Source organism: Candidatus Limnocylindrales bacterium (assembly GCA_035559535.1).
Classification (GTDB): Bacteria; Moduliflexota; Moduliflexia; order Moduliflexales; family JAUQPW01; genus JAUQPW01.
This window is the reverse complement of record DATMBG010000012.1, coordinates 1-115,343: the sequence shown is the minus strand read 5'-3', so window position 1 is coordinate 115,343 and position 115,343 is coordinate 1. Positions and strand designations below refer to the sequence as shown.

At 45.7% G+C, this 115,343-nt stretch carries 92 protein-coding genes, 1 tRNA gene and 2 pseudogenes (1 of these 95 running past the window's edge); 42 read left to right on the top strand and 53 right to left on the bottom strand.

Features of this window, described 5'->3' with window-relative positions:
- A protein-coding gene (locus VNM22_03470) for an adenylate/guanylate cyclase domain-containing protein (GenBank protein HWP46199.1) crosses the window boundary here: on the bottom strand, positions 1 to 511 show its beginning. 980 nt of this gene lie to the left of the window's left edge; 511 of the gene's 1,491 nt are visible here — the first part of the coding sequence; its start codon is at positions 509 to 511; its stop codon lies off the left edge, out of view.
- Between the two features lie 386 nt (positions 512 to 897).
- On the opposite strand from VNM22_03470, the gene VNM22_03465 reads away from it, so the two are divergent.
- Genes VNM22_03465 through VNM22_03455 form a run of 3 tightly spaced genes read left to right on the top strand, consistent with a single transcriptional unit; the run spans position 898 to position 3,966 of the window.
- Positions 898 to 1,650 (top strand): nucleotidyltransferase family protein, encoded by a 753-nt coding sequence (locus VNM22_03465; protein ID HWP46198.1) that lies wholly within the window; start codon positions 898 to 900, stop codon positions 1,648 to 1,650.
- A gap of 18 nt (positions 1,651 to 1,668) precedes the next feature.
- Positions 1,669 to 2,115, top strand: a complete 447-nt coding sequence (locus VNM22_03460; GenBank protein HWP46197.1) for a hypothetical protein — start codon at positions 1,669 to 1,671, stop codon at positions 2,113 to 2,115.
- A 30-nt stretch (positions 2,116 to 2,145) separates the two neighbouring features.
- Positions 2,146 to 3,966 (top strand): chloride channel protein, encoded by a 1,821-nt coding sequence (locus VNM22_03455; protein ID HWP46196.1) that lies wholly within the window; start codon positions 2,146 to 2,148, stop codon positions 3,964 to 3,966.
- 77 nt (positions 3,967 to 4,043) lie between these two features.
- On the opposite strand, the gene VNM22_03450 is transcribed toward VNM22_03455, so the two are convergent.
- A complete protein-coding gene (locus VNM22_03450; GenBank protein ID HWP46195.1) occupies positions 4,044 to 4,682 on the bottom strand; it encodes a histidine phosphatase family protein in 639 nt (212 codons plus the stop codon).
- 711 nt (positions 4,683 to 5,393) lie between these two features.
- On the opposite strand from VNM22_03450, the gene VNM22_03445 reads away from it, so the two are divergent.
- From VNM22_03445 to VNM22_03415, 7 genes are all read left to right on the top strand, one after another.
- Positions 5,394 to 6,197 (top strand): DUF2470 domain-containing protein, encoded by an 804-nt coding sequence (locus VNM22_03445; protein ID HWP46194.1) that lies wholly within the window; start codon positions 5,394 to 5,396, stop codon positions 6,195 to 6,197.
- 92 nt (positions 6,198 to 6,289) lie between these two features.
- Positions 6,290 to 6,784, top strand: a complete 495-nt coding sequence (locus tag VNM22_03440; protein HWP46193.1) for a gluconokinase — start codon at positions 6,290 to 6,292, stop codon at positions 6,782 to 6,784.
- Positions 6,785 to 6,896: 112 nt separating this feature from the next.
- A complete protein-coding gene (gene ybaK, locus VNM22_03435) occupies positions 6,897 to 7,361 on the top strand; it encodes a Cys-tRNA(Pro) deacylase (GenBank protein HWP46192.1) in 465 nt (154 codons plus the stop codon).
- A 278-nt stretch (positions 7,362 to 7,639) separates the two neighbouring features.
- Positions 7,640 to 8,788 carry an aldose epimerase family protein gene (locus VNM22_03430; protein ID HWP46191.1) on the top strand — a complete coding sequence of 383 codons (1,149 nt, stop codon included), beginning with the start codon at positions 7,640 to 7,642 and terminating at the stop codon, positions 8,786 to 8,788.
- Between the two features lie 254 nt (positions 8,789 to 9,042).
- Complete coding sequence (locus VNM22_03425) at positions 9,043 to 10,059, top strand: 2Fe-2S iron-sulfur cluster-binding protein (GenBank protein ID HWP46190.1); 1,017 nt, start codon at positions 9,043 to 9,045, stop codon at positions 10,057 to 10,059.
- A 772-nt stretch (positions 10,060 to 10,831) separates the two neighbouring features.
- Positions 10,832 to 11,536 (top strand): endonuclease III, encoded by a 705-nt coding sequence (nth, locus tag VNM22_03420; protein ID HWP46189.1) that lies wholly within the window; start codon positions 10,832 to 10,834, stop codon positions 11,534 to 11,536.
- A gap of 285 nt (positions 11,537 to 11,821) precedes the next feature.
- Positions 11,822 to 12,586, top strand: coding sequence for an aldolase/citrate lyase family protein (locus tag VNM22_03415; GenBank protein ID HWP46188.1), 765 nt, complete (start codon positions 11,822 to 11,824; stop codon positions 12,584 to 12,586).
- Between the two features lie 366 nt (positions 12,587 to 12,952).
- On the opposite strand, the gene VNM22_03410 is transcribed toward VNM22_03415, so the two are convergent.
- From VNM22_03410 to VNM22_03375, 8 genes are all read right to left on the bottom strand, one after another.
- The gene (locus VNM22_03410; protein ID HWP46187.1) at positions 12,953 to 14,128 is read right to left on the bottom strand and encodes a mandelate racemase/muconate lactonizing enzyme family protein; all 1,176 of its coding nucleotides are present in this window, start codon (positions 14,126 to 14,128) and stop codon (positions 12,953 to 12,955) included.
- A 119-nt stretch (positions 14,129 to 14,247) separates the two neighbouring features.
- Positions 14,248 to 17,304, bottom strand: a complete 3,057-nt coding sequence (locus VNM22_03405) for a PAS domain S-box protein (protein ID HWP46186.1) — start codon at positions 17,302 to 17,304, stop codon at positions 14,248 to 14,250.
- A gap of 42 nt (positions 17,305 to 17,346) precedes the next feature.
- Positions 17,347 to 17,985, bottom strand: coding sequence for a chemotaxis protein CheC (locus VNM22_03400; protein HWP46185.1), 639 nt, complete (start codon positions 17,983 to 17,985; stop codon positions 17,347 to 17,349).
- Positions 17,986 to 17,990: 5 nt separating this feature from the next.
- Positions 17,991 to 19,928 carry a chemotaxis protein CheA gene (locus VNM22_03395; protein ID HWP46184.1) on the bottom strand — a complete coding sequence of 646 codons (1,938 nt, stop codon included), beginning with the start codon at positions 19,926 to 19,928 and terminating at the stop codon, positions 17,991 to 17,993.
- Positions 19,929 to 19,985: 57 nt separating this feature from the next.
- Positions 19,986 to 20,480 (bottom strand): response regulator, encoded by a 495-nt coding sequence (locus tag VNM22_03390; protein HWP46183.1) that lies wholly within the window; start codon positions 20,478 to 20,480, stop codon positions 19,986 to 19,988.
- 17 nt (positions 20,481 to 20,497) lie between these two features.
- Positions 20,498 to 21,070 carry a chemotaxis protein CheW gene (locus tag VNM22_03385; GenBank protein ID HWP46182.1) on the bottom strand — a complete coding sequence of 191 codons (573 nt, stop codon included), beginning with the start codon at positions 21,068 to 21,070 and terminating at the stop codon, positions 20,498 to 20,500.
- Between the two features lie 30 nt (positions 21,071 to 21,100).
- Positions 21,101 to 23,119, bottom strand: coding sequence for a methyl-accepting chemotaxis protein (locus VNM22_03380; protein ID HWP46181.1), 2,019 nt, complete (start codon positions 23,117 to 23,119; stop codon positions 21,101 to 21,103).
- Positions 23,120 to 23,121: 2 nt separating this feature from the next.
- Entirely contained in the window at positions 23,122 to 24,042 is a 921-nt protein-coding gene (locus tag VNM22_03375; GenBank protein HWP46180.1) for an AAA family ATPase, read from the bottom strand.
- Positions 24,043 to 24,787: 745 nt separating this feature from the next.
- Here VNM22_03375 and VNM22_03370 point away from each other — a divergent pair.
- Complete coding sequence (locus VNM22_03370) at positions 24,788 to 25,654, top strand: lytic transglycosylase domain-containing protein (GenBank protein HWP46179.1); 867 nt, start codon at positions 24,788 to 24,790, stop codon at positions 25,652 to 25,654.
- Between the two features lie 134 nt (positions 25,655 to 25,788).
- Here VNM22_03370 and VNM22_03365 read toward each other — a convergent pair whose 3' ends face one another.
- From VNM22_03365 to sucC, 5 genes are all read right to left on the bottom strand, one after another.
- The gene (locus tag VNM22_03365; GenBank protein ID HWP46178.1) at positions 25,789 to 27,138 is read right to left on the bottom strand and encodes a sigma-54 dependent transcriptional regulator; all 1,350 of its coding nucleotides are present in this window, start codon (positions 27,136 to 27,138) and stop codon (positions 25,789 to 25,791) included.
- An 87-nt stretch (positions 27,139 to 27,225) separates the two neighbouring features.
- On the bottom strand, positions 27,226 to 27,915 hold the full coding sequence (locus VNM22_03360; protein HWP46177.1) for a phosphodiester glycosidase family protein: 690 nt from the start codon (positions 27,913 to 27,915) through the stop codon (positions 27,226 to 27,228).
- An 83-nt stretch (positions 27,916 to 27,998) separates the two neighbouring features.
- Complete coding sequence (gene ndk, locus VNM22_03355) at positions 27,999 to 28,433, bottom strand: nucleoside-diphosphate kinase (GenBank protein ID HWP46176.1); 435 nt, start codon at positions 28,431 to 28,433, stop codon at positions 27,999 to 28,001.
- 65 nt (positions 28,434 to 28,498) lie between these two features.
- Entirely contained in the window at positions 28,499 to 29,380 is an 882-nt protein-coding gene (sucD, locus tag VNM22_03350; GenBank protein HWP46175.1) for a succinate--CoA ligase subunit alpha, read from the bottom strand.
- A gap of 79 nt (positions 29,381 to 29,459) precedes the next feature.
- Complete coding sequence (sucC, locus tag VNM22_03345) at positions 29,460 to 30,620, bottom strand: ADP-forming succinate--CoA ligase subunit beta (protein ID HWP46174.1); 1,161 nt, start codon at positions 30,618 to 30,620, stop codon at positions 29,460 to 29,462.
- 332 nt (positions 30,621 to 30,952) lie between these two features.
- Here sucC and VNM22_03340 point away from each other — a divergent pair.
- From VNM22_03340 to VNM22_03325, 4 genes and pseudogenes are all read left to right on the top strand, one after another.
- Positions 30,953 to 31,427, top strand: a pseudogene (locus VNM22_03340) (DUF4254 domain-containing protein).
- A 72-nt stretch (positions 31,428 to 31,499) separates the two neighbouring features.
- Entirely contained in the window at positions 31,500 to 32,891 is a 1,392-nt protein-coding gene (radA, locus tag VNM22_03335; GenBank protein ID HWP46173.1) for a DNA repair protein RadA, read from the top strand.
- Between the two features lie 39 nt (positions 32,892 to 32,930).
- Entirely contained in the window at positions 32,931 to 33,872 is a 942-nt protein-coding gene (locus VNM22_03330) for an SDR family oxidoreductase (protein ID HWP46172.1), read from the top strand.
- A 25-nt stretch (positions 33,873 to 33,897) separates the two neighbouring features.
- A complete protein-coding gene (locus tag VNM22_03325; protein ID HWP46171.1) occupies positions 33,898 to 34,755 on the top strand; it encodes an NAD(P)-dependent oxidoreductase in 858 nt (285 codons plus the stop codon).
- 117 nt (positions 34,756 to 34,872) lie between these two features.
- On the opposite strand, the gene VNM22_03320 is transcribed toward VNM22_03325, so the two are convergent.
- The 3 genes from VNM22_03320 to VNM22_03310 form a co-directional block, all read right to left on the bottom strand.
- On the bottom strand, positions 34,873 to 35,160 hold the full coding sequence (locus VNM22_03320) for an FmdB family zinc ribbon protein (protein ID HWP46170.1): 288 nt from the start codon (positions 35,158 to 35,160) through the stop codon (positions 34,873 to 34,875).
- Between the two features lie 84 nt (positions 35,161 to 35,244).
- On the bottom strand, positions 35,245 to 36,861 hold the full coding sequence (gene groL, locus VNM22_03315) for a chaperonin GroEL (GenBank protein ID HWP46169.1): 1,617 nt from the start codon (positions 36,859 to 36,861) through the stop codon (positions 35,245 to 35,247).
- A 221-nt stretch (positions 36,862 to 37,082) separates the two neighbouring features.
- On the bottom strand, positions 37,083 to 37,535 hold the full coding sequence (locus tag VNM22_03310) for an Hsp20/alpha crystallin family protein (GenBank protein ID HWP46168.1): 453 nt from the start codon (positions 37,533 to 37,535) through the stop codon (positions 37,083 to 37,085).
- Positions 37,536 to 37,867: 332 nt separating this feature from the next.
- On the opposite strand from VNM22_03310, the gene VNM22_03305 reads away from it, so the two are divergent.
- The 3 genes from VNM22_03305 (at position 37,868) to VNM22_03295 (ending at position 41,854) form a co-directional block, all read left to right on the top strand.
- Positions 37,868 to 39,550 carry an ABC transporter substrate-binding protein gene (locus VNM22_03305; GenBank protein ID HWP46167.1) on the top strand — a complete coding sequence of 561 codons (1,683 nt, stop codon included), beginning with the start codon at positions 37,868 to 37,870 and terminating at the stop codon, positions 39,548 to 39,550.
- On the top strand, positions 39,547 to 40,605 hold the full coding sequence (locus VNM22_03300; GenBank protein ID HWP46166.1) for an ABC transporter permease: 1,059 nt from the start codon (positions 39,547 to 39,549) through the stop codon (positions 40,603 to 40,605). The genes VNM22_03305 and VNM22_03300 overlap by 4 nt, the downstream gene beginning before the upstream one ends.
- Positions 40,606 to 40,834: 229 nt before the next feature.
- A complete protein-coding gene (locus tag VNM22_03295) occupies positions 40,835 to 41,854 on the top strand; it encodes an ABC transporter permease (GenBank protein HWP46165.1) in 1,020 nt (339 codons plus the stop codon).
- Between the two features lie 276 nt (positions 41,855 to 42,130).
- Here VNM22_03295 and VNM22_03290 read toward each other — a convergent pair whose 3' ends face one another.
- The 7 genes from VNM22_03290 to groES form a co-directional block, all read right to left on the bottom strand.
- The gene (locus VNM22_03290; GenBank protein ID HWP46164.1) at positions 42,131 to 43,858 is read right to left on the bottom strand and encodes a glycoside hydrolase family 3 N-terminal domain-containing protein; all 1,728 of its coding nucleotides are present in this window, start codon (positions 43,856 to 43,858) and stop codon (positions 42,131 to 42,133) included.
- Positions 43,855 to 44,874 (bottom strand): polysaccharide deacetylase family protein, encoded by a 1,020-nt coding sequence (locus VNM22_03285; GenBank protein ID HWP46163.1) that lies wholly within the window; start codon positions 44,872 to 44,874, stop codon positions 43,855 to 43,857. Before VNM22_03285 ends, VNM22_03290 begins: the two co-directional genes overlap by 4 nt.
- A gap of 54 nt (positions 44,875 to 44,928) precedes the next feature.
- Positions 44,929 to 46,038: a hypothetical protein gene (locus VNM22_03280; protein HWP46162.1), complete on the bottom strand. Its 1,110-nt coding sequence runs from the start codon at positions 46,036 to 46,038 to the stop codon at positions 44,929 to 44,931.
- Between the two features lie 13 nt (positions 46,039 to 46,051).
- Positions 46,052 to 46,594: a hypothetical protein gene (locus VNM22_03275; GenBank protein ID HWP46161.1), complete on the bottom strand. Its 543-nt coding sequence runs from the start codon at positions 46,592 to 46,594 to the stop codon at positions 46,052 to 46,054.
- 238 nt (positions 46,595 to 46,832) lie between these two features.
- Positions 46,833 to 47,885, bottom strand: coding sequence for a mannose-1-phosphate guanylyltransferase (locus VNM22_03270; protein HWP46160.1), 1,053 nt, complete (start codon positions 47,883 to 47,885; stop codon positions 46,833 to 46,835).
- Between the two features lie 111 nt (positions 47,886 to 47,996).
- Positions 47,997 to 49,310 carry an ROK family protein gene (locus VNM22_03265; protein ID HWP46159.1) on the bottom strand — a complete coding sequence of 438 codons (1,314 nt, stop codon included), beginning with the start codon at positions 49,308 to 49,310 and terminating at the stop codon, positions 47,997 to 47,999.
- A 762-nt stretch (positions 49,311 to 50,072) separates the two neighbouring features.
- Positions 50,073 to 50,360, bottom strand: a complete 288-nt coding sequence (groES, locus tag VNM22_03260; protein HWP46158.1) for a co-chaperone GroES — start codon at positions 50,358 to 50,360, stop codon at positions 50,073 to 50,075.
- 524 nt (positions 50,361 to 50,884) lie between these two features.
- On the opposite strand from groES, the gene VNM22_03255 reads away from it, so the two are divergent.
- The 11 genes and pseudogenes from VNM22_03255 (at position 50,885) to VNM22_03205 (ending at position 61,863) form a co-directional block, all read left to right on the top strand.
- Positions 50,885 to 52,318, top strand: a complete 1,434-nt coding sequence (locus tag VNM22_03255) for a hypothetical protein (protein HWP46157.1) — start codon at positions 50,885 to 50,887, stop codon at positions 52,316 to 52,318.
- A 239-nt stretch (positions 52,319 to 52,557) separates the two neighbouring features.
- On the top strand, positions 52,558 to 52,782 hold the full coding sequence (locus VNM22_03250) for a DUF433 domain-containing protein (protein HWP46156.1): 225 nt from the start codon (positions 52,558 to 52,560) through the stop codon (positions 52,780 to 52,782).
- The gene (locus VNM22_03245; protein ID HWP46155.1) at positions 52,779 to 53,162 is read left to right on the top strand and encodes a DUF5615 family PIN-like protein; all 384 of its coding nucleotides are present in this window, start codon (positions 52,779 to 52,781) and stop codon (positions 53,160 to 53,162) included. Before VNM22_03250 ends, VNM22_03245 begins: the two co-directional genes overlap by 4 nt.
- Before the next feature lie 40 nt (positions 53,163 to 53,202).
- Entirely contained in the window at positions 53,203 to 54,825 is a 1,623-nt protein-coding gene (locus VNM22_03240) for a long-chain-fatty-acid--CoA ligase (GenBank protein ID HWP46154.1), read from the top strand.
- A 269-nt stretch (positions 54,826 to 55,094) separates the two neighbouring features.
- Positions 55,095 to 55,466, top strand: a complete 372-nt coding sequence (locus VNM22_03235; GenBank protein HWP46153.1) for a hypothetical protein — start codon at positions 55,095 to 55,097, stop codon at positions 55,464 to 55,466.
- 12 nt (positions 55,467 to 55,478) lie between these two features.
- Positions 55,479 to 56,324: a hypothetical protein gene (locus VNM22_03230; protein ID HWP46152.1), complete on the top strand. Its 846-nt coding sequence runs from the start codon at positions 55,479 to 55,481 to the stop codon at positions 56,322 to 56,324.
- 295 nt (positions 56,325 to 56,619) lie between these two features.
- Positions 56,620 to 56,817: pseudogene (locus VNM22_03225) on the top strand (DnaJ domain-containing protein).
- A 210-nt stretch (positions 56,818 to 57,027) separates the two neighbouring features.
- Positions 57,028 to 57,894 carry a DnaJ domain-containing protein gene (locus VNM22_03220; GenBank protein HWP46151.1) on the top strand — a complete coding sequence of 289 codons (867 nt, stop codon included), beginning with the start codon at positions 57,028 to 57,030 and terminating at the stop codon, positions 57,892 to 57,894.
- A gap of 110 nt (positions 57,895 to 58,004) precedes the next feature.
- Positions 58,005 to 58,778 carry an enoyl-CoA hydratase-related protein gene (locus VNM22_03215; GenBank protein HWP46150.1) on the top strand — a complete coding sequence of 258 codons (774 nt, stop codon included), beginning with the start codon at positions 58,005 to 58,007 and terminating at the stop codon, positions 58,776 to 58,778.
- 81 nt (positions 58,779 to 58,859) lie between these two features.
- A complete protein-coding gene (locus VNM22_03210) occupies positions 58,860 to 60,650 on the top strand; it encodes a phosphoenolpyruvate carboxykinase (GTP) (protein HWP46149.1) in 1,791 nt (596 codons plus the stop codon).
- 625 nt (positions 60,651 to 61,275) lie between these two features.
- A complete protein-coding gene (locus VNM22_03205) occupies positions 61,276 to 61,863 on the top strand; it encodes a helix-turn-helix transcriptional regulator (GenBank protein HWP46148.1) in 588 nt (195 codons plus the stop codon).
- 334 nt (positions 61,864 to 62,197) lie between these two features.
- Here the strand turns inward: VNM22_03205 and VNM22_03200 are convergent, their stop codons facing one another.
- The 4 genes from VNM22_03200 to VNM22_03185 form a co-directional block, all read right to left on the bottom strand.
- Entirely contained in the window at positions 62,198 to 63,187 is a 990-nt protein-coding gene (locus tag VNM22_03200; protein ID HWP46147.1) for a DUF2225 domain-containing protein, read from the bottom strand.
- Positions 63,188 to 63,267: 80 nt separating this feature from the next.
- Positions 63,268 to 64,386, bottom strand: coding sequence for an MlaD family protein (locus tag VNM22_03195; protein ID HWP46146.1), 1,119 nt, complete (start codon positions 64,384 to 64,386; stop codon positions 63,268 to 63,270).
- Between the two features lie 75 nt (positions 64,387 to 64,461).
- Positions 64,462 to 65,271, bottom strand: coding sequence for an ABC transporter ATP-binding protein (locus tag VNM22_03190; protein HWP46145.1), 810 nt, complete (start codon positions 65,269 to 65,271; stop codon positions 64,462 to 64,464).
- A complete protein-coding gene (locus tag VNM22_03185; protein ID HWP46144.1) occupies positions 65,272 to 66,063 on the bottom strand; it encodes an ABC transporter permease in 792 nt (263 codons plus the stop codon). It lies immediately after the preceding gene.
- Between the two features lie 183 nt (positions 66,064 to 66,246).
- Between VNM22_03185 and VNM22_03180 the strand changes: the two genes are divergently transcribed.
- Entirely contained in the window at positions 66,247 to 67,185 is a 939-nt protein-coding gene (locus tag VNM22_03180; GenBank protein ID HWP46143.1) for a MoxR family ATPase, read from the top strand.
- A 284-nt stretch (positions 67,186 to 67,469) separates the two neighbouring features.
- Positions 67,470 to 68,060: a heme-binding protein gene (locus tag VNM22_03175; protein HWP46142.1), complete on the top strand. Its 591-nt coding sequence runs from the start codon at positions 67,470 to 67,472 to the stop codon at positions 68,058 to 68,060.
- A 180-nt stretch (positions 68,061 to 68,240) separates the two neighbouring features.
- Here VNM22_03175 and VNM22_03170 read toward each other — a convergent pair whose 3' ends face one another.
- The 8 genes from VNM22_03170 to VNM22_03135 form a co-directional block, all read right to left on the bottom strand.
- Positions 68,241 to 68,576, bottom strand: a complete 336-nt coding sequence (locus VNM22_03170) for a hypothetical protein (GenBank protein HWP46141.1) — start codon at positions 68,574 to 68,576, stop codon at positions 68,241 to 68,243.
- Between the two features lie 18 nt (positions 68,577 to 68,594).
- The gene (locus VNM22_03165) at positions 68,595 to 68,909 is read right to left on the bottom strand and encodes a hypothetical protein (protein HWP46140.1); all 315 of its coding nucleotides are present in this window, start codon (positions 68,907 to 68,909) and stop codon (positions 68,595 to 68,597) included.
- 163 nt (positions 68,910 to 69,072) lie between these two features.
- Positions 69,073 to 69,747, bottom strand: coding sequence for a hypothetical protein (locus VNM22_03160; GenBank protein ID HWP46139.1), 675 nt, complete (start codon positions 69,745 to 69,747; stop codon positions 69,073 to 69,075).
- 366 nt (positions 69,748 to 70,113) lie between these two features.
- A complete protein-coding gene (locus VNM22_03155; protein ID HWP46138.1) occupies positions 70,114 to 70,452 on the bottom strand; it encodes a hypothetical protein in 339 nt (112 codons plus the stop codon).
- 681 nt (positions 70,453 to 71,133) lie between these two features.
- Positions 71,134 to 73,392 carry a phospholipase D-like domain-containing protein gene (locus tag VNM22_03150; GenBank protein HWP46137.1) on the bottom strand — a complete coding sequence of 753 codons (2,259 nt, stop codon included), beginning with the start codon at positions 73,390 to 73,392 and terminating at the stop codon, positions 71,134 to 71,136.
- Positions 73,393 to 73,962: 570 nt separating this feature from the next.
- Positions 73,963 to 74,175: a hypothetical protein gene (locus VNM22_03145; GenBank protein ID HWP46136.1), complete on the bottom strand. Its 213-nt coding sequence runs from the start codon at positions 74,173 to 74,175 to the stop codon at positions 73,963 to 73,965.
- A gap of 116 nt (positions 74,176 to 74,291) precedes the next feature.
- Positions 74,292 to 77,690, bottom strand: a complete 3,399-nt coding sequence (locus tag VNM22_03140) for a tetratricopeptide repeat protein (protein HWP46135.1) — start codon at positions 77,688 to 77,690, stop codon at positions 74,292 to 74,294.
- A 210-nt stretch (positions 77,691 to 77,900) separates the two neighbouring features.
- A complete protein-coding gene (locus VNM22_03135) occupies positions 77,901 to 80,366 on the bottom strand; it encodes an adenylate/guanylate cyclase domain-containing protein (GenBank protein ID HWP46134.1) in 2,466 nt (821 codons plus the stop codon).
- Between the two features lie 646 nt (positions 80,367 to 81,012).
- Here VNM22_03135 and VNM22_03130 point away from each other — a divergent pair.
- From VNM22_03130 to VNM22_03105, 6 genes are all read left to right on the top strand, one after another.
- Positions 81,013 to 82,179: an MBL fold metallo-hydrolase gene (locus VNM22_03130; GenBank protein ID HWP46133.1), complete on the top strand. Its 1,167-nt coding sequence runs from the start codon at positions 81,013 to 81,015 to the stop codon at positions 82,177 to 82,179.
- Positions 82,180 to 82,490: 311 nt separating this feature from the next.
- A complete protein-coding gene (locus tag VNM22_03125) occupies positions 82,491 to 83,249 on the top strand; it encodes an SDR family oxidoreductase (GenBank protein HWP46132.1) in 759 nt (252 codons plus the stop codon).
- 84 nt (positions 83,250 to 83,333) lie between these two features.
- Positions 83,334 to 83,741, top strand: a complete 408-nt coding sequence (locus VNM22_03120; GenBank protein HWP46131.1) for a 6-carboxytetrahydropterin synthase — start codon at positions 83,334 to 83,336, stop codon at positions 83,739 to 83,741.
- 90 nt (positions 83,742 to 83,831) lie between these two features.
- The gene (locus VNM22_03115) at positions 83,832 to 84,533 is read left to right on the top strand and encodes a 7-cyano-7-deazaguanine synthase (GenBank protein HWP46130.1); all 702 of its coding nucleotides are present in this window, start codon (positions 83,832 to 83,834) and stop codon (positions 84,531 to 84,533) included.
- A gap of 203 nt (positions 84,534 to 84,736) precedes the next feature.
- A complete protein-coding gene (locus VNM22_03110; GenBank protein ID HWP46129.1) occupies positions 84,737 to 86,155 on the top strand; it encodes an aldehyde dehydrogenase family protein in 1,419 nt (472 codons plus the stop codon).
- A gap of 853 nt (positions 86,156 to 87,008) precedes the next feature.
- Entirely contained in the window at positions 87,009 to 87,284 is a 276-nt protein-coding gene (locus VNM22_03105; GenBank protein HWP46128.1) for a hypothetical protein, read from the top strand.
- 55 nt (positions 87,285 to 87,339) lie between these two features.
- On the opposite strand, the gene VNM22_03100 is transcribed toward VNM22_03105, so the two are convergent.
- The 4 genes from VNM22_03100 to VNM22_03085 all read right to left on the bottom strand — a co-directional run bounded on the left by VNM22_03100 (position 87,340) and on the right by VNM22_03085 (position 95,246).
- Positions 87,340 to 88,683: a (Fe-S)-binding protein gene (locus VNM22_03100; protein HWP46127.1), complete on the bottom strand. Its 1,344-nt coding sequence runs from the start codon at positions 88,681 to 88,683 to the stop codon at positions 87,340 to 87,342.
- A gap of 79 nt (positions 88,684 to 88,762) precedes the next feature.
- Entirely contained in the window at positions 88,763 to 90,160 is a 1,398-nt protein-coding gene (locus VNM22_03095) for an FAD-binding oxidoreductase (protein ID HWP46126.1), read from the bottom strand.
- 257 nt (positions 90,161 to 90,417) lie between these two features.
- A complete protein-coding gene (locus VNM22_03090; GenBank protein HWP46125.1) occupies positions 90,418 to 91,830 on the bottom strand; it encodes an FAD-linked oxidase C-terminal domain-containing protein in 1,413 nt (470 codons plus the stop codon).
- 188 nt (positions 91,831 to 92,018) lie between these two features.
- Positions 92,019 to 95,246, bottom strand: coding sequence for a response regulator (locus VNM22_03085; GenBank protein HWP46124.1), 3,228 nt, complete (start codon positions 95,244 to 95,246; stop codon positions 92,019 to 92,021).
- 499 nt (positions 95,247 to 95,745) lie between these two features.
- Here VNM22_03085 and VNM22_03080 point away from each other — a divergent pair, with 499 nt between their 5' ends.
- The gene (locus VNM22_03080) at positions 95,746 to 98,226 is read left to right on the top strand and encodes a tetratricopeptide repeat protein (GenBank protein ID HWP46123.1); all 2,481 of its coding nucleotides are present in this window, start codon (positions 95,746 to 95,748) and stop codon (positions 98,224 to 98,226) included.
- Between the two features lie 122 nt (positions 98,227 to 98,348).
- Here VNM22_03080 and VNM22_03075 read toward each other — a convergent pair whose 3' ends face one another.
- The 4 genes from VNM22_03075 to VNM22_03060 form a co-directional block, all read right to left on the bottom strand.
- A complete protein-coding gene (locus tag VNM22_03075; protein HWP46122.1) occupies positions 98,349 to 100,022 on the bottom strand; it encodes an acyl-CoA carboxylase subunit beta in 1,674 nt (557 codons plus the stop codon).
- Positions 100,023 to 100,043: 21 nt separating this feature from the next.
- Positions 100,044 to 101,306: a Glu/Leu/Phe/Val dehydrogenase gene (locus VNM22_03070; protein ID HWP46121.1), complete on the bottom strand. Its 1,263-nt coding sequence runs from the start codon at positions 101,304 to 101,306 to the stop codon at positions 100,044 to 100,046.
- A 141-nt stretch (positions 101,307 to 101,447) separates the two neighbouring features.
- A complete protein-coding gene (locus tag VNM22_03065; protein ID HWP46120.1) occupies positions 101,448 to 105,290 on the bottom strand; it encodes an Npt1/Npt2 family nucleotide transporter in 3,843 nt (1,280 codons plus the stop codon).
- Between the two features lie 55 nt (positions 105,291 to 105,345).
- Complete coding sequence (locus tag VNM22_03060) at positions 105,346 to 105,720, bottom strand: BON domain-containing protein (protein ID HWP46119.1); 375 nt, start codon at positions 105,718 to 105,720, stop codon at positions 105,346 to 105,348.
- Positions 105,721 to 105,953: 233 nt separating this feature from the next.
- Here VNM22_03060 and minC point away from each other — a divergent pair, with 233 nt between their 5' ends.
- From minC to minE, 3 genes are all read left to right on the top strand, one after another.
- Positions 105,954 to 106,670: a septum site-determining protein MinC gene (gene minC / locus VNM22_03055; GenBank protein ID HWP46118.1), complete on the top strand. Its 717-nt coding sequence runs from the start codon at positions 105,954 to 105,956 to the stop codon at positions 106,668 to 106,670.
- Positions 106,671 to 106,703: 33 nt separating this feature from the next.
- Positions 106,704 to 107,504 carry a septum site-determining protein MinD gene (gene minD, locus VNM22_03050; protein HWP46117.1) on the top strand — a complete coding sequence of 267 codons (801 nt, stop codon included), beginning with the start codon at positions 106,704 to 106,706 and terminating at the stop codon, positions 107,502 to 107,504.
- Between the two features lie 85 nt (positions 107,505 to 107,589).
- Positions 107,590 to 107,856, top strand: coding sequence for a cell division topological specificity factor MinE (minE, locus tag VNM22_03045; protein ID HWP46116.1), 267 nt, complete (start codon positions 107,590 to 107,592; stop codon positions 107,854 to 107,856).
- 32 nt (positions 107,857 to 107,888) lie between these two features.
- On the opposite strand, the gene tsaE is transcribed toward minE, so the two are convergent.
- The 7 genes from tsaE to VNM22_03010 all read right to left on the bottom strand — a co-directional run bounded on the left by tsaE (position 107,889) and on the right by VNM22_03010 (position 114,019).
- On the bottom strand, positions 107,889 to 108,350 hold the full coding sequence (tsaE, locus tag VNM22_03040) for a tRNA (adenosine(37)-N6)-threonylcarbamoyltransferase complex ATPase subunit type 1 TsaE (GenBank protein HWP46115.1): 462 nt from the start codon (positions 108,348 to 108,350) through the stop codon (positions 107,889 to 107,891).
- 15 nt (positions 108,351 to 108,365) lie between these two features.
- Positions 108,366 to 108,449: transfer RNA gene (locus VNM22_03035), tRNA-Leu, on the bottom strand.
- A 133-nt stretch (positions 108,450 to 108,582) separates the two neighbouring features.
- Entirely contained in the window at positions 108,583 to 109,503 is a 921-nt protein-coding gene (locus VNM22_03030) for a metal ABC transporter permease (GenBank protein HWP46114.1), read from the bottom strand.
- A 118-nt stretch (positions 109,504 to 109,621) separates the two neighbouring features.
- Positions 109,622 to 110,392, bottom strand: a complete 771-nt coding sequence (locus VNM22_03025; protein HWP46113.1) for a metal ABC transporter ATP-binding protein — start codon at positions 110,390 to 110,392, stop codon at positions 109,622 to 109,624.
- A gap of 31 nt (positions 110,393 to 110,423) precedes the next feature.
- Entirely contained in the window at positions 110,424 to 111,410 is a 987-nt protein-coding gene (locus tag VNM22_03020) for a metal ABC transporter substrate-binding protein (protein ID HWP46112.1), read from the bottom strand.
- A gap of 284 nt (positions 111,411 to 111,694) precedes the next feature.
- Complete coding sequence (locus tag VNM22_03015; protein HWP46111.1) at positions 111,695 to 112,660, bottom strand: metal ABC transporter substrate-binding protein; 966 nt, start codon at positions 112,658 to 112,660, stop codon at positions 111,695 to 111,697.
- Positions 112,661 to 112,801: 141 nt separating this feature from the next.
- Positions 112,802 to 114,019, bottom strand: a complete 1,218-nt coding sequence (locus tag VNM22_03010) for a hypothetical protein (GenBank protein ID HWP46110.1) — start codon at positions 114,017 to 114,019, stop codon at positions 112,802 to 112,804.
- A 593-nt stretch (positions 114,020 to 114,612) separates the two neighbouring features.
- Here VNM22_03010 and VNM22_03005 point away from each other — a divergent pair.
- Positions 114,613 to 114,840 carry a hypothetical protein gene (locus VNM22_03005; GenBank protein HWP46109.1) on the top strand — a complete coding sequence of 76 codons (228 nt, stop codon included), beginning with the start codon at positions 114,613 to 114,615 and terminating at the stop codon, positions 114,838 to 114,840.
- A gap of 304 nt (positions 114,841 to 115,144) precedes the next feature.
- Here VNM22_03005 and VNM22_03000 read toward each other — a convergent pair.
- On the bottom strand, positions 115,145 to 115,343 hold a 199-nt coding region (locus VNM22_03000), incomplete at its 5' end, for a hypothetical protein (GenBank protein HWP46108.1).

The following is a 115,343-nucleotide window of genomic DNA, read 5'->3' as shown; positions in this document are numbered from 1 at the left end:
GATCGTCTACAAGGAGCAACAAGCATTTATCGGCTTTGATCGTTGTCCAGATGGTATCAACAATAGACTCTAAAAATTCTTGAAAATTTCTGACGGTTGCGAGTTTTTCACTGATCTGATGCAGAATCAAATAATTTAAGTCTAACACCTTACTTCTATCTAAGTCTTGAAATTTAACCATCAGGTCGGAGGGTTTAATGGATTCTGTTTCTTCTGATTCAAATACCAGAGCCGTAAGGCCAATGATAATCCTATCCCCGTGCTTTAACCTTTCTTTCTTGATCTCTCTACCGTTAACAAAGGTGTGATTTGTACTCTCCAAGTCTTCGATAAAATAATCTTCCCCTTCCCGGATTATCCGGGCATGTCGACGAGAAACCGTTTCATCACTGAGATGAATAGAATTTTGAATCCCTTCCTCAGGATCATCCTTACCGATAGTTATTATGTCTTCATCCAGGATGAAGACGGTCTTCGTATCATTGGGTCCTTTAATAATTAACCGTGGCATGTTTCCTGATTCTCCATTTCAGAGTTACTCTAAAAAATTTCCCTTCTTTCCAATACCTTTTCCATGGATAGGGAGGTTGAAGTTGCCATGGGTAGGGAGCCGGCTGCCCTCACTCAGGATAAACTTTGCGACAAGAGAATCTCCTTGCCTTAATAGATGGTTACGTTCCTATTCTGGTTCTTACCGTAACACTCCATCGAAAAGGTATAACTTTTGGTTTTACCTGGAGAAATCTTTAAATGGTTTAAAACCAATCATCAAACGAGACGTTTAACCTACTTGACTTCCCCGGTTATTAGATTTAAATATTGGTAAATTATTTTGATTCTGCAAGAGAAGAAAGATTCAAGGAACGGAATTAAGAAAAGAGAGAAAAGGAACTTTCCATGAAAGCCATGATCTTTGCAGCGGGTTTGGGTTTGCGCTTGAAACCACTCACCGATATCCTACCTAAATGCCTCGTAGAAGTAAATGGAAAAACCATGCTGGAGCATGTCATAGATCGACTCAAGATGGTCGATGTGGATGCTGTGATGATCAACGTTCATCACTTTGCCCGGCAAATTCACTCCTTTGTAAAACAGAAGAATAGTTTTGGTTTACAGGTTGAGTTTTCTTATGAGGAAGAGTTGTTGGAGACCGGAGGAGGTCTTAAAAAAGCGAGTTGGTTTTTTAAATCGGACTCTATGGTACAAGGTGAAGAACCTTTCTTTGTCCATAATAGCGACGTTTACTCGGATATCGATTTAAAGGCCATGCTTGACTTTCATAGGAGCCACGGGGCGGTTGCTACATTGGCCGTAAACAAGCATAAAACTTCTCGCTATCTTCGTTTTGATACAAATCAACGGCTGGTGGGGAGGGAAAATCAAAAAACCGGTCAGGAAGTACTTCTGGCACCTGGCATAGAGTTTGAGAGACTTTCCTTTACAGGCATCCACGTTTTATCCCCCAAGATCTTCGATTATATGCGAGGTCAATCGGGTCGTTTTTCCATTATAGATACTTATATGAAAGCCATACGGGAAGGAGCGCTTATTATAGGTTATCGAACGGATGACAGTTTTTGGATGGATATGGGAAGTGTTGAAAGGCTGGAGTCTTTAAGACGGAAACTGGAGTCCGATAAGAAAATGTAATTTCCAGGAGGAAATGATATGGATATCCGCTCAGGAGTCGATTGGCCGGCTTCGGCGCTTTCTAATTTTGCGCCCCATAAATTTGTGATAGATGGAATCCAGTGCCACAGTATGGAAGGATTTTTACAATCCCTGAAGTTTAAAAATCCGGAAATGCAGAAGGAAGTTTGCAAGCTGGTAGGAAAGGCTGCAAAACTTAAAGGTAAGAACAAAAACTGGCATCAAACTCAGAAGCTTTGGTGGCAAGGAAAAGAAATCGGTCGGCATAGCCAGGAATATCAGGACTTACTGGATAGAGCTTACCAGGCTTTGGCCCAAAACGAGGGATTCCGGAAAGCCCTTTTAGCAACCGGTAATGCAGTTTTGACCCACAGTATCGGGAAGAATGACCCCCATAAAACCGTCTTAACCCCAAGGGAATTCTGTTCCCGGCTGATGACAATAAGAGATTCCTTAAAAAAATAACCCGAAAGGACCTACCCTCGAAAAAGTATCATGAATAAAAGCAGCCCCATGAAAGGAAGTCTCAAATGGTATCGCCTCCAGATTCGAGCACGGAGGATATTCAATAGAATTCCGCTTCGTGAAAGCCAAAAAATATTTATTCTCACCTTACTTATCGGTGGTCTATGCGGACTTGCCGCGGTTGTGTTTCATTTACTATTAGACTTTTTTCAAGAAAATATCATCTATTCTGTAGCATCCCTGTCGGATTGGTGGCATATGCCCCTTCTGATCTTCATTCCTGCTGTAGGCGGTCTTATTTCAGGTATAGGGCTTTCTTTTGCGCCTGAAGCCAGGGGAAGTGGTATACCCCAGGTTAAGAAGGCTTTTTACCTGAACGGTGGACGGATTCCCGCGCGGGTCATTCCGGGTAAAATGATTTTAGCCGCTTTCAATATCGGTACCGGTGCAAGTTTAGGACGTGAAGGACCTACTGTTCAAATATGTGCAGCCCTGGCTTCCCTGCTAGGAAGAATATTCGCCATCTCCCGGCGCAGACTTCAGAGCCTTTTACCGATAGGTGCTGCAGCAGGTCTGGCGGCTGCTTTCAATACGCCCATAGCCGCTCTTACCTTCACCCTTGAAGAGATATTGGGAGATACCGCCGCAAAGCCCCTGGGGTCCATTGTGATAGCTGCCGTTATTGCAGCCGTAATTGAACGGGCCATGCTGGGCGAACATCCTCTGTTTACCGTTCCACCTTATAAATTAAATTCTGCCGTTGAACTCGTTTTCTACGCTTTATTGGGAATTATAGCAGGACTTACAGCAGTCCTTTTTAAGGAAGGACTCCTCCGTTTGCGGATGTTTTTTCAAAATCAGCAGATTATACCCCCCTGGGCTACTCCAGGTTTAGGGGGTCTTATCCTGGGGATAATAGGGACTATGGCTCTTCTTCTTACCGGTTCTTCAAGCATCTTTGGAGTCGGTTATGGACAGCTTTCCATTGCCTTACAAACGGACCTGCCTCTCCCAATGTTTATCATTCTTGGAATTTGTAAATTGATAGGAACGGTGGTATCTTATAGCTCAGGTTCTTCAGGAGGGATCTTCGGTCCTTCTCTTTACATAGGAGGAATGATCGGCGGTGGAATCGGAATCTTAACCCGATTCATTCTACATAATTCCTTAACCCAACCAGGAGCCTTTGCCCTGGTGGGTATGGGAGCAGTATTTGCCGGTATAGTTGGTGCGCCAGTTACTTCTATTATCATGGTATTTGAAATGACTAATAATTACGCCATTATTCTTCCCCTTATGGTAGCCAATATCGTCAGTTATGCGGTAGCCACCAAACTCAGCCCAACCCCTATATACGATGCCTTACTTTTACAAGACGGAATTCATCTCCCCCACCTGGAGAGACACGTTTTGAAACGGATACCTGTTCGTGCGGCGATGACGAGAGAAGTAACCACTGTAAACGGCGAACTGTCCGTTGCAGAGGCTTTCCGGTATGTACAATTACTTCCTGAACACCATCACGCTTACCCCGTTATGAATAGGCAAGGCCGATTAATCGGCCTTTTTACCTTCAATGACTTAAAGCGAGCACTGGCAGCCAATCAAGGTAACCGTCGATTGGATGAGATTCTAAACAAGGATTTAATCAGCGCCTACCCCGATCAAACGTTGGATGAGGTTATATTCAAGCTGGGGCAAAAAGGTATTTCTCAACTTCCCGTAGTTAGCCGAAAAGATCCATCCAAACTGCTGGGAATCATCACCCTGCATGACATAGCAGCAGCTTTGTCTAAAGAAGATAAAACAGCCGCTACAATAGGAGCAGGAGTTACCGAAAAGCATACATAAGACCCATTTGGAAAAGTTTTTTAAAGCCTTTAAATCAGAAGGAGAGAGGTAATACCTCCAACCTGGATAAGAAGCCTTTACGGCCCGGTCGTAGCCTTTACGAATTTAGCCCATTCTTCCGGTAGGATCCGACCTACCAGTTTGAAACCCTCCTTACCCAGTGGTTTAAATATGGCAGCCTCCCCTTCGGCGAGGGTAAGCTCGGTTGCTCCCCGAATACTAAATCCGTGGGCTACGAGAATCGTATTGGTCCCCTCAGGAACTATTGTAGAAAGCAAATTCCGCAATTTATCTTTGAGTTGTTCTTTTTCAGTCTCACTTTTAACATAAGAGGGGGAAACCAAGTCGAAGGTGGGTTCGACACGCCCAAAGGCCAGTTTAGCCGTCTCCCGGGCCCGACAGTAAGGACTTGCCAAGACTTGACCTATGGGGATTCCAAGGGCCCGGAAAGCCTGACCGATGGCCTTTGCATCTTCCCGACCCTTTTCAGAAAGATTGCGTTGGGTCTCGCAATTCTCTAAATTCCCCAGATAGGTATCTCTCTGGGTCCAGTCGGTGGCAGCATGTCGGAAGAAAATTACATACCCACCCTGTTTTAAAGCCTTTACGAGTTGTAGCCCGGATAAGGCTGTTTCGGTCTGGGCATGCCCTGTATTTGAAACGGGAAGGAAGATAATATAAAGGGCTAAACCCAACAGGAAAAATCGTTTTAACATCTTTAACCTCATTTCTGTTCGCGGACTTTTGCGGTTTTCAAAACCACAGAAGTCTTAACACGCGTTGAAAGACAGTCTCTCCGTAACGGTTCACCCTCACTTTAAACCCCTTTCCCCCGCTGCAGGAGAAGGAGAGACCCTTTTTCTTTTTTCAGAATAGAAAAAAAATCTTTAAAAGTCCAGTACAATCTTTATTTTGTATCTGTATCCATTTAGCAGGCAGAAGAAATCCTCTCTCACCTCATAGACACCGGAATAACTCCAGAAGGAATTATTTTATTAACCCCAACCCCTCCTAGCCCCATATACATCAAGCTGAGAAGGGGAAAAGCCTTATTTTCGGCCTGAACACTCCCCATTCCCCCCTCGAGGGGGGACTAGGGGGTGTTCCCTATAGGCGTCGGGATAAGAAGGTTAACCCTAGCGGAGCTACCTGTTTAACAGGCCGCGGCTAGGGAGCTTGAAGAAAATTCTGAATGACGGAATCCCCCGACTTGCGTCGGGGCTACCCACGGTTCGCCCCTGACAGGGTTTTCAGCTTAACCTGGCGCGTAGGGGGTTAGAGGGGTGTTCAAAAAGTTACACTTCCTAAGTTGTTACAGGTACTTTTATTTTCATTTAAACTCCTTTCGTTTAATTTTTTATTGAGATTCCCTTGCAGATAATTTATAGTTAAACACATCATAAAAATCCTAAAAAGGAGGAATATCTATGTCCGGTCCATCTTTCAGACGGCACGATAGTGAGGGCCCGGTAGCCCCTACCTCTTCAATCCCTGAGCCTTCTTATGCCGAACGAGCGCGTACTTTAGTGCACCGGGGGCGTGTAGGAAGTTTATCTACCCTCTCCCGAAAACGACCCGGCTGGCCCTTTGGCTCTGTAATGCCCTATGCCGGGGATGAGCAGGGTCGGCCTATTTTTCTCATCAGTACAATGGCCGTCCATACCCAGAACCTTCTCCAGGACCCCCGGGCCAGCCTGTTGATAACTCAACCCGATGGGGAGGGGGACCCTCTCGGTATGGCCCGGGTTACACTGATGGGAAGGGTTTCCAGAGTTCCGGAGGAAGAGTTAGCAGGGGTACGGGAGCGCTACCTGGCAGGATATGAAAACGCCAGGTACTGGGTGGATTTCGATGACTTCGCATTTTACCGGATGGATATCGTGGATGTCTATTTTGTGGGCGGTTTCGGCATGATGGGATGGATCACCGCCGAGGAATATTATCGCGTAGAACCTGACCCGCTGGCAGATATAGCAACTGGAATCCTCCAGCACATGAATACAGACCATGCCGATTCATTAATTCTCCTCGCAAAAGTTTTTGGGAATGTTGAGGCAGAAGAGGCTGTTATGACTTCGGTTGACCGTTTAGGGTTTCAAGTACGGCTAAAGACCGGAGAGCGTGTATATGGAACCCGTATCCCGTTTCTTCGTGAAGTAAGAACCCCCCAGGAAGCTCGAACGGTTTTGGTGGAAATGGTTCGGCAGGCACGTGAAACGATCCGTAGATAAAAACAGATAGGATTTCTCATTTCCATGGACCATTTTCTGTTGGTAAGTAACCCCTAACATGATAAACGGAAGAGGGAAGAGGGCAGATAGACATGGTCATCATTTTAATGGGAGTTTCAGGCTCCGGTAAGACATTAATCGGGCAATTTCTCGCCAAAGACCTTGGCTGGCCATTTTACGATGGGGATGATTTTCATCCCCAAACCAATATTGATAAAATGAGCCGGGGGATTCCCTTAAATGACGAGGACCGGAAACCCTGGTTGGATACACTTCAGCAGTTGATCCACAAATGCCTCCAGGAAGGTCAACCTGCTATCCTTGCCTGTTCCGCTCTTAAACAGGCTTACCGGGATCATCTCCTGAAGGATAATCCGGGAGCCCTTTTTGTCTATCTGAAGGGAACTTATGATCTCATCCTCAGGCGCCTCCAGGAACGCAAAGGACATTACATGAAAGCAGATCTCCTGACCAGTCAGTTTAATACACTGGAGGAGCCAAAAGGAGTCCTGACAATCGATGTGAATCAGAAACCGGAAACCATCGTGCAGTTGATCAAGCAGGGTCTGGGATTAGATAAACATTGAACCTTCCCGGTTCATTTTATTTTTCCATTGATGGAGTATGTGAAAGATTTTTACTCTTACTTAGAGTCAAGTTGTAATCTCATTTTCGCCTTCCATCTACTTAAAAAACGCGGTGACTCCGGCCATTATTGCAGCAAAAAAAGCAGGTATTGCGTTTACCGTCCATGAATATAAACACGATCCGTCTACCGATTCTTATGGACTGGAAGCTGCGCGTGCACTCGGTGTTGATCCCTCTCAGGTTTATAAAACCCTCGTTACCAGGGTCGAAGGGCAACTCGTGGTGGCTCTGGTACCTGTTAACAAGAATTTAGATCTAAAGGCTCTGGCTTCGGTCTTGGGAGCGAAGAAGGCAGCCATGGCAGAGATTACCGATGCAGAACGTGCAACCGGTTATGTGGCGGGGGGGATCAGCCCCCTTGGACAGCGCAAGCGTTTACCGACCGTAGTGGATGAAAGCATGCTACAATTCGAAACTATCTACGTTAGTGCGGGAAAGCGAGGGTTAGAAATTCAACTCCAACCCACCGATCTCATTCGCCTTTGTCAAGCAACCCCTGCTGCGATCGCTCGATAATTAACCTGAATCGAATCTGACACATACGGTGGTGACGCCCTTCCTGTCCAAGGATCATTTTGGACTGGACAAAAAAATAGAGGTTATGATAATAAGGTAATATTTCGCAGGATGAACCTGCATAGAGAGTATTTTGGTAACGGGTCAGAAGTCAGAAACTGGCATAGAGTGAAGAAACTATCATACCTTACACATATCAGGACAAACTGTAGAGTGGATACGATCTTCATCCTGAATCCCGAACTCTGACTCCTGATTCCTAAGAAAAGGAGGTCAGTATGGGTCATTTGGGTAAATTTAAAATTGCCTGGATGGTAGGGATCATTGTTCTATCTGTGGTTAGCTTCAGTTTGAGTACTGAAGCTAAAATGGGTATCGAAAAACAACCCTTTGGGAAAACACCCGATGGAACACCTGTGGATCTCTACACCTTAACAAATGACAACGGTATGGTGGTAAAAATCACGAATTATGGCGGTACGGTGACTTCTCTGATAGTTCCAGATAGGAATGGGAAGATGGGGGATGTGGTACTGGGATATGATAATTTAGATGGATATCTCAAGAATAATCCTTATTTTGGTTGCATCATCGGACGTTACGCCAATCGGATTGCTAAAGGCCGATTCGTATTAAATGGAGTCGAGTATAAACTGGCTCAAAACAACGGCGAGAACCATCTGCATGGAGGGATTAAGGGGTTTGATAAGGTTGTATGGAATGCAAAAGAGGTTAAAGCCGGTAATGGAGTGGGTGTGGAACTCAGTTATCTGAGCAAAGATGGCGAGGAGGGATACCCGGGTAATTTGTCGGTAACCGTTACTTACGTTCTGACCAATAACAACGAGCTGAAAATCAATTACCTGGCAACAACCGACAAGGATACGGTGGTTAATCTAACCCACCACTCGTATTTTAATCTGGCCGGTGCAGGGGAAGGAGATATCTTAGGTCACGAGCTCATGATCAATGCCGATAAGTTTACTCCTGTAGACAAAACTTTAATACCGACGGGGGAATTGCGAAGTGTTAAGGGCACACCCATGGATTTTACGCAATCTACGGCTATTGGAGCCAGGATTAATCAAGAAGATGAACAACTCATCTTTGGCAAAGGTTATGACCATAACTGGGTGCTGAACATTGTAGAAGGTGCGCTGACACGAGTTGCCAGGGTATATGAACCTAAAACCGGACGGGTTATGGAGGTTTTTACCACAGAGCCGGGTATGCAGTTTTATACCGGAAATTTCTTAGACGGTACCATTACAGGTAAGGGAGGTAAAGTCTACTACCAACGCTATGGGTTCTGCCTGGAAACCCAGCATTTTCCAGATTCTCCCAATAAGCCTCAATTTCCTTCGACAGTTCTCAAACCTGGTCAAACCTATAGAACGACCACGGTTTATCAATTCTCGACGAAATAGTTTCCCTTTATTTTAACCAATGTGCAGGTTCATCTACCTTTCTTAAGGTCGGGTTAAGGCATAAGGCAAGGGACAAAAGATTATCTGCGAAGGATGATTAAACTCTTTATCAATGCAGGAACATCAAAAGGCAGGATGTATGGTAGATCAACCGTCTCGGTTGAAGGATAAAAAAATAGTTTTCCGGCTCCTCAGAATCCTTCGGAGATTATTCTTATCCTTTGCCTTTTGCTTGTTTTAAAATCGAAGTAGTTATGAATACAAATCGTGAAACTCCCTTTGAAACTCTCTTAAATCGGCAAGACAGCGAAACATGGTCTAGAGTTATTACGGCTCTTCTACCGTCTATCCATGATGTAGACAAAACGGCTACGCAGATCTGGTTCAAATTCTTTCCACTGGATCTCGCCCGCGCTCTTCAACAGGCGGAGGATCCGGTTCAACTGGCCAGGGATTTACTGTTGCAAGGAAAATATCAATTGAAAGATCAGATTGATTCTTCGCATCGGTTTTTGTACGGTCACCGTTTTTGGCCTGAAGTCAAAAACGCAGTAGCAGAGTATGCTTCCTCTGTAAAACCTTCTACGGACCTGGACCTTAAGGCTTTGATAGGCGAGCTTGCTGGTAGTGTTGCAAGGAAAATGAACGTAGAAGACTCCCTGCTTATCGGTATTACTGCCGTGGCTTTGATGACCTTACAACAGGTCGGTTTGAATACCTTTAAAGCAGCACCGGGGGTTATTTATCTAAATCCCAAGTTCTTCAAGAAGTCTCCGGAGCAGATATTAAAAGCCCGTGCTCGAGATGACTGGCAGGGATTATTTGGCTTTCTCAGGGGGATTAAAAAGGAATGGACGGTAACCTTCGATGAAAATGATGAGACTGCAAAGTTTAAACTGATTCATACTCAGGAACTCACCACAGCGGCGATGTATGATAAACGGGATCATACCTGGCGCGATCCTCGTTGTATGAAGGAGGAAGGACCTATCCCTGTTCAATGTCGTTCGGCGGCCTGTGGGACCTGTTGGGTAGGTATTTTAGGTGGTGCTGAAAAACTCTCTGAGGTGAGTCCTCTTGAGGGACGGAAGATAAAAGAGTTTGGCTACATTGATACGAATGAGCCAAAGCCGTTGATACGCCTGGCCTGTATGGCTCAGGCCTTTGGCGCAGTCTCTATTGTTATTCCACCCTGGAATGGAGTTTTTGGGAAATTCCTCCGTGCCTGGAAAATGAACCGTAATGGATCCCAAAAAACCGTAACACTTTAAGGGATTAAGTGACTTTATACTTTGGCACTTTTTGTAAGTTATGGATTTTATTAAATTACAAAAGCCCCACAGGGGCGATCTGTTTGTAGCGAATCGATGTTCTTTTTATTAAGCTGGTCCCGGAGGGGCTTACCTAAGTTATTGGATTTAAAATTTAACGGTAACTGTAACAATTTCTTACGAAAATCATCTTACGGTTTTCATACTTCCTTCGTGGCGACCCAACGGGTTATGATTGTTTAGTAGGTATCACTTTTTTATGTCTGAACACCCCCTGTCTCCCCCTCCAGGGAGGACTTCATTGGGAGCGACCCTATATCAGTCCCCCCTGGAGGGCAGGGCTGTTAAGTTCTCAAGTATTTCGGATAGTCTTTGATATTTTTGATAAAGTGAGTCCCAGAGAAGCACCCTGGATTCGTGCTCATCCAAAGAGACTCCTCTGTACTTCTCAGAGAACTTAACAGCCTTACCCCTTGAGGGGGAATGGGGGGTGTTTCTTCTTCACCTACTAAATGGATCCAAATACAATTTAACGGATTCAAGTTAAAAACTGCAAAAGTATAGGATAAAGTAGAGTAAATAAAATAAACCGTCTTTAAACAACCCGGCTAAATAAAGCACCCTGTGACTGGATCGTCCAGGAGGACAAGCTGGGTTTCAAATCGGAAATTCTCCTTGTCTCCAGAAGTTATTTTATCTTAGATTTTAGATATAAGAAAGAAAAGTTCGGCTGGAAAGTGGAGGAAGGGGAAGGTTGATGAAATAACTATTTATGTCGCAATCTTCGGTAAATTCAGCACCGGACCAGCAGTTACGGGCAAAGATCTGGGAGGTCTACCAACGACTCCTGCAAACCTATGGAGAACATCCCCTGGTACCCCGGCGTGAACCCATGCACGAACTGATCTCAACGATGCTCTCACATCGGACAACCCAGCAGAATGAAGCCATCGCCTTCCAACGGATGTGGGAGCATTTCGGATCCTGGGAGGCAATCCGGGATGCCCCTGTAGAGGAGCTAAGTCGTATCATTGCCCCTGCGAACTTTGCTGAAGCCAAGGCATCTAACATCAAAGAAGCCCTGCGACGTATCATTGCAGAACGGGGCGAACCTTCCATCGATTTTCTTCGGGATGTACCTCCAGAAGAAGGACTTCGCTGGTTGATGTCCCTACCCGGGGTAGGAATCAAGACGGCTTCTCTGGTGTTGCTTTTCTGTTTCGGCAAACCAACTTTACCGGTTGATACCCATGTTCATCGGGTCAGTCAGCGGTTAGGCCTCATCGGCCCAAAGGTTAATCCAACGGCTGCCCATACCTTTTTATCGGCCCTGTTACCACCGAATCCCCATGTGCTCTTTAATTTCCACGTAAATATGCTCCAACATGGGCAGAAAATATGCATCTGGGGTACTCCACGTTGCCAGCGATGCCCATTAACCGATCTCTGTAACTGGTATCAAGAGCATCGGAAGTAATGCCATTTCCCCGTTGAAATCCCTGATCAATGATAGGGGAAATTGCAGGCAGTTGACCTGTTTGCGGGTGATTCAAGAATACTTCCAGGGAGGTTATGCAATATTTTCAGACTGAATCGGCAGATTAACGTGAAAACCCAGAATATTTTTATCCTTGCAATTATCTTTATTCTCCTGGGGAATCTACCCGGCACAACCTTATCAAGCGCAGAATGGATCGGGCATCAGGAATCAAAGGCCAGAGATCCCAGCAACTTCTGATTTCTGACTCCTGACTTCTAATTTATGAAAAATACCACAAAAGAAAAGTTACGTCGGGGCGAGGTAGTTATCGGAGCGGTAATTGGAACCTGTAATCTGGATATTGTAGAGATTATGTCCCGGATGAACTTTGATTGGTTATGGTTTGATACAGAGCATTCACCCCTTAACGCAGAATTACTTCAACCCATGCTTCAGGTGGCTCGAGGTGGACGATGTACCCCCATTGTCCGGGTGGCCTGGAATGATCAGGTTTTGATCAAGAAAGCTTTGGATGTAGGTGCCTATGGATTGATCATACCCTGGATAAACAACCGGGCACAGGCAGAAGCTGCCGTTCGGGCGTCAAAATATCCTCCCCAGGGTCTTCGGGGATTCGGACCCAGATGGGTTACTACATCTGGAGGAGATCGCTTAGAATATACCAAAACGGCTAATGAGGAAATATTGATTATCGCTCAAATCGAAACCCGGGAGGCTGTGGATAATCTTGAGGAAATTCTCACCACACCGGGCATAGACGCTTACCTGATCGGTCCTAACGACCTGGCTGCTTCTTTAGGGCATTTGGGAGATATTCACCATCCCGAAGTAGAAAAGGCAATTGAAAATATTGTTGAAAGAGGAAAGAAAGTAGGTGTACCCGGAGGCTTTGCCAGTGCCCCCGTGGAAGAATGCAAACAACGTATCGCCCAAGGGTTCCAAATTATCACCTTGGGAAGTGACCTCGACTTTTTCCAAAGAGGTATCCAGGACACCTTTGAAAAACTGGGTCGGAGGATGCGATAAGGTTTATCTTATTTATCCTTTAACTCTTGATTCCCATGTCCTGTCTTACAAAGGTTAAATCTACGCGCCAGGATAAAGGGGTTAGCCCCGGCGGGGCGACCTGTTTCACAGGCCGCTCCTCCATTCCCCCCGCACGCGGGGGAGATAGAAGGAAGGAAACTTCGCTTCAAAGTTCCTTCCCTTACAGAGCGGCGGAAGGCCAGGAAGGGAACCCCTCAGAGGTCTCATTCTTATCCTGGTGGCTATAGGATTAGGAAGTTATGTGAGAAAGAACCGGCCTCTAAAAGGGAAAAGGAGGGGTAGTTTCTATCCTTTATACCCAATACCGACTTGGTAGAAGAGCCGGTTCTAAGCCCCTGGATATTTTTAAAGGGTAGGGGTCCGATAAAGTATCCTTCCCTTTGCCTTAATCTCCACATCCACCAGATATTTTCGGATCGTCTCAGGATCGGGCGTGATACCTAACCCGGGCGCATCGGGTAGATGAATTTGCCCATTGGAATCTGGGAGTATTTTCGTAGGGGTAAGTTCAACTGCCAGGGATTTGGGCTCGACCGGGTACTCGCAGAGGTTATGGTCTTTTAATCCGGCGTAGGGTTGCAAAGAGGCACTGAGGGCCAGGTGGGTGGTAAAGGTGTGATTGACATAGGTAACCCCCTTTGCATGGGCATAATCTGCAATTTGCTTTGAAGTCGTAATACCTCCTGCCCGACCTGTATCAATTTGTATAAAACCGATTCCCGCATAATCGATCATCTGCTGGGCCATGTAATAGTTATGGCAACCTTCACCACCGGCCAGTTTAACACTTCCAGATAAAGTCGACAGTTTCTTGTAGGATTTTAGAGCCCCGGAAATAAAAGGTTCCTCCAGCCAGAGCACCTGACAATCTTGTAATACCCGCAAGCGGAGGCTTGCAGCCTCCACATCATCGACCCAAACTGTTCCCGCATCGATCATTAAAATTCCATCTTTGCCCAAACCTTCTCGTGCCGCATGAACCTGATCCTCATCCATCTGGACAGTTCCCTTGCCGAAAGGCCCCCATCCGAACTTGGTTGCTCGGTATCCTTGACGTCGTACCTGTTGTGCCTTCTGAAAAGTCTCCTGAGGAGTATCTCCGAAAAGTTGCGAAGCATAAGGGATTTTGGGATAAGCTCTGGAATATCCCAGCAGGTTATAAATGGGAAGTTCCAGTTTTTTTCCCAAAAGGTCCCACAGGGCAATATCAATCCCGGAAAGGGTATGATCCGCCTGTAAAAGATCCAGGCTATTGGCCCGAACCAGGTTCCCAATTCGGGCAATATCTTCCACACTTTCTATGTTTTGACCCAGTACGGAATCCTGAACCGGTTTGCAGGCACTATGGGACATGGGACAAACTAAACTTGCAATGGATACCAAAGGAGAGGCCTCACACTCTCCCCAACCCTCGTAGTTACCTGCACGTATACGCACCAACAAGGCATCCTGACTTCCATCCCCTATATCCAGGATTTCCGGCATCGATAAATAAAAAAAATCAATAGTTTCTATTTTCATGATTTCCCTCCTCCGAATTCTATAGTTCTCCTGGAAAATATCATACGCTACTTTTGCAGTTTTTAGCTCTTACAATGAATGGATTCGATAGAGCCTGGAAGATAGGGACCTCCTGGATTTTATTCTCTTCGTTGACTACCCAATATTCGTTGTAGAGTTGGAATATCTACAGGTTTGGTAAAGTGTTGATCGAATCCGACCTCTTGGGAATATTGCTGGTCTTTCTCCTGTCCGTATCCCGTCAGCGCGATAAGAAGGGTTTTGGACAGGCGAGGTTCCTGGCGGAGCTGTCGAGCAACCTCATAGCCATCCATCCCAGGTAAGCCAATGTCCAGTAAGACGATATCCGGCAGGTAGGTCAGTGCTGCTTCCACAGCCGATGGACCATCGTAAGCCGTATAGACTTCATGCCCCCACAGTTTTATCAACTCACTTAAAGTTGTTGCTGCATCTACATTGTCATCGACTACCAGAACACGACGTTTAGAATCCAAAATCTTAGGTTTCGGGTCTACGGAGTCGGGGTTCAACGTTCTAGACCCAGTTTCAGACAATACCGGCAGACGTACTACAAATTCACTTCCCCGGCCCAAACCTTCACTGAAGGCCGATACACTTCCACCGTGCATTTGTACTAAACTCCTTACCAGCGTAAGTCCAATACCCAGGCCGCCTTGTGAACGATCCAAAGATTGACTTGCCTGGGTAAACAGATCGAAGATTCGGAGTAGCATTTCTGGAGGAATACCGATACCAGTATCGCGTATTCGGATCACGGCTTCTTCTCCTTCTTGAGTACAGGTCAACCAGATACGACCGCCGGGTTCTGTATATTTGGCAGCATTATTGAGCAGATTAACAAGGATTTGCTCCAGTCGAGCGGGATCTCCCTCCACCCAAAGAGGTTCTTGGGGTAGGGAAACCAATAGCCCATGCTGACGATTCTCAATGAAGGGTTGACTGGTCTCAATGGCCCGGGTTATGATAGTGTTTAGATCTAAGGGTTCCTTTTTTAATTGAACTTTACCACGAATGATTCGTGAGATGTCCAGAAGATCATCCACAAGCCGGGTCATATGTTGAATTTGCCGTTCTACAATATCCATTGCCCGTTTCAGGGTGGGATCATTTCCACTACGTAGGCGCATGATCTCGAGGGCATTACGGACCGGAGCGAGGGGGTTACGCAGTTCATGGCCCAGGATGGCCAGGAACTCATCTTTCCGTCGATCGGCTTCCTGAGCCTCTTGATAAAGCCGTGCGTTTTCAATGGGAGCAGCAACCCGGTTAGCAAAATCTTCGGCTAAAGCCAGATCGGCAGAGTTATAACGGCGACCTGATTCAACAGATAAGAAGGTTATAGCACCAAGAGGCCGTCCCTGGACTTGAAGGGGCACACACAGGTAAGACCTGGGATTTAGCTGTCGAAGCAGTTTAAGGTGCTCAGGGTCGTGGGTCATGGTTAAAAGGAAGGAATCGGAAATCTCAGGGTAAATTTCCGGGTGACCAGTCTGTAGTACTTTAAAAATACTGTGAAGAGTATCCGGTGAAAGCATCATAGCCTGCTCTAAGTTACGAGCCAGGTCGGCCTTGGAGGGATCCGCATGGGCCACTGCTATGCGATGGAGCAATCCATTTTCTCCTATCAAACCCACAAAACACCAATCGGCCAGGTAAGGCACCACGAGATCTGCTACCGTATCCAGCCGGGTTTGATAATCCAGGGAAGCAGAAAGTACACTACTGGCATGGGCGAGGAAAGCAAGGCGTTGTTGTGCGGCTTCCGCCTCAATACGCGCAGCCTGTTCTTCTTCATAAAGACGGGCATGTTCAATGGCCAATCCGATTCGATCGGCAACAAGTTGCAACAGGAGGGCGTCCCTGTCAGTAAATCGATAAGGACGAAAGGCACCGGCATGAACAACTCCAATCACCCGGCCTTCGACCATCAACGGAACCCCTACGATCGATCGGATCCCTTTTGCTCGTAAGACTAAACTTTCAACTTCCTCTGTCGCCAGATCATTTACGATGAGTGTTTCACGATCCACGGCGATTCGACCCGCTATCCCTTGACCTATGGGAATCTGAAGTCCTTCGGCTACCTCCCCTTCGAGCCCTATGGAAGCCTTTACTACTAAATGTTGTTCATCCTCGGCAACCAATAGAATGACAATCGTATCAGCGTCTAACAGTTCTTTGAGACGGTTTAATAACTTGGGAAGTAAATCCTTCAAGGACAAATGCGCCAGTGCAGTATCTGTAATAGCTTGAAGCCGCCGAACCATGTCGACGGCTTCCTCGGCTTTGGCACGGGCTATTTGCTCCCGAAGGAGAAGTTGCGCATATTCCTCCTCCGCTTGCTTGCGCTCTGTAATATCCCGGGAGTTTACAACGATCTGTAAAGACCCATGCTCATTGACAAGATTTTTACTTTTGGTTTCAAGAACACGCCAGGACCCGTTTTTATGCCGAAAGCGGATCTCTATAGACGGCGAAGCATTTGGATTTTGAAGTAACTCGATAAAGGCTGCCTGGATTTTTGGAATATCATCTGGATGAACGAATTCAAAACCATTTCTACCAATTAACTCTTCGGGTTTATATCCGAGTATCCGCTCCACAGAGGGGCTCTGATATTGCATGATCCCCTGGGCATTTAGAACCGTAATAAGATCCGATGCATTTTCTATCAGCGAGCGAAAATGCTCTTCACTGCGTCGTAAAGCTTCGATTTCTTCAATGCGTTTACGTTCTGTTAAATCCTGAACTATTTCGATTAAACCGATGACCCTGTCATTTTTATCCTTTGCCAGGGTAAGTAAAAATTGGGCAGGAAATCGCGTACCATTCTTCCGAATACTCTCACCCTCATAGGTAAACCTTTCCTTCCCGAGAAGATCTCCAATAAGAATTTGTAACCTGCCTTCTTCAATAAGTTCCTTCGGAAAGAATACTTCAATATTTTGTTTACCAATAACCTCGTCGGTAGTATAACCGAAGACCTGACAGGCTCCTTCATTATAGGCAATTACGTTACCATCAAAGTCTGCTGCAACAATGGCATATCCAACCAGATCTTCAAAGAGAGCCAGTGCAAAATCGGTATTTTCCCTGAGCTTCCTGACTCGCTCCTGAATCAATTGTTCCATGCTATCTCCTACTAAATCACTCATATCCTTCTGGCTCCTTTGCCAACTCTTATCCTGACCCCACACCTATCTGAAACCATATTTCAGTTTTGCCTGATGAAGAGAACCCATCAGAACCCTAAAAGACTCTTTCGAAGGAAAGATTAATAAAAAGGTTACAATATGTTTTCCAATGATGATAAATTCATTTTCAATCAAAATAATTTCTTGGGCTTGAGGGTTCAAGGTGGCAACGGATTCATCTAAAACACATTGAAGCAGATCCATGGCCAGAATGGGAGAAGAATGATAAATCTTTAACCCGCAAAAGTCATGAATGGCAGTCAAATAAGCCCCTGTAATGATATTGCCAATTTCACCCAGTAGAGAGTTATCTAGATGGACCATATACTCTTTGGAATTCAGAAGAGTTTTTTCTATCAAACGAATTAAGTCCCTCTTTTGCGTTTCCTGCACGATAAAAAACAGGTCTCCCATTACATCCCCATGCAGTTCCATTTTTGCACAGATCACAGGCATATAAGGATCATGGAAGACAGAAAACATATTCGGGATAGAAAGCTTATATACGTTGGGTATAATAACATCCACTGAACATCCAAGTATTTCACTAAAGGCGGTAGCGGCATTACCTGCTCCTATATTCATCATTTCTCTCAGGAAGTCTAATTCCTCCTCTGAAAAACATGGATTCACGTGTTTCATACCTACTACCTTTCCTTGCCCAACAAGCCTGGGATATCTAGCAGGAGTGCTACCCGTCCATCTCCCAAAATAGTACCTCCCGAGAAACCCTTGATTTGTTGCGCGATGGGATCAAAGGGTTTAATAATACTTTCTATCTGATCCAATACCGTATCTACACCCAATCCAATAAATTTATCCCCTCTATAAAGGATTAATGCTATCATATCTTTGGAGTCCTCTTGTTGAGGAATGTTCAACAAATTATTTAGTTTAACAAAAGGGATGACCTCGTTACGCAGGAGTAAGACTTTCTCATTCTGGATCTCCTTGACATCCTCAGGCCCAATTTCAAGGGTTTCGAGAACAATATCAGAAGGAATTGCAAAAATATGTTTACCAACTCCTACCATAAGTGTTTGTATAATGGCTGTAGTCAACGGTAGCTTCAAAGAAAAACGAGTTCCTTTACCTTTTTGGGTTGCGACCTCTACCGTTCCACCTAATCCCTTGACTGAGGTCATCACCACATCTAACCCTACACCCCGTCCTGAAACATCGGTTACCTCTTCCACACTACTAAATCCTGGTTTAAAGAGCAGATCTATCACCTCTTCATCTTCCAACAGTTTAGCTTCCTCCGGTTTTACAAACCCTTTTCGGACTGCCACCTCCTTCATCCAGGGAATATCAATCCCGGCCCCGTCGTCTTCTACCTCAATCAAGATGTGGTTTTCAACTCTTTTGGCAGCGAGTCGGACAACGCCACGCCTTTCTTTTTTCTGTTTCTGCCGAACCTCAATAGGCTCTATCCCATGACTTATAGCGTTTCTAATCAGATGAATTAGAGGTTCACTCAAGGCATCTAAGACCGATTTATCCAACTCTATTTCACTTCCTTCCATAACCAGTTCCACTTCTTTGTGGGCCTCCCGAGCTAAATCCCGCACCATTCTGGGAAATTTTTGAAAGATTTCATCTACGCGGACCATACGGGCAGCAGATACATTCTCTTGCACTCCATTGATGATGCGATCCATAGCCGCCAGGGCAGTCCTTAGCTCTTTATTGGCTGTATCGGAAATAATATTATCAATACGACTCTTGGTAATAATCAGTTCCCCAACCTGATCAAAAAGAGAATCCAGAAGATCCATGCTCACCCGGATAGTACGGGTTTTTTCAATAACGGGTAAGAAAATCTTCTCCCCCTTACGCCCGGTTATATCCCTTAGGACTCCAATAAACAAACGCCGTCCACCTACCTGCATCTCGTTGATGGCCAGTTCCATGGGAAAAGTTGAACCATCTTTCCGTAAAGCCTTAAGCTCGCGTCCGATCCCTAGAGTTTTTGCTTTGCCTGTTTTTAAGTAGTTATTGAAGTAAGTCTCATATATCTCCCTATAAGGCTGGGATATCAGCTCTTTGACATTCTGCCCGATGATCTCATCGAACCTGTAGCCAAACATACGCTCGACTTCTGGATTAAGGGATTCGATGATTCCCCATTCATCCAGGATAAGAACCCCCTGCCGTATCAATAATTCATGAAATTCGATCTGGGTAATTTTCTGCTTGAATTCTTCTATTTTCGCAGTGATTATAAGGGCCTGATCTTTTTCACTTTGTCCCTCAGTCCGCTGTCTAACCGACATCTCAAGGGCATCAATAATCTCAAACAGAACATCAACAACTTCTTGTGTGATGGGTAACTCACGCTTGCGCAGACGATCTAAAAAGTCCTCAGAAAAATGAGCCAGCTCTGCAATGCTTGAAAATCCCAGCATTGTGGAGGCACTTTTGAGAGTATGAAGGGTTCTAAAAACCTCATCCAGTCGGTCCACCTGGGCAGGATCTTTCTCCAGTGCCAGAAGAGCCCTGTTGATCTCTTGAAAGCCTTCTTTGGTATCGTTTAAATAATCGTCTAAAAAAATAGAAAAATTTAACTTATCCTTGTCCGACACTTATCCTTCTGATAGGAGGAGTGCCAGGAATGAAAAGAATAAAAAATCTCATTTCCTTTATCCTTCCTCCTCTTTTTTATTCAACACCCTTTGAATCTCGGTGATAACTTCTGTCTGGTTAAAGGGTTTTCTTATGTATCCACTCGCACCTAGCTGACGAGCTTCCTCTTGTTTTTCTTCCTGTCCCAAAGCAGTAATCATAATAACTTTCGCCTTTGGATCCTCTTTCCGAATATTCTTCAGGGCCGAAAGCCCATCTCCACCTTTCATTAAAATGTCCAAAGTTACCAGATCTGGCTTAAGACTTCTGTATAATTCTTGAGCTTCATTCCCGTCCTTTGCCGTACCTACTACCGTATGCCCGGCCGTTTCAACAATATATTTTAGAGAGTTCCTCATGAAAGAGGCATCATCTACAATCAATATCCTTGCCATTTCCATAAATAGGGGGTGATGAGCAGTAAACAAACATGGGGGTGGTAGAGTCCCTCGCTTCCTGCTTTCTATCTTTTGTTTACCGCTTATATCCACCACCCACCGTCTATTGTTCATTACCTATCGCCTATTGCTTACTGCTTTCCACCCATTGCCCTCTGGCTTACTGTACTTACCTCAGCTATCTCGGTTTTACTCAATACCTTATCCACATCGAGTAAGATAATTAACCTCTTATCAAGTATGCCTACGCCTATTATATACTCTTCCGAGATCGGGGTAATGGAAGTTTGAGGTAGTTTCTGGACTTTCTCATCGGGAATTTTGATAACTTCTTCCACACTATCGACCACAATTCCAATGGGAAAACCACCCTGCTCTAAAATGATAATGCGGGTGTCTTCGTCATATTCCTTGGGCTCAAAACCGAATTTCTTACGAAAACTAATAACAGAAGCAAGCCGTCCACGAAGGTTCATAATTCCCTCAATATAAGGAGGAGCATTGGGAATCTCGGTCGTATTTATTACAGAGGAAATCTCCTGGACCCGCATGGCTTGAAAACCAAACTCCTGGTTTTTAACAGTAAAAACAAGATATTGATCTGTTTCAACTTCTATTTCCTCCTCATCAAGGTTATCCCTTACAACTTCATCTGACATTTGGGAGAGGTGAGCCGTGGACAGCAGAGATGGTCGACCGATCACCTCTACGACCCACCGCTCACTACCTGAAGATTACCATCCCTTCCCTCTATCTTTGATCGTACTACTTCCTAGATTACCCAAGTGCAGGGAAAGCTTCTTACCCTTTGATTTCTTTAAATACATTTTTGTCGACGAATTGTTGGAGATATTTTCAGCAATATCAAACCGCTCTACCGTCTGCTGGAACTTTTCAGACATCTCTGCAAGGGTTGTTGCAATGGAGGTCACCTCCTGCATCTTCGCAAGAAGACTCTTAGAAGCCTCTGCTAATTGTGCACTTCCAGTCGAAGTATCCGTTGCAATCCCACTGATTTTATCCAGGCTCTGGGAAACGGCATCAATACTCTTCTTTTGCTCTGCAGCAGCTACCGAGATCTCCTTAGCTGTTTTGGAAGTACTTTCTATGGCACGGTTAATGTCCTTAAATGCTTTGGATGTTCGTTCAATGGAGCTTTTTCCCAGATTAACGTTCTCAGCCATGGTTTTGATGATAATTACAGTATCCTTTGTTTCTTCCTGGATAGACTTAACCAAGTTCGATATTTTCTTAGCTTGAGCCTTGCTATCTGCAGAAAGGGATTTTACCTCCTCAGCAACGACCGCAAAACCTTTACCATGCTTGCCGGCACGAACAGCTTCGATAGCTGCATTGATGGCCAAGATGTTAGTTTGACTTGCAATATCTCGAATAACATCCACAATCTCTTGAATTTGCTCACTGCTCTTACTCAGGGATTCAATGCTGGCTACTGACTGTTGGGAACCTTCCAACATAAGATCGGTATTCTTAATCGTTTCATCCATGGCTTCACTACCCTCTGCAACAGCTTTGCTGGCAATCTCGGCCATTTGATTCATACTTTCGGCCCGTGTTAAGGTATTAGAAGCAGTCACCCCCACAATTTCACTTTCACGTGATGCACCTGAGATCTGTTCAGCCTGCGCTTTAGCACCCTTGGCAATCTGTTCAACCGATAAGGACAACTGAGTAACCATCTCATTCATCTCCTGCCCCGCATTTAACATGCTTTGTGAAACTGAACCGATATTAATTCCCGCTTCGGTAAGTTCGGTTACAATCCCCCGTAAGCTCTCTATGGTCGCATTGATCCCGTTAACCATAGAGGCAAATTCGCCCGATGCCTCAACGTCAATGGTAGTGGTAAGAATTCCTTCACTCACCATGGCCATGACACTATTTATCCCACCGATGATGGTATTAAGATTATCGACCATCCCATTAATGGTATTCTTTAATTCGAGAATTTCTCCCTTGGCTTCTACCGTAATTTTTTGTTCCAGATTACCCTGAGCCACCGCCGTGGTCACCCGAGCGATGTCCCGAACCTGAGCTGTCAGACTGGCCGCCATGGCATTGACATTATCCGTCAAATCCTTCCAGGTCCCAGCTACCCCCTTGACCACAGCCTGACCCCCTAACTTCCCCTCCGTACCTACCTCCCGAGCAACCCGAGTTACCTCCGATGCAAAGGTGCTTAACTGATCCACCATGGTATTAACGGTGGTACCGATCCGCAAAAATTCACCTTTAAAGGGTCTTCCTTCAACGGCCAGTGCCATTCTTTTCGACAGATCACCCTCGGCAACAGCAGTAATGACCCGGGCAACCTCCGTGGTAGGTTGGGCCAAATTATTAATAAGAGCATTGATGGAATCGATGCTGGTCTTCCAGGAGCCTTTGGCTGTTCCCAGCGAAAACCGTTCGGTTAGTTTTCCTTCTTCACCGATAATCTTACTTACCCGTACAATCTCGTTGGCCATATTTTCATTCAGGCTGATGACTTCATTGAAGGCCTCTGCGATCTCACCCATAAGACCATCCTTTTCGACTTCCAGGCGAACGGAAAAATCACCTTGCTTGACAGCCCTCAGAGCATCCAACAATGATCTTAGTGCGGTCTCGTCCTCGGTACTTCTATAAGTACCTGTTTTGACCTCTCCAGAATCATTTCCTTGTTGGCCATCGGTTTGTCGACCTTGAAAAAAAACTAAACGGCCGGGTTTTCGGGGTTTTCTCATGCCATCCATGTTCACTTCCTCCTTTTGGTATGGATACTGATATTCTTAGCAATTTCTGCATAAGCCTTCCCAACCTTACTTTTCGGTGCATAGTGAGATATAGGTATCCCTTCACGTTGAGCCTGGAAGACTTCTGCAGAATCCGGGACAATAAATACCGTATGAAACATTTCTCGGAGCCTTATTTCCACTTCCTGGGATGGAGTACGTTGGCGGCGTATCTTTGAAAATAGGGTAGATTTGACATATCGGACCAAAATTGCGATGATTTGGTCGAAGGAATGCCCCGTCATTTGTTTGATATCTTGAAAAGATCTTTTGAGATTATCTAAAGCTTCTAAAGAGAAGATACTGGGATCTAAAGGTACGATTACCTGGTTAGCGGCACAGAGTCCATTTAAAGTCAGAAGACCCAAACTCGGTGGTGGGTCAACAAGTATGTAGTCATACATTAATCTGACGGTCTCCAGAATCCGGTCCAAAATGAATGTTTTATCTTTAACATCTTGCATAACAACTTCTGCCACTGTCAGATCTAATTCAGAGGGTACAAGATGTAAGTTTTCTATACCCGTTTCAACTATAACCTGAGTGATGAGCATCTCCTCATGCCAGATACACTGATCTAAGATTACATCGTAGATAGAGTATTGCAGAGAGGTAGTCTCTATGCCTAATCCAGAGGTGGCATTGGCTTGAGGATCCAGGTCTACCACGAGCACCCTATAACCATCCTTCGCAAGATAACCTGCGATACTGAGGCAAGATGTAGTCTTACCGGTACCACCTTTGTGATTGGCAAAAATGATACATTCTGCCCCATCTGTCATTTTTTCTAAAGTTTCTCCATTTTTCGACTCTTCATCTTGATTAGTTTGCCTAACAAATTCCTTAAAATATAAAGATCCATCCCCTCTATCCTTACCTTTCATATAATTTCTCTAGACACTCAGTTGTTTCTGGCTTCAGGGTGTATAAGAGAAGAGCGTTTGATAGGCACTAACCGGATTGTATAGCCGTAAGATCAGCTCTGAGCGAGACAATAGGCTGATCATAAGATGATTTTAAACTCCTTGAAAAGGCAATACAATAAAACCCATATAATTGGGTTAAATATTATATATTTTATTGCCTTGTCAAGTTCTTTTAAAGGAAATTTCCTGACTCCAACTGGTAATTACGGTCCTCTGAGAAACTGAATCCTTTTATGTGAGAATCTTGTTAAATTTTCCTAATAACTTGTCATTGAAAAGTTATTGACAGTCCAGTTACCTTCTCAGAAATAGAAAATAAAATCAAAAAAGTACTGAGCCTGGGTAAAGAACCAGGTAAAAGGGAGTCCAAATAATTCTGTTTTTCCAGAATCCCCACCCATTCCCAACCTACTCTCCCATTCTCCCTCTGGGAATATGAAGAAGATCATGGCCTTTACCGTTTGGCTGACCACCACCTCGAAGGCCTTCCCATCTTCTAAGGATTCCAGGTCAGAATGACCCTCCTTAATCTTCCAGCGTCGTGTGGATGCCGGTTCTCATAGAAATAATCAGGTCTTTTCTTATTTTCTCCTGCATTTTTTTCTTGACGCACAGATCGGTTTGCATTTATATGATGGGACTCGTAGTGGGCTTTGGAGGCTTATCCCAACTGTTCAACCTTATGTCAAGGCTCAGAAGGAATATGATAAATTGTTTTTCTCTCCATAAGTATGGATCAGGACTTTGTATTCTTTTCTTTTTAATTCTTATCTCTACCGAAGCTTGGGGAGAAATTTATCAGTATATTGATAAAAACGGCGTGCTCACCTTTACAGATACTCCTCCTCGAAATGTACCTTACAAGGTAAAGATCTATAGCAAATCCTCTTCCCAGGTTCGAAGTAATAAAAAGAAAACCACACCAAGAATTTTCATCTCGCAATCTGCTTTAGGAAAAAACCAGGGATCCAACTTGATTTTACCCAAAGATCCCTTCAAACCTTTGGTTTTGACGTCTGTTTCAGAGAAAAGCATGATTCAGCTTTCGAAACCTCCCTCTACCGGTCCTATACGTTCAGATGAGAGCAGATCTATCCCTTCACCTTATAAAGAGCATATAGAAGAAATGGCTCAAAAATACAAGATTAATCCAGACCTGGTGAAGGCGATCATCAAAGTAGAATCCAATTACAACCCAAAAGCCGTTTCTCCCAAAGGGGCTCAAGGTCTTATGCAATTAATGCCTGAAACGGCCAAACGGTTTGGTGTTAACGATCCTTTTGATCCCCATGAAAATATTGCGGGAGGGATCAAATATCTTCGATTTCTGTGGGATCTTTTTGGAGGAGATTTAAAGCTGGTGCTGGCCGGTTACAATGCGGGGGAGCAAAGGGTTGTGCAATATGGTAATAATGTTCCTCCTATTACGGAAACTCAAAACTATGTGCAGAAGGTTTTAAGTTTATCGGGTCTTTCCTCAACTTTTGCTCGATTTTCAGAACCTATTTATCGATTCGTCGATAAAAACGGTGTCCTGACCTTCACAAATATTCCAAGATTAAAGAATTGATGGAATTAGGGAAGGGTTGGGTGACCTTACAGGTCACCCTTCAACGGGACAACCCCATAAGATGACTCCTACCGGTCAGGTTACCGCTTCACAGGGCAAGGCATAAGATCCGATTTTTTTATCTTCTGCTTCCTTTACTGATATTTTTTAATCTTCCGATGAAGGGTTCTCAAGCCGATTTTTAGGAGTTTGGCGGCTCTGGTCTTATTCCCGTTGACATAGGCCAGGGTTTTTTGAATGACTTCTTTTTCTATTTCATCTAAAGGTGTTCCGATTTTGAAACTCATTTCAGGTTCCGGATGGATGGCCTTCAAGATGTAGGGAGGAAGATCTTCCACACGAATATATTCTCCGCGGGAAGTAACTACCAAGCTTTCGATGCAGTTTTTCAATTCCCGTACGTTTCCAGGCCAATGATAATTTTGGAGTAGGGTAAGGGCTTTAGGTTCGATACCCCGAACAGACCTGTTATTTTCCTGATTAAACTCTTCAATAAATTTCTGCACAAGCAACGGAATATCTTCTCTTCTCTCTCTAAGCGGAGGTAAATAAAGGGTAATGACTTTAAGTCGGTAGTAGAGATCCTCCCGAAATGTTTTTTGCCGCACAGCCTCTTCCAGATTCGTATTGGTAGCGGCAATAATATTTACATCGACTCGAATCGTTTTGGCACCGCCTACCCGCATAAATTCTTTTTGTTCCAGAACTCGAAGCAATTTAACCTGGGTCGAAAGGCTCATCTCACCGATTTCATCTAAGAAGAGAGTTCCGCCGTTGGCCAGTTCGAACATACCTTTTCGGACGCTCCAGGCTCCCGTAAAAGCACCCCTTTCATGTCCAAAAAGCTCGCTTTCAATGATTCCTTCTGGGATCGCGCCACAATTCAAGGCAATAAAGGGTTTATCGCGATGGGCACTGTTGTGGTGAATGGCTCGGGCTATCAATTCTTTTCCGGTACCACTTTCACCCTGGATTAAAATGGTACTTCTGGTTAAACTGATGCGGGCAATGGTATCACAGATCCGCTGCATAGCCTCGGAGTTTCGGACAATATTTTCAAAGGCATATTTTTTATCCAGCCGTTTCCGGAGCTCGACTACCTCGGTGAGCATTTGTTGTTGATCCAGGGCTCTTTTGATAAGTACCTGAAGTTCATAGAAGTTTATCGGCTTTATCAGGTAGCCATAGGCTCCCTTTTGCATGGCTTTAACAGCCAGCTTCACATCCTCCGGTTCTACCACCGTAATCAGAGGGGTATTCGAACTCCGAAGTTTAGCAATCTTCAAAATCTCAAAACCGTCCACATCTGGCATTTTTAAATCGACTATAATGGCTTCAAATAAATTCTGCTCGATTAAATCCAAAGCCAGTGGACCCTTCTCGGCGAAAATGACTTTACAGCCAGGTTTCTGTAATGCTTTACTGGCCAGGTGAAGAGTCTGGGGATCGTCACTGATGACCAGGATTTTTTTAGTTTGACCCATAATTCAGAAGCAAGAAGTAGGAAGCAAGAAAAGGATTTCTTGCTATTTACCTCTTATTGTCTCTTACTTCTTGCCCCCTATTTCCTACTACTGAACAAAAACTCCTATAGCATTTGGAACCTCCCAACCCCCTTCCACCGAATCCTCAAATCCATTATAATTGAGATAAAACTGACTCGAAGGACCTCCATCTAAATTAAGGGCCGACTCGCATCCCAATCCGCCTTCTGAAAAGGATAACCTCATAATTTTGGCTAAATCATCTGCATAAACCACTGAAGCATCAGATATGACAAAAATAAGCTTTTTATCCTTAGTAATTCCAAGGGCAGATCGCCGGGAAACTTGATTTTTCAACTTTACAACCCTTCCATTAACTACCAGTCGAGGTCCTACCTGGAGCGCCTGGGAGATGTGGGGATTATATTGGTATTCTCTGGTATGGATAATTTTTGGTTCTCCCTTTTCGATCAGAAATATCCCCCAATCGGCTCTGGACATCTGATTGAGAACCACATGGTTCTGGATAATAAGACCCACAGGTTCATAGTTGGAGAGAAAAAAACCTCCATTGATGGCAGCTATTGCCCCACTCTTCCTGGAAAATTCCTTCACACTTAGTTTTTTTTCGTTATAATCTTTACTTTGAATAATCCGAACAGGATACTGATAAGGATCCACCTTCAGGACCTTCAACCGGATATCGGTCCGATACAACCCTGTACGAAACTCCATAATTCCGTATTCAAGGCCTGAAGCCAGAACTTTCCAATTCAAGGATTGGGGGACTGAACGGGAACTCTGGGGTAAAAAAAGTAAGAGGGTGAAGGAAGTTATAATCAATAACCTGGGAAGGAGTTTCATGGATTTGATCTTTGGTACGAATGGAGTTCCAGGGAGCTAAAAAAATAGGGAATTTCTATTGCTGCCGAATTAGGGGAATCTGAGCCATGAACTGAGTTCTTTTCCACATCCAGGGCAAAATCCTTCCGGATGGTTCCTTCGGCTGCATTTGCAGGATTCGTCGCTCCCATCAACTCCCGAACTCTGGTTATGGCCTCGGGACCTTCTAAAACCATGGGAACAATGGGCGATGAAGACATAAACCTAGTCAGACTCTCAAAAAATGGACGTCCCCGATGAACTTGATAGAATCCTTCGGCTTCTGCTTTCGTAAGGTGAACCATTTTCATGGCCAGGACCTTAAGTCCCTTTTCTTCAAATCGGGCTATAATTTTACCTATCAGACCTCTTTCCACCGCATCTGGTTTAATAATAACAAGGGTTCGTTCCATGAACTGTGTGACCAAAACGCCCGGATGAAAGACGAAAGGAAAAACCGTCTCTACCCTTTCGCCTTTCACCTTTCGGGGTATTTAATGGTTGCAGCTACCGTATCTCCTATCTCCGCAGGACTCTTACAGATAATTACACCGGCCTTCTCGAGGGCTGCAAATTTCTCGGCAGCCGTTCCTTTTCCCCCGGCTATAATCGCACCGGCATGACCCATTCTTCGGCCAGAAGGTGCAGTCTGACCCGCAATAAAGCCAATGACAGGTTTGGTGACCTTTTGTTTAATGTATTCAGCAGCTTCTTCTTCGGCGGTTCCGCCGATTTCCCCAATTAAAACTACCGCTTTGGTTTCTGGATCTTCTTCAAAGAGCTTTAAGCAGTCAATAAAATGGGTTCCGACAATGGGATCCCCTCCAATTCCGATACAGGTTGATTGACCCAGGTTCTTTTTGGTTAATTGCCCTACCGCTTCGTACGTAAGCGTACCACTTCTGGAAATAACACCAATAGGACCGGGTTTATGAATATGCCCCGGCATAATGCCGATTTTACATTTTCCAGGTGAAATGATTCCCGGGCAGTTAGGTCCAATTAACCGGGTTTTCTTCCCCTCTAGATAGCGACAAACTCTCACCATATCCAGAACCGGAATTCCTTCTGTAATACAAACCACCAGGTCTAATTCAGCATCGGCGGCCTCCATAATTGCATCGGCAGCAAAAGGAGGTGGAACAAAAATGACCGAGGCCTTGGCTCCGGTTTTCTCAACTGCTTCCTCAACGGTATGGTATACAGGTATACCGTCAATCTGTTCTCCTCCCTTTCCGGGAGTTACACCTGCCACCACTTTGGTTCCATAAGCTACCGCCTGCCGGGTATGAAAAGTTCCCTCCCGTCCTGTAATCCCCTGAACAATTACCCGAGTATGCTCGTCTACAAGAATACTCATGATTCGGTCCGTTGTCTGTTTCCCATGATCTGTTGTAGGAAATTAAATGATAAACAACAAACCATGGATTGTCTTTTATTTATTTTGCAACTGCCACCACCTTTTCTGCAGCGTCCTTCATCCCATCGGCGATGATAAAATTAAAACCCGATTCTTTTAAAATACGTTTGCCTTCTTCGACATTGGTTCCTTCCATCCGAATAACTACTGGAACTTTCACGTCGAGTTTAGACATCGCCTCTACAACCCCCGTCGCCAGTCGATCACATCGCAAGATTCCACCAAAAATATTAATGAGCACAGCCTTTACATTGGGATCCGAGATAAGAATTCGGAAGGCATTCTCGATCATCTCGGCACTGGCTCCACCCCCTACATCTAAAAAATTGGCCGGAGAGGCCCCCGCTAACTGGATAATATCCATGGTTGCCATGGCTAAACCCGCTCCATTTACCATACATCCAACGGTTCCATCCAGTTTTATATAATTCAGCCGATATTTATTGGCCTCCACTTCGAGAGGATCTTCCTCATCTAAATCTCGAAGCTGAACAATCTCCTCATGGCGATATAGGGCATTATCATCAAAGTTTAGCTTGGCATCCAGAGCTATAACACGGTTATCGGGGGTGATCACCAGCGGATTGATCTCCGCCAGGGAGCAATCCTTGGCTTCAAAGACCTTGTAAAGTTTAAGGATAAGATCAATAGCCGATTTTGCCTGTTGAGGGGTTAATTGAAGCTGATAAGCCAGCTTTCTCGCCTGAAAAGGTTGCAGACCCACAGCCGGGTCAACCCATTCCTTCAAGATTTTCTCCGGGGCTTTTGCCGCAACCTCCTCAATCTCAACCCCTCCCTCGGTACTGGCCATAACCACAGGTCGGGATCTGGATCGATCGATGACCATTCCCAAATAAAGCTCCCGAAGAATCGAGACCCCTTCTTCGACGAGAACCCTTTTCACTTCTTTTCCTTGCGGTCCGGTCTGGGGCGTAACCAGTTTTTGGCCTATCATCTGACGGGCCAAAGACTCGACTTCTTCCGGAGAATGGGCCAGCCGGATCCCCCCGGCTTTACCCCGTCCCCCTGCGTGAATCTGGGCTTTGAGGACCATAGGACTGGTTCCTAACTTTTCGGCAACGGCCCTGGCCTCTGAAGGTGTATGGGCTACCCCTCCCCTCGGGACACTCACTCCAAACTCTGCTAAAATTTGCTTCGCTTGATATTCGTGGATCTTCATGTCGTCTCCTCACAGGTAAGTCAGAAATTATAAAGAATATAAATTTAACCTTAGTATTAGCTGAATACCCCTGTCAAGGAAAAAGTACCCGGGCGGAAAGTCACTTCCTGAACTAACAGGTTTATCTATCCGACAGGATAAACAAAGTTCTCCAGGTCATCATACTTATATCAAAATAATTTACCGTATCCGGGCTGTTCCAGCAATAATATGAAGAAGGTTTAAGACAAAAGCTGTTTCCCTTGACAAATCTCTTTAGCTACGATAAACTTTCTAGTAAAATTTCAGACCCCGGGTTCCGTAATCTTTGAGATTCTTAAAAACTTGGAGTTATGAAAGAAACTTTAGGCCAATTAATCAGTAAATTAGCCAGAACCAATATCGTTATCTGGCATGAAGAAGAGAAAGCCAGATCTACCGATGATCATCAAGTTGCCCGTGCAAAACGGGAAATCGATCGATTAAATCAACTTCGTAATGATCTCATAGAAAAAATCGACGAACATCTTATTCAACTTACCCAAAAAGAGGAAAATGGCTGAAACGCTGGGAAGCTTAGTGGATAAAATATCTATAATCGAATTAAAGCGGTTTCACATGGAGGAACAGATAAATCGATCAGATGTCTCCCAGAACCATATCGAAGAGTGTCAACAAAGGTTACTCATTCTGACCCAACAGCGAGATGATTTGATTGCTGAGCTGGATCAATTGGTTCAAGATGTTCTATCTGGAAAGAAACAGCTCAAAGTTTATCGCCAATTCAAAATGTATAATGATCCTAAATATCAAATGCGTAAAACATAACCACGAAGAATTTGAAGAACACAAAGTAAAGCTAAGGCTAACAGGTGGGTCTCCTTCGTCCTCTTCGGGGTTATGTTTTACCTTATTCATTCCTTGAGTAAATCCCATACGTATTTTGCCTGCCAAAATTGTGGCTACAAATCTCCCAAATGGATGGGTCGTTGCCCGGACTGTGGAGAATGGAACAGTCTGGTAGAGGAACGGGTAGAGTCCGTTTCTCCGGTAAGGAATACCGGAACTAAGGTTTCCTACCGGTCCGAACCGATTCCCATCACCGAGATCAAAATTAAAGAAAGTATCCGACTTTCCTGTGCAATAGAAGAGTTCGATCGTGTACTCGGAGGAGGTATTATTCCGGGTTCGGTTATCTTAATCGGAGGAGACCCCGGTATAGGTAAATCAACGCTGCTTCTTCAAGCGACTGGGGGACTAAGCAGTCGAGGTTTAAAAATTCTGTATGTTTCAGGTGAGGAATCGGCAGAACAAACCAAACTCCGGGGAGATCGTCTCGGTATTTCCCATAGAAACCTCTATATTTTAACGGAAACCTGCCTGGAGGAAATTTTTCGACAGGTTGAGAGGTTAAAACCCGATATTCTGGTTATCGACTCTATCCAAACCATGTTCACTTCAGCCTTACAATCTGCCCAGGGAAGCGTGAGTCAGGTCCGGGAAGTGGCCGCCCAATTGATGCACTTATCCAAAAGAACAAACCTTTCAACCTTTATTGTAGGACACGTTACAAAAACCGGAGCCATTGCCGGTCCCAGGGTTCTGGAACATATTGTAGATACCGTGCTGTATTTTGAAGGCGAACGGAATCATCCGTATCGAATCTTACGGGCCGTTAAGAACCGATTCGGTTCCACCAACGAAATTGGAGTCTTTGAAATGAAAAGTTCCGGACTCGTGGAAGTCTCGAATCCATCTGAATTATTTCTCTCTGAGCGGCCCAGTGATCGGGTTTCGGGCTCGGTTGTGGTCTCCTCCATCGAAGGGACCCGACCCATTCTTATCGAGCTCCAGGCTCTGGTAGCCCCCAGTAATCTGGGGGTACCCAGACGTATGACCAAAGGAGTAGACGCCAATCGGGTATCTCTATTAATGGCAGTCCTGGAAAAGCGGGTTGGACTCTTTCTCCAATCCCAGGATATATTCGTCAATATCGCCGGAGGCGTCAAAGTAGATGAACCGGCAGTGGACTTGGGACTCACCGCTGCCGTTGCTTCGAGCTTTAAAAATATCCCCATTGATCGTAAAACCGTTGTCATCGGGGAAGTGGGCCTGGCCGGGGAGGTCCGTGCAGTAACCCATATTGAGAGCCGTCTCCGTGAAGCTGAGAAACTCGGCTTCACCCGATGCGTGATCCCCAGAAACTCCCTGGATCGATTGATAGATTCCTTTAATATTGAAACCGAAGGGGTTTCTTCTGTGGAGGAAGCCTTTGAGGTGTTGCTGGGCTAGAGGAAGTGTGGAAGTGTGGGAGTATGGGGGTGTGGGAGTATGAGAGTGTGGGAGTATGGGGGTATGGGAGTATGGGAGTATGGGAGTATAAGTACTTATTCTCCCACACCCCTACACTTCCATACTTCCATACTCCTACACTTCCACACTCCCACACCTCCATACTCCCACACTTTTCTACTATTAATCATGGATTTGGGATTAAAAAATAAAGTTGCCTTAGTAGCTGCTTCAAGTAAGGGATTAGGAAAAGCCATAGCCCGGGGTTTAGCAGAAGAAGGGGCGAAACTGGTCCTGTGCGCCCGGGGAGAAGAAGCCTTAAAGAATACGGCCAAAGAAATCGAATCGGCCACTGGTGCAGAGATTTTAGCTATGGCTGTTGATGTAACCCAACCAGATCAGGTCAAGCGGTTGGTAGACCAGGCGATTTCCCGATTCGGTCGGATTGATATCCTGATTAATAATGCAGGAGGTCCCCCTGCAGGAGCTTTTCTGGACCATAATCCGGAAGTTTGGGAGAAAAGCTTTCATTTAACCTTCATGAGTACCGTTTATTTGTGCTATGCTGTTATTCCCCATATGCAAAGGCAAAAGTGGGGAAGGATTATTACCATCACTTCTGTAACGGTTAAGCAACCGGTCGATGGGTTGATCACCTCCAACGCCCTTCGGGCCGGAGTCACCGGACTTACGAAAACTCTGGCTAATGAACTGGCAAAGGATAATATCCTGGTCAACAACGTTTGCCCCGGCTATATTCAAACCGATCGATTCATGGAGGTTATGGAAGCTCGAGCCAAGAAACAGGGTAGCCCCATCGAAGAAGTCATTGCCTCCGTTGAAAAAACAATTCCTCTGGGACGTGTTGGACAGCCTAAGGAATTTGCTGATATGGTGGTATTTCTGGCTTCAGAGCGGGCTAATTATATTACAGGAACCAATATTCAAATTGATGGAGGGGTTGTGAAAAGTTTATTATGATAGGTTAATCAAGGGAGGAGAGCTTATGGCTAAACGGAATGTACTTATTACAGGTGCTGCAGGGTACCTGGCCGGACAATTACTTCCGGTTTTTAGGGAAAGATACACCCTCACGTTGCTGGACATTCGAAAACAGAGGAGAGATGGAACGGTCATTGAAGATATTGTCGAGGTCGATCTGATCGATCACAATTTGGATAACTATCGAAAGTATTTTAGAGGGATTGATACGGTGGTTCATCTGGGTTATAAAGGCAATACCTTTGCGGATTTCCGTAAAGCGACCTTCTTTGACGAGTTGGATAATGTAAGGATGGCTTACAATGTTTATCAGGTTGCCCTGGAAGAAGGGGTGCGACGGGTAGTAGTGGCCAGCTCAAACCATGCAGCCGATTGGTATGAGCATCAGCTTATTCGAACCAGGAAGTTAGACATGTTGACTCCGGATTTTCCGCCTAAATCCGATAATTACTATGGCTGGGCCAAGCTGGCCTATGAAGGTTTAGGCTTTGTGTATGCCAGTGGTACCCGTGGACGAAAGCTGGAGGTCATTCAGCTTCGGATCGGAGCGCCCCGTCGTATCGATGTCAATCTGTTTAAGGATAATCCCTTAGGATACAAACGGGATCTTGGGGCCTATCTCAGCGAGCGAGATTGGAGGCAACTGGTCTTGAGGTCCATAGAAACTGAGAATATCGAAGATGAGCATGGGATTCCCTTCCAGATTTTCTATGGAATTTCCGATAATGCCAGGGCTTTTTGGAGTATTGCCAATGCCCGAAAGGTGATCGGCTATCAGCCTGAGGATGACTCCGAGGTAACCTTTGCCGAGGATATTCGGCAATTCCTCATGGGAGAAAACCCAAAGCCGGGTAAGTTGTGAAGGGATACCTGAAGAAAGGGAATGGGTTTCTCAGGAGACGAAACCTTTAACCTGGGATAAAAAAAGAGCCGTAGGTTTAATTCCACGGCTCATCTTTCCAGGAAATTTTTAATAGTCTCAGGCAGCAGCCTTTTCGGCTTTTTCCGATTTAGATTCCGGTGGGGATTCCGATTTTTTCTCGGAACTTCCATTCTTTTCCGATTCCACGCCCTTCTTCCGACTTGCCGAAGGATAATCGTTCACATAAAATCCGGCCCCTTTCAGTACGAAAGCAGAAGCAGAAATCAATTTCCTTACAGGTCCTCCATGACAAAGGATACACTTCTCTAAGGGAGAATCATTAAATTTTTGTAATATTTCGAAGGTCTGCTTACACTGGGTGCACTCGTATTCGTAGATAGGCATAGGATCAGGCTAGAAAGAAAGGAGTCAGGGGTGTAGGGATGGAAGACCTTCCATCCCTACTTCCCTGACTCCTGACTCCTGTTTTTAGTATTCTGGAGGCATATGGGGCATCTGTTCTTTCTTCTCTTCCGGTTTCTCGGTGATTAAAGCTTCCGTGGTTAACATGAGCGCTGCGATGCTGGCAGCATTTTGAAGGGCCGTCCGGGTAACTTTTGTCGGATCGATGATACCAGCCTGAACCAGATCTTCGTATTTCTCTGTTTCAGCGTTGAACCCTTCATTGGTTTTCATTTCTTTGACTTTCTGAACCACAACGGATCCTTCGTACCCGGCGTTATTGGCAATCTGGCGAATCGGTTCTTCAAGAGCCCGCTTAACGATGTTCACACCGATCTGCTGATCCCCTTCGAGTTTGACTTTCTCCAGAGCCGGGAGACATCTCAGATAGGCGACTCCACCACCGGGAACGATTCCTTCTTCCACCGCCGCCCGGGTTGCATGCATGGCGTCTTCCACGCGGGCCTTCTTCTCTTTCATTTCGGTCTCGGTAGCAGCTCCTACACGGATTACTGCAACCCCACCGGCTAATTTAGCCAGGCGCTCCTGAAGTTTTTCTCTGTCGTAATCCGAAGTTGTTTCCTCAATTTGAGCCTTGATTTGTTTAATTCTCCCTTGAATTTTGTCTGTCGAACCGGCCCCCTCAACAATGGTCGTATTATCTTTGTCAATGGTAACTTTCTTAGCCCGACCCAGATCCTCAATGGTCACGTTTTCCAGTTTAATACCCAGATCTTCTGAGATGGCTCGTCCGCCGGTAAGGATTGCGATATCCTCCAACATGGCTTTTCTCCTGTCTCCAAAGCCAGGAGCCTTGACAGCCGCGCATTTGAGAGTCCCTCTTAGTTTGTTAACGACCAGAGTTGCTAGGGCCTCGCCTTCCACATCTTCGGCAATGATCAAAAGTGGGGCCCCCATGCGGGCGATTTGTTCCAGGATGGGAAGAAGATCTTTCATGCTGCTGATCTTCTTTTCATAGATGAGGATATAAGGATCTTCTAGAACGACCTCCATTCTTTCGGGATCGGTTACAAAGTAGGGGGATAAATAACCGCGGTCAAACTGCATTCCCTCCACGACTTCCAGGGAGGTTTCCATGGATTTGGCCTCTTCTACGGTAATAACTCCGTCTTTACCGACTTTCTCCATGGCTTCTGCGATAATCTTACCAATGGTGGAATCATTATTGGCCGAGATGGTACCTACCTGTTCGATTTCCCGTTTCCCTTCTACCGGCTTACTCAGCTTTTTCAGTTCCTCTACTACAACCTCTACGGCCTTTTCAATTCCCCGTTTTAAATCCATGGGGTTAGCTCCCGCCGTTACGTTTCGACACCCCTCTCTAAAAATTGCTTCGGCCAGAATGGTTGCTGTTGTGGTTCCGTCTCCGGCTACATCACTGGTCTTGCTGGCGACCTCTCGAACCAACTGAGCACCCATATTCTCATAGGGATCTTCCAGTTCGATCTCCTTCGCTACGGTCACGCCATCCTTGGTCGATGTGGGAGCACCAAATTTTTTATCTAATACGACGTTACGACCTCGTGGGCCTAAAGTAATTTTGACGGCGTCTGCCAGTAAACTAACACCTCGCAGAGCAGCAGCTCTCGCCTCTTGTCCAAAGATCAGCATTTTTGCTGCCATAGGTTACCCTCCTTAAGTTGCAGGTTGTTAGCACTCATATTTAATGAGTGCTAATTTAACAGGATAAAAAAATAAAACAAATCCAAGACTCAAATCCTTTAGAGGACCAGCTACCTACATGATAAAATAGAAAGGGAAAAATTCCTTGTCAAGTTTTTTTATAGGGTTTATTTAAAAATCTTGTTTAACCTGCCTGAGGAACGTGAGATCTGACCCCATCATCACGAAGTTACCACATCGACTTTAATCTGTCTGGGTTTGGCTTCTTCCATTTTAGGTAAGGTGATCTCTAAAATCCCATTATGAAAGCGTGCTTTAACTTGATCTTGCCGAATGGTATTCGGGATGGAGAAAGAACGCTGGAAGGTTCCGTAAGCCCTTTCAATACGGTGGAAATTTTCCCGCTTGACATCACTTTCAAATTTTCTTTCCCCTCGAATGGTTAAGATATTATCATGAACCTGGACTTCGATATCTTTCTGATCAATCCCGGGAAGTTCGGCTTTAACGACGATGGCATCTTTGGTTTCATAGATGTCGACCGGGGGGACCCAGGCTGCCAACGAAGTCCCTTCTTCTCCTCGAGATCGGGCTATGGATTCCTCAAAGAGTTTGTTCATTCTCTCTTGAATGATGGATAGATCTCTAAAAGGATCCCATCTGAGAATAGCCATAGGATTTACCTCCTATTTTGAGGATGTAGGCGCTGAAAATATGGCAGAAATTCACCTTATTTAAAGCAGTCCCAACACCCTTCCTCGATGGATGAGATGGTCAGGTATCTATGAGTCTATCTCAAATATAAAACTTTAGTTTTATATTGTCAAGTTATTTGAGAAAATTTATAACCAGATCCTACCCCCCAGGTTGTCAACCCCATAGGAAGACCTCTAAAAAATAGCATTGACAACCGACCCCTCCTGAAGGGTATAATACTACTCATAGAATACTTTTGCATGATCCCAAATCCTCTAACCCCTAAGAACCTTTAGTTCGAGGAGATGTTATGAAACCACAGTGGATACCTTTAGCTTTTTTACTAACCTTGTCAGGCCTCTTCGGAACCTTTGCAGAGGCTGAAGTGGAACAAAAGTTGACTACCGCTACCATTGCAGATCCTAAGACCTTTAATCTACTGGTGAGCGATGAGACCAGCTCATCGGCTATCGTAGGAGATCTGTTTGAAGGTTTAACCCGTACCAATCCCAAAACAGGGATTGTTGAGCCTTTTCTGGCTAAATCCTGGGATGTAAGCGAGGACGGTAAAGTCTGGATATTTCACTTGAGAGACGATGTTCGTTGGAATGATGGGACTAAATTCACGGCCCGGGATGTTAAGTTTACCTTCGATGCCATCTACGATGACCGGGTCCCCAATAGTGCCCGGGATATTTTCATCATCGACGGGCAGAAAATTCAGGTGGAAGTAATCGACGAATATACCGTCAAATTTACCCTTCCCGCCCCCTTTGCTCCGTTTTTGGGCAGTCTCGGAATAGATATTCTCCCGGAGCATGTACTGGGAGAATCTCTCAAAAACGGGACCTTTACTTCCCAATGGGGTATTAACACGCCTCCCAATAAAATTGTAGGAACTGGACGGTATAAACTGGCCGAATATGTTCCGGCGCAGTTTGCCAGACTGATAAAAAATCCCTATTACTGGCAAAGGGACGACCAGGGAAATCAGCTCCCTTATTTGAATGAAGAGATCAATCTAATCGTCCAGAATATTGACACCGCTTATTTAAAATTTAAAAATGGAGACACCGATATCTACTTTCCACGTGGGGAAGATGTGGAAGACCTTAAAAAAAATCAAAAGAATCTAGGTATTACCGTTAAGGAAATAGGAATCTCCACTGGAACCGAATTTGTAGTCTTTAATCGAAATCCCAGACACTATGTTAAAAACGGAAAAACAGATCCCAAGCTGACTTGGTTTACCGATAAAAACTTTCTCAAAGCCCTGGCCCATACCGTGGATAAAGAAGGAATTATTCTCTCTGTGATGAACGGATATGGGGCCCCGGCGGTGGCCTATATTTCAGAATCGGTTCCCCTTTATCATAATGAAAATCTCAAGGATTATGAATACAATCCCGATCTGGCCGTAGAGATTCTGGAAAAGGCAGGGTATCAGGATCGGGATGGCGATGGCATCCGGGAAGATAAAGAAGGTAATAAAATTGAGTTTGATCTTTACACGAATTCGGGGAACAGTGTCCGGGAAAAGATCTGTGTGATTCTCAAAGAAGATTGGGAAAAGAAGTTAAATCTCAAGGTTAATTATAAACCCCTGGAATTTAACTCACTGGTTGAAAAGCTGGTGAATAACTTTGAATGGGATGCCGTTCTACTGGGATTTACGGGAGGATTAGAACCCCATTTTGGGGCCAATATTTATAAAAGCTCCGGAAAGCTCCACGCCTGGAACCCACGTCAGGAAAAACCGGCGACGGCCTGGGAAGCCGAAATTGACCAGCTGGTCGATGCAGGTGCCAGGGAATTGAATCAAGAGAAAAGATCCCAGATTTACAAACGTATCCAAGAAATTCTCCATGACGAACTCCCCCTGATCTTAACGGCCAGGCCCAAAGTTTTTGTAGCCTATAAAAATAAAATTGAAAACTACGAACCCACGATCTTTGGGACCTACCGTCCGGAGTTGATTCGAATCAAGCCATGAGAAAATATATCCTTTCCCGTATCATCCATTTTGTCCCTTTACTCCTGGGAATTACCTTTCTTTCCTTCTTGATCATCGAAATGGCCCCGGGAGACTTCTTTTCTACGTTACAGTTGAATCCTCAAATTTCCCAGGAAACCCTCCAGAGGATGAAAGAACGATTTGGATTCGATAGATCCTTTGTTTTACCTTTCATTACAGAACATTTCCCGGAACTCTGGAGTTCCTTGCCCCAAGGGCTTCAAGAGGCTATCAAATGGATGGATTCCGTTATCGGGAGGTATCTCTTCTGGTTATGGCGAATTGTAACCCGGTTGGATTTTGGAGAAAGTATTGCTTATCACGTGGATGTTCTCTCTTTGATAGCTTCCCGGGCTGTAAATACCATTATTCTGTCCGCCAGTTCCATGCTCTTCACCTGGATGCTGGCACTTCCCCTGGGGATCTATGTAGCCATGCGGCCAGGTGGCATCGCAGATAAGGTCCTTTCGTTTATCGCCTTCTTTGGGATCAGTATTCCCAATTTCTTCCTGGCTTTTCTCCTCTTGTATGTGGCCATGAAAACCGGATGGCTTCCGGCCGGAGGGACGGTCTCCCCGGAATATAGCTCCCTGGATTTCTGGGGCAAAATCTGGGATCGTATCCTCCATCTGATTATCCCTGTTTTTGTACTGGGTACCTCAGGCATGGCTTCCCTCATGCGACTTATGCGAGGACAGATCCTGGAAATAAAAAATAGCGAATATGTACGTACCGCCAGAGCTAAAGGTCTTTCTGAGTTTAAGGTGGTGATGAAGCATATTTTAAAAAATGCTCTGAATCCTTTTATCACCATGGCAGGTTACACGTTAGGAGCCTTATTAGGAGGTGCTGCCCTAGTGGAAGCTATCCTGGGTTTACAGGGATTGGGACAGCTCATGCTTCAGGCCGTACGCTCCCAGGACCTCTATCTGGTCCTGGCCGATCTTGTCATGGGAACGGTCTTGTTGATCGTAGGAAACTTACTGGCAGATATCGCCCTGACGGTGATAGATCCCAGGATTAAGCTGGATTAACTTGGGGCTTGACATTCAGGACCGGAGACAGGAAGTTTAGAAAACAAACCCTTGGTCTCCGGTTTTAGAACCAGCTTGATTTTCCAGAAAGGAATCTACCCTTGCCAGGGGCGAGATGAGGAAACAATCCGGGTACGAAGGAATTGCGTCACGGCATTTACCCAGAGACAGGCAAGGGCTCGCCCTGGTACTTTACACGTTTAACTCCTAAGGGGATACATCTTCGGTAATGAGAAAGTTTTTCAGATCTTTAGATTTTCCGGCTAAACTCAGTTTAGGCCTTCTGGTCTTTTTCTATCTGGTGGCTATCTTTGCCGATTTTATAGCACCTTATCCTTATTCTGAGCAGAACCGGCGCATGCCCGACGCACCACCGACCCGTATCCACTGGGATGGCTGGCGTCCCTATGTTCATGAATATAAGCTGATCAATATCCATGATCGGACCTACCAGGAGATCCCGGGGGAAAAGTATTATATCGATTTCTGGACACCAGACCATCGCCTGTTCGGAGTAAATTCAAAGAAAATCAAGGTTTTCTTACTGGGAACCGATGATCTGGGAAGAGATTTATTCTCGAGAATTATTTACGGAAGCCGTATCAGTCTGGCCATAGGTCCGATTGGGGTACTGATCAGTTTCACCATAGGCATTATTATGGGAAGCATTGCCGGCTATGCCGGAGGAAAGGTCGATAACCTCATTATGAGGTTATGTGAGGTTTTGATGAGCATTCCCAGTTTTTACTTCCTGGTTGCCCTGGCTGTGACGATCCCTGCCGGTATATCCCCTGGAGCTACATTTATTATCATCGTCATCATTTTGAGTTTTATAGGATGGGCCGGTTTTGCCAGGATTATCCGGGGAATGGTTCTTTCTGTGAAAGAGATGGATTACGTCCAGGCCTCTACAGCCCTTGGAGCCTCCAACTCCCGAATTCTTTTTAAACATATCATCCCCAACATTTTTAACTATACCATTGTAGCTGCCACGTTGAGTATTCCGGGATATATCCTGGGGGAGGCTTCCCTCAGTGTTATCGGATTGGGAATTCAGGAACCCCAGCCTTCTTTAGGAAATCTTTTATCGGCAGCAACCAATGCCCAGGCCATTATCAATTATCCCTGGATCCTCAGCCCCGGGGTGGTGATTTTTCTCATCGTCATGTCCTTCCAGTTCCTGGGAGATGCCATCCGGGATTATGTGGATCCCAAGGGATTACACCAGGCGCAGTATTTTAAAAAGTAAGTAGGCAGGTAACCCACAGGGCCTTTCCCTATCGCTAAGGGTTCAATGGCATTAAGAGTAAGCTAAAGGTTAAAGTTCTGTAGAGACGACCCGGTGATCGCTACCACACCCTAGACATCCTCAAAGCCCCCTCGGGGCGAACTGTTTCACCGGCCACTCTGGACGGAGCGGGAGGATTTTAGCCGGGATACGTGGGACTCTAAATAGAGCCCTCCGGATGGAACTAAAAAACCCTTCCATCTTAGCCCTTAACTTAATCCCATTGTGCGTTAACGGTTAAGAGTTCATGGTAACCGGTAACCTTCCCACGGCCTGAATATCCCCCATAAGGACCTGAATCCCGGCCATTAGGGAGGCTCCATGGTAATCATACAAGGCCAGACAGGTTTCAATTTCCGGAAATTCACCGATGTCATAGGGATTTCGTAGGGCCATCAAAACCATCGGTTTCTGGAGAGCGATGAGTTCTTGAATCAGCTGTTTTTGTTTAGATTTGAGATGACTGTTGTAGGAACCTATAAGGATAAGATCGGCTTCCCTACCTACTGCACAGGCCTGCTGGATTTGATCTGGAGAGGGTTCCGTATCAAATTCAAAGCCTACGGCCTGGGGATAGCGTTGACGAAATTCACTGAATAGGGTAACAGGTTCCGGTCCTTCCTCCACCTGGGTAAGGGTAAATACTTTAGGATAAAGGACTGCCGGTCGGTGGTATTGGGAAGGAGTTAAAGGGATCAGCCCTCTCCGATTTCGTACCAGGGTAATAGCCCGTTTGGCCACTTCATAGGCGACCCGACGATTTTCAGCCGTACCTACCTGATCCATCCAGGGGGGGGCTTCTCCTCTTCCCTCCCCTTCCCCTCTTTTTCCACAAAAGGCCTGTTTCAAGCTCAAAATGCGTTGGAAAGAGGCCGAGATTCTCTCCTCCCCCACGCGTCCTTCTTCGACGGCCCGATAAAGCCCCTGAAGTCCTTCCAACTGTCTTTGATAATCCCGACAGATCAGCAACAAATCCGCTCCGGCTTCCACAGCCTTCACAACGGCCTCTTTCAAGTCAAAATATCTAAGGATGGCTCCCATTTCCAGATCATCGGTTATCACCACACCCTGGAACCCAAGCTTTTTTCGCAAAAGCGTTTCCGTAATAGCCCGGGAGAGGGTAGCAGGAAGCGGGGAGGACAACCCCTCCCCCTCACTTCCTGTTCCTCTTTGCCAACTTGAGAGAGGAGAAATCAGGGGGGAAAGGGGGGATGAGCCGGTTGACTCTGGGGCTGCTATCTGGGTAGAGACAGAGAACGGAGCATGGGATTCCTCGAGTCCAGGGAAGTAGACGTGGGAGGTCATAATCGCTTTAACCCCTGCCTGGAGAGCGGCCACAAAGGGATAGAGTTCGACTCTTTCCAGTCGTTCACGGGAATGGAAAATAGAAGGAAGATCGAGATGGGCATCGACCCCTGCATCCCCCTTTCCGGGAAAGTGTTTGGCCGTCGCAATGATCCCGTGCCGCTGGTAAGCTTTGATCATGGCCACTCCCATTCTGGCAACCAGTTGCGGATTGTCTCCATAGGCCCGGACTCCAATTCCTGGATTATCCAGACGGGTATTGATATCCAATACCGGAGCCAGGTTCATATGAATTCCCATTGCCATCATTTCCCGGGCCATAACCTCAGCTGCTTGCCCGGCGAGTTCTTCGGAACCTGCAGCCCCCAGAGCCATATTACCCGGAAATATGGTAAATCCTCGGGTCAACCGGGTTACGATCCCCCCTTCCTGATCAATGGCAACCAGAAGGGGTAACCCCAAACCGGTCTGGCAGGCTTGGGCTTGAAGTTGATGGATCAAATCCTTTAGTTGGACAGGGTTTTGGATGTTTCGACTGAACAGGATAATACCTCCCACCTGATATTCTCTGATCAGGCGAAGAATATTATCCGTGGGGGTTCCCCCTTCAAATCCTACCATGAACATCTGGCCTATTTTGGCTTTTAGATTAGGGTTCATTTTAAAGCCATAGGATGGAGAGATCCTAAAATGGCCGACAGCTTCAGGTAAGCATCGGATCCATGATGTCTACCAACTCTGTGAGAGAGAGGAAGTTCGTGCAGAAGAAGAACTTGTTGACCTGGTTTCAGGAGTTCTGAGACGGCAAAGTGAATATTGACCGGTCTTTCCCAGTCTTCTACATCCACATTCCATAATTGAAGGACAAGACCTTGCTGCCGAAATGCTTCTCGGATATGGGGAGCCACCAGATTATCAAGGTCTTTAATGGGAATGTGGGACAGGATTCCTTTCTTTCGGTACTTGAAATAGGTTTTGATGGTTTCTTTGGTAAAACCTCCGTAAGGAGGTCTTCCCAGGGTTACCCGGTAATGGGGATCCACGTAGGTTCTGACAACCTGACGGAATTCTATAATGTCCTGTTCTATCTCTTCACGAGAAAAGTTAACCAGGTTTTGATGCCACATGGAATGATAGCCCAGTTGGTGTCCCCTTCGGAGAATCTCCTGAGCCAGATAGGGGTACCGCCGAATTCTTTCACCTTCCAGGAAAAAATTAGCCTTTACCCCATAACGATCCAGCACATCCAAGATATGAGGGGTCGTCTGAGGGGTCGGACCATCATCAAAGGTAATAAGATCCGAGTCAGAGGAATCGGTATAGAGAGGTCGAGATCTGGGAACGGAAGGAAAGGGGAGATTATTTTTCCTTTTTACATCGAATTTCTGTCTGACCACAGAACCGTTTTCCGTCTTTGCTTCCCGATATCTTTGGGCTCCTGGGCCCCCGCGTCCTCGCGCTTCTATCTCTTCCCCACCTCCCGTCCCCCTTTCCAAACCTGGGAGAGAGAGAACCAGAGGGGGAAGGGGAGGTGTCTGTGGATCGGGCCAGGGGTCAGAGCGATGAAGAAGACCGGAATAAAGGACAGAGACCAGAGCGAGAATTAAAACAAGCCCATACCCATAGAGTTTGGAGATCCAAGGTTGGGTTTGTTTCACGTTAAATTTTTCGATCATCTATGAAAGGAAAACTTCTGATTTCTCTATCTCTCCGTCGGAAAGAAATTTCTTTTAAGTTTCTTCTCTCTCTTCGGAAACCCCGATCTTGTTAAAGAGTTTTTGCTTAACCTGCATATCATAAACCCGCCATTTCAGGGTGTTATACTCTTCCCCTCCGGTCCCTGCCAGGAAAAAAATAGGAATTTCAAAGCCCCGAACCTTTTGACTCTTCCCCTCGTAATAAACCTCAATCTCCCCTCGCCCGAAGGCCTCCCGGAGAAACTCATCGGGATCTAAAGTGAGTTTTCGGGTTCTAAACGAGCCACTTAAAACCTCTCGATTACCGTTCTGCAAAATCGCATAGACAATGGCGGTATGGACATTTTCTTCAGTTAAGAGAAAGTCTGCGGCCTGGTGAATGGCATTGCGATCTTCCGCACGGAGATAGCCGACACCGGCGATACTATAATTTTGTTTGATGACTCTACTTTCCAGGGCCTTTTGGATTACATCCATCACCTTCTTGGAGCGGGATTGGTTGACAATCTCCTCCAGCAAACTGGAATCGGCATAGTTGCTTAAAAACGCAACAGCCTGAAAATCCTCCTCTTTAGCCCAAATATACCGATCGGTTTTGTACATAATTCCATACATCAGGGCTGTTGCGCACTTGATATGGGTTGGATTCGATCTTTCTAATTTTAACAGACCTTTTTTTAAATAATCGGTATAAATAAAGGAAGTTGAAGAGGCTTTTCGGATGTCATGGAACTCAGCATGGATAAAATCCTCTTCTTCATGGTGATCTATGACAAGGATGGGTTTAACGTGGCTTGCTTCCAGGATCTGACGAAGCGTAGTCGTTGTGCCCTGGGTACCTATGAACACACTCCCATCGTAGCCCGAGAAATCCAGAGTCTCCGAATAACGGATTAATTCAATATCTAAAAGCTTAACGAGGACAATATCTTGGGGATTATTAATTTTACCCCAGTAAAAGATATCTGCACTGATATTGTACTGGAGACTGATCAACTGATGCGTAAAAGCAGAAGCAATGGCATCGGAATCAGGAAAATCCGGAATAATAATCGCATGCTTTTCTCCTCGATGGGAACCTAATACCTTATCAAGCTCCAACTCTTTACCGTTCATGGAGTTGACAATCGAGCGAGATGCCACCTCCTCTCAGGACTTAATCCAGTTGATTTAAAAGGATCGGCTTATTCTCGTCTCCAGAAGTTTCTTGGATAAAGTGCAGAAGATTTTCTATATATTTTTGTTTTTCCTCTGAAGGGAGTTCGAGAGAACGAATTTTTAGAATAAGTTTGTGGGAAATCGCTTTAATATCCTGTTTAGCTTTGGCATTTTTCTTTTCTCGTTCTAGTTTGGTCATAAGTTCTAACTCATTTTTTATTCGGTCCCAATCTACATCGACGGTCTTAATACGTTCCTTGGCTAACTCGATTTGCTCATCTATATTACACTCTAAAGCAAATGAGTAGAGGACCCTTTGGCGATAACCGCTACTTACTTTATAAGCATTATGAACCAATAAGGCTTTCGTGAAATTTTTTTTTAAAAAAGCCATGGAAACCTTTGAAAGGACAGGGTATAGGAATATGGAGGTATAGAGGTATGGGAGGGCGGGAGTAGAGAGGTAGGGAAGTAGGGGAGTATGGAAGCCATATCTCCCATACTCCCACACTTCCACTCTTCCACTCTTCCATACTCCCATACCCCCACACCCTCATACTCCCATACTTCCCCACTCCCCCATTTCCCTCTAAGAGTCTCAAGCCTCGCTTACTATGGAAAGGGGTATATCTTTAAAAAGTCCGTAATCAGCAGGTAGAGCATAAAGAAGAAACTTCCCGCAAAAAACAGAGTGACGGTTATTTTCACCCATTTTTCTTTTTCAAGGGAACTCATGATTCAACTCCCTCCTTTATTTTACCATAAAACATGATTTTACGCTATAATTGTTGAAGGAGTTTTTTTAAATCCGGAGCCATGTTTTTATGACAAATTAACACCTTACCCTGGGAGCTCACAATAATAAGATCAGAAATACCAAAGGTCGAAATAAAAATATCCTTTGCGTAAATAATACAGTCCTTTGTTTCAACCCCCCGATGATTACCCACGACGATGTTTCCATTTTCATCTAAAGGAAGAACGCGATCCAGGGCTTTCCAGGTCCCTACATCATCCCAACGAAAATCGGCAGGAATCATTAACACCTCGGGAGCCTTTTCCAGGATTCCGTAGTCGATTGAAATCCTTTCGAACTGCTTGAATTCCCTCTGGAGGACTTCCTGTTCTTCTGGGCTTCCTAAAGAGCCTTTGATCCGATCCAAACCTTGCCATAAAGCCGGCATAAAACGGCGCAAAAGGTCTTGAATGGTTCTATTCCTCCAGATAAAGATCCCGCTATTCCAGTAATAAGAACCTTCTTCTAAATATTTTGCCGCAGTGGCAAAATCAGGTTTTTCTATAAATTTCTGAACTTGAAACACCTCCCGGCCCTGCAAGGTAATTTTTTGATTTCCGACCAAAATATATCCATAACCGGTCTCCGGGCGGGTAGGCTTAATTCCAAGGGTTACAAGATAAGATCCTTGCCTGGCTACTTCAACGGCCAGGGTCAGCGTGCTTAAAAATTTATCTTGATCCGGGATATAATGATCGGCAGGAATTACGATCATGATGCTTTCCGGATCTCGCTTTTCCAATTGAAGGGAGGCCAATCCGATACAAGGGGCGGTATCTCGACCCATGGGCTCGGTAATAAAATTTGGTTCAGGAAGTTGAGGTAACTGCTCTCTGGCCAAAGAAAGGTGTTCTTTTCCCAAAATCACCAGAATATGTTCGGTTGGAACCAAAGGGAGAATTCGATGGACCGTCTGTTGGATCAAAGTTTCGGATCCCAGAATTTTAATAAAGGGTTTAGGTTCTTCGGGTGTACTCAAGGGCCAGAAGCGCTCCCCTTTTCCACCAGCCATGATCACAACGTATACATGTTCCATTTTTTAACTACAAAGGACCCCGAAGGGGGTGGGAGTGTGGGAGGATGGGGGTATGGAAGTGTGGGAGGATGGGAGTATAGCCATTCTCCCATCCTCCCATACCCCCATACTTTAATTGGCTCTCCCATAATCATCCTGCAATCGGGTAATATCGTCTTCCCCCAAGTAGGTTCCATACTGAACTTCTATAATAACGACCGGTTTTGATCCAGGATTGGTAATTCGATGAACTCCTCCCTGCGGAATGAAGGTGGCTTCGTTGGGGTGTAACTCCATCTGATTCCCGTCTAAGGTTATTTGAGCCGTACCTTCTTCTACGACCACCCAGTGTTCTGCTCGATATCGGTGTTTTTGTAAGCTTAACCGTTGACCCGGTTTAACCTCTAACCGTTTGACTTTATAATTTGTTCCTTCATCCAGTAAGATCCAGCGTCCCCAGGGTCTTTCATCCCTTCGTCGACGATTTTCCTCGAGATCTTTGAGACCCTGGAGGGCAGCATAAGCGGCTCCCAAGACTCCGGCATCGCCTCCACAAAGTGCCCGGCGAATTTTAACCCGTCTGGCCAGGGCCTTATAGGCCCGGGTCTGGATTTGTTTTTCTGTCTCGGGGATAAAATATTCCCAAGAATCGGTAACGCCACCTCCTAAGATGATCAACTCGGTATTAAAAATCTGAATAAGATTGACCAGCCCGATGCCCAGGTACCGCCCCATTTGGGCAAAAATTTGCCTGGCCTCCGGGTCTCCCGCCTTGGCCAGATTATGAAGATCTTTGGCCGATAATTCATGGACATTATGGGGAAGTTTCCCCCGAAAAGCCCCGCGACGTAAAGCTTCCTTCGACATTCTTTCGAGGCCTGTAGCCGAAGCATAGGTTTCCAAACACCCATACCCCCCACATCCACAAGGGGGCCCCTCCGGATCTACCACCATATGACCTGCTTCCCCGGCCATCCCATCGGCTCCATGGAGGATCCTCCCGTCCACAATGATTCCACTTCCCACGCCAGTTCCCAGGGTAAGACAGCAAAAATGCCGGCTCTCCTTTCCGGCTCCCATCCATAACTCTCCCAAGGCCGCCGCATTGGCATCGTTTTCAATCCAAAGGGGTAAATTCCAGTGGTTCTTTAAATAAGTCTTTAAATCAAAATCATCCCAATCAGGAAAATTAGGGGATTGAACCACGATTCCCTCTTTAATAATACCGGGAACTCCAAACCCAATCGCCACGGGTTGCCATCCCTTGGGCTGAAGAGATCTTTGAATTTCTTCTACCGACTTTAACAGATCTTCCAGGACTTTTTCTCGTCCTCGATGAACCTCCGATCTGCCTTCAGATTTCTGGATAATCTCCCCCTCTCGAGTAATGGCCGCTACCCTTAAATTAGTCCCACCCAGGTCAATGCCTATAATATAATCTTTCATAGTTATTTCTACTGGTTTTTCTCCATCATGTTGTGGGAGAAGGAAATCAAAGCGTTTTTACAAGATGATGAAGCCGAGCGAAGATATGACTAGCCAAAACCGGTCATTCAAGATTCTTCATCCTGAACCGTCTGTTCCTCACCGGGCCCCTCTTTATTAACCACCTGCTCCCGAACCGGAGTCTTTAGAGGGTCAATCTCGGATCCTGGATAAAAAATCCCCCTCTTTCTTAGCTCTCTGAGAAGCGATCTGTGGCTAATAAAAATCTAACCCCGAAGAATGCTTCTAGCTCCTTCAGAAGATTTCAGATACCCACGGCTCCACCGGGTCTATCTAAACCTGACGTCAATACCTGAAGGCAACACCTGAGAAATCCCTACCTCAAGGCAGGATTTCGTGCTTTTTCAGATAAAACCTGAAGACACCCCCCCTTAAGGAGTCTATCGCAGGCAGCTAAAATCAGAGATCTTATCCCATGCTTATCGGTGAGGGTCCTCCTTCCTTATTGGTATAAAAATTTACTGAAGTTCTTTATAAATTGTCAAGAGATTTCCTAGGGGTAAAAAAATAGCCTGTAGTTTAACCCCACAGGCTATCTAAAAAAGAAGAATAGATCCAGATAGACAGGATCTGATGTTTAAACTTTGGCTTACCTATTCAACTTTAAAAACTTTCCCGGAAAGTTTCTTATCTCTGCTGAATCTGATGTTTAAACTAAGGTTTACTTATGCAACTGGCCAACTTAAACCTGTTTCAAACATTTTACTCGATAATTCCCAGGATATCTTCCTCCCGCATAATCAGGTATTCCACATCATCCAATTTTACTTCCGTACCGGCATATTTACCAAACAAAACCTTATTACCTACTTTCACTTCTAAGGGTTGAATTTTTCCATCTTCCAGAACCCTTCCCTTACCTACCGCAATTACCTCACCTTCCTGAGGTTTTTCCTTAGCGGTGTCTGGGATGATAATGCTTCCCTTTCTTACTTCTTTCTCTTCAATTCTCTTAACCAAAACACGATCATGCAATGGACGAATCGTCATACTTTAACCCTCCTTTTATTTATATTCTGTCGCTGAATTTTAATTTCCGTCTCTTGATCAACCGGTTTACCAAACAACCCTGGTTGTTAGCACTCGATGTTAAAGAGTGCTAACAACTAACCACAAAATAAGATCGATACGGTACAAAATCAAGCCTAAAAAAACTTAAATATTTCTAAAAAGAAATCATCTAAGTAAATTAAAGAGATTTTATTTAAGTTTTTGAGTTTTTTTAACTTTTTGCTCTCCCTTTAAAGAGAGTGCCGGGGAACGGATCTAAAACTTCTCTCCGATCCCTAGGGTATCCCCGTAGGAAAGGCAATGGGTAGTGTTGGTCCACCCTCTCAGAGACAATGTTTTCACAGCAAATAGGTAGGAAGTATTTGAGAGGTGACCCGGTTTTGAAGTAGTAAAATGCTATTTTTTTAAAATCCCCTACCCCTCCAAATTCATCCGAGAAACATTGACAAAGCGTAGTGAACAAATTAACTTTAAGTCAGGATAAATTTTAGAGGAGATTTCTCATGTTCATACGACGAGTTGTAAACCGTTTATTTTTTGTCCTTATTAACGGCTTTATTTTATTAACTGTTTTTTATAATCCCGCCTTCTCCATCAGATCCATCTATTCGGATTCTGGAAATTATTCCCCCCCTGCACCTGGGATCCTGGAGAAAAAAAACCTGACTCGAACCGCCGATCCTGTCATCATACAAGGAAAAGATCTAAAGATTCTTCTTGGGAAGTCTATCTCGAATATTCGGGTTTATGCAGCGCTTCAAGGGGTCCTGATTCCTATTCCTTATCAGATTGATGAGCGCGATGCCTCAAACAACTGGGTCTTACCCCGGGGACCTAAAGCCAATCTAGACAAGGATCATGAGCTGTTGGATGAAAACGATGAGCTGGTGTTCATGGCCAAGGATCTAGGCGATCGGATCGCCAAGGAAAGCTGGATTTCGGGTTATGAGATTGGTCTGGAAGTCGAGGTTCGAGACCCTTTAACAGCCTGTCGAGGCTGGGCATATGTCTTTTATTTTTCTAATCCTCCGGAAAGATCTCCTCTGGACTATGTTCGATATACCCTTAGTTCCAGCGAACATATCATTTCAACCGATTATTATCTGGTCAGCTCTCCGCCGGAAGGAGCCTACTATACGAAACTCCTCATCACGGAAGCCGGAGGGGGGAATGGAAAGAATCTCATCAAAAAATCCCGTATAGAAGGGCGGGCTCGATTGGAATGGTTTTTCTTGTTAGGAGCCATTAAAACCTTCAAGCGAGATGAAGACGATATCCGATTCAGACTGAGTGCTTACAAAGATGGACCCGTCCGGGTGATCATACGAGGTAAACCTGAACTGGAACTTATCTTGGGAATTAAGCTTCCTTCGGAAGAAGTGGATTCTATTTATTACTTAAATCACTTTTACTATACCAATATTATCCATAGCCCCATTAAATTGAGTCGCTACTGTTCGCAGGCCTCGGTACTGGGAGCTCTGGACTTTAACGAAAACGCCCTGGGGATGAAATTCTATAACTCCAATAACCGGCAGGGAGTGGTTTTAGACGGGGTCATGTCGGAGGCCGAAAAAAATCTGGATCGTAGCCATCAAGAATGGTCGGTACTTACAGGCAAACAGGGGAGTTTTATGACCGTTATTCAACGGGGGCCTACGTTGAGCCAACTGAAGGGGGAACTTGTCTATATAGATACCATGAACCTCTTACCTGATGGGAGTAAACAGCTTTTTATCCGTATTGGACATCTTTTTGATCTATTAACGGTTGATAACGGTCGGCATCGTTATCAAGTCTACTTTTATTTTCTACCTTCTTATCACCCTGGTGATGAGACAGCTTATTTAAATATTACCCATCATCCCTTAGAGTTCTCTATCCGAGAGGAAACAAGTATAGAAATGGGTTTACTCCAACCCAGGAAAGTATTTTAGGTGTTATACCATTTCTCTGTTGAACCTTGCAGGCCTCACTTTCTTTTCCTTCTTCTGAAGCTTCAGGAGAGGGGAACGAGGGGGAGGGTGAGGTGGGTTTCCTGTTTAAGGGTGATCCCCAGGATCGCCCGGCAGGTTAGACAACCTTTCTATTTAGATTTAGGATGAGAAGTCAGGGGTCCGGTGGCATTTCGACTTCTGACCCTCCGGTAATCAATAAATTTCTAAATCAGAAGCAGATGAGATTCGAACGTATTACCGTAGATCCCCGGGTATGTAGTGGTAAACCCTGTATCCGTGAGCTTCGTTTCCCGGTTTCACGCTTGCTGGGGCTTTTAGCCTCCGGAGAGACCCAAGAAACCATCCTGAGAGCCTATCCTTACCTGGAAGCCGAAGATATTTTAGAGGCTTTAGGGTATGCAGCTCGCCTTGCAGAAGAAGAAACGGTCGAATTTTTGCCATGAGATTTCTTGTCGATTTGATGCTATCTCCGGAGTTGGCCTTTTGGCTTATCCTGCAAGGCCACGACGCCATTCATGCCATTGACCGGGGACTGAGTCGAGACTCAGATGCGGCTCTTTTAGCCTATGCCCGAAAGGAGCATCGTATTGTCATCACAGTAGCTACGCTGGATTTGAACTATTCCAAAATTCTGACTTTAGCACAGGCCGAAGGACCCGGTCTGATTCTCTTTCGAGGCGGAAATTATAGCGAACAGGAGGTTATAAAATACTTGAAACAGGTACTTGAAACCACGGCAAGTATCGAATTATCCAATTCCATTGTAATCATCGACAAAGGGGGGATCCGTCGGAGACGTCTTCCTCCCGAATCCAGTCCTTAGTAAAGGAGCGGGATCCCCCCTCCCCCATAAGGAGGAATCCATGATTCAGCCTGGTATAAATTACGTACCCTTAACTCCCTTAAGCTTCTTAGAGCGGAGTACCTATGTTTTTCCGGAAAAAACGGCCATTATTTACAACGAGACCCGGTATACCTATCGGCAATTCTCCCAAAGAGTTCATCGACTGGCCCATGCCTTACAAAAAGCAGGAGTTACCAAAGGAGACCGGGTCGCCTTTTTAGTGCCCAATACTCCTCCACTTTTGGAAGCCCATTATGGGGTTCCCCTGGCCGGAGGTATCCTAGTGGCCATCAACATCCGACTCAGCCCGGAGGAAATTGCCTATATTATAAACCATGCCGAGGCCAAGGCTTTTTTTGTAGATGTCGAATTTGCACGCTTCATCCAGCCTATCCAGGAAAAAATGAAGAGTGTTACCACCTGGGTTAACGTGGTAGATGAAAACACGGGAATGACTCGGTCCTCTCCCCTTCTACCAGGTCCCGATTATGAAACTTTTCTTCAAGAAGGGAAAGAAGAACTCCCCGGAACCTGGCCTGAGGATGAGAACGAAACCATCACCATCAATTACACCAGTGGAACCACAGGTCAACCCAAGGGAGTCATGTACACCCATCGAGGAGCTTATCTGAATGCCCTGGGAGATGCCCTGGAGTTAGGGTTGAATAGTCGGAGCGTTTATCTCTGGACACTTCCCATGTTTCACTGTAATGGTTGGTGCTTCACGTGGGGCGTAACTGCCACGGGAGGAACCCATATTTGCTTACGAAAAGTAGACCCCGAGCAGGTCTTTCGGCTGATTGAAAAGGAACGGGTATCTCATTTCTGTGGAGCCCCCGTGGTCCTCATTGGTTTAGCCCATCATCCCATGGCCAATCAAATTCGATTTTCCCACCCGATTAAGGTAGCAACGGGAGGAGCTCCCCCTTCGCCGACCATCATCCAAAAGATGGAAGGAATGGGAATCCAAGTCATTCACCTTTACGGTTTGACCGAAACCTACGGACCTAATACGGTCTGTGAGTGGCAACCCCACTGGGATACTCTGGATCAAGAAACTCAGGCCCGGTTGATGGCCCGTCAGGGGGTCTCCCATATTACGGCGAAACTTTTTCGAGTTGTCGATGCCCATCTGAAGGAGGTACCCGCCGATGGTAAAACCATGGGAGAGGTAGTCATGCGAGGAAATACTGTCATGAAGGGGTATTTCAAAGATCCGGAGGCCACCGAAGCGGCGTTTCAGGGTGGTTGGTTCCATAGCGGTGATTTAGCGGTACTTCATCCCGATGGATATATGGAGCTTAAAGATCGAAAAAAGGATATTATTATCAGTGGTGGGGAGAACATCTCAACCATCGAAGTGGAGAACGTTCTCTATAAACACCCCGATGTCCTGGAAGCCGCTGTGATTGCCATCCCCGACGAGAAATGGGGAGAAGTCCCCAAAGCCTTTGTCACACCTAAACCAGGAACTCATCCAACGGAACAGGATCTCATTAATTTCTGTCGAGAACACCTGGCCCATTATAAATGCCCTAAAGTGGTAGAGTTCTGCGAGCTGCCCAAAACTTCCACAGGAAAAATCCAAAAGTATGTGTTACGGGAGAAAGAGTGGAAGGGGTACGAGAAACGTGTGCATTAACCCCGCACCCTTTTATTCAGAAATCTAAAGTCAAAATAACCTCCGACTTTGGATGACCTCGGGCTTCCGGCTTTGAGGCAGTTTTAAAAATTTAAACTTTTTTTTTGACTTACTTAAAGGAATGATTCTATCATAATTTCGTTACGGAACGGAATAATAAAGGCAATGACAACCGTTTGTGTAGACTCGGGAGAATAATATCCTGATCCCGTTACTTAACAGAATAGTTTAAGAAAATCGTGAAGAGAAAAGGAGGGGATGTCCAAATTATGAAAATTCGAATCAAAAATCAGGAGGAGTTAAACAGTCGCAAATTTCTTCTCGATGGGTTCCAGGTCCATTGCGACATCTGCCAATCTCCAGCCTCGCTGGAACTCGTCATTCATCATCGATACTTTACAAGATTATTCGTAACGGTTCAAACCGTCTGTCCTCGCCAATGTCGTCCACCCAGCGGTTATAGCACAATTATTGATGGGGTAGGTCGTGAGTATGCCGGAATTAAATTTAAGGATTTTACCATTTCTTGTGACCGATGCTTTTCAGCTCGAAACGAAATCTTTTTAAGGCCACAAGAAATGAAGGTTTCCTGTAAAGCCTGTAATTATACGGCTACTTCAGAATTTTTTCGTTTTGAGTAGGACCTGAACGCTATGAACAGAATAAACTTACCTTTTCACGCTAAGGGCCTCAAGCTTCATGGTTATATCGGACTCTTTACGCTGGTGGTGGCCGAAGTCCTGATGTTTTTGAAGGTTGAACCCTTTGTCACTTTCTTTTACCCCTTTGCCTGGTACGGGTATATTCTCTTCCTGGATAGTGTTATCTTCAAGTTAAAAGGTCAGTCCTTGATCGTAAATCGACCCAAAGAATTCCTCCTGATGTTACCCTGGTCCGTTTTAGTATGGCTGGTGTTTGAGGTGTACAATATTTTTATTCAAAACTGGCGTTATGTAGGTTTACCCCAATCCTTGGGAGTTAACCTGTTAGGTTATACCATTTCCTTCGCCACCGTACTTCCCGGCATTTTTGAAACCACCGACTTTATCGAAGCCCTGGGGATTTTTCAAGGTTCCACTACGAAGAGATGGAAAATCACTCCAAGATTGCTTTACCTATCCCTGGGAATCGGCGTAATTACCTTGATTGTTCCTTTTTTATTTCCCACATATACCTTCCCCCTGGTCTGGGGGAGTTTCGTTTTTTTCCTGGATCCCATCAACTACTGGTTGGGAGAGAAATCCTTACTCCGGGATCTGGAAAATGGACGTTTAACTAAGATCTACTCTTTGCTGTTAGCCGGATTGGTTTGTGGATTTCTCTGGGAATTCTGGAACTACTGGGCCGGATCCAAATGGGTTTACACCGTCCCCTTTGTCGGAGATTTCCTAAAAGTTTTTGAGATGCCCTTATTAGGCTTCCTGGGATTCCCACCCTTTGCCTTAGAGTGTTATGTTATGTACAACTTTATCCTGCACTTTCAAAAACCCTACAGGTAAAAAATCATAAAAAGTAAATATCCAGGCCTCCGTCCCTTCTACTTCCTATCTTCTATCCTTGACAAGGGAGGGGAGATACTGCATTATGATAAATAAAGCTACCTTTTTACGATACTTTTGCAGAAATCTCAAACCACAGAGGCATAGAGAGCCCGATAAGATCAGAAGTTAGACTTTCCTCCATGTTTCTGTACCTTTAGGGAGAATCGTAAAGGTACAGTTTTTTAAAGAGTTAAGATAAGAAAGCTTCGAAGAGGATCAGGTAGGGGGGATAAAAATGTTTTGGTATCCCTTAATGAAGGATTATTATAAGATCCTGGAAGTCCATCCAGAAGCCAGCGGTGAGGAGATCAAAAAAGCTTATCGATTACTGGCCTTGCAATATCATCCGGATCGAAACCCAGGGGATAAGGAAGCCGAGGAAAAGTTCAAAGAAATCGGTGAAGCCTATGCGGTTTTAATGGATAAAGAAAAAAGAGGGGAGTATGATCGGGCCCGGAAGCGGTCCCTGGAATATCACCTTCGGGTTACCTCCCCCCGGCGTAGGGGTTATGCACCGGAACCCCTGGTACGGGATTTTTTCCATGATCCCTTTGCCGATTATGTTTTCAATCGGCTATGGCAGGAGTTGAACCGATTGCAACAATGGTTGGAAGAAGCCCCCTGGGAGGATTTCTTTTTTAGATGGTAAAGGAGTCCTGAAATGCCACGAAATGTATTTAATAAAGACTATTACGGAATCCTTGGAATTAAGCCGGAAGCCAGCGAAGAAGAGATAAAACGGGCTTACCGGCAATTAGCCTTTAAATATCATCCAGACCGAAATCCCGGAAATAAACAAGCTGAAGAGAGGTTTAAAGATATCAGTGAAGCCTATGCGGTTTTAATGGATAAAGACAAGAGGTGGCAGTACGATCAGTTAAGAAATTCCCCATGGGATTCGACCCATACAGGACAGACCTACAGCCAGGGTTTCAACTATTCCCAGCAAGATATTTTGAGGGATCTTTTTAATAACCCCTTGACCCGGGATATTTTCGATCAACTCCATGAAGAGTTTAGCCGGATGGGGCTCCGACTGGATCAGGCTTTCTGGGACCATCTACTTTCCGGCGGGAAGAGAGGTGGGATCAATACCTTTATCTTTACAACCCCCGGCGGGGTTTTCTATCGAAGTTATAGACCTTTTAACGGGACCTGGGTCAGATCAGAAGCCGGAGAAACCAGAGGTCAACAACCTGCAGGTTTTCTGAATCAGTGGGCGAAAAAAATAGGTCGGAAGGTTGGGCATTATCTCTTAAAGAAACTCGCCGGAATTCTGGAAGCCCCGGCCGAATCGCCTCAAAAAAAGGGTTTAGATCTCTTTTCGGTTCTTTCTATTTCCCTTCAAGAAGCCATCCACGGCACCGAAAAAATCTTTAATTACCAGACCAATGGAAAGACCGAGAGGGTAAGAATTAAAATTCCGGCTGGAATTCGGGCAGGAACCCGATTGCGGTTGAAAGGGAAGGGATTGAAAACCCGGGATGGGGCCGTAGGGGATTTATATCTGGAAATTCAAGTGTCCTGATAAAGGACCCAACAAAGGACCAGGCAAAAGGTGAAAGGCGAAAGGTGAAAGGGTCAAGCGGATCTTTCCTTTCACCTTTTTTACCTTTTACCTTTTACCTTTTTAAGGCTATGGGCTATGAATATATCCTGGTAGAGAAAGAGGGGGCCGTGGGAACCATCACGCTGAATAGACCTAAAGTATTAAATGCTTTAAATCCGGCTCTCATGAAGGAACTTGCAGAGGCTTTGGAAACCTGGGAGGCAGACCCGGAGCTGCGGGTGATTATCCTGACCGGGGGAGAAGAAAATTTTGCCGCAGGGGCCGACATTAAAGAGATGGTAACCCGGGATGCCGTTCAGATGATGCAGGGAGTCCATGGGAATACCTGGCAACGAATCCGTAAAATTACCAAGCCTATGATCGCAGCGGTTAGTGGATACGCCTTGGGGGGAGGTTGCGAACTGGTTATGTGTTGCGACATTGTCATCGCCTCTGAGTCGGCCAAATTCGGGCAACCGGAAATTAAGTTGGGAATTATGCCGGGGGCCGGGGGAACTCAAAGGCTTCCGCGACTGGTTGGAAAACATCGGGCCATGGAGATGGTCCTGCTGGGGAATTTTATCGATGCAGCTCAGGCCGAGCGATGGGGTCTTGTTAACCGGGTGGTTCCAAAAGGGCAGGTCGTTGCGGAAGCTAAGAAGTTAGCGGCTGAACTGGCTAAACGTCCACCCCTGGCCGTTAAGATGGCTAAACAATCGATCCTTCACGGCCTTAATGTTGATCTGGAAAGTGGCCTGGCCATTGAGTCTCAGTGCTTCAATCTTCTTTTTGCCACTGAGGACAAAACAGAAGGAATGAAAGCGTTTATCGAAAAACGAGAAGCCCACTTTAAGGGCCAATAAGAGGGGTAGTAACGGCTTTAGTCGTTCTTAAACCAGTCACTTTAGTAACGTAAACGACCAAAATCATTACTACACATCCTTATGAAAAGGACCGATCAAACACCGACGAACAATAAAACTCTTTTAGCCTGGGTTGAGGAAATGGCAAAACTTTGCCAGCCGGATGAAATCGTGTGGTGCGATGGCTCTGAGGAGGAGAAAATTCGGTTGACACAACAAGCCATAGAACGCGGTGAAGTAGAAGAGCTGAATCAAGAAAAATTACCGGGTTGTTTATATGCCCGGAGTGCTGAGAATGATGTGGCTCGGGTTGAACACTTAACCTTCATCTGCTCAAGATCCCAGAAAGATGCAGGGCCCACCAACAACTGGATGGACCCCCGAGAGGCCTATAAAAAGTTAGGGGATATCTTTAGAGGTTCCATGAGAGGAAGAACCATGTACGTGGTTCCGTTTCTTATGGGCATTCCCGGATCCCCCTTCAACAAGATCGGAATTGAGCTTACCGACAGTATTTATGTAGTCCTGAACATGCGAATCATGACCCGGATGGGTAAGGTGGCTTTGGATGAATTGGGTTCCTCCTCCGATTTTACCAGGGGTTTACACAGTAAGGCTGACCTTCGCGTGGATCGGCGTTACATCTGTCATTTTCCAGAAGATAATACCATCTGGAGTGTGGGATCCAATTATGGAGGTAATGTCTTACTCGGGAAAAAATGCCTGGCTTTGCGGATAGCTTCCTGGTTAGGGAGAAAAGAAGGGTGGATGGCCGAACATATGCTCATTGTAGGCGTGGAAAATCCCCAGGGAGAGATCCACTACCTGGCCGGAGCTTTTCCCAGCGCGTGTGGGAAAACAAATCTGGCCATGTTGGTCCCACCCCCCTCGCTACGGGGTTATAAAGTCTGGACGGTGGGAGATGATATAGCCTGGCTGAGGATTGGATCAGACGGAAGATTATGGGCCATTAACCCGGAAGCCGGTTTTTTTGGAGTTGCACCGGGTACCAATTGGAAAACAAATCCCAATGCCATGGCTACCATACAGAGAAATACCATTTTCACCAACGTTTTAAAAAAGCTGGATGGTACGGTTTGGTGGGAGGGTCTCGAAGATCCTCCTGCAGAAGGTATTGACTGGAGAGGAAGACCCTGGACACCGGCCTCCGGAGAAAAAGGTGCCCATCCCAACAGCCGGTTTACCGCTCCAGCCTCCCAATGTCCTTCCATATCACCCGAATGGGAAAATCCCAGAGGTGTACCAATCAGTGCCATTATTTTCGGTGGACGCAGAGCCCGGGTCGCTCCCCTGGTTTATCAATCCTTTGATTGGCAACATGGGGTCTTTGTGGGGGCAAGTATGGCCTCTGAAACCACGGCAGCGGCCACCGGTCGCGTAGGGGTGGTTCGTCGGGATCCTATGGCCATGCTCCCATTCTGTGGTTATAACATGGGAGATTATTTCAGACACTGGCTCAATATGGGAAAAAAAATACCCTATCCCCCGAAACTCTTCCACGTAAACTGGTTCCGAATGGATGAAACCGGCAAATTTATCTGGCCCGGATTCGGGGATAACCTGAGGGTCCTGGAATGGATTATTGAAAGAGCCACTGGTAAGGCCGAAGCTGTAGAAAGTCCCATCGGCTATCTGCCCAAAGCCAGTAGTATCAACCTGGAAGGCTTAAATATCTCCAGGGAAAAACTCGAATCGACTCTCTTAAATATCGATCTCGATGATTGGATCGCAGAAGCTGAAAGTCAGAGGGAATTTTTCAATAAAATCGGGGATACCTTGCCTCAGGAAATTTTACAGGAGCATCAGAAACTTCTCAAACGCCTCAAAAGAGGGACTTCAGTCCTGGTATAAGGACTGAAAAGCCCTGTCAGGGGCAGACGGTTGGGAGCCCTCGACGCAAGTCGGGAGATTCAGAATTCATAATTTTTTCAAGTTAAACAGGCTGCCCCGTCGGGGCTAACAGTCTTATCCTGGCCCATAGGGGGATAGGGGTGTTTCTTCTTCCACTTACTAAATTGATACAGCTACCCCGGGAACCCGAGTGTTGATAGACAGAAAAGACCCGTCTCGACTCCCACACTACCTAATTTTATTCATGGGTTACCAGGTGGATTCGCTTAATCTGGATGAGAATCCAAGTATTCCCTGTGTTAAGCTACAACCTCCTAAAACCTGCCCTATAGCCGACTACCGGGTCGTGGGAACTATTGTCTCCTTCTACCCCGGTTGGATGGTCCCGTTTATCTTTTATTTCTTCCCTCCCCTGGTCATGAAAGAGGGGGAACTCCCCCCAAACTATAGTAAATTTTAGAATTGCATAAAAATATCTCTTTTTGTTTCAGATTGATTAAACTCTTTTAAAACTTAAGTGTCTATTTGAATGAAAGGATTTTACACTTAACTAATTTTTATTAATCGAGATTAACGTTTATTTGTGAAAGAGTTATCAAACAAACCCATGAAATAGAGGTAAGGTATGAAGTTTCATGAATTCGTTTCATCCAGAAGAGAAAAGTTAGGTCTAAACAAAAAGGAACTGGCTGAGAGAGCAGGGATTTCCGATGCTTATATTAAACATATCGAAGATGGCATGCGAATTCCAAAGGACATGCTCATTCTATATAAATTGGCAGATGCCTTGAAGGTAAATCGGGAGTGGTTCCGTGACTTCGCCTATTTTAATCGGGATGCTCGAGAAGCCTCTAAGTATTTAAATGAAGAGTTTATCCTGCAGGGTGAAACTGGTGGAAAACCCTACATGGGGGTTACCCTTTCGGCTCAGGACAAAGAGCTTTTGCAGGCTATTGAAGGTTTGGGTGAAGATCAAAAGAAGATGATCTTATCCTATCTCCAAACCCATGCCACCTTCGATGGACTTATTTTTGAAGGACAGCATTTCAGTCGGAAAGACCTCCTCTATAAAATTGTCGATAGACTGGTAGGAAAGGACGAAATTTTCTTGAAGAAGGTGCTCGACTATATTGTAGCCATCTTATATATCGAAGACAGAGAAGAAAAACTTCCCCTCTATGATGTTTTGAGGGAAGTAGTGGGGGTCGAATAGATCCTAAAAACCGAATCGTAGAGCAGGATCTTCCTCCCTTATTCTTCCATGGTACCCAAAACTCTGTCTTGAGTCCTTTTCCGGTTTTACGACCAAACCCGAGGATAGGAGGGGCTGGCCTATCAGTTGGGTGGTTTTTGTAGAGGGTAAGGATGGAGATTTGAAATCTATTCCCCATCGGGCTATTGGGAAATTTGTTACAAGGGTTGAGGAGAGGCTACGTTGTATCTCTTTTTCTTCCCGTTCAGGGGAAGATAAGGTGGGAAGGCCAGCATGGAGGATCCAGGACAGATCCTGGGAAGAGGGTTGGAGAACCCCTGAAAGGTCGCGTGGGCTATCGGGTGTTATTACCGGACTGGATTTCCCCGATGAGTTTTTTTTCTCCTTTGGAAGCCGGCAGAGATTGTAAAGCTCTTTGATAATATTCTCGGGCTTTTCCGTCTTCTTTTTTGGCCTGATAAATTTCCGCAATTTTCCTTAAAGTATAAGAAGTCTGGGTTTCGTTACCCAGGGCCTGGTTTACCGTTAAAGCCCGTTCATAATAATCCAGGGCTACATCCAGATGGCCCTGGGTTTTTTGTATTTCTGCAATATTCATAAGCCCTGCAGCGATTCCTTCCAAATTCTCAATTTGCTTATCTAACTCCAAGGCCTGTTGGTAATACTCCAGGGCTTTATCCAGATCCCCCAGAGCCTGATAAACGGCACCTATGTTATTCAACCGGATAGCCATCCCGGCCTTATTTTTAAGCCTGGTATCAATTTCCAGGGCTTTTTGATAGTTCTTCAAGGCATCTGGATAATATCCCTTTTGTTTTAACCAGTGGCCTATATTATTCAGAGAAACGGCGCGACCTGCGTCGTCATTGATTTTTTCACTGAGATTTAAAGCCTCTTGATAATATTTCCAGGCGGTCGCCAGGTCTCCTCGGGTTTCGTAGATACCTCCGATATTATTAAGATTCGCTACCACGCCCGCCTCATTTCCGGCCTGCTTATTTTCTTCCAAAGCTTGTTGATAATATCGAAGTGCCTGATCCAGGTCTCCACGGCGTTCATAAAGGGCTCCGATATTATTTAAACTTGCTGCAACACCTCGACGGTTATCTATCACCCGATTGATCTCCAGGGCCTTTTGATAATTCTCCAGTGCCTGCTCCAGATGTCCTTCTCGATAATAGTCAAAACCTTTGTTATTGAGTTTGATGGCTTCTTGAGCCAACTCGGGCATTTTTTGGATGGGTCCTCCACATCCACTCAGGACCAGTAAGGTCATCCAAAGGGTAGAGAGGAGCTTTCGAAGTTGGGTAATTATTTTCTGCAAAATGTAAAACGTAGAGATAAACCGTAAAACGCACTACGTAAAGCGTTCACCGTCTCCTATTACGTTTTACGTAGTGCGTTTTACTTCGTTGATTTTTTAGCCTTCTCTGCGACAGGTTCCGGCCGGTTTAGCGAACCCGGGGTTTCATGAGGGTACGGCTGATCTCGTTTATCCATGGTGATCACTTTGGCCGATTCTTCTCTATCCACATAGCCACGCAGGAGCCAATGTTTCTGTGCAGCCTCCATGACTTTGTTTGCACCATCGACGGCTTCTTGACCGGTATGGACGATCTCCGGGATATTCGAAGAAGCTTTTCGAATATTCTCCGAAGTAACCACCACATTATCCAGGATCTTATCTCCTTTTTTAACCAGAGTCGGGAACTGTTCCAGAGATTCTTTTAAGGCGGCGGAGCTTTCCTTGATGTAGGCAGAACTTTCCTGGAAGTTATTCATGGTAGTTTGGAGGTTAGGTGTTAGTTTAGAGAGTTGGGCTGTGAGTCCTTCAATTCGTTGAGCGGCCACTTCCAGTCTACTGACCACCTTTTTGCTATTCCCAAGCAGGTCCGTGACCTGTTGGTAGAGTGTTGGATCGCTAATAAGGGCTCCCAACGTCCCTTTACCCGTATTAACCTTTTCCAGGATCTCATTGGCATGATCCATAGCAGAGCTCAGGGTATTCCCCTGGGATTTGAGTTTTTCTGTAACCGTAACCACATTAGCCATGATTTTCTTCGCGTCTTCAATAGCCGGTCCGATTTGATCTAGAACCTCTGTAATTTCAAAGGCATCTTGAGAAGGAAGCACACTGCCTGGAGGGGCTATTTCGGCATCTGGAGAGCCCACCTTAATTTCTACCGTTCGATCTCCCAGCAAACCTACCGATCCAATGGTAGCCAGAGAGTCTTTTCGGATCTGTTCCCGGTACCTTTGTTGAATACTCATGGTAACCACGATTTTCCCTTGGCCATTAAACCGCAGATCTTCCACATTTCCGACTTCGATGCCTGCCAGTCTTACCGGAGAATCGACCCGAAGTCCTCCCACCCTGCTGAAAATAGCCTGGACTTTAAACCTTCCTTCCAACAAGTTCTGTTTACTGCCGACAAAAAGGATCATCAAAAACAGAACAATCAAACCACTAAGAATAAATGCACCCACGAGGGTTTCTGCATAGGGAAATTTCTTCTTTGCCATGATAATAGGATCAAGGATGAATTATAAAGGAGGAAGGAGAGGTCTAGCCCAGTTTCCTCCTTCATCTTTTATAATTCATCCTTTTTTCTTCCCTCTCCGAGTCCCATGGATAAATTGTTGGACTTCTTGATAAGGGCTATTCTGGATTTCATCCACCGTTCCCACAGTAAGAATTTTTCCTTCGTGCAACATGGCAATTCGATCTGCCACATAAAAAGTCGTTCGAATATCGTGGGTTACCACAATAGAAGTGACTTGAAATTCTTGCTGAAGATTCCGAATCAACTCGGCAATAGTATCCGAAGTGACCGGATCCAGGCCGGTGGTGGGTTCATCATAGATAATAATTTTAGGATTTAAAGCCATGGTCCTGGCCAGGCCAACCCGCTTTTGCATACCGCCACTGAGCTCGGAGGGCATTTTATCTTCGATTCCTTCCAGCTCCACCCATTTTAACTTTTCAGCTACCAGCCTTTGAATCTCATCTTCCGAAAGTTTGGTATGTTGTCTTAAAGGAAAGGCCACATTTTCTCCGACGGTCATGGAATCATAAAGGGCAGCGCCTTGAAACAGGAAGCCGATTTTCAACCGAACTTGATTCCACTCCTTTTCACTTTGAAACTGGGTCACATCCTGGTTCTCTATGAGAATACTCCCTTCATCGGGTGTGAGAAGCCCTACCAGCATGCTGACCAGAACAGACTTGCCCCCGCCGCTTCTCCCCAGGATAACCAGGGTTTCTCCTCGATGGATGGTTAAATCAACTCCCCTCAACACCTCCTGACTGTTGAAGGACTTTTTGATTCCCTGCATGATAATGATTTCCTCAGGGTTTGCCTGTAGGGTAGTCAGATCGAAAATTTCCGGAGTTTCCAAATTGGGCATTTAAATTCCCTCAATAAACAGTTGCAAAAGTCGGGTCAAAAAAACATCAGAGATTAAAATCATCAGCGAAGCAGAAACCACCGTAGAGGTGGTGGAGAGACCTACACCTTCGGTCCCACCCGAGGTATTAAAGCCATGGAAACAACCTACCACGCCGATAATCAGCCCAAAAAAAATGGTTTTAAAAAGCCCTGGAATCAAATCCGTATCCAGGGTAACATAGCGAAGGGTCGTATCCCAGTAAAGTCGGGAGTTAATCCCTCCGAGACTCACCCCGATCAACCAACCCCCCAGGATTCCTAAGGCATCTGCAAACACGGTTAAAATGGGAAGACTTATCATACAGGCTATTACCCGTGTGGTTACCAGGTATTTCGTGGGATTGACGGCGGATACCCGGAGGGCATCGATTTGTCGGGTTACCTTCATGGAACCCAGTTCAGCACTGATTCCCGAACCCGCCCTTCCTGCCACCATGAGCGCCGTTACCACAGGACCCAACTCCTTAACTATGGCAAGCCCTACGACCGCAGCCAGGTAATTGATGGCCCCAAATTTCGACAGAATCCAGATGGTCTGCATGGCCAAAACTAAACCTATGGCCAGGGCCGATATGGAAGTTAAACTAATAGATTTGACTCCAATAAGATAAATTTGTTTAATGGTTTCTCGAATAAGAAAAGGAGGTACAAAAGTCCATCTAAACGTATCGGCTAAGAAAAACAAAAGCCGTCCTACATAATTACTAAATTCTATGATGGAACTCCCGATGGATGAAACCAGATTTTTCATGCTCGGTCTGTTATCCGGGTCCCCTTGTAAGCTACCTCTTCCCAGGTAGTTATGCAAACAACAGGCCACAGATAAACTACAGGTATCTACTTTATAGGGTACTTAGGTACCAGCTTTCTGTCAAGGTTTATATCCTCAGGTACAGGCTTGACATTTCAAAACAGGGGCTATAGCATAGAAGGGATGGAACTTCAAGCCAGGCTCAAAAAACTTCAAGATAATATTGAGAGGGCCGTTATCGGGAAGGCTCAGGTAATCAGGCTGGCCCTGACGACCCTTCTTGCCAGAGGCCACCTTCTCATTGAGGATGTACCAGGGATTGGGAAAACTACCTTAGCCCATGCTCTGGCCAGGTCTATCCACTGTACGTTTCATCGTATCCAGTTTACCAGTGATTTACTTCCTTCGGATATCATTGGAGTGTCCATTTATAATCAACAGAAGGGAGAATTTGAATTTAAAAAAGGGCCTATTTTTGCCCATGTGATCCTGGCCGACGAGATCAACCGAACGACTCCAAAGACCCAGAGCTGCTTACTGGAAGCCATGAGCGATGCCCAGGTCTCGGTAGATAATATCAGTTATCCCCTTCCTCAACCTTTTATGGTGGTGGCAACCCAGAATCCCATCGAACATCATGGAACGTATCCACTTCCGGAGTCTCAATTGGATCGCTTTATGATGCGCATTCGAATTGGGTACCCGTCGGAGGCCGATGAAAAGAAGATCCTTCAAAATCAGCGGTTACATACTGCTGTGGAAGATTTAAAACCGGTTTTGACCGCCGAAGAAATCCTCGAATTGCAGAAACGGGTAGATCAGGTTAAAATGGAGGATAGTTTATTGGACTATGTCCTGGCCATCTTGGGAATGACCCGCAAATCCAAAGTTTTCAAGCTCGGGGCCAGTCCTCGGGGAGGATTGATTCTTTGTAAAGCCGCAAAAGCCCTGGCGCTTATGGAAGGGCGGGATTACTGTATCCCGGATGATATTAAGAATTTAGCCGTCCCTGTACTGGCCCACCGGGTGGTCCTGAATACTGAACTAGGCTCGATGGGAACCTATGAAGATGCGGAATCCGCCATCCAAGAGGTTTTGGAAAGTGTCCCGGTACCCATTTAAGATTTTTTGTAACGTTTTGCCTTCTTCCCCTTCCCCGCACCCCTGGTCCCTCTCCATGCTGGGGGAGAAGGGCAAGAGCCTGAAGAGTTAAGATTTTTTTAGCGTTAATCCTTGACGAAGGGATCAAAAGGTCATGAAATATTATCTTAGCAGGCTAAAGTTCTGCTTAATCAAGTCGGTTTTAGGTCTTCCTTAAACGGGCTATCAGAAACAGGCATTTTCAGGTCTTGAGGGGTCCGTTTCGCGATGAGACCTCTCAAGACCTCCTAACCAGGGAGGTGACTATGCAAAAATTGAACCTTTGGAAACTTTTTGTTATAGTAACTATAGCCTTAACGGCTTTAGATTTTATAGCCTTTGCTCAACAGCAAACCGGTCAACCCCAGTCCGGTCAGCCCCAGGCAAGCCAACCCCAAGCCGGTCAATCCCAAACGGGTCAAACCGGCAGTCTTCTTCGGGATCGGAAAACCTTAACCCTGGAATTGGCTAAAAAAATGCTAGAAGCTGCGGAGGCTAAGGCGCGGGAGAACGGCTGGAAGTTAAATATTGCCATCGTCGATGACGGCGGTAATCTTTTAGCTTTCCATCGTATGGATGGAGCTTTCTTAGGAAGTATTCAAATTGCCATGGGTAAAGCCCATACTGCCGTTGCCTTCCAAAGGGAAACCAAAGCATTTCAAGAAATCGCCCAACCTGGAGGTCGGGCCTATGGAATCCAGAACATCCCCGGGATCGTTATCCTGGAAGGGGGACTTCCCATCAAAGTGGGTGAGGAAGTCATCGGGGCATGTGGAGCGAGTGGAGCCCGAGGGGATCAAGATGCAGAAGCCTGTCGAGCCGCGTTAGATGTCTTTGCAAAAGAGGTATCAAAATAACTTTTTGACGCGGGGATGCAGGGACACGGGGACACGGAGACGCGGAGACAGAATTCCTTATGTTCTTGCCTCCTTAAATTCTGTTTTTCCCAGTTTGTTTTTCCCAGTCCCTGCATCCTCGCGTCCCCGTGTCCCTGCGTCCCCGCGTCCCTAAGCCCCTACGTCCCAAAACCCGGGTCTCTATAGGCCAAGTGGATTCCTTCGTTTTTTCTTACGACTTCGGGAAACACGCTCAACTTCCTTTTTTAAGTCATTATATTTATCTTCGAGGTTATTTATTTTATCATTCATGCCGATCATCATGTGCGTAAGCTCTTCCATGAGAGAAGATTTCACATCGGCTTGGATCGAGTTCCGAGCTTCTTCAAGCCGAACCACACGCCGATCTACATGCCCTATATTATTTCGAATGTTCTCCATCCCGTCTATCATGCGATCCATTTTCTTCTCTAACTCTTCGACGGATTTATTGATGTTCGCCAAGTTTTTCAACCCCTCAAGAATCTCTCGCATCATACCGACTCTCCTTACCCGTTAAGATTTTATAATTTTCAAAGCCTCATCGGCTTTTGTATTTAAATTCTGCAGTTTGCCCGATAGCAAATGAATGTAGGCTAAAAAGGCATTACTCATTAAATTGAAAAGATAAAACTTATACCCTCTGGCTTTTGTCATTGGATTCAGGAGGGTTGATCGGGCGGTGGTCTCTTTAAAACCGGTGGGAAGTCGTTTTAAACTTTCTGAAGATTCCTCCTTTAGAGAGGTAATAACCTCCACAAGTTCCGACATTTGTTTCCGGTTTAAACCTTCTCCTCTCGAAGAAAAAATTTTCCTTCTACTTCTCTCCATAAGAAAACCTCCCCTGGCAAGAATTAATCTATAAGCTACCCCTTCTCTGGATTCTCTACTCTATAGGAAGTGAGAGAACTCTGTCAAGTGTTTTAAGTTAAAAATTTAATTTTTGTTTGTTAACCCCACAGGCTGTGGGTCTTGAACCCGCGGTCCCCTATCTTTACGATCCTTCTCGAAGAGGCTCTAAAATATCGACCACACCTTTTACAGCGTTGGCGGCTTCTCTGGGTTTATTTTGATTGAGAAAGTAAACGGCCTCATTGAGTCGAGATTGGGCTTGTTGGATTTCATTTCCATACTCTGGATATTGCTGTTGTAGAATATCCAGAGTATCCTGAGCGGTTCGAATACTTTGAATAGCCCCGGCTATATCTCCGGTTCGGAAACGGTCCCGGGCTTGAAGCAAATCCTCTTTTACCATTTTCAAATTCTCTCTCCTATCCCGTTGAGTAATTGCCGGCCTGGATTCCAGGATTTGCTTGTTGGGATCCAGGGCATCCAGGGCAAGGGTAATCGAAGCCCTGGCCTGATCTGGTTTTGCCTGATTAAGAAACTGAAGGGCATCGTTCACCTTATCCTGGGCTTCCTGGAGCTGTCTTTGAAGCCTATTCAAGTTCTCGCGTGCGCGGACCAGACGCAGGGTTGCTTCTACGATATTATTATTTTCAAAACTTCTCTGCGCTTCCTGTAAATTGCTAAGAGTTCCCTGATAAAATCCCACCGGAGAGCCCTGGCGATTGAGGGGTTGAATTTCACGGGATGAAAGCTCCAGGGGATTCCAGAAAGTAAAACTTAAAAGAATGGGTAAAAACGAAATTAAAATTTTGGTTTTCATGATCGACGGATCCTCCTTAAGAAGAAACCTCCTTCTCCCTTCCGCAAGGAGGGATTTAGGGGAAAGTAAGGCCGCTTTAATCTCCCTTGGAAAGGGATAGGAGAATGCTTAGATAGAAAAAGGTTATAAAGGATAAATTCTTACAAATCAGGAATAAAATAGCTACATTTTCTTTGAACGTCAAACATAAATTGGCATTCAAGTAAATTTTATACACATCCCCGGAAAGGCATAAAAAAACCCCTAACCCGAGTCGAAACCCAGGATAGGGGCTTAATCACCCACTTTCTGATGAGTTGGGGTTCACAAATTAATATATGTTTGTTTTTATTTTCTTCAAGGGAAAAATTAACAAACTTTTATTTTTTACAACTTCTGTTTTTTAAGTGGCAGTCTGGAAGGCCCGGAAGCAAAGGCCCGAACACTCTTCATAAATTTTATTCCGGGATCGGTCAGTCGGTATTTCCACCTGTTCTCCTGCCTTTGGGAAGTATCTTCAAAAAGATAAATCAGCTTGATATATTGATCCACTCCCCGGGTTTCCAGATGAAAGGTATCATTCCCCAGGTTGTAAAGATCCTCTCGTGTGCACCCCACCTCTTGTTGGAGTTGTTGAAGGGTAAGACCGGATGGATTTTTATACAGTAAGATGAGAATCGACTTTTCCACCTCAGACAATTGGGTTACCGTTCGGATTTCTTCCATAAGGTTCTATCTCCGATGTTCTTCGAGTTGATGCGAAAACAGATGAGAACTCTCCGGCTATAGGCTTTAAGAGTCTCTCCGGGAAGGTACCTCCTAAAAATTCTTTAACAGACTCTTAATTATAAAAATACATCTGGACAACAAGCTATGCAATTATTTGACCAGATTTTTCTCGTTCCCAGCTTCTGCTCCATACCGGGGACTTATATCAGGCCGGTAGTGAAATGGAGTATAAAGCAGGCCCAATCCCGTACCCATGGAACTAAGAAAGGGGAAAGCCTTATTTTCGACCTAAACGCCCCCCATGCCCCCTCGAGGGGGGACTAGGAGGTGTTCCCTATAGGCGTCGGGATAAGAAGGTTAATCCTGGCGTGGGAGAGGAGCCGGGGGCATACGTGCCAGGTTAAGCTGAAAAACCTTGTCAGGGGCGAACAGGGTTTCAGTCATTCAGAATTTTTTTCAAGCTCCCAAGGAAGCCTCCCTTTCCTCTATTATCCCCCCTTCCCCCCCCATGCGGGGAAATTCTCCCCGTACACGGGGGAAGGAGGCAAGAGGGATTGAGGAGCGGCCTGTGAACAGGTCACCCCGCCGGGGCTAACCTTCTTATCCTGGTGCGTATGGGAGCCGAGGGTAAGGGCCGCTTAAAAGTGAAGTAAAACGTGGAGGACAAAGGATAGAAAATTAATCCAGAGAAGCATATCGTTTCAATCTTCGAGATAGAACATAACCTGAGAGGGTTAAAATTCCTGTAACTCCTATAGCCACTAACAGGGTCTGCCAGGGGATACCCTCCTGCCAATTTGCAGTTTGGAGATTTCCTACGGACCAGGTGATTAAAAGGGTAGCGGGAAGGTCCCCCATCAGGGTTCCCAGCATATAAGACCTCAGACGTAATCCTGCGGCGCCGGCTATCAAGTTAAATATTTGATAAGGCAGAAGGGGTACGGTTCGGAAGAAAGCTACCGACCAGGGGCCGAGTTTAGAAACCCGATCAATATGTCGAGAAACCCATCCAGGTAATAGCTGTTTTAAACTTTTAGGTCCCACCAATCTTCCCAAGAAATATCCCAGTAAAGCGGATACGATGATTCCTCCGGCATTTACGACAAGACCTTTTTCAACCCCTAAAATCAAAGCGGTAACGATAACCATCACCGTCACACTGACAAAGGCCTGGGTGGCCAAGAGGAAGAGACCTGCCAGTAACCAGGGCGCATTTTCTTGTTGACGTAAATTGTTTAGGAATACAAGAAGGTTATGGATGGTCAATTCTTCCGGCAAGAAGGAGCGAACCAGGAGAACCAGGGTCATTAAACCCCCTATTAAACCCAGGATTCGTAAAATACTGATTCGGCTAAATTCTGCTTCAGGGGATTCCTCAGGCTTTTCTACCTTTTCGGAGTCAGGAGAGGTTGCCGAGCTCCCTTGAAGGATCTCCCAGGTTTCCTTTAAATCTTCCATCATTTCCGGGTTAATCCAGAAAGGATCTGAAGGATCTACGGCAAAGTTTTCAGGGAGAATCTCCAGAGGGGCGTTATGGGAACCCCGGATGTCCTCTTCATGGAAGGGAATCAGCTTTTTTTCTACTCCCTGGTTTTTCAAACTCTCCAGGGTATCTAGGAGTCGTCCCTGGTGCTGATGAAGTTTTTCACGCCACACCTCCACGGAAACCCCGCAGTGTTCGGCCAGGAGTTCGTCCCGGGTTTGCCTGATGAACCGACGGATATTTTTTTCATCCCCAAAGTTTTCGTGGGCTTCCCAGACCAGATTACATTCGGTATCGTACTCCATACTTCGATTGCTCGTATTGGCAGATCCTACGGTCAGTAAAGTATCATCCACGGCCAATATTTTAGCGTGGGTATAAATAAACTGTTCTGAACCCTCCGGGCTTACAGTAATCGGATAGAAGAAACCATACCGTACCCCTGCTTTCCGGCAGGCTTCTGCCAGGTTTCTCAAACAGGATAGCTGGTTATTGAGAATCGCCAGGATTTCCACCAGACCGGAAGGAAGTTTGGGTAATACTACCACAATTTCCAACGGATCCTCAGGGCTATTTACCTGAGCAAGCCGCTCCTGGAGGGCTTTCAATACGGCTCGAGAGGTAAAGTATTGATTCTCGATGTAAATAGAGCGTTTTGCAGAAAGGATAGCCTTTTGGTAAAGATGTTGAATATCTCGTCGAGCCGTTTGGGGAGGGAAAAGCATGGGAGGTAAGGTTCGGGCAATTCCTACCTGAGTTCCTGGGATCTGGCTAACCGTTTGGAAATCGGGTAGAGGTTTTCCATTCCCAGGACGTGTAAGCCAGAGTTTTTGACCTGTAGCCCATTTCCAGTGATAGCAGAACTCACGTTCAACGGCTCGGGCTGCACGACCGGTAACAAAAGCTACCGCGTCATGGAAGGGTCTGTAAAGCGTTCCATCGTAATTCCTCCGGCGGGGGTCTAGATATTGATGAGCCCGGGTATCCCATCGATCTTCACACACATCCAGTCCGCCCACAAAGGCTATACGCCCGTCTACTACGGTCATTTTATGATGGTGGGAACCCCAGATGGGATGTACATCATCGAACTGGAAATGAAGACGCGGATGCCCCGCAAGTTCTACCTTTAATTGAGAAAACCATTCCCTTTCAAATTGAAATAAAACCGAATAATCCCAGGCAAGGATATAAACTTCCAGATTTTTACGCTCATCCAGGAGCTGGACCAGTCGCTCCAGGAATGTGGGGGTTTCTTCTTTAGCCCGAAGTAACCTCGTTCTCGTATCAAACTGCCACATCGAAAGAAGGATATAAGATTCGGCACTATCAAAAACCCGATCCAGGGCGGTATAATACTGCTCTCCATCCACTAAAATCCCTGAAGTCTCGGCATAAGCAATTCGACTACACGTTTCTCCCGTCTGCAAAATCGTATCCTGATATTTTCCCATATTTTACTTGGATTTTCTTCTCCAGATCCCTGCTTTCCTCCCGTTTATGTAAGCCACATTCCGAAGCTCATCCCGCAGATACCCTTCAACCCTTTTGATCCTTAAAGGTTTTCTGGTTTCATCCAGGGGCATCGTTTTTCAACCCCACGAACGATCCGGTCGGATTTAAAGGCTCTTTTCAGTTCCCCATAACCTGCAGGGTTCAGGTTAACAAAGAGGAAATGTCTCAGCTTTATCTTTAAGATCCTATCAGGGGGGTTTGGAGTCAACGGAAAATTTCTTATTCCGTGTAAGAATAGAGAATCTTTCTTCTTGTTCCCAGACTTCAACCTCAATGAAATCCATATCAACTTAGTAGCGGAAAGAAGAAACACTCCCTATCCCTTAAGGGCCGTTGATGCGAGTTCAAGTTATTAAAGGACCTGAACCTTCTCGCCCCTTTCCTTGTAAATCCTCAGAGCCGAACTGCAGGCCACTCTCGTCCTTAAATGAAACAAAAAATTTCCTTAAGCAAAACAATCGAGGGGACATGAGTCCGGCTCTCTGGAGGAGTGTATTCTTCCCTCGAAGCTAGGGGCTGCAAACAAATTGCCAACCTGCACCGGTAAGAACCCATTGGCATCCCGGACTGGACTGAGTATGAACCACCCTCCAGGTTTCCTCCCGGGTGATCCCTCCTCTTTTATCAGGACTGTCTCCTGTTTTAGCAGGAACATCATTTTCATCTGTTACAGTAACTTTTCCAGTATCTATTTCTATCATAATTTTCATGAATTTTGCCATTGTTTACCTCCTGTTAAGGATGTAAACCCTCTTAGGGGTTTACAATAATTCTTTCACTCCATTTTAAACCCACTGGTGTTGGATCCGATGTAATCACCTCCTTTCGTTGGGAAAAGCTAGAATGCCAGAGTAAGCCTGACAAAGACCAGACGTTTCGGCTCTATTTGTGGATTTTCAGGATCTGTATCCTGAAACTTAAACGCTTCATTAAACAGATTTTTAGCCTCAAGAGTGAGGAGACCCCACCGCCTGGGCAGACGGTAACCGATAGAGGTATCAATGACCCAAAACTGATCGGCATCGGGTGTAACAATCGGAATCGGACCGGCTCCAAAACTTACGAAATTGCCCTTTTGATTCACATAGGTTGCTTTTAGCCGCACCTTAAATCCTGAGGGATGGAAAAAGCTGACCCCTAAGGGGAGCCGATGGGTCCTGAGCTCGGTTATTAATTCCGGGCCTGTCGCGTCAAGTGGCCTTTCAAAACGTTCATATTGATATTCTGTACTGACTGCCAGCCAAACCTGGGGTGTCCAGTAGAGATAGGAACGACCCAGATGCTCTTCCCAATTAGCCTCCTGGATTTGCCGGATTGGCCCCATTATCTTTTCAAAGGGGACGTTCAAGTCTCGTTTGGAAAACTCCGCACCGGCATAGATCTGCGCAGGGAGCTTTTGATCAACGGCGATACCGTAGCGCCAGGACTCTGTGCCAGGACCATCGTCAAAAAACTGATTGAAACCGGCTACTTGGGTCGGTTCAAGGGTTTGGTTCAGAATCAGGGATTTTTTCAAAACCCTAAATACGGCCGCGCGAAGGGTGGTCGTAGGAAGTGGATTCCAGGTTAACCCCAGTTTGGGGTTGAATTGGTTGCGATCCACCGGCACACCTTCAAAAAAGTCCCCACTTCCCCCAAGAGTCCAGATCATGTTTTTCGGATAATCGATCTGTGAATATACATAAGGGTTGGTGTGATGAAGGAGGTTTTCCTGGGTATCTGAAAAAAAGGGAAGGAAATTTACGACGGTTCTCAAATCCGAGTTGAAATATCCTATACCACTGATCAGGTTAAATCGTTCGAAGCGAAACAGATGCTGGATTTCAGCCATATAATCGTTACTTTTTAGAGTTTCCTCAAAGGTAGAAGTGCTATCCAACGTAAAATCGACATCTTCAGTCCTATTCTGATAAATAATGTAGGCAAGGAGATCAGAACGGGAGGTAAAAGCTTGATGGAAACCCAGCCGAATAGATTCCGGCTGTACTTTTTGTCTAAGCGTAGGATTAAAGTTATTGGGATCGAATCTAAGTCCGAGATCCCCTTTTTCAGTCTCTCTATATCTGAGTTCAGCCTGGATACTCGCTTCGGGAGAGAGGCGTAGTTGGGTAAATACATTGTAGATGTCCTGATTCTGGTCGTTATTTTCTCGAAATCCCTCTGTCTCGTAGTGGAATTGGCCGATACTATACGAGAGTCTCCCCTGTACTGCTGAATGGATTATCTCGTTGCCGAAGGTATTATTCTCACCGGCAATTCCATGGATTTGCAACGCAAACCGGTTCCGGTTAAAAAGCGGATTGAACTCATTAAATGAAAGCTCGGTTGGACCTGCTCCACTCAAAATGAAGAGGTTAGTTTCTGCCAGCTCGGGCTGAATCGGCGTAATGTTAAGGGGTTGAAGGAGTTGAGATTGGAGAAGTTCACTCACTCTGGCAATCTCATGGCGGGGTAAAGCCGCATAGGAATCGGCCAGGAGTCGATGGGCCGAGTAGTTAGCGGGGTCGGTATTCACCGATCTCCAACCTTCTACCAAGGCTAATTGCTCGAATCCGAGATCGTGGTAAATTCGAGAGAGACCAGCGCTCCGGGCGGCCAGATCTTCTTCCAATAAGAGTCGGGATCGATAGACGGCCCGATTGTTGTTCAACTCCAGGGATCTTTCCAAATCTCGCAACGCCTCCACAGGTCGATTCATGGTCTGTTTTCGAATCGCATCATAAAACCAAGGTGTTGGATCTTGAGGGTCCAGTTCTTTGGCAGTTGCCAGCTCTTTCCCGGCCGGCTTATCCCGCTTCTCTTCATAATAGGCTTTACCCAAATAGCTGCGAATCAATGAGGTGTTCGGGTCCAGACTCGCCGCAATCTCGAGTTCTCTCCGACCCTTTTTCAGATCCCCGTCCCGTAGGATCGTCAACCCCAAACCTAAGTGGGGTAGAGGATCGGCCTGATCCAATTGGATGGCTTCCTCAAAAGCCTTCCTGGCTTCCCGGATCTTGATTTGATCCAGGTAAGCAAATCCCAAAACCGTTTGAGTACGGGCCAATTTCGGATTCAACTTTACCGCTTTCTTTGCCGTCTCCACAGCTTTACCCAGATTCCCCACCGATAACCACATCTCTGATAACCGAGCCCGCACTAAACTGTTTTCGGGATTCCGCTTCACTGCCTCCCGCAGACTTGCTAAAGCTCCCTGTACCTCAAACCGGGCCTGTAAGGCATAAGAAAGTGCCAGTCGCGCAGAAGCCGATTGGGGATCTACCTCTACGGCCTTTTGGGCCAGACTTAATGCCCGATCCTTATCATTTTGAACCACGGCTATCATAGACTGAAGGGCAAAGGCAGAACTATTCCGGGGATCCAAACTTAACGCCTTCTCAATATCCCTTTGGGCTTTCTCCACCCGTCCCACCGAAAGGAGTAATGCCGCCCGATAGAGGTAAAACCGAGGATCCGAGATATCTTCCGGGGCTCCTTCCAAAACCGCAAAGGCCTGAGCCAGGTTACGCTCGTTGTAGAATTGAATGGATTGACGAACCCTGACCTGCCAATCGGCCCCTCCTGCAAAATCACCGGGACGATAATCCAGAATAGGGGGATAATACAGAGCCCACTGTACGGCATCCCTTGGACGGACGGCAATGCGTAAAACAGGAGCCTGACCTGCCAGGGCTTCGGCGGATTGGCCCTCGGTGAGGGTCAGACTTCCAAACTCATTCGCCGCTACGACCCGTCCTTCAAATACGGTGATCCGGGCCCGGTCTTCTTCGACAACCATCAAGAACTCAGTTCCCTCAATAGCAGCATTAATATAAGGAGTGGTGACTCTTAAGCCTCGGGGAACCCGGCTGATAAAGTGGATAACTCCGATGAATAAATCTAACAGGGAGGTTTCTTTGGGTTCCGGTTCCAGGAAGGTCACGACGGTATTCTCATCTAAACGGAGAAGGGTCTCATTACTCAAGAGGATGGCAGCCCGACTGTTTGCCTGGACCCGGATCCTATCTCCAGGACAGAAACTATCCCCAAATAAAACCGGCTCCCATTCGGTCTCCCCTGCCCTGAGGGCTTCTACGCTCCCCTCCACGGAAACCACGTTGGCTACAGGTGCCTCGCAGAATTCTGCAACCGCCGAATTGGGGAAGAGAAACATTGCTAATAAACCTATGAACAGAGATAGGCTTAAAAAAAGTAAGTCGAATTGGAACCTTGGATACCTGGTTATTTTTGTGCTCATAGCCACAGCCTTTCTCGCTCCCGTTGAGGAGCTCAAATAGAGGCCCGGGTATTTGAGAAAGTCCCCTTCACATCAACCGGGGAAGGTTAACCTACTGACCTTCCCCCGCTCCGCAGGGGAGAGAAGGTTGTGATCAAAGTTCCCTCCCCTGTGAAACGGAGGAGGGAGCGGATGGGGAGTACTTACCAAAGGATTAAAACGGGAAACAGGTTATTTTTTCATACGAACCGTGCCGTCCCAAGGTTCCTTGGGGGGATTCTGTTGGTATTGCTTACACAACTTTAAGTAAAAGAGTGAAGGTCCGTCGTTTTTATGGATTTTGAGGATCTCATTCAACTTTTCAATAGCCTCTTCCCAAGATTGCCTGCGGAAGGCCTCCAGGGCCATGGTGAAAATCGCACAAAGTTGATGTTGTTGCTCTCTACACGTCTCTGTACGACCCATTAATTCACAAATTCCCACGGGGTTCGACTTTCCGGGTAGCAGAAATTTACCCAGCTCCCGGATCAAGAAACCCTCCAATTGATCGGATACTTCACTGGAAATCAATATGCGGGTACCCATTTGCTTATTCAGATCCTGAAGCCTGTTGGCCGTATTGACCACATCTCCGACAGCACGGTACTCATAGTGACGGATGGCACCTATATTCCCCAACGACATCTGACCAAAATGAAGGCCAATACGGGTAGGAAGTTGTAAATTATGGGAAGATTGATTGAACCGATCCACAGCGCCGGCGATTCCAAGGGCTGCCAGGCAGGCTTGATTCTTGAGAGCACGGTCCGGTTGCGTTGCCACCCACAAGGCAAGCATGGAATCTCCTATTACATCGGATATAACTCCGCTATTTTGCAGGACCGGCTCAAACACAGCCCCATAATATTCATTCATAATCTGGCTCAATTGTTGAGGACTCACCCTTTCCGCCAGAGGGGTGTATTGTTCTGCATCGGTTGCTAAACAAACTCCGTAAACCAGTTGACCGCCTGTTTTGATATGGGCTACGTTTTTTGCCAACTGATCCACCATTTCATTGGGCAGGTAATAACCCAGGGCCTCCCGAATGTTTTGACGTTCCCGGTGAGCATCCCGATACTTCCACAGAACAGCCCCAAAGAAGGTCAGGGGAACCTGGAAAAGGAGAGGTATGACCACTGGATACCAGCTCTCCGTTGTTTTAAATTCATAATAAGTAGCCATAAGATACAGGATGCTGAGTCCTAAGACACCCATGGCTCCGAGAACAATCGGAAGTAAACGGCAAAGAATTCCCAAGGTTATTCCCCATAGAAGAATAATGACGGATTGCTCAAGAAGGGAAGGGGGCGTAATAGATTCATCTTCCAACAGGTTTGCGAAGGCGGTTGCCGCAATTTCAACGCCTGTCAGATCCAATCCATTGGGTTGGGAGAAAACGGTATGAAAATCATCTTTCAGCTCTGACCGCAGGTTTCCAGAGGATCCAATAAAGACCACTTTACCTTTTAAATCTACGAGATGAGAACTGGCAACAGATTTTTCCTCAACCTGTAGAACCTCAGGGTAAGAAACCGTCGGCATCGTACCGGAAGGGCCGTAAAAGTTCAAGTATTGGGTATCCGCGTGCTGATACATCCGGATCAGGGATTGCAGAATTCGATTCTTTCTCCCATCCTCCACCAAGACCCTGGAGATCTGGAGTTCTTTGAGCATTTCCCTTGCGACCCGTGGATTGTTTTGAAATATGGATCGCAGCGTCAAAATGAGGTTTTCAATATCAGCGGAAGTGGTAAGAACCCGTTTATCCCCGGGAAGTTTCTCGGCTTGAGCCGGATTCACCTTTTTCAACAACTGGAGAAATTCGTCGTAGACCTGTAACGCGAAGGTTTGGAACGCTACAACCGGCAAAGTAGGCATATCCCCTGCACCCGCCTTGAACATCCAATACTGATTCAGCCGGGCAGGCACCTTGGGCAAAGGAAAAGGAGCTATGGCCAGAGCAGATTGGGCAAGAGGAGGAATCGGCAGGACCCATCTCTCAATATTCAAACCTACAGTCGACAAGCCTTTCTTATCCGGCAAGGAGACGATTTCTCCATCCAGGTATTTAAAGAGGATGACATTACCGGCTTTATGGATTGCATCTGCAAACAGAGCATCTTCACTGGGGGAACCGGGTTCATCAAAAATCAGGTCGAAGACAATAATGGCAGCCCCTTGTTTTACCAGGCTCTCTGTAAGGCGAGCGTAGAGAGAGCGTGGCCATTTCTTGGGATTATGGGATAATTTGAGATGAGTTGCAGAGGCCTTATCTATATTGACGATCAGGACTTCAGGCGGAGGTGGCCGGGCCCCTCTAAGTCGGAACAGTAGATTCAGACCCAGGTTTTCCTCAAGGATAAACCCAATAGGGGATAAACCAATTACAAGCCCTGATATTCCTACCAGGAAACCCAGGATAATCGCTTTGGACCCAGGAAGGGGAAGAGGATTCTTACCTCTCCAGTTTCTCATTTTTTGTGCCAAATGTGAAGAATCTGGATTTGTTTCTTTAGGAAGGTCTACAGGGTTTTCCCTTTTTCTGAACCGGAAGAGGTCTACCGGCGTATTATCCCCCTGAGGTAGAGGGGGATCTCTCTGCCGGAGGAGCCATTTTTTCAGAAAAGTTTGAGATTTATTAAAACAAATCTTCATGGTCCGAGACTTTCCTCCACGGAGGGAGAACTTAAGGTTTACTCTATCGATTTTTCCACGGAGATCCTTAATTTTCCAGAATCAAATTCCTCATTTCTAGCTTATCTTTGTTCTCTCATCTAGACACTTAAAAGTGAGCAAGTCAAGAAAAATTATTAAAAAATTTCCATTTGAATTCCGCCTTGCCGGACAAATTTTGTTTGACAAGAGAGATCTTTGAATATAACTCTATAGCTAATCCAACGATATTTTTTAAGGAACGTTGCAGTCAAAGTCCCTCCCCTGTGAAGCGGGAGGGTTGGGGCCTGAAGAACGCAGGTTTTTTCTAACCTGATCCCCTAACCCCCTTCCCGTGTCCGGAAAGGGGAACTCGGGGATGACCTGGGTTCCAATTTTCTCCTTCCCTCGTAGGGAAGGGGGGTCGGAGGCCTACACGCCAGGATAAGAAGGTTAGCCCCAGAGGGGGCTACCAACCATGCGCCCCCTGATGGGGCTTTTTATCCTTGTCCTGGTCCTTATGGGAGTTGGAGGGGTTAGATCCAAAAAAGGTACCCTTGAAAGGAGGGCCAGAGGGGAGGGGTACTTTAAGGATAAATCAGCGATTCTAAACTTAATTTGGTTATAAGATAAAGGGGGGAAACAAAAAATGGAAACTCCATGGACCCGAAGACAATTTTTAGCAGGGATGGGGATTGCAGCCACTGCCATTCAAACCTTCGATACCTTGGATCCTTCACGGGTGTTTGCCGAAGAAGAAACCAAAGGATTGTTTGAATTAAAGCAGGTAGCCGAAGGGGTATACGCAGGGATTGCGGCTTTTCAATATAAAGTTAATTGTAACGCGGCCGTAATTGTGAATGAAGATGGAGTCATTGTAGTGGATTCCCATTCTAAGCCCTCGGCGGCTCGATCTCTTCTGAAGGAGATCCAGGGAATCACCAACAAACCGATTCGTAAGTTGATCAACACCCATTTTCACTGGGATCACTGGCAGGGAAATGAAGTGTATGCGGCGGCTTTTCCAGATACGGAAATTGTGACTTCTCATATTACCCGAGATAATATGATCAGGCCCGGGGCAGGGGTGGGAGGTATTTCCTACATAGAAAAACAAATTCAAGAAATTGTCCCCCAAGAAATCGAAAAACTGAAGGAGGATCTTCGTAGGGCTACCGACCCTGAGGTAAAAGCCAGCATAGAATCCAACCTGCAACAGGCCGAAGCGTATCTGAAAGAACTTAAAGAACTGAAGCCGACCTTACCCACTGCAAGTTTTGGAAATTCCATCACCCTTTATGAAAAAGGGCGAGAAATTCGACTCCTTTATCTGGGTCGGGCCCATACCTCCGGAGATGTATTTATTTATTTACCTCAGGAAAAAGTCCTGATAACGGGAGACAGTGTTATCGACTGGATGCCCTTTCTCAACGACAGCTATCCGGAGGAATGGATACAGACTTTAAATGAAGTAGAGAAATTAGACTTCACCCACATGATCGTGGGACATGGAGAAGTAGCTCCCAAAGATCATCTAAAATTCTTTCGAGGTTATTTAACCGATCTCATTGCAGCGGTAAAGAAGGCTGCCGCAGAAGGAGCGACCCTGGATGAAATGAAGAAAGCCGTGGCGGATCAATTGGCCCCTCAGTATGAGAAACCCATGTCCAAGTACCCTCGGGGCCAGTACCGGGAACGTATCGATGGTAACATTGAAATGGTTTATAATAAAGTAATCAAAAAGGCAGAACTCCCGGATAGAGAAGAAAGGCAAAGGGCTGCTTATCTTGGCGATCCTTCCGGGACCACATGTTAATTTTTATTAACCCTAACCCTTCCCCACTTCGTAAGGAAGGGGAACTTAACCACAACGTTTCTTCCCCTGCCGGAGAAGGGGAAGGATTGGGAAAGGGGGTCTTTTAACCCCCCGCTGTGGGAGAGGGGCTTAAGGGTCATACGCATCAAGCTAAGAAGAGGAAAACCTTATTTTTAGCCTGAACACCTCCCTTCCCCCTCCAGAGGGAATTTGGCGGGTAACCTTCTAAATCCACCTTTGGGGAAGGCAAGGGGGAGGCCTGGACCCCACATCTAATCCTTACCTTGATGCGTATGGGATGAGAATGAACCATGCTTAAAGGAAAGGTGGCTCTGGTTACAGGAGGGGCTCGACGAATCGGTAGGCAGATCGCCTTAAGGCTTGCAGAAGAAGGTATCGATGTGGTTGTCAATTACCGAAGGAGCCGGGAAGAAGCGTTAGAAACAGTTCGAGCCATCACAGAAAGAGGAGCTCGGGGCCTTGCTCTTCAAGCAGATTTGGTCAAACTGGCAGATTGTGATTCTCTCATTCAAAAGGCTGTGGCAGAATTTGGACAAATCGATATTCTGGTGAATAATGCTTCCGAGTTCCCTAAAACGCCCTTTGAAGGGCTTTTCTTGAATCGTGAGTTCTATGAAGGGATTTTTGATCAGTTGGTTGCAATCCATATGAGGGCTCCTTTCTATCTGGCCGGGAAGATAGGAATGGACATGAAACAGAGGGGATGGGGTCGGATTATTAACATTACAGATCGATGTACCATTAAAGGGACGGCTTATAAAGATTATGGACCCTATTTGATAACCAAATATGGACTCTACGGTATCACCCAGGTTCTTGCCGAAGAGCTTGCACCCGAGGTTTTAGTCAACGCCGTTGCGCCTGCACTGGTTATAGCTCCCGAGGATTTTTCTCCCGAAGAAATCCAGCAGATTCGGGAGAAACTTCCCTTAAAACAGGAAGTGACTCCCGAAGAAATCGCAGAAGAAGTAGTTCATCTGGTTAAGTCTAAAGGAAAGACCGGGAGTACAATTCTTATAGATGCCGGTGCGGGGGTTCGGACGTTTTAGTCAAAGGGATGTGGTAGCTTAACCGTCCCCGGTTGAAGTATAAAGGAGGAAAGATACGTTTTATCCCTTATCTTCCACAGAATTATGTATAGAGTAGTTCAACAAATTCATTTTATCTACGGTCATCGACTTCTCAATTACAAGGGTAAATGTGCACAGGTACATGGACATAATGGGCTTGTGGAAATAGAACTGCGCTCCAATAAACTGGATTCCCTGGGAATGGTGTACGATTTTGATGATATTGAGAGAACGATGAAAACCTGGATCTACGAGACTCTTGATCATAAAATGTTATTAAACAAAAAAGACCCTCTGGTAGAAGTATTCAAAGGTCGGGGAGAGCCGGTGTACCTCTTTGAGGATAATCCGACCGCAGAAGTTATTGCCCGAGAAATTTTTATCCAGGCCAAGACCCAGGGACTTCCGGTGTTTGAAGTTCGGGTCTGGGAAACCCCTGGCTCTCTGGCTGCTTATAATGAAGAGAATTAACCTGTCCACTGCCCGTTGATCCTCCCTGCCCCTTTCTCGCTCCCTCCCCGCATGCGGGGAGGGTAGGGGTGGGGCGGGTAACTGATAAAAATGAAGATTGCAGTTTTATCCAGCGGCGGGATCGATAGCACGGTTTTGGGTTTCAAACTTGCCAAAGAAGGAAATGAGGTTTACTTTGTCTTTGTTAAAGCGGGTCATCCCTGGGAAGAAGCAGAGCTTATCGCGCTAAGAAAGATCTTAAAGGTAATCCGGGGGCAGTTTCCTGAGGATAGTTATCGGGTTCGGGGTCCCAAAGTGCTCTCCTTACCCATGACGGATGTTTATAACCCCAAAGATTGGAGCTTAAGTGGCCAAAACGTTCCGGGCTATCATGCACCCGATGCAGCCGTTGAGATTACAGGTCGAAATATTGTTTTACTTTCCAAGACGGCCATTTATTGTACCCTGGAAGGAATTCAAACGATTGCTCTGGGTTCACTGGCAGGAAACCCTTTTCCAGACGCAACTCCGGAGTTTTTTAAGCTGGGATCTACCTGGTTGAGCATGGGATTAAGAAAAAAGATAGAGATTCTTACTCCCTTCCGTGAACTTTCAAAAACCCAGGTTATCCAAATAGGAATGGAGTTGGGACTGCCTTTGGAACTGACGTTAACCTGCAATAATCCCCAACCGGTTTCCCCGGGTGAGTGGATTCATTGTGGTAATTGCAACAAATGTGCCGAACGAATTCGTGGGTTTAAGACGGCGGGAGTTGAAGATAAAACGCAATACCGGCTCATCCCTAACCTCTAGGATGAAGTAGGGATAACCGGCCGGTTATCCCTACTCTGTTACCCGGGAGCGCGGGCGTTTCGCCACCTCACCCCCCCATTAACCGGGAATATTTAGTAATTAACGATTGACAACAGACCGTTATCACATATTAATTGAATTATCAACTTAATTCATCGCATTGTTTATTTTGATAGAGGTTATTTTGATGGAGGTGAGTTTCTATGAAAATGTTTATAGGAGGTAAATGGATTGATAAATCTGAAAAGATTGAAGTACGCAATCCCTATGATAATTCCCTCATAGATACGGTTCCCAAAGGGGACCATACGGATGTAGACAAAGCTCTTCAGACAGCGGTTCAGGGGGCTAAGGTAATGGCCCGCATGCCTGGATATGACCGTTATCGTATCCTTCGTAAGGCTGCTGATATGCTTGAGGCCAGAGCGGAAGAGTTTGCCCAGGTAATCAGTAAAGAGGAAGGAAAGATTATCGGTGAAGCCCGTTTTGAGGTGAGTCGGGCGGTCCAGACACTAACACTTTCGGCTGAGGAAGCCAAGCGGATCCATGGGGAGACGGTTCCCATAGATGGAGCGCCAGGTGGGGCCGGAAAACTGGCTTTCACACTTCGGGTTCCCTGTGGGGTGGTAGCTGCCATTACCCCCTTTAACTTTCCCTTAAATCTGGTTTGCCATAAAGTGGGTCCGGCGTTGGCGGCGGGTAATGCCGTGGTTATCAAACCGGCTACCGATACCCCGTTATCGGCCCTTAAACTGACAGAACTCTTGCTGGAAGCCGGAATTCCTGAAGAAGGCATTGCTTGTCTCACAGGACCTGGAGGAGAAATCGGGGATACCCTCTGCGCAGATCGCAGGGTTCGTAAAATCACCTTTACCGGAAGCCGTGACGTAGGGGAACGGATCTGTCATATGGCCGGAATCAAAAAGGTAACCATGGAACTGGGCAGTAACTCTCCGGTCATCATTATGCCCGATGCAGATCTGGAAAGGGTTGCAGCGGCAGTGGTAGCTACCGGCTATTCCAATGCCGGGCAGGTCTGTATTTCGACGCAACGGGTTCTAACCAGTAAGAAGGTCTATGGAGATTTTTTGGAGGTTCTCAAGCCTCAAGTTGAAGCCTTAACCACCGGAGATCAATTAAAAGAAACTACAAAGGTCGGCCCTATGGTCCGGGAGCAAGATGCCATCCGGGTTGAGAAATGGATCAATGAGGCTATCGAAGGAGGGGCCCGTCTCATCACCGGTGGAAAACGGAGTGGTGCCATCTATGCACCAACTGTGGTAGCCGATGCGAAGCCGGATATGAAAGTTTATAGTGATGAAATTTTTGGACCGGCCGTTGTGGTCAATAAGTTCGAAGATATTGACGAGGCGATTGCAATGGCCAACGACTCTATTTACGGCTTATCGGCAGGAATTTTCACCGAAAATCTGGAGTGGGCTATGAAGTTTGCCCGGGAGGTTCAGTCCGGTAATTTGATGATCAACTGGGGACCCCAGTGGCGTGCCGACTTGATGCCCTATGGAGGCCTTAAAGAAAGTGGGTTCGGTAAAGAAGGACCTAGATACGCCGTCGAAGAAATGACCGAGCTCAAACTGGTCTGTTTTCATCTAAAGAGCTAAGCCTGATTTGTAATTACATGAGTAAAGTACTGCTGTGAGCTCTTCAATATCTCCAGGGGCGTCCTGTTTAACATGGCGCCCCACTGGAGCTCGATTGATCCCATTTTTAAATCCGCAAAACCTTATCCCGACCCTTAAGGAAGGTCGAGGAAGGTAGGAAGCAGTTGGGAAGAGTAAGCTTCTCAGCCAACCGCACCGAGAGATAATACCAGATCGGTATTGAAAGAGAGTTTAAAGGATAGGGATCGCCTTATAGGTATCAAGCTAAGAAAGGGAAAAGCCTTAAATTCTTGGCTTGATGCCTATGAGGGCGACCCTACGGGCTTTCAAGCAGGCAACCCCTCCCTTCTCTCCCTAACCCCTATCGACGGGGGGAGAATGGAGAGGGGAGCTTAGAAAGGTATCTTTTTTATTGACCTTAGCACGGGTGACCGGCCGGTCACCCCTACCGTCCCTCTTCCCGCGTCGGGAAGGGAGGGCCGGTCGTCGTCAGACCTCTGGGTTCTCCCCTTCCCTTGCAGGGCTACGTATTCCCCCATCTTTTGGAGGCCTCTGAGAAAAAAGATTTTCAAGTAATCTGTTGAGGGGATCGGAAAGAGGGTTAGACAATGTGAGAAAGTAAAGGCAAAAAAGCCAGTTCCAATCGCTTTTCCGATTCTCCCTGTATGGGCAACCGGCCGTTTGTCCCTACGTTTTACTCTACAGATCGAGCTTTCCCAGACTTATAGGTCCTGCGTGGCCCTGGGAGGGTAGGGGTGACCGGCCGGTCACCCCTACTAGGGATCTGAGCAATCCCAGCTCCTTTCCCGTGTCGGGAAGGGGAATAGGGAGTTAGGTGAGAAAAACCTAAATTATGGCCCCTGGTATGCAAATCATTCAATTTATCAAAAGATATAAAGATATTTTTTTGGCCGTCCTGCTCATCTTAAATTTGATAGCCTGGGGAGTGGATCATTGGGTCGGAAGATCCCTGTCAGCTCAAAATATCGAGGGTCCTCCAGGAGCTCTGGCTCCTGGATTGAGAATCGGTTATGAACGCAGGGAGTATAAGGTGGGAGGGATCTATATTCTTAAGTATGTCGGAAAGCAAGAGGATGGAGCCCATTTATTCGTTATCAGTAGAGATTAATAATGAGAGATTAATAATGCCGGTGGGAATCTCTACATTTATCGTCCCCTGAAAATTACCCCAATTCTTTGGAATAAGCCTGATCCAGAAGTTCCACAATATGGACTACATCCAGTTTCAATCCGGCCCGCTTAGCTCCCCAACGTAACTGCAGGATACAGCCTGGATTAGCCGTTGCTAGAAGATCGGCGCCGGTAGCTTTTACATGGGCCATCTTTCGGTCCAGTAATCTCATGGAAAGCTCCGGATGGGTAACATTATAGATACCGGCACTTCCACAACACCAATCAGATTCCTTAAGTTCTACCACCTCAAGACCCGGAATAGATTTCAGAATCTCACGGGGTTGGAATTTAATACCCTGACCGTGGATTAAGTGACAGGGGTCATCATAGGTAACCTTTCGGTAGACTGCCCCTTGAGGTTTAATGAAGTCTATTTCGACTAAAAATTCCGAAATATCCTTTACCTTTTGACTGAAGGCAGAGGCTTTTTGGGCATATTGGGAATCGTCCTTTAAAAGTTCACCGTACTCCTTTAAAGCCGACCCGCACCCTGCCGAATTTACCAGAAGGACATCTAACTGAAGTTTTTCGAAGATATCGATGTTATATCGAGCCATTTGTCTGGCTATATCGGTTTCACCGTTGTGCAGGTGAAGGGCCCCACAGCATTTTTGAAAGCGGGGCGTAATAACCTCACAACCATTTCGGGCGAGTACACGGACCGTCGCCAGATTAATGGGGGTGAATACCAGATTCATCACACACCCGGATAAAAATCCAACCCGATATTGTTTTTTACCTCCCAGGGGGGGGGTGACCTCTTTTAAAGACTCCCGTAAGGCTTTGGGTTGAATGGGAGGCAGCATCTGTTCTGTTTCTTCCAGAGATTCTGAGATAGAACGGAGTAGCCCGGTTTTACGGACAAGCCACTGAAGACCCGAAACCTGATATAACCTCAAAAACCCGGCGAGTAATTGAAGCCTTTTAGGGTAAGGAAAAATATGTTTAAAGACCATATCCCGAACTGTTCGGTCCCAGAAGGGTCGCTCTAAATTTTTTTCAATGGCTTCCCGGGCAGGTTCCATGATCCGATGGAACCTGACACCGGAAGGACAGGCCGTCTCGCAGGCCAGACATTCCAGACAAAGATAAAGATGTTCTGCAAACCGGGGGGTGATTTTCAGTTTTCCATCAAAATACTCTTTGGCTAAAGCGATACGACCCCTCGGCGAAGCCATCTCGGTCCCAATCTCCCGGTAGGTCGGGCAATAAGGGAGACAGAGGCCGCATCCTACACACTTTATAATCTCTTCATGAATGGAATCTTCTTGGAAGAGTACGGGTGACCGGCCGGTCACCCCTACTACATTTTTTAAAAGATCTTCAATAGGCATAATCTCTTCTGAATGGCAGATGCAGAATTATAATCCCTATCTAAATCTCATCGTACCTTTATAATTATAATTCCGCAACTTATATCCCCTCTATAAATCGCCCTGGATTTAAAATCCCATGAGGATCAAACTGTTCTTTTAACAATTTCATGATCTTCCAACTATCCCCGACAGGGCCCCAGACGTCCACTTTCTTTTTAAGATCGGTGGGAGCCGCTTCAACTACCAGACTCCCTTCGAATTGAATAGACAGGTTGCGTATTTCTTTAATAAGATACGAGAAAATAGATATTCTATCTACTCCGGTGGGAACAGCCTCCAACCCAAGATAAATATAAACGATTCCACTCCCGGCATGGGAGAACATTACCGGGTCAAGGTTTTGGCTATTTCCTATTTTCTTCACCGCTTGGAAAAAATCTTCCACCTTTGAAGCCGGAAGGCTTGCCTTGCAACAAAGGGTATTGGAAGCGTCTGCCGAAAAGGTTTGGGGATGATTTTGAATCTTCTCCCAGAATTTACCATGGAGATCTCCATCCAGGACTTCGGCTCCCGTGGCCCCCTTTTGTTGTCCCCACTCCCGAATTTGGATAATCTGCCGTTCTACGTTCTCAGACAATCCTTCTAACTTAGCGGCAAAAGTAACCCCTGAAGCAGCAACACCAGGATCCGTCTCCAATGAAAGGCTACCGACCTGTCCCGGATTGATCGAAGGATCAGTACGATTCATTCTTTGCCAGGCCTTGGAGTCCAGGATTTCCAATGCTGTGGGTAACAGTTCAGAGGTTGAGATTTGAAGAACCAACCGGGCTGCTTCAGATAGAGAAGAAAATCGGAGGAGAAGGGTTTTACTCACCTCGGGAAGAGGTCTGAGTTTAAGACTCAGCTCGGTAATAATCCCTAAAGTCCCTAAAGATCCTGTATAAAGCTTATTCATATCATAACCAGAGACGTTTTTGACGACTTTTCCACCGGCCCGGGCGATAACACCACCTGGATGAACAACCCGAATCCCAACCACCAGGTCCCGTACAGAACCGTGGAAAAACCGGCCGGGCCCGTTGGAATTCGTAGCTACAATCCCTCCTAAGGTAGCTTCAGAAGAAAACGGAGGATCCAGGGGAAAACATTGATTTTTTTCTTTTAAGCGCCCTTGTAAATGGGTTAAAAGTATTCCAGCTTCTACAGTTGCCGTAAGGTCATCGGGCTCATACTCCAGGATCTTATTTAGTTTCTTCAGGACCAGAACCATATCGACTTGTTTGGGAATATTGCCAAGGCTCATTTTGGTTCCGCTTCCACGGGGAATCACCACCAGCCTTTCCTGATCCGCCAGCTTCATTAAAGCCGAGACTTGTTCTACATTTTCCGGAAAAACGACCAATTTAGGGACCATTCCATCTACTGCATAGGATTGCAGGGCTTCTGTTAAGCAATTGGATTCTCCTACGATTTCCGCAACCTGTTTAAAAATCATGGGATAGAGAATAAAAATCCTCCTTATCCGGCTCCGGTGGAAGTGATTTCTCTCAACAGATCACTCCTCAGGAAGCCTGGAAATCTGGGATTCTAGGATTTCTACACACCGTTGACCGAGATCTTTTCAAGATCCTTCTTTCGACAAGAAACCTCCTCTCGGCGGGATGTTTCCTGGCAGTACACTCCTGGGGAGTTGTTTAAAACCTCAGGTCCACACCCTGGAATTGAGCAGGGATAACCGGCCGGTTATCCCTACTACCGGGGTCGTTGCGTCACTTCTAAGCATCGGCCAGGGGTTGGGAAGATTTTTCCTGGATTGCAGAGATCTTCGGGATTAAACACGGCCTTGACTTTCTTCATGGCATTGAGATCTGCTTCATTGAAGATCAGCGGCATGAGTTCATTTTTCTCCAATCCGATCCCATGCTCCCCACTCAGGGTGCCTCCGGCCTGGATACAACATTTTAGAATCTCATCCCCGGCACGAAGGGCCCTTTCTACCTGATCCCGATCACTCATATCCATAGGAACCAGGGGGTGTAAATTCCCGTCTCCTGCGTGGAAGACGTTGGCCACTCGCACCTGGTATTTTTCGGCAATTTGATAAATCTCAGAGAGTACTGCCACCAGTTTATTACGAGGTACAACACAATCATGGAGGTAATACTTATTACAGATCCGTCCGATGGCTCCAGCCGCACATTTACGACCCTTCCAGAGCTGCATACGTTCCTGCTCATTCTGCGCCACCTTGACTTCAATGGCTTTATGGCTTTGACAAATTTCTACAATCTTCTTGGCCAATCGATCCATGCCATCCTTAAGACCTTCCAGCTCTATCAACAAAACAGCTGCGGCTTCTACAGGATAACCGGCGTGGGCAAAGGCTTCTACCGCTTCAATGGCAGGTTTATCCATCATTTCCAAGGCAGCCGGAATGGTTCCACTGGCAATGATGGCAGAAACGGTCTTGGCAGCATCTAACATATTTGAAAAGCTTGCCAAAAGGGTTTTAACAGCTTCTGGTCGATGCTCGATCCGAACAACGATTTCGGTAACAATTCCTAAAGTTCCTTCAGAGCCTACCAACAAGCCTGTTAAATCATATCCCGGATAATCCAGGGCCTTTCCGCCGGTATGAATGATCTCACCGTTGGGTAAAACCACAGTCAGACCTAAAACATGGTTGGTCGTGACCCCATAAGCCAGGCAGTGGGGACCCCCTGCATTTTCGGCTACGTTCCCACCTATGGTACAGGATTGCTGGCTGGCCGGATCAGGAATATAGTGAAATCCTTTATCTTTTATCGCATGGCTCAGATCTAAATTAATCACTCCTGGCTGAACCCGGGCCCTTCGGTTTTCGAAATCCACCTCTAAAATTTTATTCATGCGGGAGAGGGCAACTACCATCCCTCCTTTAACAGGGATCGCACCTCCGCTGATCCCCGTACCCGCTCCACGGGCTACAAAGGGTACTTTTTCTCGACTGGCAACCTTTAAAATCTCAGAAACCTGTTCGGTGGTGGTAGGAAAAACGACAAAGTCCGGCATGGCCCTACTCAGATAAGCATCATACTGGTAGGTAACCAGGTCTTCTGGCTCATGAAAAACATTTTCTACCCCTACAATTTGCGCCAGTTCCTCAATAAGGTTCTTCTTGTCCATTCTACGATCTCGAAGCTTGAGACTCGGGATTTAGGATCGGCTTCCAGTCTCCAGTCCCCAGCTCTTCAACTGAATAAGTTTAAGAAACCCTTCTTATAATAAATCTACTCCCCCAAACAGTAGATTTTCATCTGGATCTTTAAATTTGTCTATCTTCTTCAAGACCCCTCTTAAAAATAAGAAATACTCTACAGATATCCGAGTTGAAGATTCTTTAATTTTAGACGGACCTGCTCATACTCCTCTTCCAGTTGTCTGATAAGGGAACTTATTTCAGATAAATCTCTGCTCTGACCTTTTATCTCAATTTTTTTACACAGAGCGGCCAGGGAAGGAATGCCTAAGTTTAAACTGGATCCTGTGAGTTTATGGGCGATTTTGATAATATTTGCCGTATCTCCCTGTTGGGCGAATTTCCTGAGTTCCCCGATCAATTGAGGAGTTTGTTCCAAAAATAAATCTACCATCTCGGACAAAAGATGTTTATCAATGGTCTTTAATTCGGCGATTTGAGAGGGATTAATTTGAATCCTGGAAGATAACTCCAGATTTGGTCCCTTAGTCCTTGCCCTACAGATTTGTCCCCATCGCTCCAGAGTCCTTTGAATTTCCTCGCTTGTGACAGGCTTGGCCAGATAATCATCCATCCCCGCTTCTAGGCATCTTTCCTGATCTCCCTTCATAACATTGGCGGTCATAGCAACGATGACAGGTCTTTTATCTTCAGGCCAATCCCGGACAATCTGACGGGTCGTTTCCAGGCCGTCCATTTCCGGCATTTGCACATCCATAAAAATGAGATCGTAAGGTTGTTTCTTGAGGGCACTTAACACTTCCAGACCGTGATTGGCAACATCGACCCTATAACCCATCTGTTCAAGAATCCAGAGAACCAGTTTTCTATTGATAACGTTGTCTTCCGCTACCAATATTTTTAAAGGTAAACGTTCTGCCAACTTTCGATCCATTCTGGGTTTGACTTCCAGGTCCACGGATGCCTTCTCTTTATGAGAAAATAAGGTTATTAAAACATCGAAGAGCCGGGAGGGTTTGATGGGTTTTAGAATATATGTGGAGAATATTTCTTTAAAGACCCGATCATCCAGTCTATTTACACTGAGTAAGACCAGGGGAAAGGACTTTGTAGGGCAGGCTTTACGAACTTCACGTCCCAATGCAATCCCATCCATTTCCGGCATCTGCTTATCTATCAGGATCAGATCGAAGGGATTTTTCTCTTTTACAATCCAGTTCAAAGCTTCCCAAGGTGAGGGAGTGGTTCGGGGTAACATACCCCAATATTGGCACTGGGAAGCTAAAATAAGGAGATGCCGGGGATTATCATCAACAATAAGAACCCGCTTGTGATGTAATTCAGGAATATTACTATTTAAATAGGCTTTTGGAGTGGAAGGGACAGCCACGGTTTTGACGGTAAAAAAGAAGGTAGATCCTTTCCCTTCAATACTCTCCACCCCCATTTTCCCACCCATGAGCTGAACCAATTTTGAGCAAATAGCAAGCCCTAAACCGGTTCCTCCGTATTTGCGGGTTGTGGAGGTATCCACTTGAGAGAAGGATTTGAATAAGCGATCCATTTTGTCGGCGGGAATTCCGACGCCTGTATCCTTAATCGAAAACAGAAGTTCTAGGGGGAGAGCAGAGGAATCAGATGCTGGAGGCCCGGAGCCGGAATCCGTTTCGACTTTCAGTTCCCGACTTCTGACTTCTACATATACTTCCCCCTTATCCGTAAACTTTATGGCATTACCAATAAGGTTGACCAGGATTTGTTTCAAGCGGGTGATGTCTCCCATGATGGCCGGAGGTACCTGGGGATCCACAAAATAGAGCAGTTCTATTTTCTTTTCTAAGGCCCTGGAAGTGAACAAATCGAAGATATCTTCAATACAGGTTCTTAATTCAAAAGGTCGTTCTTCCAGCTCTAATTTGCCTGATTCAATCTTGGATAAATCGAGAATATCATTAATCACACTTAACAGCATCTCACCACTAATCCGGATGGTTTCGGTATATTCTCGCTGTTCTGGAGTTAGAGGGGTTTTCATCAAGAGGCCTGTGGTCCCGATGACGCCATTCATGGGGGTTCGAATCTCATGGCTCATGCTGGCTAGAAATTCTGATTTGGCCTGTGCAGCCTGAAGAGCGGCTTCTCGGGCTGCAACCAATTCCCGCTCTAAACGCTTTCTATCGGTAATATCCCGCATAATAATCAGCCCATCCTCTTTTCCTATCGCCACCACCCGCGCTTCCAGATCCTGCACCTGGCCTTCCTTCGAAAATTGATATTCAAAGATTTGAGTCTCACCGGTTTGCAGGGCCTGTTTAATGGCGTGTAGAGCCTGTTGAGCCACTTCGGTTGGTAATACCTGAGGGAGTTTTTTACCCGGTATTTCGTCCGGGGGGAGTAACAACTCGAAATCTTTGGCGGGCTTGACATCCAGGCAGGTGCCGTCCTGGCTTACGCGAAACATCATATCGGGCATGGCATTTAATAAGGCCCGGGTGATGGTTTCACTTTTACGTAAAGCCTCCTCAGCCTGTCTGCGTGCGGCCAGTTCTTGCTGAGCAGAGGTATAAAGCCGGGCGTTGTCCAGGGCTATAGAAGCAAGCTGGGCAAATCGATTCAACAGGGTCATCTCTTCTTCTTTAAAAGTACGACCCTTCTCCAGCCAATTTAGACCGATAACCCCTACAACTTTCGATCCCGATTTGAGGGGTAATCCCACCACAGTCTGAAAACTATCATAACCCGGCCCGTTTAAACGGGCCGGCCAGTCGGGATAATTCTCTATCACCATGGGTTGACCGGTTTGCCAGACTTTTCCAGATAAGCCTTCGCCAGGTTTTAAGCTATGACCTACCAGGCCACTACAAATCCCTATCCCTACCTTCCGAACCATCTGCGTCTCCCCCGGCTCAACCAGATAAATCGAGCCATGGGAAGTACCTACCAGGGCTCCGGCACGGGTAATAATCGCTTCGAGCAGGTCTGTAAGCTCTAATCGATTGATCAGCCCCAGGGTTGTTTCATGGAGAGCAGCCAAATACTCATTCTGCTGGCGTAATTTCTCCTCCATCCGTCTGCGCTCTGCCAGTTCGGACAATAACTGCTCGTTGGTATTTTCCAGCTTCACAGTACGTTCCTCCACAGGGGTTTCTAACCCCTCCTGGATCTTGGATAATTCCCGGCTGTGAACTTCAACTTTTTGATGAAACCATTCCGATTGCCGAAGAAGTAGATAAACAAAAGATGAGATCAGAAGACTAATGACAGCTATTAAACCAACTTCTAGGATTTGATAGGACCCAATAAAACTCAGGGGGATCATACCCGTAGCGAGAACTCCAAGAAATACTACCACGGATAAAAAAATAACTTGAACCCTGGTCACGGCCTAATCTCCCTTATTCCTGGCTCATCTGTAAATAAGATAAGCATCAAAGGGTTTATCTTAAATTAAGAAAAACGTAGACTTTAGTTAAAAAACAACTCCGTTAAGATTGCCCCTGCCTTTCAGGCAGTCTTCCATCGGGTCACCGGGAATGGGTGCCAGCCACAATAAGAGTAAATATCAGAATAAGAATTATCCTTCTCTTTGTCAAACAAAAACCTTAGACAAAAGCCTCTTAAACGTATCCTACATAAATTATTGACACATAAACCGGCCCATGTTACTTAATGTTATAAACTAACTTGAGTTTTTAGGTAAAAAAATCTCCTATTATCCGGAGTAGTATAACTCTATGAAAAGCGTATATTGTATTTTGCAAGCCGGGCTTCTGTACTTTTTTTCTATCTTCTCTGTGTCACCCCTTTGGGCCCAGTCAGAAAACCCTTCAATATCCCCTTCGCGATCCTCTATAGAAAACGAACCTATCTTTCAACAGGGGATGGCTTATTTCCAAAAGGGGGATTTTCTCAAGGCCCGAGAAATTTTCCAAAAGTTTTATAACTCTTTGAAAAAAGAACCTTCTGGAGGAGATATCCTTTACTGGATTGGAATGTGCAACTTGAAACTGGGAGAGTTCGATCGAAGTCTCAAAAATTTCAACCAGCTTCTGGAGAATTATCCTGAAAATCTCCATTCTCTGGAGGCCTGGATTAATCAAGGAGATATTTATTATTTTACTAAAAAATATGATCAGGCCCTTCAGGTTTATCAACAGTTTTTGGATCGATATCCCACAAATCCTCTAAGTTTAGAAGTCACTTATCGGATGGTTTGGGTTTACTATCGAAAAGGAGATTTTCAGCGGGCTGTTCAGTTAGCCGAATCAGTAGAAGAAAAACGTAATCCGATTCCCTCTCAAGCTCAAGAACTTTATCGAAAGGGTAAGGAGCTTCTTTTAGCCGGTGAATTCCAGGGAGCCTTGAAGGCATTTTCCGAGCTTTTAAAAAATTATCTCAACAGCCCCTTAACCGAAGAGGCCCTTTATTTTACAGGCCAGACTTATCTCAAGCTAAACGAGCCGGATAAAGCCATAGAAACCCTGACACAGCTTATCGAGAAATATCCAAACGGTTATTATAGTCGTCCGGCCCAATTCCAGATGGGAGAGAGCTTCTTCCAACAGGGAAAGTACCCAGAAGCAGAAGCCGCCTATACCCAATTTATTTCAAAGGCTCCTAAAGACCCCCTGGTTGCTGAGGCCCGATATAAACTGGGAAAGGCCCTTTATCAGCAAAAAAAATATCTACAGGCTTTAAGTGAATATCAGAAAATCGTCCAATCCTCAACCCGGGATAGGCTTTCCCCCGATAATTACTTCCTGGATCAGGTCTATTATCAGATAGGACTTACCCAACAGGCTCTTCAACGTTATGAAGAGGCTATAGACACTTTTCTCAAGGTGGCTACCGATTTTCCAAAAAGTTCTCTGGCCGATGATGCGCTCTTTCAGGCCGGAAAGGGTTATATGGAAAGGGGGGCGTTTTCAAAAGCGATAGAACTCTTCCAGAAAATAGAGAAGCTTTATCCCTACAGTGAGCTTACGATCCAGGTCCAGTACCAGCTTGGAAAAGCTTTTTTTGCCCTGGAAGATTATTCGGCCGGAATCGAAGCCTTTCAAAAAATCGTAGAGAAATCTTCGAACGATGAACAGGTCTCCCAGGCTCTTTTTCAAATAGGTTGGGGAGCTTACAAATTAAAGGATTACAACCTGGCTGCCCAGAATTTCCAAAATCTCTTAGACCGATATCCCTACAGTCCCCTGGCCGAAAAAGCCCGGTACTGGAAAGGGTTAGTCTATCTACAGCGAGGAGACCCTCTGCTGGCAAGTCAAGAATTTAAGGCTTTTCTGACCCAATTTCCCGACTCGGACCTTTACATAGAGTCTTTATGGCAACTGGGAGAAGCTTACTTTCAATCTGACCAGCTTGAGGAGGCCCGGGCTACCTACGAAGAACTGATAAGGAAGTTTCCCAACAGTGGCTATGTTCCAGAGGCCCGGTATAAAATCCGGCAGAGCTATTATAAGACGGGTAATTATGAACAGGGACTAAAAACTTTAAGTGATCTTCTGGCTAAAGACCCGAGAACTCAACTTCTGGCCGAAGTTAAATTTCGTCAGGCTCAAGAAGCTCAACAACAGAAAGACTATCGTAGAGCCCAAAAAGCCTTTTCTGAGTTCATTTCGGAATTCCCGGACCATCCTCTGGTTAAAGAAGCCACCTATCAAATGGCAGAATCCCTACGCCTACAAGGAAAATATAAAGAAGCTCTGGGGATTTATCAAGAAATTATTTCCAGATTTCCCGGCTTCGAACAGGCTTCCCGTGCTCAATATGAGATCGGTAACCTTCTGTTCGATCAAAAAAAGTATGCCGAAGCCCTGGCCGGGTATCAAAAGGTTATTGCCCTTTTTGGAAATAGCCCGGTGGCTGCAGAAGCTCAGTTTAAAATCGGGGAGTGTTACAAAAATCTCAAGGATATGGATCATGCCATCGAGAGCTATAAGGCGGTCATTACCCATTATCCCGACGAACCTTCTGTAGATCCCTATCGGATCAGCATTGGTCTTTTCTTCCAGAAAACCCACGATTTTGATCTGGCTCTAAAGGCTTTCAAACAGGTCACCCAACATGCTCAAGACGAAGAACTCAAAGCGGAAGCTCAATATTGGATAGGAGATACCTTTCAGCAAATAGGAGATCTCAACCAGGCCCTGACCGAATATCACAAGGTGACCCTTCTTCATCCTGCTTCGGATCAGTGGATCGTGGCGGCCAAGTTTAAAATGGGAGAAATTTACGAAACGTTGGAAAGATGGGAGGAAGCTTTGACCCTTTATCAGCAGATGGTCAACGACTACAAGGATAAACGGGGAAGCCAGGCCGCAGAGCGGATCAAGGCCATCAGGAGAAGGAGGTAAGGAAGGGGTATGGGGGTGTGGGAGTGCGGGAGTATGGGGGTATGGAAGTGTGGGAGTGTGGGAGAAATCTTATACTTCCACCCTTCCACCCTACCATACTCCCATGCTCCCATACCCCGCTCTTAAAGCGGTATATTTCCATGCTTTTTAGGCGGGTTGGTATCCCGCTTATTTTTTAGCATTTCCAGAGCCCGGATCAGTTTGAGGCGGGTGTACTTGGGTTCGATGACCTCATCGATATATCCCCGTTCGGCGGCGACATAGGGGTTGGCGAATTTCCTTCGGTATTCTGCAACCAGTTCTGCTTTTCGGGCTACGGGATCTTTGGCCTCGGCCAGTTCCTTTCGGAAGACGATATTGACAGCAGCTTCTGGACCCATCACGGCGATCTCGGCAGTTGGATAGGCGAAGTTTTGATCGGCCCGGATATGTTTGCTAGCCATAACGCAATAGGCTCCTCCATAGGCTTTACGGGTAATTACGGTAATCTTAGGGACCGTGGCTTCGGCAAAGGCATATAGAAGTTTAGCCCCATGTTTAATAATCCCCCGATATTCCTGATCGACTCCCGGTAAGAACCCCGGAACATCCTCGAAGACCACGAGGGGAATGTTAAAGGCATCACAAAAACGGACAAATCGGGCTCCCTTAAGGGAAGCATCGATATCCAGAGTGCCCGCTAAGAAATCCGGTTGATTGGCCACAATACCTACCGAATACCCGTTTAATCGACCGAAACCTACAACCATATTTTTAGCATAATGTTCGTGAACTTCAAAGAAGTAGTGGTCGTCGACCACGGTACGAATAAGATTCTTGATATCATAGGGTTGATTGGGGTTATCTGGTACCAGGGTATTTAAGCTTTCATCGATCCGATCTGGGGGATCGTCGGTAGGTTTATAGGGCGGATCTTCCAGGTTATTTTGGGGGATAAATTCCAGGAGTTCCCGGATGAGGAGGAGGCAATCTTCATCGTTTTCTGCAGCAAAATGGGCAACTCCACTGATGGTACTGTGGGTTATGGCTCCTCCCAACTTTTCAAAGCTTACTTCTTCATGGGTTACGGCTTTAATGACTTCGGGGCCTGTGATAAACATATAGCTGGACCCCTTGACCATGACAATGAAATCGGTAATGGCCGGAGAATAAACGGCCCCTCCGGCGCAGGGTCCCATGATGGCAGAAATTTGAGGAATTACTCCTGAAGCCAGGGTATTTCGTAAGAAAATATCTGCATAGCCGGCCAGACTGACAACTCCCTCCTGAATTCGAGCCCCCCCTGAATCGTTCAGACCGATGATCGGGGCTCCGTTCTTCAAGGCCAGGTCCATAATTTTGCAAATCTTTGCGGCATAAGCCTCGCTTAGAGAACCTCCAAAGACGGTAAAATCCTGAGCAAAAATGTAAACCAACCGCCCTTTAATCGTTCCATACCCTGTAATAACCCCATCTCCAAGGATTTTTTTTTCACCTACTCCAAAATCCGTGGACCGGTGCACCACAAATTTGTCCATTTCTTGAAAGCTCCCCGGGTCCAGTAGAAAATTAACCCGCTCCCTTGCTGTAAGTTTCCCAGCTTTATGTTGCCTTTCAATACGTTCTAAACCGCCTGCTAACTCGGCTTCTTCATTTTTTCTGGCCAATTCTCTGAGTTTCTCTTCAATAGACATAATCATCTCGTAGGGGGGTGTGGGAGTATGGAAGTATGGGAGTGAGGAAGTATAAGATTTCTCCCACACTCCCACACTCCCATACTTCCATACCCCCATACTTCCATACTCCCACACTCCCATACTCCCACACTTCCGTACTCCTCACGGATACAGTCCTCGAACGCGTTTTGCTTCCACAACCCGTCCAATTCCTATCATTAAAGCAGCCATCCGCATATTCGTTTTCTCTCGATGGGATCGTTCATAAACATTTCGGAAGGCTCGGGTAAGAATTCTTCGGAGCCGATTGTTGATCTGTTTAAGGGTCCAGAAGTAATTCTGTAAATCCTGAACCCACTCAAAGTAAGAGACGATCACGCCTCCGGCGTTACAGAGAATATCCGGAAGGATCAAAACTCCTTTATCCCGCAAGATTTGGTCGGCTTCCAGGGTGCTGGGCCCGTCGGCCCCTTCTGCCAGGATCCGGCAATTAATTTTGAGGGCATTTTTTTCTGTAATTTGATTGGAAAGAGCGGCTGGAACCAGGATATCACAGGGAAGTTCGAACAGCTCTTCATGGGTGATAGGTTCAGCCTGGGAATAACCTTCCAAGAATTGATTTTGTTTTACGTAGTTAATAAGATCTTTAACATCTAGTCCCTTGGGATTGTAAAGACCTCCCTTGATGTCACTGACGGCAATAACCTTACAACCCGTTTTAGCAAGCTGTTTGGCCGTAATCGATCCAACATTTCCGAAACCCTGAATAACCGCTCTGGCTCCATTAAGATTCATTCCTAAAAGTTTCGCAGCTTCTGTAATCACATACACAACACCTCGCCCCGTAGCCTCGTATCTTCCCAGAGATCCACCAATACTGACCGGCTTTCCTGTAACCACTTCCGGAATGGCATGACCCTTTTGCTGACTGTAGGTATCCATCATCCAGGCCATAACCTGCTCATTTGTAGAGATATCCGGGGCCGGGATATCCGAATCCGGTCCGATCATACTGGTAATCTCGGCCGTATAACGCCGGGTCAGTCGTTCCAGCTCGGCCATGGATAATTGTTCTGGATTACAGCGCACCCCACCTTTGGCCCCACTGAAAGGTAAACCGATTAAGGCACACTTCCAGGTCATCAACATAGCCAGGGCCGTTATTTCTCCCAGGGTTACTGCCTGGTGATATCGAATTCCTCCTTTGGTGGGCATACTTAACGTATGCTGAACCCGGTAACCTTCAAAAATCTCAACCTGACCATTATCCATTTTAACCGGAAAGGTTACAATTAAAGACCGCTGGGGATATCGAAGCCGTTCAACAATCCCAGGATCCAGCTTCATCCGCTCTACGGCCTTGTTAAACTGGCGAACGACCATTTGATAGAGGGGACTTTCCCATTCTGTTTTCTCTCCGACCATTTTTAAACCCAAAGCCTAAAATGCAAAACGTACTATGTTTTGCACTTTTTAGCTTGAAACCTAAATCCCATGATTCTTAAAAAGAAAAGTTTTTATAATTTTCGATTATAAAGAAATCCCTCAACGGATTCATCAAGCCTTTCAGGCAGAAGGGTAAACTTGCAGACTAATCTGCGTTTGATATGAGGCCCGTATCCGTTTACACAAAACACGAATAATTCCATGAACCACCTCAATATGATCGGCCATTAATATATAAAGGGCATCCTGATCAAGGCGGAAAAGGCGGGTAACTTCTGTAGTGGTAGCAGAAGCCGAACGGGGTTCGGGATCTAAGACGGCCATTTCGCCAAAAATTTCTCGCTCTCCGGCATAAGCCAGGGTTTGTTCCCCATCGTGGATACGTACCCGACCATCTATAACAATATACATGCAACTTCCCATATCTCCCTTTTCAAAAATGGTTTCCCCTGCCCCTAACTCCACCTCTTCAAGGAGGGAGGCTATCTCGGTCAGGATTTCTTCCGAAGTCTCAGAAAAAATACTAACCGTTTTTAAGATAATAACTTTTTCAAGGGGTAACAGCACAAATTCGCTTCTTTTTCTTTCCCCAACTGTTCGTTTTATCGTTCGGGTAATTTTTTCACTGAGATGCTTCTTCAGGATTTCTTTTGAATGGACATGCTCAACGATTTTCTGATTCCCCGTGCGTAACCACCGGCACAAAACACGAATAATACCACGAACCACTTCAATATGATCGGTCATAAGCTCATAAAGCCCATCCCGATAAAGACGAAAAAGCCGTGTGTTTTCAAGGGCCGTCACCGAGGCCGAGCGGGGTTCAGGATCCAGCACTGATAACTCACCAAAAATATCCCCGGGCCCTAAGGTACGGAGGGTTTGGGTTCCATCATGGACGCGTACCTGTCCGTCTGTAATGATATACATACAACTTCCCATATCTCCTTTTTCAAAAATCGGTTGCCCTACCTTTATTTCAATTTCCTCGAGGATAGAAGCCACTTCGATCAGAACTTGCTCCGGAGTTTCCGAGAAGATACCCAGGGTTTTCAAAAGGATCACCCTTTCGATCAGCAAGAGCGGGACCTTTTCTCCGCTTTTTTCGGCTTCCACCTGCCGGATAGCACGAATGATCTCGGGACCGACATTGCCGGGTAAACTTCTTGTATAACTCTGATACTTTAAGGGATCGAGTCGAGATAAAGTCCAGATCGCGGTTTCTCTCACTATCGGATTAGAATCCGAGAGAGCCGAAATAACTGCAGAGAGAATAGAGGGATTGGAAAGAGAGGTATTATAGGCCAGGGCATAAAGGGCACAGGTTTTAGTCCATGGATGTATCCACCGGTCCGATCGGCTTATAATCCTCTCTAGTTGTTGACCTCGATCCAGACTTTGTTGAGGAAAGAAAGCATGAAGGCGGTTAAGACGTTGGGTAGGGGTTAAACCCTCCAGCAAAGGAAAGAGCATCGGTTTTAGCTCTTGAGAAATCAAAAGATCAATAATCTCAAGGGCATAAGCTCTCTTTTCGGGGGAATCCTGTAGGAGATTATCCCGGGCCCGTAAAATGGATGGGGAATCATAAATAAAGGATAATAATAGAAGGATTCGCTTCTGATTTTGTTCTAATTCATAGGTCAAAGCCTTTTTCAAAAGAAATACCGAGGCTTCTTCTCCGATTCCTACCAGGGCTGCCAGGGTCCAGGTAGCATCCTCGATTTCCTCCCGGATTTTTTGATGGACCCTGAGGACCTCCCCCTCCTGGGCCCGGTAACCGCAGAGACTTAAGGAAACTAAAATATAGTAACGGACATCTTCATCCGGGAAATCGATTTTGTCTCGGAGCAGGGTTATGACTTGATTCCCCCGGATTCGTCCACAAATTCGGGCAATTCGAATGAGGACCTCCCGGGGCTGGTTTTTCTTATTGAACATCAAGGCCAGTTCTGATAAGACCGATTCCCCCGCAACAACCAGGGCCGAAGCAGCAGCATGATAAAACATAGGAGAGGAAAGATCCTCGAGTACCAGGGGCCATAACTTCGGATTCTGAACCCTCCCGGCAGCTATTAAGGCAGCTCGATGGACTTGCGGGTCTTCGTCTCTGAGTAACTTCAAGAGAGGATGGTAAAAACTACGAATTCCAACCTCTCCCAACACCTGTGCAGCCAGTTCCCGTTCATGGGGATCTGGGGAATTTACCCAGTTAGTTAGATTTTCGCCGGCCAACAGAATCCCTGCTATTCCACCATTACGTAGTAAGCCAACCATGGCCCCCATTCTTACCTGTAGGTCAGGATTTTCAAGATAAGGAGCAACCTGTTCGACTACTTCGGTTTCTCCCAGAGCACTTAAAGCTCTTAATGCAGCCGCCTGAACCGATGGGGAGCTTTCCAGCTTAAGCCTTTTATTAACCAGGGTTAATACAGAAGAAACCGGTTTAAACTCCACTTCTACCCTCCGCTCAATCCTGAGCAGAACATCCCGACGAACTTCTGGAGCGGGATGCTCCAATAAATCCATTAGAAAGGAATCCAAGGCGTCATGCTCTATTTTTTCTAGAATATTCAACGAATAAATAATCTCATTGGGATGAGAGCTCTTGAGTTTTTCCTTTAAGACGGCAAGACTCGAGGCATCACCCAAGGAAAGGGACATTCCTTCCAGTGTACGCCGGGTTAAAGCCCGTGTTAAAGCAACGGCATATTCCGACTGAATCAAAATAGAAACGATAACCCAACCGGCCAGGATAAAGAGCATGACATAAGCAAGCCTTACCGGACTGAAGGAACCGTTCAAATTGAACAGGAGCAGGCTTATACCTGCCAGTCCACTGGATACAGGTCCTACCATACCCTCTACGGCAACCTGAGCACTTAACCGTTCGCTGGCCCTTAAGGGTTGATAAAGAATGAGAAAAGCAGGTTTAAATATCGCCTTTCTCAAGACGCGGTCAGTCAACCTATTCATGGCTACCAACCAGAAAAACAGGGCAACAGCTCCAAATACCGTACCTGCAAGGACTGCCAATACGGTACCTACTGCCAGCATGAGGGGAAGGAGTGTCAATCCAACTTTAAGGCCATGCTGATTAAGCAGTCGACCGGATAAAAGGGTCCGGAATCCAAGGCTGACTATATCGGTTGCCCCATAAAAAACTCCTAAAAACCTGGATAATTCATCGGCATGCTCACGATCTGCTTTGACCTGCTCCAGAAAGATATAATTTAAGAAGTAAGTTGCGAACACGGAAAAAACGGCCAAGAGAAAAATCAAAACAAGATACCGATCCTTCAGAAGGTGAAAGATCTGATTTTGAACCTTCTTTGTTTCTGTTTGCTCTTCTTGAGGAATAAGGATGCGTTCCCGGAACCGGTGGAGGATGATCAGGAGAACAATCAGACATAAGATCAAACCTCCCGCCGAAATGAGTAAAAGATTCGGCGTACCTAAGACTTGAACCAGCAAGGGGATGGAAAAGCCGCTGAGAATTCGGGTAGCCGTATCTCCGGAGCCGATCAAACCGAACAACCGTTTACCCTGTCGTACATTGAACAGGCGTCCAGCAAGTCCCCAAAATTCAAGGCCCATAAGCATATCCAACATGTCGGACCAGATCAAAAGTCCAAAGATCAACCATCGGATAGGAACCCAAAGGCCCAAATAAAAGGCACAAACGGAAATGAATAAGAAGGCGAGTGTGCCCGGCAAAAGCCGGGTAACCGGGAGACGTTTTTCTAACTTTGAATAGAGAAACCCCCCTAGGGTAATGACTCCTGCCGAGGTTATATACGCATAGGGGAGAATTTTAACATCGAAGGTAGCAAGAAATAAAGCGTTAGCGGCTGTGTAAAAAAAGACCAGAGTGATCCCCAGGAAAAAGGAATGTATCAGCAATAACAACATAGGCCAGCCTTCACCGGGATAAATATTCCATAACGCGGCCAATTTGCCTGACATATATCTACTAATCCACTCTTACCCTTGGGAAGGATTCGGAGGATCCGGTCGGGTTTCAAGGTCTCGGACTTACTACAATGCCATTTATAACATCTTTGACTCCCTGGATATTTCGGGCTATGTCTTCTGCGGCCCTTTTTGTTAGAGTTTCCTCTACAGTCCCACTTAAATAAACGTCCCCATGGACCGTTTTAACCTCGATGAAATTCCAGGGAGTCCCAAGGGGAAAACGTTCATAGAGCTTTTCCTTCACTTCCTGGGTGATTTCCTCATCACTTCGTATTTGCTGGGGTGGGTGAGTTTTTTGAGCCGTCGCACACCCGGCCATGACAAGAAGTATTCCAAAATACAGGTAGATCCAGTATTTTTTACAGATGGAAAACATGACCATTTTAGAGAGTAGAAAGCCAGAAATCAGAATAAAAACCATCAAATCACAACCCCCTGGAAAACCCTTCTCTTTTGACTTCTGACTTCTGACTCCTGTTATCCTTTAAACCTCTCCATTAAAGTAAAGCTTGTTTACTAATATATCTCTTGACATTTTTTCTTTCCATGTTATCTTTACCAATCGTGAGATCCGTAAGGACTTCTGGTCTTACCAACGGTGAGACAGGTAAGTATTTTAACGGTTCTTTCGTTTTCCAAGAGTTCATAAAACTTATGCAAGCTGAGAAGATTGTTGAAATTAAAGGCACGAAGTCTGGATTGGCTATTTTGATTGATCCAGGAGCGCTTTTTGATGTGGTTTTAAATCAGTTGGATAAGAAGCTGGCGGATTCAAATAATTTCTTTTCTGGGGCAGAAGTGGATATTTATGTTGGAGATCGTATACTTTCTTCCGAAGAACGCAAGTTACTCAAAGACCTCGTTGAGAGAAAATATACCTTATATATTCGGGAATTTATTAATAAGCAAGGGCCTATAGAAGAAAAAGCTGGAGAGATCAAATCCTCGCAAAGATCGATTGCCCGGATTGAACGAAACAGTGGGAATCCTCTGAGGAAATCGAGGACGCTTACCCATCTGGTAGATCCTATCCTAAAACATGAAGAGGATACACTGTTTTTGCGTAGAACGATACGATCCGGTCAAACCATTGAGTATCCCGGTAACATTGTTATTTTGGGAGATGTAAATCCGGGCAGTTACCTGATAGCTGGAGGGGATATCATTGTACTGGGGCGTCTCCGGGGGGTTGCCCATGCCGGCGCTCAAGGAGCTGAAAATGCCGTAGTTATTGCCTTGCAATTGAGTCCCTCTCAGCTTAGAATAGCTCAATATATTGGTCGCTCACCCGACAATGAAATTCAAGATATTCAAAGGGCTGAAAAAGCATACGTAAAAGATGGAGAGGTTGTTATTGAATCCATTCTTTAACCCGATAGTTTTATCAAGTAGGAGATACAAATTATGGAAAGTAAAGCCATTGTTGTTACTTCCGGAAAAGGCGGAGTCGGTAAAACCACAACCACAGCCAACCTGGGGGTTGGCCTCGCCTTGTTAGGGAAGAAGGTGGTTGTTGTCGATGCAGATATCGGATTACGTAATTTAGATATGATTTTAGGACTGGAAAATAGAATTGTTTATGATCTCGTTCATGTGGTCGAAAAACGCTGCAAGCTGAGCCAGGCGCTGATTCGAGATAAAAATGTGAAGACTTTATTTTTATTACCTGCAGCACAAACCCGGGATAAAGACGACGTATCTCCGGAGCAGATGATTGAACTGATTGAGACGCTCAAAAAGGAGTTTGATTATGTTTTGATCGATTGCCCGGCTGGAATCGAAGCTGGGTTTCGAAATGCAGTAGTTGGGGCCGACTTTGCAATCGTGGTAACGACACCAGAAGTCTCCTCTGTAAGAGATGTGGATCGGGTGATAGGACTTTTGGAAGCCTCTGAAAAGAGCCAACCTAAACTGATTATTAATCGAATTAAGCCGGATTTAGTTAAAAGAGGGGATATGATGGATGCCAGTGCGATTCTCCAGATTCTTGCTGTGGAACTCCTGGGGATCGTTCCCGACGATGAAAACATGGTGGCCTATACAAACCGGGGGGAACCGGCTGCTTTATCCCCCAGATCCCCGGCCGGTAAAGCTTATCGCAATATCGCCATGCGATTGGAAGGCCAGAAAGTAGATGTCCTCTCTCCAGAAGGAGAAAAGGGCGGACTGTTGAAGGGGCTTAAAAGATTAGTTGGAATAGACTAGAACTCAGCAGCAAGGAGATAGATTTGGTGGTTACAATCTAGCGGGTTCTATTTCTGGATTGTTCACCCGATTACACAAACCAATTATGATAGATTATATTAAAACTTTATTCAGACCAAGACCACGTAGTGCCGATATTGCCAGCGAAAGATTAAAAATTATTCTCCACCACGAGAGGAGAAACATCGATTCCCCGCTGTTGGAACAATTAAAGGAGGAAATTATCAAAGTAGTCAGAAAATTTGTAGAGGTTGACCCGGATCATATTGAAATCAACCTGAAAAAGGGAGATAATGTGGAGGTTTTAGATGTAACGGTCCCTATCGCCAGTAATCCCATAAAAATGCGCTAAACTTAATCTATTCGTAGAATCTTGGAAAAACCTTACAAACTCTGGAAAAGCCTTTCAAACTTTGTCTGGGAGGTTGAAAGTTGAATTTCGCGTTGTCCTTCCGAAAGGATCTTTAGGTAAACGGATAATCTCTGCGGTGGAAGCCAGTCCAAAATTTTCTCTGCCCACTCAACCAGTGTTACGCCTTTTCCGTAAAAATACTCCTCAAATCCTAAATCGAAGAGCTCTTCGAGTTTATTAATCCGGTATAAATCGAAGTGATAAATCGGAACCCGGCCTTGATATTCATTAATCAAGGTAAAAGTAGGACTGGTTACCTGCCTAGGGTTTAAGATATCCAATCCTACGGTAATCCCCTGAATTAAGCAGGTTTTACCGGAACCTAACTCTCCGGTTAAAGCAACCACGTCGCCAGCATCTAAATTTTTTCCCAGCTTAATCCCTAGCCGATGGGTCTCCTCAGGAGATTGGGATAACAGGGTCCGGGTATACAAGATGGGGAGTTAAAATGCCGAAGGGGGGACTCGAACCCCCAAGGGAGTAATCCCACTACGCCCTGAACGTAGCGTGTTTGCCAATTTCACCACTTCGGCTTAATCTTTTCTTAAACCAACTCGATTTTCTTTACCATGGGATAGGAAATACCCCTTTATTAATATACTACTTCTCACCAACTTGTCGATGGTTTTTTTACAGATTTCGCTACCCGGGTTTTCACTGTATACCTCAGGCCCTCAGAATAACTAAAAGTAAACCCGGCATCAAACAGAGAGCGGCTATAACCAGCATGGTAGGACCCGTAGGAAGAGAAAATAAAAACGACAAGTAAAATCCGACCAGGGCCGAACCGAATCCGAATACCACGGCAACAGCAAAGGTCGTTAGAAGCCGATGGGTGATGAGAAGTGCCGAGGCTGACGGTAAGATCATAAAGGCAAATACCGGTAAAGCTCCAATGGAACTGATGGAAATGGATATAGCTACGGCCAGAGTTAAGAAAAGCAATTGATTAAATCTATGGGTTTTTAGTCCGGCGGCCCGGGCCGTATCGGCATCAAAAGCCGTAAAGATAAATTGCTTGTAAAAGAGCCCATGAAAAAATAGAACCACCAGGCTGATAAGGATCAGAAAAAGAAGTTGGGGAGTCGAGACAAAGACGGCATTACCGAAAAGTACATTCTCAATCTCATGGGCGTCCTTCGCTGTGCGGTCTAGAATGAGCAGAACCAACCCTGCCGGTACAGTATAGAGGATTCCCAAAACGCTCTCCCGGGTCAATCGCCGTTCCTGTAATTGCAGAGCTATAAGGCCGGCAGCCATACAGGCAAAAATTAAAGACATCCCGCTCTGAAAGGTGAAAAAACTTCCAGACCCTTCCTGCCCGGAAAATCCTTGCGGGCCGGCCAATCGGTTACTTATCAAAAAAGATAGGGCAATTCCCAGTGAAGAAATCTGGGAAAGGGCCGCACTGACAAAAACAATCCGCCTGAGAATAACGTAAACTCCTAAGTAAGAACTTAGAATAGCTGCCACCATACAGGCTAAGATTCCGTTCCGGAGAATAGGTAGGGCTTCCCAGAAAGTCATGCCGTTACTTTCTGCAAGTAGAATATCTTTGATTAAGGGGATATGGAGTAAATATTCCACTTTGAGACCTCTCTATGAGCTGGTAGCATGGGAAGATACTTACCCCTCCAGGAGGAAGTTCCAAAGATCCTTCCTAAGGTTAAACAGACCAATCCGGGAGTAAGCACAACCCTGCTATTTAAGTCTCGCTGTTTCTCTTTAAAGATCCTCGCATTAAGACCACGCGATGTTCATTCCAGTTATGAACTTCCAAATCCAGGTTGTAGATTTCCCTGAGTTTATCCTGGGTTAATAACCAGGTAACCTCACCATACTCAATTCTACGGGTCTCCGGTCGAATCAAAATAAGTTTCTCTCCGTAATTTGCTATTAAATGAAGGGAATGGGTTACCATGAGCAGGGTACAGTCAAGATCTTTACGGAGTTTTAATATTAACTCCATAATGCTGGCTTCTCCGGCAATATCCATTCCATCCATGGGTTCATCGAGTACCAGAACATCGGGCTCCAAAGCCAGTGCCCGGGCAATCAGGACCCGCTGCTTTTGTCCACCGGATAGAGAGCGAAAAAGTTTTCCGGCAATGGAAGAAGCTCCGACTTTTTCAAGATAATCATGAGCCAAATGCCGGTCTTCAGGTCGAATTCGTCCTATCCCCCGGGCCGGGTACCGACCCATGAGGACCACGTCTAAGGCAGTCACCGGAAAAATATCATCCAGGGTACTCCTTTGGGGGACATATCCAAAGGTTAAAGTATCGATTTTCTCAATTCGACCCTGAAGAGGTTTTAAAATCCCCAGGATGGTTTTTACCAAGGTGGATTTCCCGGCCCCGTTAGGGCCTACAATACCCCAAAACTCTCCTTTTTGAATGGAGAGGGTAATTCCTTCCAGTAAAGGTTGATGGCCATATCCAATGGATAGATTGATCAGTTCAATTTGAGCCGGCATAGCTTCTATTCTATAGAAAAATCCAATTTGCTCACCCCTGCAAACCTTTAAAGGCTTCGAGCAACTTCCCATAAATAACTTCAAAAAGTTGAAAGTAGTCCTGGACACCGAGGTTTGGGCCAACCGAAGAGGGAAGAACCAGGATATGGGCGCCGGTCTCCCCGGCCAGTTGACCGGCTACTTTTTTATCCTGATAGGTTTCCAGGAGGATTAACCGAACCTTCTGGATCTTCATCTGTCGGGCCAGTTTCTTCAAAGAACTCTGCTTAGGTAGGCCAAGCTCCAGGGGTTCGATATAACCCAATATCCGAATCCCATGCCGATTCAGCAAATAATTCCAGCTACGATGATAACTGACCACTTGAAGTCCGGCATAGGGGATCATCTGTTTGTCCCATTCCTGAATTCTTTCCCGAAGCCTGGACGCAAACTTTTCATAATTCGTTCGATACGTAGATTCATGATCCGGATCCAGTTCACTCAACTTTTCAGAAATATTCTTGGCAATGACCAGCCCGTTAGCCGGGTTAAGCCAGTAATGATGATTTGCAATTTGACCGGTCTTGGCTCCATAGACAAAATTCGCATCGAAAAGCGGCGAACGACCTACCTCATCCGGGCTATAAAAGATAAGATCCGCTCCCCTTGAAACATCCAGATAGCCGGATTTTCCAGGTAATATTTTATCGTTTCTGGATTTTTGTAGAAGTTCCGGTAACCACATGACTTCCAGAAGTTGCCCGTTGACGACGAGAAGGTCCGCCCGATTGAGAAGAGGAATGAGGGAGAATCGGGTGGTCACAAGATGAGGATCCTCTTCCCCCCGGGTCAGGCTTTCTACCTGGACATAGGAGCCACCAATTTCTACAGCAATAGCTGCATCGTGCGGAAAAGTAGTGACTACCTGGAGCTTTTCCAGGGCCTGGGAGCTACTTTCTATAAGAAGATTTAAAACTAAAAGAACAATCGAAATGAAAAACACGTTGACTTTACACAAAGAGGATAAGATATAAAACATAAAACGCAAGTTTAGCTCTATCCTGACCTGACATGTTCTACGCTCAAGTTAGCATTGAAACATGGTATAAAGGAAAGGGAGAGCTGGGACATCAGCAATCCTTAAGTTCCCCCTTCCCGATGCGGGAAGGGAAGTCCGAGGGTTAGAAAAAAGATACGCCATCTTCACAGGAAATGAATAGAATACAATCTGTTCAATCAGAATCGATATTAGGGCCTTTCACCTGGATTCAAGTGAAAGGCCCTTGACCACCGGATGGAACAAAGGAGAGGTTCTTGGGTGGTCTAACTTTTATTCAGGACCTTAAGGGCTTTGGTCAGTTCTTCGTAAATTTTATCCAGCATTTGAATGTAATCTGAGATTCCCAATTCCTCATCTACCGAAGTTGCAAGGGTTACTAGGGTGGCTCCACTCTGGTTGGCTACCTCTTGAGCCAGCTTTTTATTCTGATAATGTTCTACCAATACGAGCTTGATGTTATTACTTTTCATCCGCTGAACTAAAGAGGCCATATAGGCAGCATTGGGGGGAACGGTCTCTCTGGGCTCTATATAAGCAAAAATTGTAAATCCATGCCGACGGGCCAGATAGTTAAAAGTTCGATGATAGGTCACAAGCTGAACCCCTTTATACGGCTCCATGGCAGCATCCCATCCTGCTATCTTCTCCTTTAATTTAGAGATAAAGGCCTCATAGTTTGCTTTATAATAAGGCTCATTGCCTGGGTCCATCTCTGCTAACTTTCGGTAAACATTTTGAGCGATGATAAGGCCATTACCGGGGTCGATATAATAATGATGGTTACCGATTCGATTCTCCCCTACCCCTACAACCAGATTTAAATGAAAAAAGGGTGTGTCGTAAAGATCTTCAGGTGCATAGGGAATGGTATCCACTCCCTCTGAGAGCTTGAGATATCCTTCATGACCTTCCAGGATCTTTACATTCCGGCAGCTACTCAAGGCAGTGGGGAGCCAGGCTACCTCCAGCAACTGTCCGTTGACGGCCAGAATATCGGCCCGGTTCAAAAGAGCTGCATAAGTCGGTTTAGGTTGAATATAATGAGGATCCTGGATACCACGGGACAAACTATTTACGATAACTTTATCCCCTCCAATGGCTTTAATAATAGAGGCGTCGTGGGCAAAGCTGCTTACAATACGAAGTCCTTCTTTTGCCTCGACGAAAAGAGCACTTTTCAAGCTTAGAAGAAGAACGATTCCTAATAGAATGATTCTTAAACCTCGCATATCCTTTAACTCCTTACCTTTAAGGTATAGAACGTAAAATGCAAAATACCTGATAGTTAGTGTCTCACGTTCTATTCTACATAACCTGTTTCCCGTTAATACCTCTTAAGGGGCAGGATTCCTATTTTCTGGCTATCCTCTCTAGAAAAGATTATAAAATTTACCCAATCCGGGTGTAACCGTTCCACCTCCAATGTTGAATTGAACGATAAAGGTAGAATAAGCCTTATCTTGTCCGGATTCGGCGTTGTATTCATACTGGAAATTCACTCGGCTAACCGGATTGAAGAAATGGCGTAAGCCCACGGTGAACCGTTGCTGACGATCTTCTTCTCCCTGGGGGATGCCCACATAATCAAACCGGAAGTTGACGTCAAAGAGGTAAGAGAACCGATAATTGATTTCGGTATACATTCCGCCCACTGTATCGTTTCCCTCAAAGATGAAGCTACAAAGGATGGGATCCGATGTACATTCTGTGGGTCGGGTTCGATCAAATCGGAATATTCTAGGATTTTCCCGGTTTGCCCAGTAAAACTCGGTAGTCCATCGTAAATAAGGGCTAAAAGCCCGGGGTTTGTACTGATAAGTCCAGTCAAATCCATAGATAATCGTCTGATCATTGGTGCCTTCTTTATTTCGACCTCCTCCCAGAGAAGCTCCTATTTCGAGGTTACTGTGTTCGGTCAAATCAAAAAAGGTTGTTGCCCGGCTCAAGATAATGTAATCATCAAAACTACCTCCTCCGAAAATGGGATCTGTATCCGGCTCGAAGGTGAAAAAATCGAAGGGCCCTCGCATAATGTCAATGGAAAACTCGGTAAAAATCGGTGTAGGGGGTTGAAAGTCAAGCTCAGCCCCAATGTTATGAATTCCATCCACACCTAATAGAAAAGTAGTAATCAGAGGAGGGTCTGCAAAAATCCATTCGTGATCATGGTACTGGTTGATCTTACCAAAGTTAGCTCGAAAATTTCCGATTTTAAACTGGAGGTAAGCAGGTAATTTATGAAAGAGAATGAAGGCCTCTTCAATTCCAGCAGAATCTCGCTCAAAGGCCAGAAATAGAGCCCACTTGGCATTATATTGATAGACATCCTGACTTAAAGATAGATCAAAACTGGTTAAATTCAATCCCCGTTCATGCCGATCCCCAATCTTGAAAGGGTTAAACCCCTCCTCGTAATCACTAAAGTTCACATAGGCAATGTTACCGGTCCAGGAGATATCTACCAGACCATATCGACTTAAACTGATACCCTTTGTATGGGCAAAAACTTCAGGCGTAATACCCAGACTACCGACAAATACTCCTGTAAGCAGAGCAAAAAAAATTTTTCTGACTCTAATTCTCGTCATACCTCCTCCCCTTTATAGCAAGGATAGATTTACTCCACCTCGGTTCGGTTCCCCTGTGTAAGTAGTATTACGATTATTTTTTCATTTGGTAATAAACCAGTATACTTCATTATTATGGATTTGAGTTATGATACAATATTCAAATTAGTATTACTATAAGAATCTTTGTCAAGAAAAATAGTGATGGATATTTGCTTTTTTTATAAATCTCTTATGTTTTAAGCCTTTAGGAGGCATCGAAGCAGGTAGATTTCAAAAAAGAAAGATCATTTTACCCGGCATAGAAGCCAGGTCCAAAAGTGTCCTGGCCTATTTGCCCGTGAGTACAGAGTTCAGGGTGCCACTGGTGAGAATATCTGCAGGCATAGGTTTTGTCTCCTCTAAAAATTTTCCTTTATTTTATTGACAAGTACCCAGATGTGATATTTATTTTAAAATATATTCACTAAAAGTAATACTAATTTTATAATCGTATTACTAAGTTAAAGATTAAGTTCCACTCATGAGGCACCTCCGTCATTCCTGATGAGTGGAGATAGTCCTCGATTCTATGAAGTCGAGGACTATCTTTTCCTTTTGGAGGAACCCCTTGTATGATTTTCCAATATCTCCTCATGGGAGGGAAATGGGCTTTACTTCTTCTCTTCTTTTCCTGGCTATCCCCTATCGCCTATATAACGGGCTTTTTATTTACAAAAACGACCATTGCGATTCTTAGTCGTTTGAAGGTTTCAGAAAAATTTTGTAGATATGCGGCTTTAAGCCTTGCAACCTTCCTTTCTTTGGGGGCTTACCTTTTGGTTATCTACTGGATTTTTTAATCTCATGGTCAGAGAAGGATTCTTTTCCTCTGCGTCGGTTTACCAGGATCATCCGTTGAGGTTCACTCCTTGACTGGCTCAGGGCAAATAGGCAAGAAGTCGCATAGACTCTGGCCTGGTTCCAACAGGAATTCTGGAATGGGTTGACCGATCCTTTCCCAGTGAAAGAATATGATTGGGGAAAATGGGTAGAATAGAAAGATAAATTATGATTTTACTTCTGAAAGATTCTGGGTTGTTTTGAATGCCTAAAACAGAAAAGGCCAGAGAAAAAATCTCTGGCCTTTTTAAAAGAACAGGATCTTTACTTACTGGGAGGGAGATGATAGCCTTCCTTACCTAACTTGATCCGATACAAACTTTTGCCCGCCGTAATGTACAACGTCTTGCTCTCTTCCCCACGACCAAATCCCACATTGGTCGGAATCTCCGTCGGAATATACCCTAACTCCTTCCCCTCAGGGGAATACACATAGATCCCAGGCCGCTTCTCACTCCGCACC

Coding starts and splice junctions, on each gene's coding strand:
- VNM22_03465 (HWP46198.1), top strand. CDS start 898: ATGAAAGCCATGATCTTTGCAGCGGGTTTGGGTTTGCGCTTGAAACCA.
- VNM22_03460 (HWP46197.1), top strand. CDS start 1,669: ATGGATATCCGCTCAGGAGTCGATTGGCCGGCTTCGGCGCTTTCTAAT.
- VNM22_03455 (HWP46196.1), top strand. CDS start 2,146: ATGAATAAAAGCAGCCCCATGAAAGGAAGTCTCAAATGGTATCGCCTC.
- VNM22_03450 (HWP46195.1), bottom strand. CDS start 4,682: ATGTTAAAACGATTTTTCCTGTTGGGTTTAGCCCTTTATATTATCTTC.
- VNM22_03445 (HWP46194.1), top strand. CDS start 5,394: ATGTCCGGTCCATCTTTCAGACGGCACGATAGTGAGGGCCCGGTAGCC.
- VNM22_03440 (HWP46193.1), top strand. CDS start 6,290: ATGGTCATCATTTTAATGGGAGTTTCAGGCTCCGGTAAGACATTAATC.
- VNM22_03430 (HWP46191.1), top strand. CDS start 7,640: ATGGGTCATTTGGGTAAATTTAAAATTGCCTGGATGGTAGGGATCATT.
- VNM22_03425 (HWP46190.1), top strand. CDS start 9,043: ATGAATACAAATCGTGAAACTCCCTTTGAAACTCTCTTAAATCGGCAA.
- nth (HWP46189.1), top strand. CDS start 10,832: ATGTCGCAATCTTCGGTAAATTCAGCACCGGACCAGCAGTTACGGGCA.
- VNM22_03415 (HWP46188.1), top strand. CDS start 11,822: ATGAAAAATACCACAAAAGAAAAGTTACGTCGGGGCGAGGTAGTTATC.
- VNM22_03410 (HWP46187.1), bottom strand. CDS start 14,128: ATGAAAATAGAAACTATTGATTTTTTTTATTTATCGATGCCGGAAATC.
- VNM22_03405 (HWP46186.1), bottom strand. CDS start 17,304: ATGAGTGATTTAGTAGGAGATAGCATGGAACAATTGATTCAGGAGCGA.
- VNM22_03400 (HWP46185.1), bottom strand. CDS start 17,985: ATGAAACACGTGAATCCATGTTTTTCAGAGGAGGAATTAGACTTCCTG.
- VNM22_03390 (HWP46183.1), bottom strand. CDS start 20,480: ATGAACAATAGACGGTGGGTGGTGGATATAAGCGGTAAACAAAAGATA.
- VNM22_03380 (HWP46181.1), bottom strand. CDS start 23,119: ATGGATGGCATGAGAAAACCCCGAAAACCCGGCCGTTTAGTTTTTTTT.
- VNM22_03375 (HWP46180.1), bottom strand. CDS start 24,042: ATGAAAGGTAAGGATAGAGGGGATGGATCTTTATATTTTAAGGAATTT.
- VNM22_03370 (HWP46179.1), top strand. CDS start 24,788: ATGATAAATTGTTTTTCTCTCCATAAGTATGGATCAGGACTTTGTATT.
- VNM22_03365 (HWP46178.1), bottom strand. CDS start 27,138: ATGGGTCAAACTAAAAAAATCCTGGTCATCAGTGACGATCCCCAGACT.
- ndk (HWP46176.1), bottom strand. CDS start 28,433: ATGGAACGAACCCTTGTTATTATTAAACCAGATGCGGTGGAAAGAGGT.
- sucD (HWP46175.1), bottom strand. CDS start 29,380: ATGAGTATTCTTGTAGACGAGCATACTCGGGTAATTGTTCAGGGGATT.
- sucC (HWP46174.1), bottom strand. CDS start 30,620: ATGAAGATCCACGAATATCAAGCGAAGCAAATTTTAGCAGAGTTTGGA.
- radA (HWP46173.1), top strand. CDS start 31,500: ATGTTTTACCTTATTCATTCCTTGAGTAAATCCCATACGTATTTTGCC.
- VNM22_03330 (HWP46172.1), top strand. CDS start 32,931: ATGAGAGTGTGGGAGTATGGGGGTATGGGAGTATGGGAGTATGGGAGT.
- VNM22_03325 (HWP46171.1), top strand. CDS start 33,898: ATGGCTAAACGGAATGTACTTATTACAGGTGCTGCAGGGTACCTGGCC.
- VNM22_03320 (HWP46170.1), bottom strand. CDS start 35,160: ATGCCTATCTACGAATACGAGTGCACCCAGTGTAAGCAGACCTTCGAA.
- groL (HWP46169.1), bottom strand. CDS start 36,861: ATGGCAGCAAAAATGCTGATCTTTGGACAAGAGGCGAGAGCTGCTGCT.
- VNM22_03310 (HWP46168.1), bottom strand. CDS start 37,535: ATGGCTATTCTCAGATGGGATCCTTTTAGAGATCTATCCATCATTCAA.
- VNM22_03305 (HWP46167.1), top strand. CDS start 37,868: ATGAAACCACAGTGGATACCTTTAGCTTTTTTACTAACCTTGTCAGGC.
- VNM22_03300 (HWP46166.1), top strand. CDS start 39,547: ATGAGAAAATATATCCTTTCCCGTATCATCCATTTTGTCCCTTTACTC.
- VNM22_03295 (HWP46165.1), top strand. CDS start 40,835: ATGAGAAAGTTTTTCAGATCTTTAGATTTTCCGGCTAAACTCAGTTTA.
- VNM22_03290 (HWP46164.1), bottom strand. CDS start 43,858: ATGAACCCTAATCTAAAAGCCAAAATAGGCCAGATGTTCATGGTAGGA.
- VNM22_03285 (HWP46163.1), bottom strand. CDS start 44,874: ATGATCGAAAAATTTAACGTGAAACAAACCCAACCTTGGATCTCCAAA.
- VNM22_03275 (HWP46161.1), bottom strand. CDS start 46,594: ATGGGAGTATGGAAGAGTGGAAGAGTGGAAGTGTGGGAGTATGGGAGA.
- VNM22_03270 (HWP46160.1), bottom strand. CDS start 47,885: ATGGAACATGTATACGTTGTGATCATGGCTGGTGGAAAAGGGGAGCGC.
- VNM22_03265 (HWP46159.1), bottom strand. CDS start 49,310: ATGAAAGATTATATTATAGGCATTGACCTGGGTGGGACTAATTTAAGG.
- groES (HWP46158.1), bottom strand. CDS start 50,360: ATGACGATTCGTCCATTGCATGATCGTGTTTTGGTTAAGAGAATTGAA.
- VNM22_03255 (HWP46157.1), top strand. CDS start 50,885: ATGTTCATACGACGAGTTGTAAACCGTTTATTTTTTGTCCTTATTAAC.
- VNM22_03250 (HWP46156.1), top strand. CDS start 52,558: ATGAGATTCGAACGTATTACCGTAGATCCCCGGGTATGTAGTGGTAAA.
- VNM22_03245 (HWP46155.1), top strand. CDS start 52,779: ATGAGATTTCTTGTCGATTTGATGCTATCTCCGGAGTTGGCCTTTTGG.
- VNM22_03240 (HWP46154.1), top strand. CDS start 53,203: ATGATTCAGCCTGGTATAAATTACGTACCCTTAACTCCCTTAAGCTTC.
- VNM22_03235 (HWP46153.1), top strand. CDS start 55,095: ATGAAAATTCGAATCAAAAATCAGGAGGAGTTAAACAGTCGCAAATTT.
- VNM22_03230 (HWP46152.1), top strand. CDS start 55,479: ATGAACAGAATAAACTTACCTTTTCACGCTAAGGGCCTCAAGCTTCAT.
- VNM22_03220 (HWP46151.1), top strand. CDS start 57,028: ATGCCACGAAATGTATTTAATAAAGACTATTACGGAATCCTTGGAATT.
- VNM22_03215 (HWP46150.1), top strand. CDS start 58,005: ATGGGCTATGAATATATCCTGGTAGAGAAAGAGGGGGCCGTGGGAACC.
- VNM22_03210 (HWP46149.1), top strand. CDS start 58,860: ATGAAAAGGACCGATCAAACACCGACGAACAATAAAACTCTTTTAGCC.
- VNM22_03205 (HWP46148.1), top strand. CDS start 61,276: ATGAAGTTTCATGAATTCGTTTCATCCAGAAGAGAAAAGTTAGGTCTA.
- VNM22_03195 (HWP46146.1), bottom strand. CDS start 64,386: ATGGCAAAGAAGAAATTTCCCTATGCAGAAACCCTCGTGGGTGCATTT.
- VNM22_03190 (HWP46145.1), bottom strand. CDS start 65,271: ATGCCCAATTTGGAAACTCCGGAAATTTTCGATCTGACTACCCTACAG.
- VNM22_03185 (HWP46144.1), bottom strand. CDS start 66,063: ATGAAAAATCTGGTTTCATCCATCGGGAGTTCCATCATAGAATTTAGT.
- VNM22_03180 (HWP46143.1), top strand. CDS start 66,247: ATGGAACTTCAAGCCAGGCTCAAAAAACTTCAAGATAATATTGAGAGG.
- VNM22_03175 (HWP46142.1), top strand. CDS start 67,470: ATGCAAAAATTGAACCTTTGGAAACTTTTTGTTATAGTAACTATAGCC.
- VNM22_03170 (HWP46141.1), bottom strand. CDS start 68,576: ATGATGCGAGAGATTCTTGAGGGGTTGAAAAACTTGGCGAACATCAAT.
- VNM22_03165 (HWP46140.1), bottom strand. CDS start 68,909: ATGGAGAGAAGTAGAAGGAAAATTTTTTCTTCGAGAGGAGAAGGTTTA.
- VNM22_03160 (HWP46139.1), bottom strand. CDS start 69,747: ATGAAAACCAAAATTTTAATTTCGTTTTTACCCATTCTTTTAAGTTTT.
- VNM22_03155 (HWP46138.1), bottom strand. CDS start 70,452: ATGGAAGAAATCCGAACGGTAACCCAATTGTCTGAGGTGGAAAAGTCG.
- VNM22_03150 (HWP46137.1), bottom strand. CDS start 73,392: ATGGGAAAATATCAGGATACGATTTTGCAGACGGGAGAAACGTGTAGT.
- VNM22_03145 (HWP46136.1), bottom strand. CDS start 74,175: ATGGCAAAATTCATGAAAATTATGATAGAAATAGATACTGGAAAAGTT.
- VNM22_03140 (HWP46135.1), bottom strand. CDS start 77,690: ATGAGCACAAAAATAACCAGGTATCCAAGGTTCCAATTCGACTTACTT.
- VNM22_03135 (HWP46134.1), bottom strand. CDS start 80,366: ATGAAGATTTGTTTTAATAAATCTCAAACTTTTCTGAAAAAATGGCTC.
- VNM22_03130 (HWP46133.1), top strand. CDS start 81,013: ATGGAAACTCCATGGACCCGAAGACAATTTTTAGCAGGGATGGGGATT.
- VNM22_03125 (HWP46132.1), top strand. CDS start 82,491: ATGCTTAAAGGAAAGGTGGCTCTGGTTACAGGAGGGGCTCGACGAATC.
- VNM22_03120 (HWP46131.1), top strand. CDS start 83,334: ATGTATAGAGTAGTTCAACAAATTCATTTTATCTACGGTCATCGACTT.
- VNM22_03115 (HWP46130.1), top strand. CDS start 83,832: ATGAAGATTGCAGTTTTATCCAGCGGCGGGATCGATAGCACGGTTTTG.
- VNM22_03110 (HWP46129.1), top strand. CDS start 84,737: ATGAAAATGTTTATAGGAGGTAAATGGATTGATAAATCTGAAAAGATT.
- VNM22_03105 (HWP46128.1), top strand. CDS start 87,009: ATGGCCCCTGGTATGCAAATCATTCAATTTATCAAAAGATATAAAGAT.
- VNM22_03100 (HWP46127.1), bottom strand. CDS start 88,683: ATGCCTATTGAAGATCTTTTAAAAAATGTAGTAGGGGTGACCGGCCGG.
- VNM22_03095 (HWP46126.1), bottom strand. CDS start 90,160: ATGATTTTTAAACAGGTTGCGGAAATCGTAGGAGAATCCAATTGCTTA.
- VNM22_03090 (HWP46125.1), bottom strand. CDS start 91,830: ATGGACAAGAAGAACCTTATTGAGGAACTGGCGCAAATTGTAGGGGTA.
- VNM22_03080 (HWP46123.1), top strand. CDS start 95,746: ATGGCTTATTTCCAAAAGGGGGATTTTCTCAAGGCCCGAGAAATTTTC.
- VNM22_03075 (HWP46122.1), bottom strand. CDS start 100,022: ATGGGAGTGTGGGAGTATGGAAGTATGGGGGTATGGAAGTATGGGAGT.
- VNM22_03070 (HWP46121.1), bottom strand. CDS start 101,306: ATGGTCGGAGAGAAAACAGAATGGGAAAGTCCCCTCTATCAAATGGTC.
- VNM22_03065 (HWP46120.1), bottom strand. CDS start 105,290: ATGTCAGGCAAATTGGCCGCGTTATGGAATATTTATCCCGGTGAAGGC.
- VNM22_03060 (HWP46119.1), bottom strand. CDS start 105,720: ATGGTTTTTATTCTGATTTCTGGCTTTCTACTCTCTAAAATGGTCATG.
- minC (HWP46118.1), top strand. CDS start 105,954: ATGCAAGCTGAGAAGATTGTTGAAATTAAAGGCACGAAGTCTGGATTG.
- minD (HWP46117.1), top strand. CDS start 106,704: ATGGAAAGTAAAGCCATTGTTGTTACTTCCGGAAAAGGCGGAGTCGGT.
- minE (HWP46116.1), top strand. CDS start 107,590: ATGATAGATTATATTAAAACTTTATTCAGACCAAGACCACGTAGTGCC.
- VNM22_03025 (HWP46113.1), bottom strand. CDS start 110,392: ATGCCGGCTCAAATTGAACTGATCAATCTATCCATTGGATATGGCCAT.
- VNM22_03020 (HWP46112.1), bottom strand. CDS start 111,410: ATGTTTTATATCTTATCCTCTTTGTGTAAAGTCAACGTGTTTTTCATT.
- VNM22_03015 (HWP46111.1), bottom strand. CDS start 112,660: ATGCGAGGTTTAAGAATCATTCTATTAGGAATCGTTCTTCTTCTAAGC.
- VNM22_03010 (HWP46110.1), bottom strand. CDS start 114,019: ATGACGAGAATTAGAGTCAGAAAAATTTTTTTTGCTCTGCTTACAGGA.
- VNM22_03005 (HWP46109.1), top strand. CDS start 114,613: ATGATTTTCCAATATCTCCTCATGGGAGGGAAATGGGCTTTACTTCTT.